The organism is Flagellimonas pelagia, from assembly GCF_003584135.1.
In the GTDB taxonomy this organism is placed as follows: Bacteria; Bacteroidota; Bacteroidia; order Flavobacteriales; family Flavobacteriaceae; genus Flagellimonas; species Flagellimonas pelagia.
In genome coordinates, this window is record NZ_QXFI01000026.1 from 288,357 (window position 1) to 403,699 (window position 115,343).

General features: G+C 43.2%; 97 protein-coding genes (2 of these 97 cut by a window edge). 46 read left to right on the plus strand and 51 right to left on the minus strand.

What is annotated here, in order from left to right; translation table 11 throughout:
• Window positions 1-229, plus strand: the 3' end of a protein-coding gene (locus D2V05_RS11335; RefSeq protein WP_119647779.1) for a sigma-54-dependent transcriptional regulator. Its footprint begins 1,115 nt before the window's first position; only the last 229 of its 1,344 coding nucleotides appear in the window; its start codon lies off the left edge, out of view; its stop codon occupies window positions 227-229.
• On the opposite strand, the gene D2V05_RS11340 is transcribed toward D2V05_RS11335, so the two are convergent.
• Window positions 204-2,648 (minus strand): ATP-binding protein, encoded by a 2,445-nt coding sequence (locus D2V05_RS11340; RefSeq protein WP_119647780.1) that lies wholly within the window; start codon window positions 2,646-2,648, stop codon window positions 204-206. The genes D2V05_RS11335 and D2V05_RS11340 overlap by 26 nt on opposite strands.
• A 353-nt stretch (window positions 2,649-3,001) precedes the next feature.
• On the opposite strand from D2V05_RS11340, the gene D2V05_RS11345 reads away from it, so the two are divergent.
• Together D2V05_RS11345 and D2V05_RS11350 are read left to right on the plus strand one after the other, a co-directional pair.
• Window positions 3,002-5,176, plus strand: a complete 2,175-nt coding sequence (locus tag D2V05_RS11345) for a TonB-dependent receptor (protein ID WP_119647781.1) — start codon at window positions 3,002-3,004, stop codon at window positions 5,174-5,176.
• A 37-nt stretch (window positions 5,177-5,213) separates the two neighbouring features.
• Window positions 5,214-6,215, plus strand: a complete 1,002-nt coding sequence (locus D2V05_RS11350; protein WP_119647990.1) for a Gfo/Idh/MocA family protein — start codon at window positions 5,214-5,216, stop codon at window positions 6,213-6,215.
• Here D2V05_RS11350 and D2V05_RS11355 read toward each other — a convergent pair.
• A complete protein-coding gene (locus D2V05_RS11355; RefSeq protein WP_119647782.1) occupies window positions 6,212-6,649 on the minus strand; it encodes a Rieske (2Fe-2S) protein in 438 nt (145 codons plus the stop codon). The genes D2V05_RS11350 and D2V05_RS11355 overlap by 4 nt on opposite strands.
• Before the next feature lie 186 nt (window positions 6,650-6,835).
• Between D2V05_RS11355 and greA the strand changes: the two genes are divergently transcribed.
• Both greA and D2V05_RS11365 read left to right on the plus strand, forming a co-directional pair.
• Window positions 6,836-7,312 (plus strand): transcription elongation factor GreA, encoded by a 477-nt coding sequence (greA, locus tag D2V05_RS11360; protein WP_119647783.1) that lies wholly within the window; start codon window positions 6,836-6,838, stop codon window positions 7,310-7,312.
• A 67-nt stretch (window positions 7,313-7,379) separates the two neighbouring features.
• Window positions 7,380-7,772, plus strand: a complete 393-nt coding sequence (locus D2V05_RS11365) for an HIT family protein (protein ID WP_119647784.1) — start codon at window positions 7,380-7,382, stop codon at window positions 7,770-7,772.
• On the opposite strand, the gene D2V05_RS11370 is transcribed toward D2V05_RS11365, so the two are convergent.
• Together D2V05_RS11370 and D2V05_RS11375 are read right to left on the minus strand one after the other, a co-directional pair.
• Window positions 7,765-8,115 (minus strand): hypothetical protein, encoded by a 351-nt coding sequence (locus D2V05_RS11370; protein WP_119640427.1) that lies wholly within the window; start codon window positions 8,113-8,115, stop codon window positions 7,765-7,767. The two genes, D2V05_RS11365 and D2V05_RS11370, sit on opposite strands and share 8 nt — an antisense overlap.
• A 3-nt stretch (window positions 8,116-8,118) precedes the next feature.
• Window positions 8,119-9,270 (minus strand): sensor histidine kinase, encoded by a 1,152-nt coding sequence (locus D2V05_RS11375; protein ID WP_119647785.1) that lies wholly within the window; start codon window positions 9,268-9,270, stop codon window positions 8,119-8,121.
• Between the two features lie 122 nt (window positions 9,271-9,392).
• Between D2V05_RS11375 and D2V05_RS11380 the strand changes: the two genes are divergently transcribed.
• The gene (locus D2V05_RS11380) at window positions 9,393-9,770 is read left to right on the plus strand and encodes a DUF3127 domain-containing protein (RefSeq protein WP_119640422.1); all 378 of its coding nucleotides are present in this window, start codon (window positions 9,393-9,395) and stop codon (window positions 9,768-9,770) included.
• A gap of 92 nt (window positions 9,771-9,862) precedes the next feature.
• Complete coding sequence (gene aat / locus D2V05_RS11385; RefSeq protein ID WP_119647786.1) at window positions 9,863-10,531, plus strand: leucyl/phenylalanyl-tRNA--protein transferase; 669 nt, start codon at window positions 9,863-9,865, stop codon at window positions 10,529-10,531.
• Here the strand turns inward: aat and D2V05_RS11390 are convergent.
• Window positions 10,528-11,091 (minus strand): DNA-3-methyladenine glycosylase I, encoded by a 564-nt coding sequence (locus D2V05_RS11390; RefSeq protein WP_119647787.1) that lies wholly within the window; start codon window positions 11,089-11,091, stop codon window positions 10,528-10,530. The two genes, aat and D2V05_RS11390, sit on opposite strands and share 4 nt — an antisense overlap.
• Window positions 11,092-11,210: 119 nt before the next feature.
• On the opposite strand from D2V05_RS11390, the gene D2V05_RS11395 reads away from it, so the two are divergent.
• Genes D2V05_RS11395 through D2V05_RS11415 form a run of 5 tightly spaced genes read left to right on the plus strand, consistent with a single transcriptional unit; the run spans window position 11,211 to window position 17,036 of the window.
• Complete coding sequence (locus D2V05_RS11395) at window positions 11,211-11,897, plus strand: TetR/AcrR family transcriptional regulator (protein ID WP_119647788.1); 687 nt, start codon at window positions 11,211-11,213, stop codon at window positions 11,895-11,897.
• Window positions 11,890-13,557: a peptidase domain-containing ABC transporter gene (locus D2V05_RS11400; protein ID WP_119647991.1), complete on the plus strand. Its 1,668-nt coding sequence runs from the start codon at window positions 11,890-11,892 to the stop codon at window positions 13,555-13,557. The genes D2V05_RS11395 and D2V05_RS11400 overlap by 8 nt, the downstream gene beginning before the upstream one ends.
• Window positions 13,558-13,562: 5 nt before the next feature.
• On the plus strand, window positions 13,563-14,918 hold the full coding sequence (locus D2V05_RS11405) for an HlyD family secretion protein (RefSeq protein WP_119647789.1): 1,356 nt from the start codon (window positions 13,563-13,565) through the stop codon (window positions 14,916-14,918).
• Window positions 14,902-16,317, plus strand: a complete 1,416-nt coding sequence (locus tag D2V05_RS11410) for a TolC family protein (protein WP_119647790.1) — start codon at window positions 14,902-14,904, stop codon at window positions 16,315-16,317. The genes D2V05_RS11405 and D2V05_RS11410 overlap by 17 nt, the downstream gene beginning before the upstream one ends.
• A gap of 59 nt (window positions 16,318-16,376) precedes the next feature.
• Window positions 16,377-17,036, plus strand: coding sequence for a thioredoxin family protein (locus D2V05_RS11415; RefSeq protein ID WP_235855442.1), 660 nt, complete (start codon window positions 16,377-16,379; stop codon window positions 17,034-17,036).
• Here D2V05_RS11415 and D2V05_RS11420 read toward each other — a convergent pair.
• From D2V05_RS11420 to D2V05_RS11440, 5 genes are all read right to left on the minus strand, one after another.
• Entirely contained in the window at window positions 17,019-17,738 is a 720-nt protein-coding gene (locus D2V05_RS11420) for a hypothetical protein (RefSeq protein WP_119647791.1), read from the minus strand. The genes D2V05_RS11415 and D2V05_RS11420 overlap by 18 nt on opposite strands.
• A 74-nt stretch (window positions 17,739-17,812) precedes the next feature.
• Complete coding sequence (gene truB / locus D2V05_RS11425; protein ID WP_119647792.1) at window positions 17,813-18,502, minus strand: tRNA pseudouridine(55) synthase TruB; 690 nt, start codon at window positions 18,500-18,502, stop codon at window positions 17,813-17,815.
• A 30-nt stretch (window positions 18,503-18,532) separates the two neighbouring features.
• A complete protein-coding gene (locus D2V05_RS11430) occupies window positions 18,533-19,327 on the minus strand; it encodes an undecaprenyl-diphosphate phosphatase (RefSeq protein WP_119647793.1) in 795 nt (264 codons plus the stop codon).
• Between the two features lies 1 nt (window position 19,328).
• Window positions 19,329-19,592 carry a DUF3098 domain-containing protein gene (locus D2V05_RS11435; RefSeq protein ID WP_119647794.1) on the minus strand — a complete coding sequence of 88 codons (264 nt, stop codon included), beginning with the start codon at window positions 19,590-19,592 and terminating at the stop codon, window positions 19,329-19,331.
• Between the two features lie 9 nt (window positions 19,593-19,601).
• Entirely contained in the window at window positions 19,602-20,480 is an 879-nt protein-coding gene (locus D2V05_RS11440) for a cell division protein FtsX (protein ID WP_119647795.1), read from the minus strand.
• Between the two features lie 89 nt (window positions 20,481-20,569).
• Here D2V05_RS11440 and D2V05_RS11445 point away from each other — a divergent pair, with 89 nt between their 5' ends.
• The 3 genes from D2V05_RS11445 (at window position 20,570) to D2V05_RS11455 (ending at window position 25,822) form a co-directional block, all read left to right on the plus strand.
• Entirely contained in the window at window positions 20,570-23,635 is a 3,066-nt protein-coding gene (locus tag D2V05_RS11445; RefSeq protein WP_119647993.1) for a leucine--tRNA ligase, read from the plus strand.
• A 287-nt stretch (window positions 23,636-23,922) separates the two neighbouring features.
• On the plus strand, window positions 23,923-25,026 hold the full coding sequence (gene ald, locus D2V05_RS11450; protein WP_119647796.1) for an alanine dehydrogenase: 1,104 nt from the start codon (window positions 23,923-23,925) through the stop codon (window positions 25,024-25,026).
• 94 nt (window positions 25,027-25,120) lie between these two features.
• Entirely contained in the window at window positions 25,121-25,822 is a 702-nt protein-coding gene (locus D2V05_RS11455) for a zinc metallopeptidase (protein ID WP_119640393.1), read from the plus strand.
• Window positions 25,823-25,888: 66 nt separating this feature from the next.
• Here D2V05_RS11455 and D2V05_RS11460 read toward each other — a convergent pair whose 3' ends face one another.
• From D2V05_RS11460 to D2V05_RS11475, 4 genes are all read right to left on the minus strand, one after another.
• The gene (locus tag D2V05_RS11460; protein ID WP_119640391.1) at window positions 25,889-26,407 is read right to left on the minus strand and encodes a ferritin; all 519 of its coding nucleotides are present in this window, start codon (window positions 26,405-26,407) and stop codon (window positions 25,889-25,891) included.
• Between the two features lie 108 nt (window positions 26,408-26,515).
• Complete coding sequence (locus D2V05_RS11465) at window positions 26,516-26,836, minus strand: hypothetical protein (RefSeq protein ID WP_119647797.1); 321 nt, start codon at window positions 26,834-26,836, stop codon at window positions 26,516-26,518.
• 38 nt (window positions 26,837-26,874) lie between these two features.
• A complete protein-coding gene (locus D2V05_RS11470) occupies window positions 26,875-27,345 on the minus strand; it encodes an Lrp/AsnC ligand binding domain-containing protein (protein ID WP_119640387.1) in 471 nt (156 codons plus the stop codon).
• A gap of 48 nt (window positions 27,346-27,393) precedes the next feature.
• On the minus strand, window positions 27,394-28,767 hold the full coding sequence (locus D2V05_RS11475) for a saccharopine dehydrogenase family protein (protein ID WP_119647798.1): 1,374 nt from the start codon (window positions 28,765-28,767) through the stop codon (window positions 27,394-27,396).
• Between the two features lie 79 nt (window positions 28,768-28,846).
• Here D2V05_RS11475 and D2V05_RS11480 point away from each other — a divergent pair, with 79 nt between their 5' ends.
• Window positions 28,847-29,236: a DUF423 domain-containing protein gene (locus tag D2V05_RS11480; protein ID WP_119647799.1), complete on the plus strand. Its 390-nt coding sequence runs from the start codon at window positions 28,847-28,849 to the stop codon at window positions 29,234-29,236.
• A 7-nt stretch (window positions 29,237-29,243) separates the two neighbouring features.
• On the opposite strand, the gene D2V05_RS11485 is transcribed toward D2V05_RS11480, so the two are convergent.
• Entirely contained in the window at window positions 29,244-30,227 is a 984-nt protein-coding gene (locus tag D2V05_RS11485; protein ID WP_119647800.1) for an SH3 domain-containing protein, read from the minus strand.
• A gap of 311 nt (window positions 30,228-30,538) precedes the next feature.
• On the opposite strand from D2V05_RS11485, the gene pckA reads away from it, so the two are divergent.
• Window positions 30,539-32,155 carry a phosphoenolpyruvate carboxykinase (ATP) gene (gene pckA / locus D2V05_RS11490; protein ID WP_119647801.1) on the plus strand — a complete coding sequence of 539 codons (1,617 nt, stop codon included), beginning with the start codon at window positions 30,539-30,541 and terminating at the stop codon, window positions 32,153-32,155.
• 53 nt (window positions 32,156-32,208) lie between these two features.
• Here the strand turns inward: pckA and D2V05_RS11495 are convergent, their stop codons facing one another.
• From D2V05_RS11495 to D2V05_RS11505, 3 genes are read right to left on the minus strand one after another with little or no spacing between them, the layout of a single operon-like run.
• The gene (locus D2V05_RS11495) at window positions 32,209-32,952 is read right to left on the minus strand and encodes a uroporphyrinogen-III synthase (RefSeq protein WP_119647802.1); all 744 of its coding nucleotides are present in this window, start codon (window positions 32,950-32,952) and stop codon (window positions 32,209-32,211) included.
• 7 nt (window positions 32,953-32,959) lie between these two features.
• Window positions 32,960-33,616, minus strand: a complete 657-nt coding sequence (locus tag D2V05_RS11500) for a DUF4271 domain-containing protein (protein WP_119647803.1) — start codon at window positions 33,614-33,616, stop codon at window positions 32,960-32,962.
• Window positions 33,613-35,271 (minus strand): glycosyltransferase family 39 protein, encoded by a 1,659-nt coding sequence (locus D2V05_RS11505; protein ID WP_119647804.1) that lies wholly within the window; start codon window positions 35,269-35,271, stop codon window positions 33,613-33,615. The genes D2V05_RS11500 and D2V05_RS11505 overlap by 4 nt, the downstream gene beginning before the upstream one ends.
• A 119-nt stretch (window positions 35,272-35,390) precedes the next feature.
• Between D2V05_RS11505 and D2V05_RS11510 the strand changes: the two genes are divergently transcribed.
• The 3 genes from D2V05_RS11510 to D2V05_RS11520 are packed head-to-tail and all read left to right on the plus strand — an operon-like array spanning window position 35,391 to window position 37,897.
• Window positions 35,391-36,119: a polyprenol monophosphomannose synthase gene (locus D2V05_RS11510; protein WP_119647805.1), complete on the plus strand. Its 729-nt coding sequence runs from the start codon at window positions 35,391-35,393 to the stop codon at window positions 36,117-36,119.
• 2 nt (window positions 36,120-36,121) lie between these two features.
• Complete coding sequence (locus tag D2V05_RS11515) at window positions 36,122-37,456, plus strand: dihydroorotase (protein ID WP_119647806.1); 1,335 nt, start codon at window positions 36,122-36,124, stop codon at window positions 37,454-37,456.
• Between the two features lie 3 nt (window positions 37,457-37,459).
• Entirely contained in the window at window positions 37,460-37,897 is a 438-nt protein-coding gene (locus D2V05_RS11520; protein WP_119647807.1) for a DUF4296 domain-containing protein, read from the plus strand.
• On the opposite strand, the gene D2V05_RS11525 is transcribed toward D2V05_RS11520, so the two are convergent.
• Window positions 37,884-38,885, minus strand: coding sequence for an NAD-dependent epimerase/dehydratase family protein (locus D2V05_RS11525; RefSeq protein WP_119647808.1), 1,002 nt, complete (start codon window positions 38,883-38,885; stop codon window positions 37,884-37,886). The genes D2V05_RS11520 and D2V05_RS11525 overlap by 14 nt on opposite strands.
• Before the next feature lie 85 nt (window positions 38,886-38,970).
• Here D2V05_RS11525 and tyrS point away from each other — a divergent pair, with 85 nt between their 5' ends.
• Window positions 38,971-40,266: a tyrosine--tRNA ligase gene (gene tyrS, locus D2V05_RS11530; RefSeq protein WP_119647809.1), complete on the plus strand. Its 1,296-nt coding sequence runs from the start codon at window positions 38,971-38,973 to the stop codon at window positions 40,264-40,266.
• A gap of 6 nt (window positions 40,267-40,272) precedes the next feature.
• Here tyrS and D2V05_RS11535 read toward each other — a convergent pair whose 3' ends face one another.
• The 5 genes from D2V05_RS11535 to D2V05_RS11555 all read right to left on the minus strand — a co-directional run bounded on the left by D2V05_RS11535 (window position 40,273) and on the right by D2V05_RS11555 (window position 47,523).
• On the minus strand, window positions 40,273-41,259 hold the full coding sequence (locus tag D2V05_RS11535) for a LuxE/PaaK family acyltransferase (RefSeq protein WP_119647810.1): 987 nt from the start codon (window positions 41,257-41,259) through the stop codon (window positions 40,273-40,275).
• 59 nt (window positions 41,260-41,318) lie between these two features.
• Window positions 41,319-41,642 carry a T9SS type A sorting domain-containing protein gene (locus D2V05_RS11540; protein WP_119647811.1) on the minus strand — a complete coding sequence of 108 codons (324 nt, stop codon included), beginning with the start codon at window positions 41,640-41,642 and terminating at the stop codon, window positions 41,319-41,321.
• Between the two features lie 132 nt (window positions 41,643-41,774).
• A complete protein-coding gene (locus D2V05_RS11545; RefSeq protein WP_119647812.1) occupies window positions 41,775-42,086 on the minus strand; it encodes a T9SS type A sorting domain-containing protein in 312 nt (103 codons plus the stop codon).
• A 157-nt stretch (window positions 42,087-42,243) separates the two neighbouring features.
• On the minus strand, window positions 42,244-45,063 hold the full coding sequence (locus D2V05_RS11550; RefSeq protein ID WP_119647813.1) for a TonB-dependent receptor: 2,820 nt from the start codon (window positions 45,061-45,063) through the stop codon (window positions 42,244-42,246).
• Window positions 45,064-45,159: 96 nt separating this feature from the next.
• The gene (locus tag D2V05_RS11555) at window positions 45,160-47,523 is read right to left on the minus strand and encodes a hypothetical protein (protein ID WP_119647814.1); all 2,364 of its coding nucleotides are present in this window, start codon (window positions 47,521-47,523) and stop codon (window positions 45,160-45,162) included.
• Window positions 47,524-47,734: 211 nt separating this feature from the next.
• On the opposite strand from D2V05_RS11555, the gene D2V05_RS11560 reads away from it, so the two are divergent.
• Window positions 47,735-48,421 (plus strand): response regulator transcription factor, encoded by a 687-nt coding sequence (locus tag D2V05_RS11560; RefSeq protein WP_119647815.1) that lies wholly within the window; start codon window positions 47,735-47,737, stop codon window positions 48,419-48,421.
• Entirely contained in the window at window positions 48,421-49,476 is a 1,056-nt protein-coding gene (locus D2V05_RS11565) for a sensor histidine kinase (RefSeq protein ID WP_119647816.1), read from the plus strand. The genes D2V05_RS11560 and D2V05_RS11565 overlap by 1 nt, the downstream gene beginning before the upstream one ends.
• On the opposite strand, the gene D2V05_RS11570 is transcribed toward D2V05_RS11565, so the two are convergent.
• On the minus strand, window positions 49,401-50,513 hold the full coding sequence (locus D2V05_RS11570; RefSeq protein ID WP_119647817.1) for a glycosyltransferase: 1,113 nt from the start codon (window positions 50,511-50,513) through the stop codon (window positions 49,401-49,403). The two genes, D2V05_RS11565 and D2V05_RS11570, sit on opposite strands and share 76 nt — an antisense overlap.
• Window positions 50,514-50,598: 85 nt before the next feature.
• Between D2V05_RS11570 and trmB the strand changes: the two genes are divergently transcribed.
• From trmB to D2V05_RS11585, 3 genes are read left to right on the plus strand one after another with little or no spacing between them, the layout of a single operon-like run.
• Complete coding sequence (gene trmB, locus D2V05_RS11575) at window positions 50,599-51,267, plus strand: tRNA (guanosine(46)-N7)-methyltransferase TrmB (protein WP_119647818.1); 669 nt, start codon at window positions 50,599-50,601, stop codon at window positions 51,265-51,267.
• A 10-nt stretch (window positions 51,268-51,277) separates the two neighbouring features.
• Window positions 51,278-51,907, plus strand: a complete 630-nt coding sequence (locus D2V05_RS11580) for a LysE family transporter (protein ID WP_119647819.1) — start codon at window positions 51,278-51,280, stop codon at window positions 51,905-51,907.
• A 1-nt stretch (window position 51,908) separates the two neighbouring features.
• Entirely contained in the window at window positions 51,909-52,232 is a 324-nt protein-coding gene (locus D2V05_RS11585; RefSeq protein WP_119647820.1) for an MGMT family protein, read from the plus strand.
• Here the strand turns inward: D2V05_RS11585 and D2V05_RS11590 are convergent, their stop codons facing one another.
• On the minus strand, window positions 52,233-53,894 hold the full coding sequence (locus D2V05_RS11590; RefSeq protein ID WP_119647821.1) for an amidase: 1,662 nt from the start codon (window positions 53,892-53,894) through the stop codon (window positions 52,233-52,235).
• Between the two features lie 211 nt (window positions 53,895-54,105).
• Between D2V05_RS11590 and D2V05_RS11595 the strand changes: the two genes are divergently transcribed.
• The 7 genes from D2V05_RS11595 to D2V05_RS11625 all read left to right on the plus strand — a co-directional run bounded on the left by D2V05_RS11595 (window position 54,106) and on the right by D2V05_RS11625 (window position 62,009).
• Window positions 54,106-55,245, plus strand: a complete 1,140-nt coding sequence (locus tag D2V05_RS11595) for an Mrp/NBP35 family ATP-binding protein (protein WP_119647994.1) — start codon at window positions 54,106-54,108, stop codon at window positions 55,243-55,245.
• Window positions 55,246-55,247: 2 nt separating this feature from the next.
• A complete protein-coding gene (locus tag D2V05_RS11600) occupies window positions 55,248-55,487 on the plus strand; it encodes a NifU family protein (RefSeq protein WP_119640332.1) in 240 nt (79 codons plus the stop codon).
• Window positions 55,488-55,552: 65 nt separating this feature from the next.
• Complete coding sequence (locus tag D2V05_RS11605) at window positions 55,553-56,611, plus strand: NAD(P)/FAD-dependent oxidoreductase (RefSeq protein ID WP_119647822.1); 1,059 nt, start codon at window positions 55,553-55,555, stop codon at window positions 56,609-56,611.
• 57 nt (window positions 56,612-56,668) lie between these two features.
• A complete protein-coding gene (locus D2V05_RS11610; RefSeq protein ID WP_119640327.1) occupies window positions 56,669-57,001 on the plus strand; it encodes a 2Fe-2S iron-sulfur cluster-binding family protein in 333 nt (110 codons plus the stop codon).
• Window positions 57,002-57,064: 63 nt separating this feature from the next.
• The gene (locus tag D2V05_RS11615) at window positions 57,065-58,099 is read left to right on the plus strand and encodes a TPM domain-containing protein (RefSeq protein ID WP_119647823.1); all 1,035 of its coding nucleotides are present in this window, start codon (window positions 57,065-57,067) and stop codon (window positions 58,097-58,099) included.
• A gap of 52 nt (window positions 58,100-58,151) precedes the next feature.
• Window positions 58,152-60,317 (plus strand): acylase, encoded by a 2,166-nt coding sequence (locus D2V05_RS11620; protein ID WP_119647824.1) that lies wholly within the window; start codon window positions 58,152-58,154, stop codon window positions 60,315-60,317.
• 21 nt (window positions 60,318-60,338) lie between these two features.
• Window positions 60,339-62,009, plus strand: a complete 1,671-nt coding sequence (locus tag D2V05_RS11625; protein WP_119647825.1) for a gamma-glutamyltransferase family protein — start codon at window positions 60,339-60,341, stop codon at window positions 62,007-62,009.
• 18 nt (window positions 62,010-62,027) lie between these two features.
• Here the strand turns inward: D2V05_RS11625 and D2V05_RS11630 are convergent, their stop codons facing one another.
• The 3 genes from D2V05_RS11630 to D2V05_RS11640 form a co-directional block, all read right to left on the minus strand.
• Window positions 62,028-62,669, minus strand: coding sequence for a hypothetical protein (locus tag D2V05_RS11630; protein WP_119647826.1), 642 nt, complete (start codon window positions 62,667-62,669; stop codon window positions 62,028-62,030).
• Between the two features lie 75 nt (window positions 62,670-62,744).
• Window positions 62,745-63,887 carry an acyltransferase family protein gene (locus tag D2V05_RS11635; RefSeq protein ID WP_235855443.1) on the minus strand — a complete coding sequence of 381 codons (1,143 nt, stop codon included), beginning with the start codon at window positions 63,885-63,887 and terminating at the stop codon, window positions 62,745-62,747.
• A 90-nt stretch (window positions 63,888-63,977) separates the two neighbouring features.
• Window positions 63,978-65,153, minus strand: a complete 1,176-nt coding sequence (locus tag D2V05_RS11640) for a helix-turn-helix domain-containing protein (RefSeq protein ID WP_119647827.1) — start codon at window positions 65,151-65,153, stop codon at window positions 63,978-63,980.
• A gap of 78 nt (window positions 65,154-65,231) precedes the next feature.
• Here D2V05_RS11640 and D2V05_RS11645 point away from each other — a divergent pair, with 78 nt between their 5' ends.
• Window positions 65,232-66,497, plus strand: a complete 1,266-nt coding sequence (locus tag D2V05_RS11645; RefSeq protein WP_119647828.1) for an aminotransferase class V-fold PLP-dependent enzyme — start codon at window positions 65,232-65,234, stop codon at window positions 66,495-66,497.
• Here D2V05_RS11645 and D2V05_RS11650 read toward each other — a convergent pair.
• Entirely contained in the window at window positions 66,494-67,390 is an 897-nt protein-coding gene (locus D2V05_RS11650; RefSeq protein WP_119647996.1) for a metallophosphoesterase family protein, read from the minus strand. The genes D2V05_RS11645 and D2V05_RS11650 overlap by 4 nt on opposite strands.
• 117 nt (window positions 67,391-67,507) lie before the next feature.
• Between D2V05_RS11650 and D2V05_RS11655 the strand changes: the two genes are divergently transcribed.
• Window positions 67,508-69,883: a GAF domain-containing protein gene (locus D2V05_RS11655; protein WP_119647829.1), complete on the plus strand. Its 2,376-nt coding sequence runs from the start codon at window positions 67,508-67,510 to the stop codon at window positions 69,881-69,883.
• 1 nt (window position 69,884) lies between these two features.
• On the opposite strand, the gene D2V05_RS11660 is transcribed toward D2V05_RS11655, so the two are convergent.
• Window positions 69,885-71,078 (minus strand): Pycsar system effector family protein, encoded by a 1,194-nt coding sequence (locus D2V05_RS11660; protein WP_119647830.1) that lies wholly within the window; start codon window positions 71,076-71,078, stop codon window positions 69,885-69,887.
• A 53-nt stretch (window positions 71,079-71,131) separates the two neighbouring features.
• Between D2V05_RS11660 and D2V05_RS11665 the strand changes: the two genes are divergently transcribed.
• Window positions 71,132-74,848 carry a metallophosphoesterase gene (locus D2V05_RS11665; RefSeq protein WP_119647831.1) on the plus strand — a complete coding sequence of 1,239 codons (3,717 nt, stop codon included), beginning with the start codon at window positions 71,132-71,134 and terminating at the stop codon, window positions 74,846-74,848.
• Here D2V05_RS11665 and D2V05_RS11670 read toward each other — a convergent pair.
• The 8 genes from D2V05_RS11670 to D2V05_RS11705 all read right to left on the minus strand — a co-directional run bounded on the left by D2V05_RS11670 (window position 74,845) and on the right by D2V05_RS11705 (window position 92,633).
• On the minus strand, window positions 74,845-75,702 hold the full coding sequence (locus D2V05_RS11670) for an NHL repeat-containing protein (protein ID WP_119647832.1): 858 nt from the start codon (window positions 75,700-75,702) through the stop codon (window positions 74,845-74,847). The two genes, D2V05_RS11665 and D2V05_RS11670, sit on opposite strands and share 4 nt — an antisense overlap.
• Window positions 75,695-76,549, minus strand: coding sequence for a GyrI-like domain-containing protein (locus tag D2V05_RS11675; protein WP_235855444.1), 855 nt, complete (start codon window positions 76,547-76,549; stop codon window positions 75,695-75,697). Before D2V05_RS11675 ends, D2V05_RS11670 begins: the two co-directional genes overlap by 8 nt.
• Before the next feature lie 66 nt (window positions 76,550-76,615).
• Entirely contained in the window at window positions 76,616-77,947 is a 1,332-nt protein-coding gene (locus tag D2V05_RS11680) for a vanadium-dependent haloperoxidase (protein ID WP_119647997.1), read from the minus strand.
• 10 nt (window positions 77,948-77,957) lie between these two features.
• Window positions 77,958-81,194, minus strand: coding sequence for a VCBS repeat-containing protein (locus D2V05_RS11685; RefSeq protein WP_119647834.1), 3,237 nt, complete (start codon window positions 81,192-81,194; stop codon window positions 77,958-77,960).
• Window positions 81,187-84,534 carry a VCBS repeat-containing protein gene (locus tag D2V05_RS11690; RefSeq protein ID WP_119647835.1) on the minus strand — a complete coding sequence of 1,116 codons (3,348 nt, stop codon included), beginning with the start codon at window positions 84,532-84,534 and terminating at the stop codon, window positions 81,187-81,189. The genes D2V05_RS11685 and D2V05_RS11690 overlap by 8 nt, the downstream gene beginning before the upstream one ends.
• A complete protein-coding gene (locus D2V05_RS11695; protein WP_235855445.1) occupies window positions 84,535-87,756 on the minus strand; it encodes a VCBS repeat-containing protein in 3,222 nt (1,073 codons plus the stop codon). It abuts the gene before it with no gap.
• A 257-nt stretch (window positions 87,757-88,013) separates the two neighbouring features.
• Window positions 88,014-89,534, minus strand: coding sequence for a RagB/SusD family nutrient uptake outer membrane protein (locus tag D2V05_RS11700; protein ID WP_119647837.1), 1,521 nt, complete (start codon window positions 89,532-89,534; stop codon window positions 88,014-88,016).
• Window positions 89,535-89,546: 12 nt separating this feature from the next.
• Complete coding sequence (locus D2V05_RS11705; protein ID WP_119647838.1) at window positions 89,547-92,633, minus strand: SusC/RagA family TonB-linked outer membrane protein; 3,087 nt, start codon at window positions 92,631-92,633, stop codon at window positions 89,547-89,549.
• A 373-nt stretch (window positions 92,634-93,006) separates the two neighbouring features.
• Between D2V05_RS11705 and D2V05_RS11710 the strand changes: the two genes are divergently transcribed.
• Genes D2V05_RS11710 through D2V05_RS11720 form a run of 3 tightly spaced genes read left to right on the plus strand, consistent with a single transcriptional unit; the run spans window position 93,007 to window position 98,260 of the window.
• Entirely contained in the window at window positions 93,007-94,026 is a 1,020-nt protein-coding gene (locus D2V05_RS11710; protein ID WP_119647839.1) for a LacI family DNA-binding transcriptional regulator, read from the plus strand.
• A gap of 59 nt (window positions 94,027-94,085) precedes the next feature.
• Window positions 94,086-96,392 carry a glycoside hydrolase family 65 protein gene (locus tag D2V05_RS11715; RefSeq protein ID WP_119647840.1) on the plus strand — a complete coding sequence of 769 codons (2,307 nt, stop codon included), beginning with the start codon at window positions 94,086-94,088 and terminating at the stop codon, window positions 96,390-96,392.
• Window positions 96,389-98,260, plus strand: coding sequence for an alpha-amylase family glycosyl hydrolase (locus tag D2V05_RS11720; protein ID WP_119647841.1), 1,872 nt, complete (start codon window positions 96,389-96,391; stop codon window positions 98,258-98,260). The genes D2V05_RS11715 and D2V05_RS11720 overlap by 4 nt, the downstream gene beginning before the upstream one ends.
• A 49-nt stretch (window positions 98,261-98,309) precedes the next feature.
• On the opposite strand, the gene D2V05_RS11725 is transcribed toward D2V05_RS11720, so the two are convergent.
• Complete coding sequence (locus D2V05_RS11725; RefSeq protein WP_119647842.1) at window positions 98,310-98,729, minus strand: hypothetical protein; 420 nt, start codon at window positions 98,727-98,729, stop codon at window positions 98,310-98,312.
• 186 nt (window positions 98,730-98,915) lie between these two features.
• On the opposite strand from D2V05_RS11725, the gene D2V05_RS11730 reads away from it, so the two are divergent.
• Together D2V05_RS11730 and D2V05_RS11735 are read left to right on the plus strand one after the other, a co-directional pair.
• Window positions 98,916-99,668, plus strand: coding sequence for a glycerophosphodiester phosphodiesterase (locus tag D2V05_RS11730; RefSeq protein WP_235855446.1), 753 nt, complete (start codon window positions 98,916-98,918; stop codon window positions 99,666-99,668).
• Window positions 99,668-100,939, plus strand: a complete 1,272-nt coding sequence (locus tag D2V05_RS11735; protein WP_119647843.1) for a BaiN/RdsA family NAD(P)/FAD-dependent oxidoreductase — start codon at window positions 99,668-99,670, stop codon at window positions 100,937-100,939. The genes D2V05_RS11730 and D2V05_RS11735 overlap by 1 nt, the downstream gene beginning before the upstream one ends.
• A gap of 1 nt (window position 100,940) precedes the next feature.
• Here D2V05_RS11735 and D2V05_RS11740 read toward each other — a convergent pair whose 3' ends face one another.
• On the minus strand, window positions 100,941-101,669 hold the full coding sequence (locus D2V05_RS11740) for an MIP/aquaporin family protein (protein WP_119647844.1): 729 nt from the start codon (window positions 101,667-101,669) through the stop codon (window positions 100,941-100,943).
• 31 nt (window positions 101,670-101,700) lie between these two features.
• The gene (gene glpK, locus D2V05_RS11745; RefSeq protein WP_119647845.1) at window positions 101,701-103,197 is read right to left on the minus strand and encodes a glycerol kinase GlpK; all 1,497 of its coding nucleotides are present in this window, start codon (window positions 103,195-103,197) and stop codon (window positions 101,701-101,703) included.
• A 62-nt stretch (window positions 103,198-103,259) separates the two neighbouring features.
• Here glpK and D2V05_RS11750 point away from each other — a divergent pair, with 62 nt between their 5' ends.
• On the plus strand, window positions 103,260-103,796 hold the full coding sequence (locus tag D2V05_RS11750; RefSeq protein WP_119647846.1) for a DUF1697 domain-containing protein: 537 nt from the start codon (window positions 103,260-103,262) through the stop codon (window positions 103,794-103,796).
• Here the strand turns inward: D2V05_RS11750 and D2V05_RS11755 are convergent.
• Window positions 103,786-104,262, minus strand: coding sequence for a TspO/MBR family protein (locus D2V05_RS11755; protein ID WP_119647847.1), 477 nt, complete (start codon window positions 104,260-104,262; stop codon window positions 103,786-103,788). The genes D2V05_RS11750 and D2V05_RS11755 overlap by 11 nt on opposite strands.
• 90 nt (window positions 104,263-104,352) lie before the next feature.
• On the opposite strand from D2V05_RS11755, the gene D2V05_RS11760 reads away from it, so the two are divergent.
• From D2V05_RS11760 to D2V05_RS11775, 4 genes are all read left to right on the plus strand, one after another.
• Window positions 104,353-105,438 carry a diphosphomevalonate decarboxylase gene (locus D2V05_RS11760; protein WP_119647848.1) on the plus strand — a complete coding sequence of 362 codons (1,086 nt, stop codon included), beginning with the start codon at window positions 104,353-104,355 and terminating at the stop codon, window positions 105,436-105,438.
• Window positions 105,439-105,575: 137 nt separating this feature from the next.
• Entirely contained in the window at window positions 105,576-106,514 is a 939-nt protein-coding gene (locus D2V05_RS11765) for a mevalonate kinase family protein (protein WP_119647849.1), read from the plus strand.
• Window positions 106,515-106,524: 10 nt separating this feature from the next.
• The gene (locus tag D2V05_RS11770; protein ID WP_119647850.1) at window positions 106,525-107,430 is read left to right on the plus strand and encodes a geranylgeranylglycerol-phosphate geranylgeranyltransferase; all 906 of its coding nucleotides are present in this window, start codon (window positions 106,525-106,527) and stop codon (window positions 107,428-107,430) included.
• A 62-nt stretch (window positions 107,431-107,492) separates the two neighbouring features.
• Window positions 107,493-108,338, plus strand: a complete 846-nt coding sequence (locus tag D2V05_RS11775; RefSeq protein WP_119647851.1) for a pseudouridine synthase — start codon at window positions 107,493-107,495, stop codon at window positions 108,336-108,338.
• A gap of 15 nt (window positions 108,339-108,353) precedes the next feature.
• Here the strand turns inward: D2V05_RS11775 and D2V05_RS11780 are convergent, their stop codons facing one another.
• The 8 genes from D2V05_RS11780 to D2V05_RS11815 all read right to left on the minus strand — a co-directional run.
• A complete protein-coding gene (locus D2V05_RS11780; protein WP_119647852.1) occupies window positions 108,354-108,569 on the minus strand; it encodes a helix-turn-helix domain-containing protein in 216 nt (71 codons plus the stop codon).
• Window positions 108,570-108,572: 3 nt separating this feature from the next.
• Complete coding sequence (locus D2V05_RS11785) at window positions 108,573-109,052, minus strand: DUF2975 domain-containing protein (RefSeq protein WP_119647853.1); 480 nt, start codon at window positions 109,050-109,052, stop codon at window positions 108,573-108,575.
• A gap of 159 nt (window positions 109,053-109,211) precedes the next feature.
• Window positions 109,212-111,401: a DUF5916 domain-containing protein gene (locus tag D2V05_RS11790; protein ID WP_119647854.1), complete on the minus strand. Its 2,190-nt coding sequence runs from the start codon at window positions 111,399-111,401 to the stop codon at window positions 109,212-109,214.
• Between the two features lie 162 nt (window positions 111,402-111,563).
• Window positions 111,564-112,124 carry a hypothetical protein gene (locus tag D2V05_RS11795; RefSeq protein ID WP_119647855.1) on the minus strand — a complete coding sequence of 187 codons (561 nt, stop codon included), beginning with the start codon at window positions 112,122-112,124 and terminating at the stop codon, window positions 111,564-111,566.
• A gap of 178 nt (window positions 112,125-112,302) precedes the next feature.
• Window positions 112,303-112,788 carry a hypothetical protein gene (locus tag D2V05_RS11800; RefSeq protein ID WP_119647856.1) on the minus strand — a complete coding sequence of 162 codons (486 nt, stop codon included), beginning with the start codon at window positions 112,786-112,788 and terminating at the stop codon, window positions 112,303-112,305.
• An 87-nt stretch (window positions 112,789-112,875) separates the two neighbouring features.
• Window positions 112,876-113,352, minus strand: coding sequence for an Hsp20/alpha crystallin family protein (locus D2V05_RS11805; RefSeq protein ID WP_119647857.1), 477 nt, complete (start codon window positions 113,350-113,352; stop codon window positions 112,876-112,878).
• 199 nt (window positions 113,353-113,551) lie between these two features.
• Window positions 113,552-115,150 (minus strand): M1 family metallopeptidase, encoded by a 1,599-nt coding sequence (locus tag D2V05_RS11810; RefSeq protein WP_119647858.1) that lies wholly within the window; start codon window positions 115,148-115,150, stop codon window positions 113,552-113,554.
• A 140-nt stretch (window positions 115,151-115,290) separates the two neighbouring features.
• Window positions 115,291-115,343, minus strand: partial view of a hypothetical protein gene (locus tag D2V05_RS11815; protein WP_220473550.1) — the end only. Its footprint extends 403 nt past the window's final position; the window shows 53 of its 456 coding nt (coding positions 404-456); its start codon lies off the right edge, out of view; its stop codon occupies window positions 115,291-115,293.

The following is a 115,343-nucleotide window of genomic DNA, read 5'->3' on the forward strand; positions in this document are numbered from 1 at the left end:
CCTTTTTACCCAAGGGGAAACAGTATTGTCTGATTCGTTGTCCAACGAAGTGGTTCAGGGTGTCAATGGTCGCCAAGAGCAGTCTTTTTCAAAATCCGAATTTGAAAAGGAACGGATCATGGAAGCCCTGAAAAAGACCAACTTCAACAAAAGCAAGGCGGCAAAACTTTTACAGATTACCCGAAAGACCTTGTACAACAAAATCAATCAGTACCAACTGGAAGTTTGATCAAATAATCTTGAATTTCTGTTTCCAAATCAAACAACAACTGTTTCAGTTTGGTAAGCAGTTGATAAACCTGTTCTCCTTTTTCATGTTCGTCAAGGTTTTCCAACTGTTCTAAAATGGATATGGAATCTTTTACTTCCAACTGCCTGAACATGGGCAGCATTTTGTGCGCAACAGATCTCAATTCCTTATAATCACTATTCCCGATGGAGGTAAAGAGCAAGTCTAAATTCAGACGGTTATTCTCCAAAAAAACCTGTAGCACTTCTTGTATCGCCTTAGGGCCATCTAAAAATTCAGCAATCTGTGAAATGCTGAACAATGCAGTATCAGTTTTCGGAACCTGGAAAGAAGTCTCTTCAAAATGATTGTTTGCTTTTCCCAATGTGGAAAGGAGCATTTGGGTAGAAAAAGGCTTCTGGATCACATCGGTAAAGCCAGCGCTGATGAAGGTGGATTTCTTGCTGATGGATTGTCCGGTCATGGCTATCACCGGATTTTCAAAACCCATTGCTTTCAATGTTCCCAGAACGGCAAAGCCATCCACTTTGGGCATTTGTATGTCCGTGAGGACTTTGTCAAAACCAAAAATTTCTGAGTGTTCCAATTGCTTGAAATTTGAAACCGTTCTGGCCATGATTTGATTAGTCTTACAAATCTCAGCAATAAGACCCAGCATGTTTTCATCATCATCGATCACCAAGACCGAAATGGGAAAATCTTGAGTATGTCCCTTATCGAAACCCTTATCAAAGATAGAATGCTCCGAAAATTGGATGGGAAGTTCTAAAGCGAAGGTACTGCCTTTGTTTACCTCACTGATCAGAGTCAAGGTCCCTCCCAATAACTCCGTTAATTTTTTGGAGATGGTGAGTCCAAGACCATAGCCTCCCTGTTTGTGTTCTGGGTGATCATCTGCTTGGGTGAACTCTTGAAAAATCAGTTCTTGTTTTTCGGGTTCAATACCGATACCAGTGTCGATGACTTTGATCTGAACCCATGGACCATCCTTTTTTTCCTGTACCTTAGCTGAAACTTTTACAAAACCTGTGTTGGTGAACTTATAGGCATTACCAATAAGATTGGTCAAAATCTGTTGGATTCGGAAGGGGTCACTAATGATGGGCCTGTTCAACTCATCGCTGATTTCCAATTGTAGTTCCAAGCCTTTTTTATCATTGATTTCATCAAAATGACCTGCCGTTTCATGGATCAATGAGGCAAGCACAAAGGGTACTTTTTCCAGCTGTACCTTTCCAGCCTCCAGTTTGGAAAAATCCAAAAGATCATTGACCAAGTTGTTTACATACCCCGAAGCGGACTTCACATTTTTCAAATAATTCAGTTGCTTGTTGTTGAGGCCGCTGTGTTCCATCAATTCGGAATATCCATTGATCGTGTTCAACGGCGTTCTTAAGTCATGACTTACGGTGGAGATCAGTTGTTCACGACTTTTCAGTAGGGACTCGGAATATTTTTTCTCCTTCTCCAATTGCTCTTGGTATCGTTGTCCTTTCCAATAGTCTTTGGAAATCAAAAAGGTGAATAAAATGACGATGATCAACCCCAAAATTACAGCGCCACCTGCCAACCGGGTACTTCTTTGCAGTGTCTGTTTTTGGTTGATGTTGTCCAAAAAGGCGTTTTGCACCATTTCCCGTTCAAAATTGGAAAGAACACTCCGCATCTTTTGGGAAAGTTCCAGATCGGTGCGGTAAATCTGGAGTTCCTTTTGTAGCATGGACCGTTCCATGGCGGCGGTTTGGGTCTTTGCTTTGTTCAATATGGATTTGGAAACCTCCAAGATCGAATCAATATTATTGGCATTGGAAGCTCCATCCGAGTTTGGGATGTTTTTGTTGAGAATGGCCACATATTCCCGGATGGATTCCTGGGTATCGGGGGATAATTGTTCAAAGTTGGGGGCAAAGGTTTCCGGGGTGATCCTTCCCATTTCCACTTCCATTTTATGGAAGGCCTGCAAAACGGAATCAAAGGATGCACTGTTTTCATTTTTCACCTTGAGCCTGCGTAACTCTGCACTATTGAAGACCTTTTGTTGCAGGAGATGTTGCACGCTGTCCAGTTTGGAGACTTGGTTCCCGAGGTTAGCCTGTGCCAAAGGTTTTAGGGAGTCGATCAAAATAGTGATCGAGTCCACTTTCTGGGCATAGGCCTTTAGATCTTTAGGTTGTTTGGACTGCAGGGCCAATTTGGAAAGGTTTTCCGCCTCGTATAGATTGGTGAGCAGTTCATTGGTACGTAATAATTTTAGGGTGTCACCCCCTTTGCTTTGGGTTGATGCATAGCTTTTGAATTCATCATAGATGAAATAAGCGGCCAGCAGCGCCAAAACGCCCAGCACGGCATAACTGAAGATAATTTTTAGTGTAAACCTTTTTTTAGATCTAGGGTACATATTCTTATATACGCCCAGACTTTGGAACCATAGTTCTAATCAAAAGTTAAAATTCCCGATGGTTTTTTATGAAATATGAAGACCGAACATTACATTTGCCCCATCTCAAAGGGGTGCTTTGTAGCAGTTCAAAGTTTTAAATGACAAGGTTCAAGTTAGGTCGACATAACTTAGAACTTCCAACTTAAAACCAAAAACTTAATCAAGGCTGAGATTATACCCAATGAACCTGGGCGGGTAATGCTGCCAAGGGATTGCGCTAGGCGCATCTTGGAATTTCTATGTTTCTTTAGAAACAAAAATCAATTTAATAACAAGAATAATGACCCCTTTTATTCGTAACATTTTTACGAATGAAAACTTTATTCACAACATTGGCCCTTTGTGGGCTGGGGCTCACCATGAGCGCCCAACAAGAAGAACCCGCAGACACTTTGGAAGGCAAAAAAGTGGTCCTGGACGAAGTCCTGGTCCAAGCTGTCCGGGTGACCAAAGAATTTCCCATTACCTTTTCCAACTTGGAAAAAGAGGATATTACTCCTCGAAACTTGGGGCAAGATGTCCCGATTCTGATGAATTTCATGCCCGCCGTGGTGACTACATCGGATGCAGGAGCGGGGATTGGCTACACCAGCATTCGGGTGCGGGGTAGCGATGCCACAAGGGTGAACGTCACCATTAATGGGGTACCGTACAACGATGCCGAGTCTCAAGGAACCTTTTGGGTGAACATGCCCGATTTTTCCTCATCTACCCAAAGCCTGCAATTACAGCGCGGAGTGGGCACGTCAACCAATGGAGCAGGGGCTTTCGGTGCTAGTCTTAACATGCTCACCGATGCCTTTTCGGAAGAGGCCTATGCCAAGGTTTCTTCCTCTATCGGGAGTTTTAACACCCTTCGGAACAATGTAAAGTTCAGTACAGGGTTGCTCAACGATCATGTTGAATTTTCGGGAAGGATTTCCCGTATAACTTCTGATGGTTATGTGGATCGGGCGAGCTCGAAACTGGATGCCTACTTTTTACAAGGAGTGTACAAGGATGACAATACCCTGGTAAAGGCTTTGCTTTTTGGGGGACATGAAGTCACGTATCAAGCATGGGATGGTGTCACAGCCGAACAATTGGAAAACGATAGGACATTTAATCCTGTGGGAATGTACACCGATGAAAATGGGAACATTCAATTCTACGATAAAGAAGAGGACAACTACAAGCAAGACCATTTTCAGTTGCACTGGAACGAAACCTGGAGCCCTGAATGGACCACGCATTTAGCCCTTCATTACACTCGAGGGCGTGGATATTTTGAGCAATACAAAGAGGATGAGGACTTTTCGGATTACGGTTTGGAACCCATCACGGTTGATGGTGAACCTTTGGAAAGTACCGATTTGATCCGCAGACGTTGGTTGGACAATGATTTTTATGGAACCGTTTTTTCGGCAACCTATGACAAGAACAATCTTAAACTGATTTTGGGTGGTGGTTATAATGAATACAAAGGAGACCACTTTGGGGAAATCATCTGGGCGCAATATGCCAGCAATAGCGAAATCAGAGATCGATATTATGACGACAATTCCACCAAGACCGATTTAAACGGTTACGCCAAGGTCAACTATCAGTTGAACAACAAATGGTCTGTTTTTGGGGATGTGCAATATCGCAGGGTGGGTTATGAAGCCAATGGGGAGGATACCGGTCTGGTAGATGACACTTTCAATTTTTTCAATCCAAAGACAGGTGTCACTTTCGATTTAAACCGAAACAACAATTTCTATTTTTCATATGCCAGGGCCAATAGGGAACCCAACCGCAACGATTATGAAAGTGGCAGTCCACGACCTGAAAAACTGAACGATTTTGAGTTGGGTTGGCGTTATGTTTCCCAAGATTTCCAGTTGAATGCCAATGTGTACTACATGCGCTATAAAGATCAATTGGTGCTTACCGGGGAATTGAACGATGTTGGGGCGCCCTTAAGGGCGAATGTTGGGGACAGCTATCGATTAGGGTTGGAATTGGACGCCAATTTGAGGTTTGCACAGAAATTTTTGTGGAGGCCCAATCTGGCCCTGAGCGACAACCGAAACCTCGACTTTTATTTTCAGCGGGACGGCCTGCTCCAGGACTTGGGCAATACCCATATCGCCTACTCCCCCCAATTGATAGCGGGTAACATTTTGACCTATCAGCCCCATGAAAATTTTCAAGTGTCGTTGTTATCCAAATTCGTAGGAAAACAGTATATGGGTAACATTGATTCCGAGGGTTCCACCTTGGATAGTTATACCCAAACCGATTTCAATGTTCAGTATGTAATCGAAACCAATGCCTTTGTAAAAAGCATAGTACTTTCTGGATTGGTGAACAATATTTTTGATGCGGACATTGTTTCCAATGGGTATTTCTATACCTATGATGATGATTTTTCCAATCCTGGAACGGTAACCACCATTGAAGGTGCCGGCTACTACCCCCAGGCGGGAATCAACTTTTTGTTAGGGGCCACTTTCAATTTTTAGGATTTGTAAGTGAATGGGATTCTGTAATTTTAACAAGATGGCAGAATCCCATTTTCATTTTTCAGAAGAGAAGCCCTTGCGATGGGGCGTGATCGGTTGCGGTGGCGTGGCCGAAAAAAAGAGTGTCCCAGCGTACCAAAACACTCCTGGTTTTAGGGTGGATATGGTCATGCGGCGCAATGCTGATAAGGCTGAAGATTATGCTAAAAGGCATAACGTTCCGCAATGGACCACCAATGCGGAAGAAGTCATCTTCAACCCTGAAGTTGATGCCGTTTACATTGCCACTCCTCCCGATTCCCATAAAAAATATGCCTTACTAGTGGCCGAAACGGGCAAGCCCTGCTGTGTGGAAAAGCCCATGGCTCCGAATTATCAGGACAGTTTAGCAATCCATCAAGCGTTCGAAGCAAAAGGATTGCCTTTGTTTGTGGCGTATTATCGCCGTTCCCTCCCTAGATTTTTAAAAGTAAGGGAATGGTTGGATGATGGCTTGATCGGTGAAATCCGACACATCCATTGGGAAAAATCCAAACCGCCCAATGATTTGGATCTGAGAGGGAGCTACAATTGGCGCACGGACAAACAAATTGCGCCTGGGGGCTATTTTGATGACTTGGCAAGTCACGGATTGGATTTATTCACTTTTTTATTGGGTGATATCACCGAGGCAAGCGGCATAGCCAAAAATCAACAAGGATTGTATTCAGCCTTCGATGCCGTCTCCGGCATTTGGCAACATAAAGGTGGTGTAACCGGAGAAGGCTTTTGGAATTTCGGTACCCATCAGCGGGTTGATAAAGTTGATATTTATGGTTCTGCGGGCAAGATTAGTTTTTCCGTTTTGGATGAAGCACCCATCCAACTGGAAAATGTGTCAGGGCATCAGATATTGGAAATTCCGCATCCTGAACACATCCAGAAATACCATGTGGCCAATATCAAAAATCACTTATTGGGTAAATCGATCCATCCTTCCACCGGAAAATCGGGATTGCATACCAGCTGGGTCATGGATAGGATTTTGGGAACTCTTTAATTGGAAATAATCACCACGTTTCCACTTTGTGTGGCCTTATAAAAGAGAAGATCATAGTATCGTTTTCCATCATCGGGACGGTCCAATTGTTGGCCGGTAAAGAGGCTGTAGGTATATCCCTCGCAACTACAGACTACATTTTGCCCATCAATGGTCATGGTGGAGCAATCGTTGGGAGCATGGTTGGGACAACTGGCTTCAAAGGCATAGTAGGTATCCAAGCTGGATTTGATCACAAAGGCGCCGCGGGTGCCTACACCGCTATTGCCCACATACACCGGATTCCCTATGGTGTTCAAATCGCTGTACAAGGGTAAATTGAGGTTTAGTTCAAAGCGAAAGCTCACTTCTTGGAGGTAAGGATTTCTGTTGGTACTATCTGAACTACAGGAAATTAACAATATAAGTAGGGCAAAGCTCCAAAAGTGCTTCATAGTAGGTGTTTCTTGACATTGCTCAGCAAAGTTGAACAAAATTTACCTATATTTGCGTTAAATCCTCGCAAAATCCATGCAGGTCATGGGACTCGTTGAGGATTTTTTGTATTTGTAGAGAAGAGTTCATTGGGGAAATTATTTTTTGATTTTCTTCAATGTTCTTTTGCATTAAAATTTGAAGTTATGAGCAAAGTATCATACTACACAGCGGAAGGATTAAAGAAATTGAGGGATGAGTTGAACCAACTCAAGGATGTGGAACGTCCAAAGGCATCACAGGCCATTGCAGAGGCTAGAGACAAAGGAGATTTGTCCGAAAATGCCGAGTACGATGCAGCCAAGGAGGCACAGGGACTTTTGGAGATGAAGATTTCCAAAATGGAAGAAACCTTGGCCAATGCCCGTTTGATCGATGAATCGCAATTGGACAATTCCAAGATACTGGTGCTTTCCACGGTAAAGTTGAAGAACCTGGCCAATAGCATGCAAATGAAGTATACCCTGGTAGCGGAAAGTGAGGCAGACCTAAAAACGGGAAAAATTTCCGTGACCTCTCCCATAGGAAAAGGTCTATTGGGCAAATCCGTAGGGGATGTGGCCGAGATCAAGGTGCCGAATGGAACTTTGAAATTGGAAATTTTGGAAATCACCAGAGACTGACAGCAATTAAAATTCTGTATATTTAATCCCGTCTTAGGACGGGATTTTTTATTTAAAACCAATCACAATGGCCAGCATTTTCACCAAGATCATCAACGGGGACATTCCTTGCTACAAAATAGCCGAGGACGAGGACAATTTCGCTTTTTTGGATATCAACCCAAACTCCAAAGGGCACACATTGTGCGTTCCCAAAAAAGAAGTGGACAAGATTTTGGATATGGAAGAGGAGGCCTATATGAAGCTTATGGCCTTCTCAAGAAAGGTGGGCAAAGCCATCGAGGCGGCTGTTCCCTGTAAACGCGTAGGGATGACGGTCATCGGACTCGAAGTGCCCCACGTACACGTTCATCTTATCCCACTACAGAGCATGGCGAATGCCACCTTTCAACATAAGGAAAGTCTTAAACCGGAAGAATTTGAAGCTGTGGCCGAAGCTATAAAGGCCCAACTTAGTTGAAACCTTCCAAATAAAAGTATACCCCACCTGCCACCAAGCAGAGCATCAGCACCATAATAATAAAGAACAAGGTGGTGAACCTTACCGAAGGCCTATCGGGCTGTACCAGCTTATTGTAGTAGTCAAAAACCCTTTCAATATCCGGGGTCCAGTTGACCGGATAAATTTTGGAATGACACTTCTTGCACTCTATTTCGTGCGTTACCTCGTTCGTGGTGCGGTGAAAGAACGGGTTAAAAGTGTGTTTCTGAAAAAAGGTAAGCTTCAGTTCCTGGTTATAACATTCGGGGCAGTTATTGGTAATATCAGCTTCCTTTATTACGAGTCTTTTTTCCTTTGCCATAGGTCATTTTTCAATTGCTCTCAGGGAAATCTGCATGATTGTTCCTTCTTTACTGGACGAAAATACTTTAATTTTTCCTTTATGGTACTCTTCCACAATCCTTTTAACAAGCGAAAGTCCTAATCCCCAGCCTCTTTGCTTGGAGGTGAACCCGGGACTGAAGATGTTCTGCCAGTTGCTTTTTGCAATGCCATGTCCGGTGTCCGAGACCAAAATATTGACGTTGTGTCCCTTCTTTTCAATCTGTATGGCAATGTTGCCCTTGCCCCGCATCGCATCGATACCGTTTTTGACCAAGTTTTCAATGCTCCAGTTGTACAAGGGAGGGTTTAGCAACACAGGTACTTCATCCACATTGCTACTAAAGGAAAAATGGACCAGCTTGGAGCTTCGCTTTTTCAAATATTCGTAGGCCTTTTCGGTTTCGGCAACAATGTTGTGCTCTCGCAATTCGGGAATGGACCCGATTTTGGAAAAACGTTCGGTTATGGTCTGTAATCGGTCAATATCCTTACCAATTTCCTTGGTCACATCCGGGTTGATGTTTTCCGTCTTCAACAACTCGTTCCAACCCAAAAGGGATGTCAATGGCGTGCCGATTTGATGCGCCGTTTCCTTGGCCATACCGGCCCAAAGCTTGTTCTGCTCCGAAGCCTTGTTGGTCCTGAAGAAGAAAAAGATGACCGCCCCGAACAGAAAAATGATCAATAGGAGCGCCAAGGGATAATATTTCAATTTGTTCAGTACTTCGGAGTTGCCGTAGTAGAGGGTTTCCAACAATTCCCCATCCTGAATGATCAAAATGGGCTCGTTCTCGTTTTTGAACTGGGCTATCTTTTTTTGGATGTAGAGGCTATCGGCCACTTTGTCTTCGGGAATATTGTGCGTTTTGTAGGACCCTTCCTCGTTTAACAGGATCATAGGGGTAGAAGTATTGTTCCCCAACACTTTCAAGGTGAGGTTCCCCAATTCCTGGTCCACGGAAGACTGGACCAGTTCCAACTGGGCCGTGGCCCAGATTTCCATTTTCAATCGCTCTTCCTCTTTGAACTTTTTGAAAAAGCTGTTGGTGTTCCACAAAATCAAACTCACGATCACAAATGCGGAAATCAGCAGAATGATGTTGGAAGCTTTCCTTTTAGGACTGAAGTTCATTTTTAGCTGAATTGTTATTAAAGATAGCGGAAAATGGAAAACATGTTAATAGTTCGTTGAAATAACGGGTTCCAAAGGAAATCATTTTATGTACTTTTGAAATTCAATTAAAATTAACATACATGGAAGTTCAGGGAAGAATCAAAATGATTGACGAAACCAAGACGTATGGAAACAATGGTTTCAGGAAAAGAGAGTTGGTAGTAACCACGGAAGAGCAGTATCCACAGCATATTTTGGTCGAGTTTGTCCAGGATAAATGTGATCTGTTAAACAATTTCAGTGTGGGCCAAATGGTGAAGGTCAGTATCAATCTAAGAGGTAGGGAATGGGTAAACCCTCAAGGAGAGACCAAGTATTTTAATTCCATACAAGGTTGGAGAGTGGAAAGCCTGCAACCTGAATCCAACGCCGATAATATGCCGCCGGTTCCTCCCATGGAGGCCTTTGAACCCGTGGATGACTATAATGAAGAAGATCACGACGACCTTCCCTTCTAAGATATCTTTTTTAAATGGTATAGAAGATCTGGGCCTGCACCCAGATCTTCCTGTTTTTGGCCCTATTGTGTATTTTTAAGAAAAATTGCACCATGGATGACTTCGAAGAGAGATTGCCCTTATATTTTTTGAACAATAGGATGGAATTTCCACCCGTGGAGGCCGCCAACGAAGATGGTCTGCTTGCTGTTGGTGGGGATTTGTCCATGGAGCGGCTTCTGCTTGCCTATAAAAATGGCATATTTCCCTGGTTCAATGATGATTCCCTCATTCTTTGGTGGAGCCCCGATCCCCGTATGGTCTTGTTTCCGAATAAGGTCAAGATTTCTAAAAGTATGCGCAAGGTGTTGCGGGACAATCCGTTTGAGCTTACCCAAAACACCTGTTTTGAAAAAGTGATGGAGCATTGTGGCATGGTGGAACGGAGCGGACAGGATGGTACTTGGATTACTCCGGAGATGAAATCCGCCTACGCGAACCTGCACAAAGCAGGTTGGGCCAAATCCTATGAAGTTTGGGAAAATGGCGAATTGGTCGGGGGTTTGTATGGGGTAGACTTGGGACATGTGTTCTGTGGGGAAAGCATGTTCAGTCTACGGCCGAATGCATCAAAGTTTGCCTTCATCAAAATGGCCCAAGAACTAGAGCGGAAAGGCTATGGTCTTATCGATTGCCAAGTGCATACCGATCATTTGGAAAGCTTGGGGGCCGAACTGATTCCTAGAAAAAAATTTATGGGTATCCTGCGGTCCAAAGACTAGACTTCAAGATACCTGAAACAGTTTACTTCGTGGTCGTTCACCATTCCTGTGGCCTGCATATGGGCATAGATGACCGTACTCCCAACAAATTTGAATCCTCGCTTTTTCAGGTCTTTGCTAATGCCATCGGAAAGGGGTGTGGTGGCCGGGGCATGTTTATAGTTGGCCAAAGTATTACGAATGGGTTCATGGTCTACAAAACCCCAAATATATTGACTAAAGCTTCCGAATTCCTTTTGCACTTCCATAAATGCCTGTGCATTGGAAATGGTGGCGTGGACTTTTAGCTTGTTTCTGATGATGCCAGGGTTTTGTAGAAGCTCATCCACTTTATCCTGCTGGTATCCTGCTATTTTTTTATAGTCGAAATGATCGAAGGCCTCTCGGAAATTTTCGCGTTTTCTCAACACGGTGATCCAACTTAGGCCTGCCTGAAAAGTCTCCAAGATCAAAAATTCAAAAAGGGTTTCATCATCCTTTACGGGTACTCCCCATTCTGTGTCGTGGTATGCTTCATAAAGGGGGTCTCCCAAACACCATCCGCATCTATGTTTGTCCATTGGGTTTCAGTTTTGTTCAAAAGTAAGGGAAAATTGAAAATCGTTAATCGAAAGTTAAAGTGTTGAATATTGATAGTAATACTATTATTTTTGCGAGAATTTATTTTAAAAGTAATCCAATGGATGTGTTGATGCAGTCCCTAAAGATTGGGATAAACGAGAAGTTGTACATCAAGGACCCTGAATCTTCGAGCCTTGGGAAAAAAATTGTGGAGGAAAGTATATTGTTGATCGATGAGATCGGGTTTGAACATTTCACTTTCAAAAAGCTCGGGGCAAGGATCAACTCCAATGAGAGTTCCATATACCGATATTTTGAGAACAAGCACAAATTATTGCTCTATTTGGCCTCATGGTATTGGGGATGGATGGAATACCGCATGGTCTTTGATACCAATGGCATTTCAGATCCTGTGGAAAAACTCAGCAAAGCCATTGAGGTCCTGACCCAAAATGTAGAGGAGGACAATGCTTTTTCGCACATCAACGAGGTGGTGTTGAACAAGATCATCATCAATGAATATTCAAAATCGTATTTGGTCAAAGAAGTGAATGATGAGGATAAGAACGGTTACTTTATTGTATGTAAGCGATTGGTCAGCCGTTTGAGCGAGATGATCGTGGCTGTGGATAAAACCTACGCCTACCCTCTGAGTTTGGCCAGTACTATTTTAGAAGGCACCCTTCATCAATATTTTTTAAAAGAACATTTTCCCATGCTTACCAATTGTAACGAGAACGTTACACCGACCCATTTTTTTACGGATCTGATATTCCGCACACTAAACCTTAATGTTAATGGCTAAAAATATTCTCACCGCGTGGCAGCGGTTAATGGGCTTGCTTGCCCTGGACAAAAAAGACATTTTTCAAATTTTTTACTATGCCATATTTGCCGGATTGGTAAACCTTTCCCTGCCTTTGGGAATCCAGGCCATCATTAATTTGATACAGGGTGCAAGGGTCAGTACCTCATGGGTGGTATTGGTGGTATTGGTGACCTTGGGTGTGGCATTTGTAGGGACCCTTCAGTTGATGCAGATACGGATTATTGAAAACCTTCAACAAAAGATTTTCACCCGTGCCTCCTTTGAGTTTGCTTACAGGTTTCCCAAGATCAAGATGAGTGAGCTTAAAAACTATTACCCTCCTGAACTGGCCAATCGTTTCTTTGATACATTGACCATTCAAAAATCATTGTCCAAGGTCCTTATTGATTTCCCTGCCGCTTTATTGCAGATTGTTTTTGGATTGTTGCTTTTGTCCTTTTACCATCCCTTCTTCATCATTTATGGCTTATTGTTGGTATTGCTCATCTACATCGTGTTCAAGTTTACGGCACAACGTGGGTTGGACACCAGTTTGGAGGAATCCAAAATGAAATACAAAGTGGCCCATTGGCTACAGGAGATAGCACGATCTATCATCAGCTTTAAGCTGTCGGGGAAAACATCGCAGGCCATTAATAAAAATGATGCCTTGGTGGCCGATTATCTGGATGCTAGGGAAAGCCATTTTAGGGTGTTGGTGCTGCAGTTCATCCAAATGATCGGATTTAAGGTATTGGTAACGGCAGGACTGTTGCTGATTGGAGGTCTGTTGGTTTTGGACCAAGAAATGAACATAGGGCAGTTTGTGGCTGCGGAGATCATCATTCTTCTGGTCATCAACTCTGTGGAGAAAATGATCATGGGATTGGAAACCTTTTATGACCTTCTCACTTCATTGGAAAAATTGGGTCAGGTGGTGGACAAGGAATTGGAGCCTCTAGACGGAGAAACACCCTTTGCAGGAAAAGAAGGCCTTTCCGTGGAACTTCAAAATATTGTGTACAAGGTGCCTGGTCGTGACAAAAAAATCATTGACGATGTTTCGTTGACCATTAATCCGGAGGCCCGCATATTGATCAAAGGTCCGAAAGGTTCTGGTAGGTCGACATTGCTGCGTCTGATTGCTGGAATCATAGAACCAAACCAGGGGAATATTTTTGTGAACAATGTTTCCATTTCAGGTGTCAACCTAAGGGAATATAGGTCTTTGCTGGGCCATGCCCTTACCGAGGAATATCCGTTCGAAGGGACCATTTTGGACAACGTTACCTTCGGAAATAGCGAAATCCCCATGGAAGATGTGTACTGGGCGTTGGAAAAAGTGGGACTTACCCAATTCGTCAAGGAGCAACCCCTTGGGTTGAAGACCATTCTGTATCCCGAAGGCAAAAAGATTCCAGATTTTATTTCCAAAAAGATTGTGTTGGCCAGAAGCATTGTCATTCGGCCAAAGTTGATGATCCTTAAGGATCCACTGGACCAATTCGATGAAATAGAAACCGAGCGAATAATGGATTTTCTTGCCGACCCATCCAATGGTTGGGCCCTGGTAGTGGTCAGCGAAAATCCAAAATGGCTGGGCAGATGCCACAAGGTCGTGAAAATGGAGAATGGTCGATTGACCCATATAAACTAAGATTTATGCTGAACATTTCCTCACATAGCAAGTTGAACGAAAAAGTGGACCTTACAGGCTACAAAGCTGGTAAAAAGGTATTCCACAAAAGGCATTACAAACAATTCAACCGTTTTTTGGCGGCGTTTTCCATCATTATGTTCTTTGTTTTGTTTTTGCCTTGGACCCAGAACATCTCCGGCAAGGGATATTTGACCACCTTGACCCCAGATCAGAGACCCCAGACCATTCAATCGCCTATTCCCGGCCGAATTGAAAAGTGGTACGTAAGGGAAGGTGATTATGTGGAAAAAGGGGATACGATCCTGCATATTTCCGAGGTGAAGAGTGAATATTTCGATCCCAATCTGGTGGAACGTACCGGTCAGCAGATCAAGTCCAAGTCCATGGCGGTTACATCCTATCAAGAAAAGGTGAAGGCCTTGGGAACCCAGATTACCGCATTGACCCAGGAAAGGGGATTGAAACTGGAGCAGGCCAAGAACAAATTGATTCAATCCAAATTGAAGGTGCAGAGTGACAGCATAGATTTGGAAGCGGCCAAAACCAATATCGCCATTGCGCAGCGACAGTATGATCGGGTGGTCCAATTACAGGGTGAAGGCCTTAAAGCGGTTACCGATGTGGAAGAAAAACGCCTAAAACTTCAGGAGACCCAAGCCAAGCTCATCAGTCAGGAAAACAAATTGTTGACCAGTAAAAATGACGTCATCAATGCCCAAGTAGAGATCAATCGGGTACAAGCGGAATATACCGATAAGATTTCCAAGGCACAGAGCGACCTGTATACGGCACAGTCCAACCAATTTGATTCTGAGGCCCAAGTGACCAAGTTGGAAAATGAGTACACCAATTATGAGATGAGGAACAGCCTGCTCTATATTCGGGCGCCGCAAAGCGGATATATCAACAAGGCCATACAATCCGGGATTGGGGAAACTTTTAAAGAAGGAGCCCAATTGGTGGGCATCATGCCAGCGGATTACGATATCGCTGTGGAAACCTATGTGGACCCCATAGACCTTCCCTTGGTCCATGTTGGGGAAAAGGTGCGTATTCAGTTTGATGGCTGGCCGTCTATTGTGTTCAGTGGCTGGCCGAATGTTTCCTATGGGACCTTCGGAGGAAAAATAGTGGCGATTGAAACCTTCATCAGCCCGAACGGAAAATACCGAATACTATTGGCCCCTGATGAGGAAGAGGCCCCTTGGCCAAAGGATATTCGGGTAGGTTCAGGTGCCAATACCATGGCACTTTTAGAAGATGTCCCGATTTGGTATGAACTATGGCGTCAGCTCAACGGTTTCCCGCCCAATTATTATCAACCCCAAAACACCAGCGCAGATGCGACCAAGAAATAGGGTAATTAGCTTATTCCTTGTTGCTTTCTTGTGGGTTGCCTTTAAAGGCCAAGCCCAACAAGACTCGTTGGTGTTGGGTTTCAAGGAATATTTGGGCTATGTGAAAAAATACCATCCCGTGGCCAAACAAGCGCAGCTCAACATTGCCATGGGACAAGCCAATCTGATGAAAGCCAGGGGAGGCTTCGACCCAAAAATAGAAGTGGATTATGAGCGAAAGGAGTTTAAGGGTACCGAATATTGGGACCGTTTGAACACCACGTTCAAGATTCCTACTTGGTTTGGCATTGAGTTGAAGGGAAATTTTCAACAGAACGAGGGGTATTACCTGAATCCGGATGAAACACTGCCCGAGGATGGCTTGTACAGTGCAGGGGTTTCCATGTCGTTGGCCCAAGGTTTTTGGATCAATGAACGGATGGCCACCCTGCGCAAGGCCAAGTATTTTAGGGAACAGTCCAAAGCGGAGCAAGATCTTCAGGTGAACGAAGTACTTTACAGGGCATCGGTGGCCTACTTTGATTGGGTGCAAGCCCATAAGGATGCCAAGGTGTACCAAGATTTTTTAGTGAATGCCCAAACCCGGTTCAATGGGGTTCGTGAGAGTGCCTTGGCAGGTGATAAGGCCATGATCGATACCGTGGAGGCCAAAATCGCTGTTCGTAATCGGGCATTGGGATTTGAACAGGCCAAAGTGAACCTGATGAAGAAATCCTTGGAACTGTCCAATTTCTTGTGGATAGAGGATGTTCCCGTGGAACTACAGGAAGGGGTAAGGCCAGATGAAGATATGGCATTGGATGTGGATTCCACCTTGGAAATACAGGGCGTACCCTTGGATAGTTTCGACTTGGACAACCATCCCAAATTGGTTTCCTTGGAGTATAAGATCGAAGGATTGCAGGTGGACAAGCGCTTGAAGACGAACAAACTACTACCGAAGTTGGACGTGGAATACAATTTTATCACCGATACTCCAGAATACCTCAATTCCTTTATCACAGAAAACTATAAGGGAGGCCTATCTTTTCAATTGCCTTTGTTTTTGAGAGAGGAACGGGGAGATCTAAAGTTGGCCAAGTTCAAGTTGAAGGATGCCCAATTTGAAAGGGACAATGCCCAGGTAGAGATTCAGAACAAGGTTACGGCCATTTATAAGGAACTGGATTCCTATGTGGTACAAAACCAGTTGATTGATGATATCGTAACAGATTATTCCACGCTCCTGGCCGCAGAGGAAAGAAAGTTCAGTTTTGGGGAAAGTTCCCTTTTTCTCATCAACTCCAGGGAGAGCAAGCTCATCGATGCCTATCTGAAGCAAAACGAAATGGAGAACAAATTTTTTAAGACCAAGGCCACGTTGTTCAAGAGTTTGGCGATTAATCCAAAATCATTGTAAAACCCATTCGGCCTTGTAAGGATTGGGATTGATTGTCAACCAATGACAAAAGTCAGCAAATGGGCCGCTTGCCCAAACTACTTTTGAAAAAAATTTTTATGGAGGTTTTGGAGAAAAACAGATTGGAACTTGTTCAGGAAAGTATTTTGAATGGAATGGATTGCCCACAGTATCGGGATATGGTCCATGATTATGCGTTAACTGGAAAAACAACCGGAGAGGAGCAATCCGAGCCTAGGATAAATTTTACCCAACTGAACGACCGTCGGATGAACCGCTGGGACAAGACCTTCAAGCTGCCGGAAGAAACCCTTCAAAAATTGTCCAAGTTGGATAGGGAATTGATTTTTTTGGTCATTACCGAAAGCTGGTGTGGTGATGCAGCCGCTAGTTTGCCCGTTGTGAACAAAATTGCTGAATCCAGTTCAAGAATATCCCTAAAGGTGGTTTTGCGGGATGAAAACCCCGAACTCATGGAAGCATTTTTGACCAATGGAACCCAATCCATTCCCAAAGTGATCGTGTTGGATGGTAAGAACCAAGAAATTGTGGGTGAATGGGGCCCAAGACCCCAAGGTGCCGCCGAAATGGTCGAAACCTGTAAAATAGAACATGGAAAACTGACCGATGCCTGCAAGCAGGAACTCCAAGTGTGGTACAATAAAGACCGTGGAGAAAGCACCCTAAAAGAAATTTTTGAATTACTTGCTTTGGAATAGGTAAGTGATCGTGCCTATCTGTTCGCTTTTGGAACTGGCACTGAAACGGGCCTGAAGGGCGTATTTGATGGCATTGTCCACCAAACAGCCATTGCTCGTTCCGGAACTTTTATCATTAAAATCAGCTTCGGTCACATATCCGTTGGCATCCACTTTGATGTTGATGACCACTTTACCGCCTTCAATACAGGTGTAGATGGGAGGAGGCAGGTAATAAGAATTTCGGTCTACCAAAGAAAAGGAAATGGAAGTACGCCTTTCCTTGAGGTAGTTGGTGAATTCCTCTTTTTGGGCGTCCCGCTCACCCAATTTTTGTTTTTTCTCGTCCCGCTCTGCCTTTAATTTTTTCAATTGGTCTGAAAAAGCAGTATCCTCTCCAGGTTCCCCGGTCTCACTGTTCATGGCTCTTTCTTCCATAAGTTCTTCCAAGGTTTTGAGAGGCTCGGGATTGCCTATGGTGGGCTTTGCGGTTTCATTGAAGGCCATATGACTTTTAATGGGGTCGTTGTTAGCCGCCAGTTCCTCCAACTGCTTTTCTTCCTCTTCTATCAATTTCTCAATATCCTCATCGGCCAAGCTCATCTCAATAACATATTCATCCTCTTTCATGCCCCCCAAGTGGATGCTGAATAACAACAAAACCACAATGGACATGGAGAAGAAGGTGATAATGAGCGATAATTGGCTTCTGTTCAGGTTCATGGTCTAACTATAACCGCATTTTTCCAAAAATATTTTATCCTCAGCATCCGAGCAAAAATAGTGCAAGATGCCTTTTACCCCAGTTCTTCCTTGAAAACCAAGGGGCTGGTAGCATTATTTACGTTGTAATCCCCTATTTTGGTTCTTCTAAGGGCCGATAAATAAGCCCCGGAATCGAGTGCTTTTCCAAAATCATGTGCTAAGGACCTGATATAGGTTCCCTTGCTGCACACCACTCTAAAATCCACTTCTGGTAGGTCGATTCGGGTAATTTCAAATTCCAATATTTCTATTTTTCGGGCCTGCACTTCCACTTCTTCTCCCTTCCTGGCCAGTTCGTACAAACGTTTACCATCCTTTTTCAAGGCAGAGAACACAGGAGGTACCTGCTCTATTTCCCCCAAAAATTGGTTGGGTATATTTCGGATGGATGTTTCCATAAGATGTTCCGTTGGAAAAGTTTGGTCCACTTCGGTTTCCAGATCATAGGAAGGAGTGGTGGCACCAAGAGTAAAAGTGCCCGTATATTCCTTGATTTGTCCCTGCAGTTCAGGAATTTTTTTGGTGAATTTACCCGTGCAAATGACCAACAGACCTGTGGCCAGCGGATCTAAGGTGCCCGCATGTCCAATCTTCAACTTCTTTAGGTTGAATTTTTTTCGGATAGCCCATTTTAGGGCGTTCACGGCTTGGAACGAAGTCCATTCCAAAGGTTTGTCGATCAAAATGATCTGACCGGTTAAAAAATCTTCTTCGGTTTTCAAAGGCTTTGGGGTTTGGGCAAAGATAAAAATCTATCCCCAGATACTCCACGCAAGGGCGATCAACCCAACAATCAAACAATAAATGGCAAAATAGGTGAGTTTGCTTTGGCGGACCAGCTTGATCATCCAGGTACAAGCGGCCAAACCAGCAATAAAGGCGGCCACAAAACCTGCACCCATAGCAACGGCTTGATCTCCGTGGAAATTGATTTCGCCTCCCATCACATCCTTGGCTACTTTTCCTAGGATAAGGGGCACGACCATCAAGAACGAAAAACGTGCCGATTTACCCTTGTCCACTCCCAACAATACCGCTGCGGAAATGGTGGCCCCACTTCGGGAAATTCCCGGCAATATGGCAACGGCCTGTGCCATTCCAATTACAAAGGCACTTCGGAAGGAAACCCCTTTATCCGTGGTTTTGGCCAAATCGGCCAAGTACAACAAAAAGGCGGTAATGATGAGCATGATGCCCACGATGACGATGGCACCATCAAAAAATACTTCAATAAAATCATTCAAAAAGAGTCCGACCAAAGCGGCGGGAATCATGGAAATGATAATTTTCAGGGAAAATTGGGTCTCTTCGTTCCATTTGAACTGAAAAAGGCCCTTAAAAATCTCGAAAATATCCTTTCGAAACACCACAATGGTACTCAAAGCGGTGGCAAAGTGAAGAATCACGGTGAACAACAAACTTTCTTCGGGCATGGCATGGGCCCCTAAAATCGCTTTTCCCAATTCCAAATGCCCACTGGAGGAAACGGGCAAAAACTCGGTCAACCCTTGAATGATTCCAAGGATGATAGCATCGATCAATTCCAAATTATTCCTTGTTTTTGTTAGGGTTCAACAAAATGGCGTATACCTGAATGCCCAGACCGATGAGCACCAAGGTCGGTGCCAATCGAATCCTTCTAAAACTGTAGATATCCGGATTGAATACGTTGGGATCGTCGCTCCCGCCGCCAGCCATCAAAATAAAGCCCAAGGCAATAAAGGCAATGCCGATAAAGAGGAAAAGGTAATTTTTCTTTTGAAAAATGAACTCCTTGTTGGGTTTTTGATCGTTCTTGTTTTTCTTGCTCATGCCGCAAAGTTAATAATAAAGATCATCGGTCCTCAAGTTAAGGAAACGTTGGGTGGCAAAATGGGTGCTTGCCCACGAAATGACCACTCCCAAACCAAAGACTCCGACAAACAAAAAGATTAGGACCACATATTCATTGAACAGGTCCAACTCGGGGAAGTTTTTGTTGATGTAATAGATTAAAATGCCCAAAGCGATCAAGGCCACTACGGCTCCTACCATTCCCAGTTTGATGTTCGTCCAGATAAAAGGTCTTCTGATAAAGGTTTTGGTAGCACCTACCATTTGCATGGTCTTGATGATAAATCGTTTGGAATAAATGGAAAGGCGAATAGAGCTGTTGATGAGCAATACTGCGATTACCGTGAAAATGGCACTGGCCACCAATATCCAAAGACTGATTTTCCGGGCATTGTCATTTAGGAGCTCGATCAAAGGTTTGTCATAGCTCACTTCCTCCACATAGGTTTTGGAGGCCAGATCGCCCGCAATCTGCTCAATTTGTTCTGGGGAAACAAAGTCGGCCTTCAAATGCACATCGATGGAATTTTGAAGCGGATTGTACCCCAAAAACTCCACAAAATTTTCTCCAATGTCTTCGCTATACTGCTCCGCGGCATCTTCCTTGGAAATGTATTCAGCTGACTTGGTGTATTCGGCCAAGGCCAAGCTTTTCTGTAATTGATCTATTTCTACAGGTTTTGCATTGTCCTTCAAAAAGACCGAAATAGTAATCTGCTCCTTAAAATGGTCCGCCAACTTTTTGGTGTTCAATACCAAAAGTCCGAGTACACCCAACAGGAAAAGGACCAAGGCAATACTCAAAACCACGGAAAAATAGGAGGAGATCAGTTTTCTTCGCTGATATCTTTCAATATATTGGCTCATATAGTGGAATCAGTACGTAAAAATAGAAAAGTAAATTGTATTTAGGGGATTAAACCTATTTTTGCAACTCGAAAATGAAAGTGATCAGCATGAACTACAATTTCCGTGAAATTGAAGCCAAGTGGCAGAAGTATTGGGCAGAGCATGAAACCTTTAAGGCTTCTAACCATTCCGATAAACCCAAATTTTATGCATTGTCCATGTTCCCCTATCCTTCGGGGGCAGGATTGCACGTGGGTCACCCGCTGGGCTATATTGCCACGGATATCTATTCGCGCTACAAAAGACATAAGGGTTTCAATGTGTTGCATCCCATGGGCTACGATTCCTTTGGTTTGCCAGCGGAACAGTATGCTATCCAAACCGGCCAGCATCCTGCCATCACCACGGAGAACAACATCAAAAGATATCGGGAGCAGTTAGATCAATTAGGTTTCTCTTTCGATTGGAGTCGAGAGGTGCGTACTTCCAACCCACAATATTACAAATGGACACAATGGATTTTTATCCAATTGTTCCATTCGTGGTACAATAAAACATCCGATAAGGCGGAAAACATTGAAACCTTGGTTTCCGTGTTTGAAAAAGAAGGGAATGCCAATGTGCAAGCTGCTTGCGATGATGACACCCCAACTTTTTCTGCTTCGGAGTGGAACCATTTTTCAGCAAAGGAAAAGCAAGAAATCCTTTTAAAATATAGGTTGACCTATTTGGCGGATACCGAGGTGAACTGGTGTCCGGCTTTGGGAACCGTTTTGGCCAACGATGAAATTGTGAACGGTGTTTCGGAACGAGGGGGACACCCCGTGATCCGTAAGAAAATGACGCAGTGGAGCATGCGGATTACTGCCTATGCCCAGCGTTTGTTGGACGGTCTGGACAACATCGACTGGCCACAACCCTTGAAGGATTCCCAAACCAACTGGATTGGTCGTTCAGAAGGGGCTTCTGTAAAGTTTAAAGTGTTAAATGTTGAGTTAGAAGATGAAAACTCAAAATTCAAAACTCAAAATTTACCATTTGAAATAGAAGTCTTCACCACCCGCCCTGATACCATTTTTGGGGTGAGCTTTATGACCTTGGCCCCAGAGCATGAGTTGGTGGCCAAAATCACCACACCAGCACAAAAAGCTGAGGTGGAAGCCTATGTGGAGGCTACCGCCAAACGTTCCGAACGGGATCGTATGGCCGATGTAAAAACGGTTTCGGGTGTTTTTACCGGAGCGTATGCAGAGCATCCCTTCACCAAAGAACCCATTCCGATCTGGATCGGGGACTACGTGTTGGCCAGCTATGGAACAGGTGCCGTGATGGCCGTTCCTTGTGGGGACCAACGCGATTATGATTTTGCCAAACATTACAACATAGACATCCCCAATATTTTTGAGGGTGTGGATATTTCCGAAGAGGCTTTTGCCGACAAGGCCACGACCATTATCGCCAATTCTGATTTTTTGAATGGACTTTCCTATAAAGAGGCCACCAAAAAAGCGATTGCCGAACTGGAAAAAATAGGTCAGGGCAAGGGCAAGGTGAATTATCGCCTTCGGGATGCGGTGTTCAGCCGTCAACGGTATTGGGGGGAACCTTTCCCTGTGTATTATGTGGACGGGATGCCGCAGATGATCGACTTGGAACATTTGCCGTTGGAATTGCCCGAAGTGGAAAAATACCTTCCCACCGAAACAGGGGAACCGCCCTTGGGCAATGCTACCCATTGGGCATGGGACCGCCTCAAGGCGGAAGTGGTTAGCAATGACCTTATTGATAATGTCAACGTTTTTCCTTTGGAATTGAACACCATGCCGGGTTGGGCAGGAAGCTCCCAATACTTTAATAGGTATATGGATCCCCGAAACAACGAGGCCATTTTCTCCAAGGAAGCCATTGACTATTGGCAAGATGTGGATTTGTATATAGGAGGTAGCGAACACGCTACGGGCCACTTGTTGTATTCCCGTTTTTGGCAGAAGTTTATGTTCGATATGGGGTATGTGCCCAAGGACGAATATGCTAAAAAGTTAATCAACCAAGGGATGATTACGGGTGAGAGCGCTTTCTTCAATATTATTGAAGGAAGATTAAAAAAAGGGGATGAGGAAGTTTCAACTTTTTGTCAAATCATAATAAGTAAGGGAACTTATGATGGCTTGACCCTAAAAAAAGGTACTATCAATAAGTTGCCTAAACCGCTTTTTGATTTTTTAAATGAACGCATTGATATTTATTTAGATTTTAATAAAGGATACGAGGGCTACACAAAATCATACATAGCATTTAAGTCAACAAATATAGATGTCAACCTTGTCGACAAAGAACAAGTAAGCATTTTGCGGTTATTGGAAAATGAGAGATTAAAAGTTATAGGCAATGCTCACTATTTTGATGGAGAAGAGGTCGTTCCAAATGAAAAAATGACTGAGGAAACACGTGCCAATGTTTTCAGGGAAATCGAAAAAATGTCTAAGTCCAAATACAATGTCGTGAACCCAGATGCTATTTGTGAGGAGTATGGAGCGGATTCTCTTCGGTTATACGAAATGTTCTTGGGTCCTTTGGAGCAATCCAAACCTTGGAACACAGCAGGTATCACCGGGGTATCTTCCTTTTTGAAAAAACTATGGAAGCTGTACATGCCCTTTTTCGATTCGGACGCTGAGCGTAGTCGAAGCGTCACCGAAGCGGAGCCCACCGCTGATAACTTAAAAACATTGCACAAGACCATCAAGAAGGTGCAAGAAGACATCGAGCACTTTTCGTTCAATACTTCGGTGTCCAGCTTTATGATCTGTGTGAATGAATTGACAGCCCAAAAATGTACCAGCAAGTCCATTTTGGAACCGTTGGCCATTTTGGTTTCACCCTATGCGCCCCATATTGCCGAAGAGCTTTGGGAGCGATTGGGTCATACAGAGTCCATTGCGGAAGCTCCATTCCCCAAGTTCGAGGAAAAATATTTGGTGGAGAGTACCAAGGAATACCCTATTTCCTTCAACGGTAAAACGAGGTTTAAACTGGAATTTCCAGCAGATATGGGCAAGGAGGAGATAGAAGCGGCTGTATTGGCCCATGAAAAGACTAAGGAGCAATTGCAGGGTCGAGATCCTAAAAGGATAATCGTAGTTCCTGGAAGAATTGTCAATATTGTGGAATGATTTGAAAAAGACAATTTTAGAACGATTTTCTTAAAAATATTTTATCAAGAGTATAAAAAAGCATGTCGATTGGCATGCTTTTTTATTTTTCATGACCCATACCCCTAAAAAAATAGGGGTAAAGTCAAATAAAAATTTATTTAAAGATGTAACCCCATTAAAAAAGAGGGTATAAATGTTAAAAAACACGTTTTTTGACCACTACCCCCTGCTTTTTGTCGATTTTTTCTGTTCCAGTCTGTTTTTTTTGCTCACCTTTGACACAGAAACATCAAAAAACATCAAAAATGATAGTTGGGGTACCAAAAGAAATCAAGAACAATGAAAACCGGGTTGGGATGACACCAGCAGGGGTTTTTGAATTGGTAAAGAACAACCACACCGTGTATGTGCAGTCCGGAGCTGGAGAAGGCAGTGGCTTTTTCAATCAGGATTACCAGAAGGCTGGGGCCACTATTTTGGATACTATTGGGCAGGTATACGCCATGAGCGATATGATCGTGAAGGTTAAGGAACCCATTGCCCAGGAATATGATTTGATTCAGAAAGGCCAGATTCTGTTCACCTACTTTCATTTTGCATCCAGCGAAGCATTGACCAAGGCCATGATCAAAAGCAAGGCGGTGTGCATCGCTTATGAAACGGTAGAGGATGAAGATGGGACCTTACCACTCTTGACCCCTATGTCCGAAGTGGCTGGAAGGATGGCCATTCAACAAGGAGCTAAATTTTTGGAGAAACCCGTAAAAGGCAGGGGCGTGCTTTTGGGAGGTGTTCCCGGAGTGGCGCCAGGCCGTGTTCTTGTTTTGGGAGCCGGTACCGTAGGCATCCAAGCTGCTAAAATGGCAGCGGGACTGGGAGCCCATGTAACCATTATGGACGTGAACATGAAAAGGCTTCGTCAAGTGAACGATATCATGCCCAGCCATGTGGTGACCGAATTTTCCAATGAGTTCAATATCAGAAAACATATACAGACCCACGACCTTATTATTGGTGGCGTTCTATTAAAAGGGGCAAAGGCCCCCAACTTGATCACTAGGGACATGCTCAAGGACATGCGCCCCGGAACGGTAATCGTAGACGTTGCCGTGGATCAGGGAGGATGCGTAGAAACCACCAAACCAACAACCCATGAGGACCCGACCTATATTATAGACGATGTGGTCCATTACTGTGTAGCCAATATGCCAGGGGCAGTGCCTTATACTTCTACTGTTGCCTTGACGAATGTAACACTGCCCTATGTGCTAAAATTGGCAAATATGGGATGGCGTAGTGCCTGCAAGTTGGACAAATCCCTTTCCATGGGACTTAATATTGTTGAGGGTGAAGTGGTCTATAAAGAAATAGCCGAAACCTTCCATTTGGAAGAGCCAGTATTGGTATAACTTACATTTTGTCAGTATATCGACCCTGCCATTATTTGGCGGGGTTTTTGCTTTATAGTAGTATATTTACTAAAAGCAAAAAACAGAATAAGCTATGATGACATATTATATATTGATCGGCGCGATAGCCCTGGTCAGCTGGTTGGTAAGCAACCAATTGAAGAGTAAGTTCAAAAAATATTCCCAGGTGCATTTGCGCAATGGGATGAGTGGCGCAGAGATTGCCCAGAAAATGTTGGATGATCATGGTATTCGTGATGTGAAGGTGATTTCCACCCCTGGAATGTTGACGGACCACTATAATCCCAAAAACAAAACGGTAAACTTGAGTGAAGGCGTTTACAGCCAACGTAATGCTGCCGCCGCTGCGGTAGCGGCCCACGAGTGTGGTCACGCCGTACAACATGCCCAAGCCTATGAGTGGTTGTCCATGCGATCCAAATTGGTGCCTGTGGTGAGTGTCACCTCGGGAATGTCCACATGGATCGTGTTCGGAGGTATTGCCCTTATGGCAGCTACCGGGGTTACCGGAGGAATCGGTTTTACGATAGCCGTGATTGGTTTGATTATGATGGGATTTGCGACCCTGTTCAGTTTTATAACCCTACCAGTGGAGTACGATGCCAGTAAAAGGGCATTGGTGTGGTTGAAACAAAAGCATATGGTGAGTCAAGAAGAATATGCCGGTGCAGAGGATGCCCTCAAATGGGCAGCAAGAACCTATTTGGTTGCTGCTGTAGGTGCTTTGGCTTCCCTGCTTTACTGGGGCCTTCAGGTTTTTGGTGGAAGGGACTAAAGAAAGAAGATATCAATAAAAAAGGGGCCATTTGGCCCCTTTTATTTTTTTTTGCTTTTGGATGATTTATTCAATCCAATTGGCTACTTGGTTATCGATCATTTGAAGACCCACACCTTCGGTTCCGGTTACGGCGATCATATCCAGAATATCACGGATAGTGTTTTCTTCCTCCACTTGCTCCATTACGAACCAATCCAAGAAACGTTCCGTGGCAATATCACCCAGTTCGCGGGCTTTTTTCACAATATTATGGATGGATTTGGTCACCTTTACTTCGTGTTCCAAAGTATTTTCAAACACATCCACAATAGAGGAATAGTCGTGGTTGATATTGGTCACCTCAGGTGAAATGGGACTTCCACCGGTATCCACCAAAAAATTAAAGATCTTCATCATGTGCTCCCTTTCTTCCTCAGCTTGTTTGAAGAAAAACTTGGCACTGGTAAAAAACCCATTTTGCTCGCACCAAGATGCCATGGCCAAATAGGTGGCAGAGGCATGGGCTTCCATTTTGATCTGGCCATTGAGTAGGTCCATGGACTCCACTTTAATGCTCATGCTTTGTCTTGCTATGTCTTTCATATGAATAGGTTTTTAGTGAGTTGCAATGTTAAAATTACGAATTTTTAACTGCATTACTGCCGAAACCCCTTGATTTAAGGGTAATTTATGATGAAAAAAAGGAAGGGCTTAGACTTCAACGGCTTCGGTAGCAACCGAGAGCCCTAGGGCTACAAATCCATGCTCCACTAGGTTCTTAAGGTCGATGACCTCCATAGTGTTCAAAATAAAAAGATGCTCTTTGTTGCACAGCAATAAAACTTCGAAGCCATGCTTGTTGAGGTCACAATCAAAATGGGATTCCAGGGAGATAGACATGACTTTATGCCTTAGGGATAAAAGTTGGCATAGGGACATGCGGATGGTCTTCTGCCCAAGATCAAGATAAAAGGCCCGCTCTCGCACCGCCTGCTGTAAAGAATAATATTTGGACCGATAGATTTCAACCATGGGCCAAATTTAATCTTTATTTAGATTGAATCAAAATATCAAATCTGAATTTGTCGATCAATTTGTTGGTTCAAGGAAATAAAGGTCTCCGTGCGGGATACCCCTTCAATCTGTTGGATCTTTTTGTTCAGGACCTGCATAAGGTGTTCATTGTCGCGGCACAATACCTTGATGAGGATGGACCAGTTTCCAGTGGTGTAGTGGCATTCCAAAACTTCCGGTATTTTTTCCAATTCCTTTACCGCTCTGGGGTTGGACATGGCCTTGTCCAAAAAGATACCGATGTATGCCATGGTGGTATAGCCCAAAACCCTTGGATTGATGATGAACTTGGAGCCTGCCAAAAGCCCGGAGCTTTCCAGTTTGCGGAGTCTTTGGTGAATAGCGGCCCCGGATATCCCAATGTTTCTCGCGATTTCTAAAATAGGTTTACGGGCATCTTCCATGAGGTATCTTAGGATTTTTTTGTCGATACCATCAATCTTTAAAGAATTGTTATTGTTTTTCACCAGTCTGATTTTAATTTGAAGCCAAAGGTATGCAAATTCAATTAAAACCTAACCAGCTACGGAGTCTGGGTTATAGCCCAGATAGGGCACTTGATATTCCTTAAAGTGGATGCCGTATGTTTTTAATTCGGATAAAATCGGTGCATATACCTCTTTGCGAATAGGAATTTGGACACCTGGTGTTGTGATTTTACCGTTCAGGATTTGCAACGTTGCCATGGCCACGGGAAGCCCAACGGTCTTCGACATGGCTGTGTAGGTCCTATTCTCTCCAATGACCACCATATTGGCATCGATTTGTTTCTTTTCACCGTTCAATTCGTAACCAAACTTATGGTACATCACGATCATATCCTTTTCATCTTCCTGAAGGGTCCAGCTTTGTTCCAAAATATATTGGAGCATTTGTGCTGGGGAGGCATTTTTCAAAGGTATTTTCCGCTTGTGATCAAAAAGATTCAGTTCTAATAATTTGCCCCACATGATATCGTCCTGATCTATTTTGAGGTAATGTCGCAGTTTCAATTCCACGGAATCGGTGGGCGAATAGGGTAGAAAAAGATTCACATATTCGCGGAAGGACATGCCTTCTGAATTCTCAATAGTGTAACTGTCATCCGTCATTCCCAAGATCACGAACATCTGCCATGCTTTGGAAAATCCAACTCTACGGATGGTTCCCCGATACAGTGTCAACACATTTTGAAGTCCATAAGCCTCTCGATAATCCAAGGAATCCCTGTTGGCATAGGCTTCAAAAGTGCCGTAGCCTTCGATGTCCAGAAATTCGGTCCTTCTAAACAGTTTTTGATAGGGAATGTATTTGTAGGTACCCTCCTGAATAAATTTTGCAGCTCCTCCTTGTCCTGCCAAAACCACATTGCGGGGATTCCAAGTGAATTTGTAATGCCATAGGTTGGTGTCGCTTGCAGGGGCCACCAATCCCCCGGTGAACGATTCGAATAATAACATTTTGCCTCCAGCTTCTGTAATGCGATCAATGATTTCCATAGCACTCATATGGTCAATGCCGGGATCAAGACCTATTTCGTTCATGAACACCAGTCCATTTTTCTTGACCTGTTCATCCAAAGCCTTTAGTTCTTTGCTGATGTAGGAAGCTGTGATCAGGTGTTTTTTTAAGAGAAGGCAATCTTCGGCAACTTTTATATGAAGACTAGCTGGCAACATGGAAACCACTATGGATGCACTTTCCACAGCTTTTTTTCGGGCCTCATCGTTAAAAATGTCCAAAGCGAACACAGTACAGTTGGGGTGATTGGCAAATTCCGAAGGAATAAGTTCCGGCTTCAGATCACCAATGAGTATCTGAAGGTTTTCTTCCTTGGATTTTTTTAAAAGATAATCCAAAAGATAGGAGGTCGATTTGCCTGCCCCAATGACCAAAATAGTTCGGACCATAGGTTTTGCGTAATTTTGAAGTTGTAAGATACTAAGGTATCAAATTGTTATATTTTTAAAAATATTACCTGTTAAAGTTATGAACAGAACAATTTTGTCTACTGCGGTTTTTATGGGGCTTTTGGCCATCATTCTTGGTGCTTTTGGAGCCCATGGATTGCAGAAATTGGTTGATGCTAGGGCCATTGAAACCTTCGAGACGGGGGTACGATACCAGATGTACAATGCCTTGTTCCTACTTTTTTTGGGACTTTGGACTGGACTCGCCAATAGTTATAAAAAACGCGTTTTTGTTTTGGTGCTCATCGGGGTAATCTTGTTTTCCTTTTCAATCTACCTGCTGGCATTGAACAGTTTAATCGCTTTTGACTTTAAAAGAATCGGATTTTTAACACCGTTGGGAGGTGTTTTCATGATCTTGGGGTGGTCTTATTTAGGTTGTCAGATATTAAAATCTAGAACAGATTAACCTAAATTTAATTTCTTCTTTTTGTAGTGTAATATCCAAAGACCCAACCTTCTTTGCCATTGAAATTAATTTTATACCATCGGTCGGTAACATCATTTATTTTTTCCAACGATTCTCCTTGGGCCAAAATATAGCAAATATCTCCCTTCTGAACCTGAAATAGGACATCACCATTTGAATTAGGGTCTTTTCTTACATTGGCCAATCCGGTCTTTATCCCTAGTTTGTTGGATGAAAGATTTTCAAATGAATCAAGTTCTTCAATATAGAAAGCCTCGGCTCCATCTGAATTTTCGTAAAGCGCTTTAGTGACGTTTTCAATTAATTTTGATTTTTTGAAATTGGGATTGGCAAGGATATTTTCCAATAGCACGGATTTCTTTTCGCTTGACTCTTCCATTGCTCTCCAATATAAGATACCCAATTTTATGTCTACTTCATCTTGTATGGCATCGATATTACCCTGAATCCAACCATTTCTCTCTTTTTTTATACTGGTAATTTGATGCCATTCTTTGTGTTCTTCATCATCAAAAATTACGACCATATCCATTGGTTTTAATTTAACCCCTTCGAATGTCATAATATCTGGTCTTTTATAAAGTTCTGTTTCCTTTTCAATAATAGCCAGTTCCCCATCCAAAGCAAACAAATTGCCATATACCCAACCCTCACTTCCATCGGAAAGCCTAATTTTTAGATATTCCTTGCCATCATCGGTATTTTCTTTTTCATTCAGAAATTCAACGGTTTCTCCGAAGTAAATTGTAGTGATATATTTTGCGTCTTCCATTCCAGGTTTATCTCGCAATCCCACCTTTGGCCATAAGCAAATGGCTGAGATGGATTCATCGGGTAGATTACTTTGTCTAGAATCACCTGATTCGGCAATTTTGGAATTATTGGTTTGTGTAGTTTTCTTTTCTGATTTGGAATTACAACTTAAGGTAAAAAAAAGTATGCAACAGAAAAAGCTAAGACGTTTTATCATTTGTGTATAAGAATAATTTTAGAAGTGAAAAATATTGGAAACATCCAGAAGTTGATTATCCCAATTGATGAATGAGTATTTTGAATTGACGAAAGTGACTAGAACAAATTCAATAGCTGATATTGAACAGCTTTACCTCATTTTGGTTTTATATCATTGGATTTTTAACACCGTTGGGAGGTGTTTTCATAATCTTGGGTTGGTTTTTTTTAGGATATTACATTTTGACCAAAAAACCACTCAATTGACCTTTAAATCCTGTACGAAAACGTTATAATTTTCTAGTTTTGTACCAATATTAAAACATAAACATGAAGGATTCTGCCCAAGCTTCGAAAACGATTTCGTTAAAATCCTATGGGATACAGCATGACAACATCAATTACCAACTTTCGCCAGACGAGTTGCATGATATCACTATAGAAAAAAGAATGGGGAAAGAGGTGTCTTCCGGTGCATTGGCGGTGAATACTGGCGAGTTTACAGGAAGATCTCCCATGGACCGTTTTATTGTGAAGGATGCCATTACCGAGGATAAGGTCTGGTGGGGAAACATCAACATCCCTTTTGACAGCGAGAAGTTTGACCGGCTTTACAACAAGGTCATTGACTACTTAAACACAAAGGAGCTTTATGTAAGGGATTCGTATGCCTGTGCCGACCCCGATTACAAGTTGAACATTCGGGTCATCAACGAGTATCCGTGGTCCAACATGTTTGCATACAATATGTTCCTTCGACCCACTGAAGACGAACTTGAGCATTTTGAGCCGGAGTGGACGGTAGTGAACGCTCCCGGTTTTAAAGCAGATGCAGCGGTGGATGGTACCCGTCAACATAACTTTGCCATCTTGAATTTTTCAAGAAAGATTGCTTTGATAGGCGGAACAGGCTATACCGGTGAAATCAAGAAAGGTATTTTTTCTGCCCTTAACTTTATCTTGCCCGTTTATAAAAACACCCTGCCCATGCATTGCTCCGCTAATGTTGGGAATGACGGAGACACGGCTATTTTCTTTGGACTTTCTGGAACAGGTAAGACCACCTTGTCCACAGACCCCAACCGAAAGTTGATCGGGGATGATGAGCATGGCTGGACACCTGATAATACCGTATTCAACTTTGAGGGGGGGTGCTATGCCAAGGTCATCGATCTTTGCCATGAGAACGAACCGGAAATTTATGGGGCCATTAAAAAAGGGGCTATCCTTGAAAACGTGATTATGGACGGAAATGGGGTGGTCGATTTTTCTGATACTTCCATCACCCAAAATACCAGGGTGAGCTATCCTATTGACCATATTGAAAATATCCAGGTACCTTCCATTGGCAAAAATGTGAAGAACATTTTCTTCCTTACGGCAGATGCCTTTGGGGTATTACCTCCTATCTCCAAACTGACCCCGGCACAGGCGGCCTACCATTTTATATCGGGCTATACGGCAAAAGTGGCCGGTACCGAAGCGGGGGTAGTGGAACCACAACCTTCTTTTTCGGCTTGTTTTGGGGCACCGTTCATGCCTTTACACCCTACCAAATATGCTGAAATGTTGAGCAAAAAAATGATTGAATCCGGTGTGGACGTGTGGTTGGTGAACACAGGATGGACAGGAGGCCCATATGGTGTGGGTACCCGCATGAAATTAAAGTATACTCGTGCCATGATCAGTGCCGCGTTAAGTGGGGAACTAGGGCTTTACAGTTATGACAAATACCATATCCATTCCGTTTTTGGGGTGGCACAGCCCAGGGAATGTCCAGGTGTTCCCAAAGAAGTGTTGAGTCCCAGGACTACATGGAACAACGATGAGGCTTACTATACAACAGCCTTTAAACTGACGAACGCGTTTCGGGAGAATTTTAAAAAATTCGAGGCTTATGCCAGTGAGGAAATCCGGCGGGGAGGCCCACAACGATATGCTTTTTAAACAAGACGCCCCCGCATTGCGGGGGCGTTCATTTTTTTTTACAGTAAGTTTTTTTACTTGTTCACACTGGTGATGTACTTCTGCAGGGCCATAGTCATGGAGGGTGTCTCCGGTGTTGGCGCCTGAATGTCGATCCTAAGTCCCGCTTCTGTTGCTGCTTTTACAGTACTGTTGCCAAAAACGGCAATACGTGTATTGTTCTGTTCAAAATTCGGGAAGTTCTTCAAAAGGGATTCGATTCCGGAAGGACTGAAGAATACCAGAATGTCATAGTAAACATCTCTAAGATCGGACAGATCACTGATCACTGTCTTGTAGAAAATACCTCGTTTCCAGTCTACGCCAAGCTCATTCAAGGCTTCTGGCACGGCAGGTTTCAATTGATCGGATGATGGTAGAAGAAATTTTTCGTCCTTGTACTTTTTCATCAAAGGAATCAATTCATTGAAAGTCCTTTTGCCCACATAGATCTTTCGTTTTCTGTACACTACATATTTTTGCAGGTAGTAGGCCACGGCCTCCGACTGGCAAAAATATTTCATGGTGTCCGGAACCTTAAAGCGCATCTCCTCGGCAATCCTGAAAAAGTGATCAACAGAGTTTCTGCTGGTCAGGATGATTGCCGTAAAATTGTTCAAATCAATTTTTTGCTGCCTAACATTTTTGGCTTCAACCCCCTCCACGTGAATGAATGGCCTAAAATCCACTTTTACCTTTTCTTTCTCGATCAATCTGGAGTAGGGGGAATTTTCGACTTTGGGTTCTGGTTGGGAAACCAAAATTGTTTTTACTTTCATAAGCTTTTTAAACTTTTAGATAGCTTCCAATTAACACCAAGGGCGCAATTTCGAGTGCGCAAAGGTACAAAATAAAATACACAAAATACGGAAACATAGCTTTTTGATGGTTCTTCAACAGCTTTATCGTACCAATGCCGTTTATTAATATTATTAAGGCAATTGCGCCATATATGGTTGCTTTTGAGTCGATTAAAACATATATCAATAAAATATTGGCTAGCGCAATGATAATGCTACTGTAGTTGAGGTAAGAAGTTTTACTGAAAATGATACCCAATATGAATTCTTGGTTGTTGAACACATATCCGGTAAAGGATTGGAGCAACAATTTTGCAAATTCAAAAAGTGCCAAACCCCCTAAAACAATCAAAAAAGTAAATACAGGATCTCCTTGGGGCATTACATCAAATGCTCGTAGCGCCAAAAAAATGAAGAGTGAAAGATTGAGCAATTGGAAAGTGGACATCAAGATATGGAACCAATTCAAAAGAGGACCTTTTTTGCTATTAAGTAGCACATATTTATCATTGAACGGAAGAATGATGAAATTCAGGAATTTTGAACTGTACCAGTATTTTCCAATGGCCAAGAGCACCAAACTTGAGAACAACACCAAGGTCATCCAATCCAAGGAAACGATGCTTTTTTCAATTGGGTTCATTCGCGAATCTTGAAGGGTTGTCCGTTCAGACCGGGAGGAAGTCCATTTTCAGAAATCCCTATTCTAAAATACACCGGATTTTCCATTTTCGTCAATGGTAGTTCAAAAGAATAGTAAAGGGTATCCTTGGATTTTAGCAGTGCCCCTTGAAATTCTTCAGCTTTTACCTTTAAGGGAAGCATTTGTTCTACCTGTTTATAAGCGTTGGAATAGGAAATGGTATATTTTAACTGTTCCAAGGGAATATCGAAGGGATAGGGATTATAAACCTTTAAGCCATATGCTGTACCTGTTTCCGATTTATCGACAAAGCATTTTATGTTTCTATATGATTGAAAGTTTTCTATAAAAGTACCGTGAAATATTGTGCTATCCAGGTGCATGTACGAGATGTCACCGCTATTTCGGTATTTGGTCACATACAAGACTTTTTTACCTCTTACTTTTTCTTCGGATCCATCAATGGAATATTGGTTTTTCCGATACATGAAATTATTTAATGAAATGGCAGGTATTCCCGAGTAAAACTCATACATGGGAGCACGGCGATACGAATTTTCAAAAACTACCGGAACATCACCGGCCTTTTCGTGCAGTTCATTTACCCATTCCTTGTTGCCATGGGTTTCATAGAGGACGGGGAATAGTGGTTGATAGACCAACCAGACTCGGGCATAGAGCAACAAAATCAAGCTAAAGAGACCTATTCGGTACATCCATTTTCTGCTTTTGGCGTTGTCCAACATATAATTAAAGGCAATCACAACCAACGGGATGGTTATCGCAATGGCCCATTGGGCCTGTACCCTTCTGTTGAAACTTGAAATGAAAAAGAAAATTATAATTCCATAAACCAAATAGACCAATGCCTTTGAAAATTTATCAGTGGTCCTAAACTTGAACAAGGCGCCATAGACCCAATAGAACAATAGGCCTATGATGACAATCAAATTCAGGAAATACCCCAACGTAAAACCGTCAAAGGAATAGGCTTGGTTGGGACGTTCATACAAATGAAAGGTGATGGATACAAAATCGTTCTGATAAAGCCAAACAAAATGTGGAATGTAGCAAACCAACGCCAACACCACTGCCAACCACGCTTTTTTGTTGGCAATCAATTTTATATTGGAAAGAAAAACGAACAAAATAACCAGAACAGCGTGGTACTTGCTGTACATCAAGGCGGCCATTACAAGGCCTAAAAGCAAAGTGGTCGGTAGTGATGTATCCTTCAAAAAGCGTTTGTACAACCAGAGGAACAATGCTGTAAAGAATAAAAGAGGGGTATCCGGCAAGGTGAGGAACCCGTAGGCGTTCATCAAGGTAAAGGAGAATACCAACAGAAAGAAATGCACCACATAATCCTTTTTCTTTGGATTGTCGATAAGGTCCCATAAAATGACATAAGTGCCCACGGAAAGTACACAGCTCATAAAACGGACACCAAGTTCCCCATCAAAAAGAAAACTGCTGAGCTTGATCAAAAAAGCCACCATCGGGGGATGATCGAAATAACCCCAAGCCATATTTTGTGCATAGTACCAGTAATAGGCCTCATCATAGATGAGTTCCGTAACCGAAGCCTGGATAAGGTTCAACACAAAAAGGATGGCCAACAGAACAAGAAAAAGTTTGGGAAACTTTTGAGACATCAAACGGATTTTTAAGGACCAAAGTTACAAATATTGGCCAAGTTGAAAACGCCGATAGAAGCAGAGGTTTGCGAGGGCAAGATAGAAAAGCGTATTTTTGCCAATCTAATCGAATGTGCATGGCAGACGGCTTGGTGATCATACCCACTTTCAATGAAATTGAGAACATTGAGGCCATTGTGAAAACGGTTTTCGACCTCAAGAAGGATTTTCATGTTCTTGTTGTGGACGATAACTCTCCAGATGGTACTGCAGCATGTGTCAGGAATCTTCAGGAGCAATTTCCCGATCAATTGTTTTTGGAGGTCCGTAAAGAAAAATCAGGATTGGGTACCGCCTATATCCATGGTTTTAAATGGGCCTTGGAGCGGGGGTACGAATATATTTTTGAAATGGATGCCGATTTTTCCCATCGCCCTGCCGACCTTTCCCGTTTGCATCGGGCCTGTGTGAATGGTGCTGATGTGGCTGTGGGCTCACGTTATAAAAAAGGGGTGAATGTAGTAAACTGGCCTTTGGCAAGGATTCTACTTTCTTATGGAGCCTCATTTTATGTGAAGTTCATTACGGGCATGAAAGTGCACGATCCCACCGCAGGGTTTGTATGCTACAGGAGAAACGTATTGGAGAACATCAATCTGGACAATGTCCGTTTCATCGGCTATGCTTTTCAAATAGAGATGAAGTATAGGGCCTACCTGAAAAAATTCAAGATAGAAGAGGTATCCATTATCTTTACGGATAGGATCAACGGAAAATCAAAAATGAACTCGGCAATCATCAGGGAAGCCATATTTGGTGTAATAGCCATGAAATTTAGGAGCATATTCTTTAAAAAGAACTTTTAGCCATGTCAAAAATACTGTTGAAAAATGCCAAGGTCGTCAACGAAAACAGCATTTTTGAAACCGATGTGTTGTTGGAAGGAGATTTCATTTCCCGAATAGATCGGGACATTACCGATTCCCATGCAAAGGTGATTGACCTGAATGGAGACCTATTGTTGCCCGGTATTATAGACGATCAGGTGCATTTTAGGGAACCAGGGCTTACACACAAAGGCACCATAGCCACAGAAAGTAGGGCCGCCATCGCAGGTGGGATCACCACTTTTATGGAGCAGCCCAACACCAACCCACAGACCACCACCATAGAAAAGTTGGAAGAGAAAATGGCCATTGCCGCCAAGGATTCCTTCGCCAACTATTCCTTTCTTTTTGGGGGGACCAACGACAATCTGGAAGAGTTGAAACGACTGGACAAGAATGCGTGCTCAGGGGTGAAATTGTTTTTGGGATCCTCCACGGGAAATATGCTGGTGGACAACGAAGAGGTACTTGAAAAAATCTTCAGTAATACCGAAATGGTGATTTCCGCACATTGTGAGGATGAAGGTACCATACGTGCCAACTTGGCCAAGTACCAGGAAATGTACGGAGATAATATTCCTATAGAACTGCATCCCATTATCCGTAGTGCGGAAGCCTGTTACCTCTCATCATCCAAGGCGATAGCCTTGGCTAAAAGAACGGGAGCCAGATTACATGTATTTCATGTTTCCACAGGAATTGAAACGGAACTTTTCACCAATGCCATTCCCTTGGAAGAAAAGAAAATTACAGCTGAGGTGTGCATCCATCATCTCTGGTTTTCCGATGAGGATTATGCCGAGAAAGGCACCTTGATCAAATGGAACCCAGCCGTAAAGACCAAAGCGGATAGGGAAAAATTATGGGAAGCACTTTTGGATGACCGCATTGATGTGGTGGCCACCGATCACGCCCCTCATACGTTGGAAGAAAAGGATAATCCCTATACCAAGGCACCATCCGGAGGCCCACTGGTGCAACATGCCCTTTTGGCCATGCTCCAAAAAGAATCCGAAGGAATGATCACTTTGGAAAAAATGGTGGAAAAAATGTGCCACAATCCGGCCAAACTCTTTGATATTGACCGACGCGGATTTATCAGGGAGGGGTGTTACGCGGATTTGGTGCAGGTGAACAGAAATTCCCAAAGCGAGGTTAAAAAAGCCAATATTTTGTATAAATGTGGATGGTCCCCATTTGAAGGTGTTACTTTTGGGTCCAAGGTCGTACGTACTTTTGTGAATGGATTGTTGGCTTATGATGATGGAGTTTTTGCCGTACAGAAAAATGCAAAAAGATTGACTTTTAACCGCTAAGAAATGAGAAGGATTTCAAAAGCTTTTTTGGTTTTGGTTTTGGCCACGGCTTGTGCCGAAAAGGTGATTGAGGAACCGGAAAATCTTATTCCCAAAGAAAAAATGGCCGATATCCTAAATGATTTGGCCATATTGAATGCATCCACGTCAGCGGCCTCAAATAAGTTTGAAGATTCTGGAATCAATATCATGGAGTTTCTGTACAAGAAGTATGGTATAGATAGTATTCAATTTTCACAAAGTGATTTGTATTATGCTTCGGTTCCCTTGGAATACCAATCCATTTACGAGAATGTAGAGGCCAGATTGGAAGAACGGACCAAAATCATGGAAGAACGATCCATGCGGAAGAACGATAGTATTCGTAAGGTCAATGAAGCAAGAAAGGATTCCTTGAATGCCAAGAAGGATAAAAAAGAGGTGGTTCCTAGGGAACCTTGAACTTGTTGCAACAAAAATCGATAGCCCTATCCAAATCTTCGTATTGAAATCCGAGGGTTTCCTTTAATTTGGAATTGTCATAAATCTCATGATAGTAAAGCCCTTTCGCCATATTTTTGGAAAGCCTTCGTCTTTTGCCCAATACATTACTTCGCAGCCAATCCAATCTCCAAAACATCTCCAAGGAGGAATAGGAAAGCTGTTTTGATGGAGGTTCTACTCCCAGTTTTAGGGCTATTTTTTGGAACAATTGTCCATAGGTCCAATTTTGATCCACCAAAATGAACCGCTCGGATTGGATAGCGGATTCCATTAACGATACCATGGCCTTTACCACATCCCCTACTGATACAAAACCGGTACCCCCGGGAATAAAATGTTTTTTGCCTTTGGCCGCGTAGGTAAAAAAAGTACCACTGCCCGATTTCCAAAAACCAGGCCCTATGACAACCCCAGGGTTCACGATGACCACGGACAGTCCTTCCTGAGAGCCACGCCAAACCTCAAGTTCAGCGTTGTATTTTGTAAGGCCGTACACGGATGCACTGGTCTCGTTCCATTCATTCTCTTCTGTGGCCTCGTTGCCCTTAACACTTGGTCCGATGGCGGCAATGGAACTCACATGACAGAGCTTTTCAATCCCATTTTTAAGACAAAGATTCACAATATTGGCCGTTCCTTCCATATTGGTCTTTTCCAATGCTTTAAAATCCTTCGGGTCGAAAGAAATCAATGCCGCACAATGGTAGACCTGATGAATGTCTACAAATGCATTTTCCAACGCACCTAAATTGGTGATATCGCCTACAACCCAATCGATTTGATCCATCAATTGGTTGGATTGCCCCGAATAATACCCAAAAACCTTGGAAACTTTCTGTAACGAATCTTTGGTACGGTAAAGCGACCGGACCTTCTTTCCGCTGTTCACCAAGTGGTAAAGTAGGTGCGAACCTATCAATCCAGTGCCTCCTGTAACCAAAATCATGCTGTAAAAGTACCTATTTGTACCGTAATTATTGAGTCAAGTGCCAAGTTCATTTTATATTTGCAACCATTCAAAAAAACAATCCATGTCTAAGAATTTTGTCCAAGAACTACAATGGAGGGGAATGGTGCATGATGTAATGCCCGGAGCCGAGGAACACCTTATGGAAGAAATGCGTGCCGCTTACGTGGGCATTGATCCCACTGCGGACTCCTTGCACATTGGCCATTTGGTAAGTGTAATGATGTTGAGGCATTTTCAATTGGCGGGTCATAAACCATATGCTTTGGTAGGAGGTGCCACGGGAATGATCGGGGATCCCTCGGGTAAATCGGCTGAACGAAATCTTTTGGATGAAAAAACCTTGAGGCACAACCAAGAAGCGATCAAGTCACAGTTGAGCCGTTTTTTGGATTTTGAAAGCGATGAACCCAATGCCGCCGTTTTGGTGAACAACTATGATTGGATGAAGAATTTTTCCTTCTTGGAATTCATCCGCGATGTGGGAAAACACATTACCGTAAATTATATGATGGCCAAGGACTCCGTGAAAAAAAGACTTTCTGCGGATGCCAAGGAAGGCATGTCCTTTACCGAGTTTACCTATCAGTTGGTTCAGGGGTACGACTTTCTATACTTGTACCAACACCATGACTGTACGCTTCAAATGGGAGGTAGCGACCAATGGGGGAACATTACCACGGGAACGGAACTTATAAGAAGAATCGGTGGAGGAAAGGGATTTGCCCTTACCTGTCCTTTGATTACCAAAGCGGATGGAACCAAATTTGGTAAAACCGAAGGGGGCAATGTGTGGTTGGATGCGGAACGTACCTCTCCCTATAAATTCTATCAGTATTGGTTGAACACTTCCGATGAGGATGCCGAAAAATATATCAAGATCTTTACCTTTTTGACCCAACAGGAGATTGAGGAGTTGGTGGCTGCCCATAAAGAAGCCCCCCACGAGAGGGCATTGCAAAGGAAATTAGCGGAAGAAGTGACCACCATGGTCCATTCCAAAGAAGATTTGGACAATGCCATTAAGGCCAGCGATATCCTTTTTGGAAAGTCAACTTCAGAAGACCTGAAAGGATTGAACGAGAAAACCTTTTTGGATGTTTTTGAAGGAGTTCCCCAAGCTCAAGTTTCAAGGCAAGAACTTCAACCTGGTTTGGATATGATCGGGGCATTGGCCGCCAAGACCAACTTTTTAGGATCCAATGGTGAGGCCAGAAGGGAGTTGAAACAAAATTCCATTTCTGTGAACAAGGAGAAGGTTGGGGAAGATTACTTGATTACCGAAGCGGATTTGATCAACAACAAATTTGTGCTCCTTCAGCGGGGCAAGAAGAATTACTTTGTTCTGGTAGTAGACTAGAGAGGTTCAGAGTACCATCAAATTGCAACCTCTAATATCGGAACTGTCGAACCTTCCCAAAACTTCAAAGGAACCTTCCGAAAAAGTTTTGCCCAGATCTTGGGTGGCGATGAAGGAACAGGAATAAACATTGGCGAGGTCTATGATGTTGATTCCACCTGTTTTTCCTTGAGTTTGAAGGCTCAAGGGGTCTTCGGTATCGCGTGTCACGATTTTCATCCAAGGAGGTGTGGTGAACAGCCCATTTCCTTTGGAGTAGGCTTGGGACAGCAGTTCGGTCATTCCATATTCGGAATGGATGGAAGGGACACCAAAGGCATTTGTAAGGATTCCATGAAGCTCTTCTCGGATTAATTCTTTTCTGCGACCTTTCATGCCCCCTGTCTCCATGATGATGGTATTCTGCAGTTTCATCGGGAACTGTTCGGCCAAATCCAGTAGGGCAAAAGAAACACCGATCAAGAGTGTTTTGGTTCCTCTTTTTTCCAATGCCATCAATTTTTGATGAAGGGCCTCCAGGTCATAGAGATAAAATCCACTATCAGGATGATAGCTGCGGGAAACCATTTCGTTGACCATATATACCAAAGAGGACCCCTTCCGTTCCAAATAGGCAGGAAGTAAGGCTAGGATACAACATTCTTCCACTGGGCCATAAAAAAGCGAAAAACCTTTTAGAAAACTTTTTTCATATAGGGATAGATCAGGCACAAAATGTTTGCTTGTAGTATTTTGGGTAGTGCCGCTACTTTCAAAAATAGCCTGGGGTGTTTCGGAAGAGGAAACGACCTTGTGGGTCTTGAAAAATTCAATGGGTAAAAAAGGGATGTCCAAAAGAGTGCCAACTTGGGAAGGGGGTTTATCCAAAAGGTCACAAAACGTTTTATAAATGGTATTATGGTGGTATTGGAACCTGAATTGTTCCCATGCCATGGCTTCAAATTCTTTTGAATTGGCAATAGAGAAAATCCGGTCTGTGTTTATTTGGCGCATTGATGGGCAAAATTACCCAAAAAAAAAGCCCCTTGGATAAAGGAGCTCAAAAGATCTTGTTATTTCACGACCAGCTTTCGGGTCATGGTCTTCTTGTTCTCTGTTACCTGGAGCACATACACTCCGGGAACAAGTCGGGAAATATCCAATGTATTGGTAGTGATCCTATCTTTTAGCACGACTTCTCCGAAAACATCATAGATTTGGATGTCCTTGGAGCCATTGGTTTCTGTCGTAATATAGACTTCATCCCCATAGGCTGGATTAGGGTACATTTTAAATCCCTTGAGTTCCTGTATGGGCTCAGTGTTAATGCTGACCAACTCCTGACCGTAAGTAAGTATGGGTAAAGCCATAATTAAAATAAAGTAGAGTTTCTTCATGTAAGCTGATTTGGGGTAAATGCGCAAAGTAAAAGTAGGCAAACAGTTACTGAAGTCACATTATTTGTTGTGAAACGGATGATTGTGTTGGGAAACCTAGGAATTTTGTGGTCTGGGGAAGGGAAAAAAGGACTATTTTATGATTAACTTTCTGGTAGCCACCTTGTTATTCTCAAAAACACGCAAGATATAGACCCCTTTGTCCAAGCTGGAAAGATTAAGTTCCTTGCCCAAAATGGTGGTCTCCACAACCTGGGTGCCAAGAACGTCAAAAACCAGAATTTTTTTTGGGGAATTCAGTGAAGTCTCAATATATACCTTTCCTTGTGTAACAGGATTGGGGTATAGCTTGAACCCGTCAATATCCGCACTGCCCCTGGCATTTTCCTGAGAAAATCCGAAGGCACATACAAAAAAGAACATGACTAGGTAAAAGTGCTTCATACGTTAATGGTTGCAAACGCTGTGCCACAAATATAAAAAAAATGCAATGCGAAAATGGAATCGTTTGACGAATAGAGGGTTACTTTTCGATGAAATGCAAAAAAGAAGCCCCCGATAGTTCGGGGGCTTCTTTTTTATGAGTCATTCAATATGAAATTTAAAAACTCAAGCTATAACCCAAAGAGAAGGTAACTCCTGGCTTACGGAACGAAAAATTTTGCTTTTCTGCTTTGTAGGAATGATATAGGCTTTCACGGTTATCATCAAGGATGTTGTTTGCTTTAAAAGTTATTTTGGAGTGTTGTAGTTCCCCAATGGTCTTTGAAAAATTAAAATTCAAGCTATTAAAGGGCTGTGTGAAAACATCTGGATTTTGACCAAAACCAACCACTTGTAACGTTTTACCCTGAACATTGTAAAAGATTCCGGTTTCAAGTCCTTTATCACGGTTGTTGTAATTTAGACCTGCATTGATCAAAAATGGGGATTGCCCCTGCAGTTGTCTTGTGTCATCAATAGTTTCACCATCTCTTGCAAAGATCTGTCTTGACTCGTATTCCTGATTTTCTCCTTTTGCCATATCAATTTTGGAATCGATAATGGAAAGGTTAAGGTTAAGGCTCAAGTCCCGTAGTGATTCAGAAATAAACCCAAAGTTTTTACGTGTCTCAAATTCCACTCCGAACACTTGGGCAGAAGGAGCATTTCTTGGCGTAAATTGGTTGGGCGCAGTAATGTTATAAGCAACGATTTCAATTGGATCGGTGAAATTTTTATAAAAACCACTTATAGCGAACATTTGTGCTTCGTCGCCAAATATTTCATATCTCAAGTCAAAGTTGTCAATGTACGTTGGCTTGAGGTCCAAATTTCCAAGGAAAAGGATTCCTGTAAGAAGATCGGGAATCTGCACAACGGATAGTTCCTTGAAACTTGGCCTTGCGGTTGTCCTGGAATAGGAAACCCTCAAATTCATGTTATCCTTTAGCTCATATATTAAGTTGGCCGATGGAAACAGGTTCAATTTATCAATGGTTTTTTCATGATCATAAATTTCAGAACCTGAGTTGTTTTGACCGGTAAAGAAGGTGGTGAATTGTTCTACCCTCAATCCTAAAACAGCCTTGAACTTTTCTGCAAACTTAAATTCGTTGGATACGTAACCCGCAATGGTATTTTGTTCAGAATTAAAACTGTTGGCCGGTTGGAAATTACCCCTTATATAGGATCCGGAATTGTTATCAACCGTCCAGATGTTTTCGTCTTGTAGAATGGCATTTGGATCACCATTAAGGCTGGCTGTATTAAAATTGAAAAAAGAGATATTATAGTTGTAGATGCTATAATCTCTTTTTTTGTAACTGTACAAGCCACCAAAATTGAATTTGGATTTATTACCGAACAGTTCATAGCTTTTGGAAAAATCTACCTTACCAACAGCATTTATCTCGGTCAAGTCTCTCCAAAGTCGAATTGGAAATCCTGCATCGGAACTAATGGAATATCCATCGTTTTCAATAACGAAGGTGGTCAATCTTACATCTTTGTCCTGAACACTGGTGTAGGTAGGGGAAACACTCCATTCCGTAACAAATGATGCATCCTTGGAAGTGTGTTTTCCTGAAAGCAAGGCATTGGTAATAGAACGTTCCGTATATTCCAGGTTGTCCTTAACTACATCAATGGCATTGGAAATCTCGGTTCTTTGGTTGAAGAAGGCGGCTCTTGACTCCCCATTGTGTATATGCAATAGGTTCAGTTTGTATTTTGATTTTGAAGTTTTATACGAAAGTCCAGTAAGTGCAGAGACCAATACATTATTTGATCCCAGATCACCACGTTGTCTTCGGTCAAATCTAAGTTCATAGTCATTACTTTCCGGGGCTTTTTGATATATACCATTTTCAAAACCGTCGTAAAATGTTGTAGTGTTCTTATAATCCAATGAAGCAATAACACCCAAAGTATTGTCTCCAACATTATATTGGTTGCCATAGCTGAACCCGAAATTAAAATTAGGTTTTGAGGTCTGTTGTTCCGATGCCATGGTTTTGTCAAAACGACGTGTAATTGGCTCCAGAATACTATTGTTTTTTGTATCCGAAGGACTTGGAATAAATTGATTTGTTGCAATAGGAATACCTCTTGTACCATCGTCAAATCCTAGGAAATCCGTTGCTCCACCCTGATAGGTCAAATAATTGTCCTTAAAGTGCATACTGGGATTATAACCAACGGAGGCAGAAAAAGTCATTTGTTTTTGGGTCGGAAAATCTTTGGTGACAATATTGACCACACCTCCGGTAAAATCGGCTGGCAATTCTGCAGACGCGGATTTAAGCACGATGACATTCTCAAGGATATTGGTCGGAAAGATATCCATTTGGACGGTGTTTTTATCTGGATCTAAGCCTGGAATATCCATACCATTCAAAATAGATTTGGTATAACGGTCACCTAGTCCCCTAACATAAACATACTTGCCATCTTGGACCGATACCCCGGGTACCCTCCTAATGGCAGAGGCAATGTTGGTTGCTCCGGCCGTTTTAATGGATTCCAAAGAAAGTCCATCCATAAGGACTACGGAGTTTTTTTGTAGGTTCAATACAGAAGCTTCTGTATTTTTTCTAACTGTGGTGGTAAGTACAACTTCATCCAACTGATTTGAAGCAGGTTGAAGGGTAACGTTGATCTCCATAGTTTTGCCTCCTTCCACTACAATATCTGTAATTTCTTGAGATGTATAGCCTAGAAAAGAGAAAACAAGAGTGTAGGTGCCAGGAGCCAGGTCTATAGAATAGGCACCTTCAAAATCTGAAGTGGTTCCTATAGAGGTGCCTTTTACCAAAACATTGGCAAATGGAAGGACTTCATTAAATTCGCCATCCATTATTTTTCCACTAACCGATCCAGTTTGGGCAAAGCTCCACTGTGCAAGGAATAGGAAGGCTACCAAGAGATTATTTTTCAGCATTTTTATTGTTTTAATGTACTTTTTCTTTAACAAAATTGTCCAAAGACCTAATAATTTAAGTCTTTGGACATGTTTATTTTGAGTTTTATCTATTTACTAGAAAGCACTTTCACTAGCTGCCAATGTCCAAGAAAACTCGGTTAAATCGGCACCAACTGTAGCTTCGCCAGCGGTTAGGATTGCAGTTGCGTTATTTAAGAATTTAGCTTCGTCTCCTGCGGTAAAATCACCTGTAAAAATATCGGCCAATGCCACACCGTTTGGCAAAATGATTTCCCAGCCAGAGAATGTGATACGGTCGTTGCTTAGCTCAGTAGCGGAGTCTGCACCATTAATTTTAACGGCACCGTCAACACCGAAACCGTAAGCAAAAATGTTATCAAGATTGGCGATAAGACCATCCCTTAGGTCGGCATACTTGCTGGAAGTATTGGCACCGATAAGGGTTATGTTCTGCAAGGTGAAACCAGCTTCAGTGGCAGCACTTCCTTCTGGTCCATCCATTTCAAGGGCAGAATCCGATTCAGACCCCAGGATAACCACACCATTGTCCAAAGTACCACTGTAAGCTTGGTCAAGGTCAAAACCATCATCGCCTTGAGACCATACCAATGCATTGGATACGTTTACAGTCCCACCGAAAAACTCGATACCGTCATCTTGGTTGGCCACGATTTCTACATGGTCAATGATAGTTTCAGAACCAACACCACCAAGGGTAAGACCATTGATTTCGTTATCCTGGCCGATGGTGATACCACCGTGTCTGATAGATACATATTTAATGATACCTGAGTAGTCGGCAGGATCGGTTCCACCGTATTGACCGTAAGTCTCATCGGCAGGGATACCTTCAATTTGGGCAGTTTCCACATCACCGTTCACGGAGATAGGGGCTTTACCAAGAACGATTACACCTCCCCAAAGACCAGTGTCGGAAATTGAAAGGGTTCCAGTGGTTTGTCCTTGCTCGATTCCATCCAATACAGAGGTAAAAATGATGGGTTGGGTCGGGGTGCCTTCAGCCAAAAGAACACCACCTTGGTCTACAACGAGGGCAGAGGCAAGGGACTCAAGACCCTCAGCACCTTTAACAATTGTTCCTGGATCAATGGTTAGGGTGATCCCATCTCCAATAACCACTTTACCATCAAGAACATAGATGTTATCTGAGGTCCAGTGCTCATCAGTAGTAAGAATACCACTTTTGGTAATGGTTGTTCCAAGAGGAGCAGTAGGGATGGCACCTTCGGCAGCAGCCAAAGTCCAATTGAATACGTCCATATCGGCACCTGTGGTACCTGTACCAACAGCAGTTGCGTTATCCAAGAATTTGGATTCGTCACCGGCATTGTAATCACCTGTGAAAACATCGCTCAACAATACACCCTCTGGCAATACGATTTGCCAGTTGGAAAAAGTGATACGATCGTTGCTAAGTTCAGTAGCAGAGTCTGCACCGTTAATTTTAACAGCACCATCAACACCGAAACCGTAAGCGAAAATATTATCAAGATTGGCGATCAAACCATCCCTTAGGTCGGCATACTTGCTGGAAGTGTTGGCACCGATAAGGGTGATGTTCTGCAAGGTAAAACCAGCTTCGGTAGCGGCACTTCCTTCTGGTCCATCCATTTCAAGGGCAGAATCCGATTCAGAGCCCAAGATGACCACACCGTTGTCCAAAGTACCGTTATAAGCCTGGTCGAGGTCAAAACCATCATCACCTTGAGACCATATCAATGCGTTGGATACGTTTACGGTTCCACCGAAAAACTCGATACCATCATCTTGGTTGGCCACAATTTCCACATGGTCAATAGTTGTACCGGAACCAACACCACCAAGGGTAAGACCGTTGATTTCGTTGTCCTGGCCAATGGTGATACCACCGTGTCTAATGGAAACATATTTAAGGGAACCGGAACTATCTCCAGGTTCTGTTCCACCGTATTGGCCATAGGACTCATCGGCAGGGATACCTTCAATTTGCGCAGTTTCCACATCCCCGTTTACAGAGATAGGGGCTTTACCCAATAGGATAACACCTCCCCAAAGACCAGTATCGGCAATAGTAAGGGTACCGGTAGTTTCTCCTTGCTCGATTCCGTCCAATACAGAGGTAAAAATGATAGGTTTGCTCGGAGTTCCTTCTGCTATAAGTGTACCACCTTGATCCACAACAAGGGCAGAGGCGAGGGATTCAAGACCTTCAGCACCTTTAATAATGGTTCCTGGATTGATGGTAAGTGTTACACCATCACCAACAACTACTTTACCGTCAAGAATATAAATATTGTCGGCAGTCCATTCTTCGTCCGCAGTCAACTCCCCTGACTTGGTGATTTCCTCCCCAGTTGGCTCTGTTCCTGGAGGGATGATAGGATCATTATTGTCACTGCTACAGGAGCTAATGGCAAATGCTGCAATGGCCAATAAAGGGAAAATTAATTTTTTCATAAGTTTTGTTTTTCATTTAATTAGTAAGGATCCGTCCTTTTAATTCAACATTGCAAATAACTAATCAAGTTGTAAAAGGGGTGTTAGCTGCATGTTAAGACTTCATGCCAGAATCGTTACAATAAGGTTATCAGATTAAATGAACGTTAAGCATTTATGCCATTAGTGTATTATCTTTACATTTGACGGATTAACACAGAAATACCATCCCATGAAAACCAAGGACATTAAGATCTTATTAGTTGACGATGAACCTGATATTCTGGAAATTGTAGGTTATAATCTTTCCGCCGAAGGCTATGAGGTCTTCACTGCCAAAAACGGTGTGGAAGGCGTGGCCAAGGCAAAGAAGAAGCAGCCCCATTTGATCATTATGGATGTGATGATGCCCGAAATGGACGGTATTGAAGCTTGCGAAATGATACGCAACACCCCAGGTCTGGAAAATACGATCATTGCATTTTTGACCGCTCGTGGGGAGGATTACTCCCAAGTGGCTGGATTTGATGCCGGTGCCGACGACTATATCACTAAACCCATAAAACCAAAAGTCTTGGTTAGTAAGGTAAAAGCTCTCTTGAGAAGGTTGAAGGAAGAGAAAAAGGAAGTTGACGAAATTGTGAAGGTCGGCAACATTGTGATCAACCGAGAGGAGTATAAGATCGTGAACGATGGTGAAGAAATCGTGCTTCCCCGAAAGGAGTTCGAACTTTTGTCGCTACTTACCTCCAAACCCAATAAAGTATTCAAGCGCGAAGTGATTTTGGACAAGGTATGGGGTAACGAAGTAGTGGTAGGTGGCCGTACCATTGATGTGCACATAAGAAAGCTCAGGGAAAAAATTGGGGATGACCATTTTAAGACCGTGAAAGGTGTAGGGTATAAGTTTGTTCTCTAATGGCGATAAAACTAAGGAAGTCATACAAATTTGCCCTTAGATCGTCCTTGGTCATTACCCTTCTGACAACCATTCTTTTTGTGGTGTTCCACATGGATCTTGGCCATATGGATTGGACCTATACCTTGCTGTTTGCCCTGATCAGTTTCTCCATTTGTTTTGTCGTTATCCAAGTAAGGGTGGAACGCTTCATTTATCGTAGGATCAAGAAGATTTATGACGATGTCTCCCTATTGGAATCCTCTTCTTTTTCCTCAAAACCGGTGACTACCGATATGAAGACACTAACGGAGGAAATCGAAAAATTTGCCGAAGGCAAAAAAATTGAGATCGACACCCTCAAAATCCGCGAAGAATACCGAAAAGATTTTTTGGGTAACGTATCACACGAACTGAAGACCCCGCTATTTACGGTTCAAGGGTACATCCTAACCCTTCTGGATGGCGCCATGAAGGACAAAAAGCTTCGCGAAAAATACCTGGAAAGAGCCAATAAAGGCGTGGAACGCTTGATCTACATCGTAAAGGATTTGGATTTGATCACCAAATTCGAAGCTGGGGAGCTGAAAGTGGAACGGGAAGATTTTGATGTCATCGAACTCATTCAGAATACGTTCGATCTCTTGGAAATGAAAGCAGCCAAAAAGCAGATTGCACTCACTTTCGATATGGAATATCCCAATCCTATCTATGTAAATGCGGATAGGGAAAAAATTCAACAAGTGATCAGCAACCTTTTGGTGAACTCGATTAAATATGGCCATTCCAATGGAACCACTGAAGTAAGTGTAGAAAACTTGATCAAGAACAAGGTGATCGTAAGGGTCACGGACAACGGTGTGGGCATTCCCAAACAACACATCCCAAGACTTTTTGAACGCTTTTACCGTGTAGACCAAAGTGGGAGCAGAACAGAGGGCGGCTCAGGATTGGGGCTTTCCATTGTAAAGCACATTATTGAGGCCCACGAAGAAAAAATTTATGTGGAAAGTGAGGTTGGGGTAGGATCCGAGTTCTCATTTACCTTGGAGAAGAGCGCGAATAAAGTGGAATAGTCGATTTCAGAATCAAAATGGGCCAGACCTTTAAAATCTTCCATTCTTGAAAGTTGTTCCAGAGTAAAATCATCTTGCTCGCAATAGGGTACCAATTCTTGTTTTTCCAATCGTTTGGCCAAATATTCCTGTTCGTATTGTCCTGGGGTAGGAATAAAGAAGGCCCTTTTCTCCAATTTGGCCAAGTCCATTACCGTAGTATATCCAGATCGGCAAAGCACCTTGCTACTTTGGTTGATGGCTGTTTCCAGTTCACCCGACTTCATAAAATTGTAAAGGGTGATAGATCCCTTTTCAGTTTGAATGTCTTCTTTGGATTGTTCCTCCTCAATTTTTCCTTTTACAAAAAGGATGTTTCCCTCAAATCCCTGGAGTTCCTTCAAGAGCTTTTCTTCCAAAAAAGAACGCTGGGGCTCAGGACCCGAAAGAAGTACCATCAAGTCATAAGCTATCGGAAGGTCTTTTTTTTCAAAACGGCTCAACGGTCCCAAATACACGATCTTCAACTTGGATTTTTTCAGGTGTCCCAATTTTCCGGTGAGGTTAGGCTTGTTCTCAACATCGGGAACCCAGCACGCATCAAATTTTTTAATTATTTTTTGATGTGCCTTGGAGCTCATCCACGTGGTGTTACCGGACAACACATTCAGCTGGTGCGTGATAAAAACACAAGGAACTTTTTTATAAAATACCCCCAATCTATTATCGGATATGATACCGTCCAATTGGTGTTCCTTCACTAATCGTTTTATTTCTTTTTTTTCCTTGGCGATGGCCTTCAAAACTTTTGGGGAATCCCAGATCATTTTGATCTTAAAATTCCGTGCCTTTTCGGCATAAGTGATTTTATAGGAAGAGAGCTCAAAAGAAGGTACGTCAGGGAATTCCTTTTGCAAAAGTGAAAGGGCCACCCCATCCGAAGCTATAAAAGGTTGATGCCCATGATCCAACAATGCCCTTATAATGGGGATGCACCTTGTGGCATGTCCCAGCCCCCAGTTTAATGGGGCTACCAGAATTCGCTTTGAATTTTGCATAACTGCAAAAAAACAAAATGTCAATTGCTTATAGATTTCCTTAGTTTTGCCAAATCATTAAATTTTTGTGCAATTCAATTCGAAAGTGGGAAGTAAGAACAAACTAAAACGGTTCAAGGAAAACGAAACCTTTTCCAACGTGGTGCAGCCCAAAAGGGATGAAGTGATGGAAGGGTTCAAATACAAAGGCAACTGGGCTTCGTTTTTTGGCAACAACAACCCTATTGTATTGGAGTTGGGCTGCGGCAAGGGTGAATATGCTGTTGGGCTTGCCAAAAGAAATCCAAGCAAGAATTATATTGGGGTGGATATAAAAGGTGCCCGTTTTTGGAGAGGGGCCAAGATTGCCTTGGAAGAAGGTTTAAAGAATGTGGCCTTTTTACGTTCCCAGATTGAATTGGTCGATTTGCTTTTTGGGGAGAACGAAGTGTCTGAAATTTGGATTACCTTCCCCGATCCCCAGATCAAATACAAACGGACCAAACACCGGATGACCAACCCTGATTTTCTAAAAAAATACAAACATATTCTTAAACCCGATGGGGTGGTCAATCTAAAAACGGACAGTGAGTTCATGCATGGCTACACGCTTGGCCTCTTACAAGGTTTGGGGCAAGAAATCATCTATTCCAACCACGATGTGTACAAGAACGAAGGAGCCCCTTTAGAAGTTTTGGAGATTCAGACTTTCTATGAAAATCAGTATCTTGAAAAAGGAAAACCAATTACATATATCCAATTTAGGATTCGCTGACCACTGACTAATGACCCATATCCTCATTCTTTTTTTTGCCACCTTTTCGGCTGCTTTTATGGCTACGGTACCACCAGGGCTGCTCAATATGAATGCGGCCAAGATCAGTGTGGAAAAAGGAAAGTTGAACGGGGTCATCTTCAGCCTAGGGGTGTCTTCCATGATCATAGTACAGGCTTACATTGCTGTATTTATTTCCAAATTTCTATATCGGAATCCCGAGGTTATTGACATCCTCTTAAAGATCGCTATTGCCATCTTTGCCTTTTTTGCCATCTATTTTTTTATTGTGGCCAAAAGAAAGAAGGAGAAAAAGCTCAAAAAGGTCAATTTGAGCAAGAAGAACAGTTTTTTTAAAGGAGTATTGTTGGCAGCTCTTAACCTGTTGACCATTCCCTACTATAGTGGTCTAAATGCCATGTGGAACGAAGCTGGGTGGATCAAGTTCGAGGCGCAGGACATCACCACTTTTGTAGTAGCGGCAGGAACTGGGACCTTTGCGGTACTTTATCTCTATACTTTTTATTTTGATAAGTTGGAAACCAAGACCAATCGCTTTTCAAAGAACTCAAACTATATTTTGAGTGCCTTGATGCTTTTGCTCTTGATCATTACCTTGATGCGCATTCTGTACCGATAACATGGAAGAGCCCAATTTTTTTGACAAGGTTTATGAAGTGGCTAGGGAAATCCCCTATGGTCGGGTTACTTCCTATGGGGCCATTGCCAAATATTTGGGAGCGGCGCGTAGTGCCCGTATGGTAGGTTGGGCCATGAACAGTTCATCCGCCAAGGATGTGCCGGCGCACCGGGTGGTGAATCGTGTTGGGGTATTGACAGGCAAGCATCATTTTGGGGGTACCAACCTCATGCAACAACTCTTGGAGAACGAAGGTATCCAAGTCCAGGACAATCAAATTGTCGATTTTCAAAAACACTTCTGGGATCCCGCCAAGGAGCTATGATCAATATCCGGGGGGATGTAGTTCATCAAACTCCGAATGATCCTGAAATGCCTTGGCGAGCAGCAAAATACTGGCTTCGTCGTACAATTTGCCCACAAATGTCATGCTGGTCGGATGGTTTTTCTTGTCCAGGCCTGTGGGGATGGCAATAACGGGATGCCCCGTTAAATTCGTGGCGAGCAACTGATCATTGCCGAAGGAAGGCGAGATCAGCACATCATAATCCTTCATCAGATCTTCCATTTTCTGCATGAGCACTTGGCGTTGTCGGTTGGCTTGCAGGTATTCCACTGCAGGAATAAATCGACTTTGGCGTAAGGAGTTGGCCCTTGACCGTTGGTCCTGTTCCACCATGAGGTCCACTTCTCCAGAGCGCACCAATTCATCAAAAAAAGCACCTGCCTCAGCCCTTAGGATAATATCGAAGCCTCGGTATGGAACATCTTCAGGAAGTTCCACTTCAGTAGGTTCAATGCCCATTTCTTTCAAGACTTTCAGGGCATTTCTTAAATTATCACCAGTGTCGGTAGTATCTTTTTCAATGTCCTTTTTCAAATAGGCCACTTTAAGGGATTTCACATCTTTGTTCCAATCCACACCAAAGGGCAGATTTTTGGTGGTTAGATCATTTTTATCTTCCCCTTGGATAACCGAAAATACGATGGCGCAGTCCTCGGCATTTCTGGCCAAGGGCCCGACTTTATCCATGGACCAACTCAGGCTCATTACGCCGTATCGACTTACCCTTCCATAAGTGGGACGCAATCCCGTAACACCGTTTCGGGTACTGGGTGAGGTGATGGACCCCAAGGTTTCCGTACCCAATGCAAAGGGGACAAGTCCGGCAGAAGTTGCTGATCCTGAACCAGCAGAGGAACCTGTGGCTCCTTGCGTAATGTCCCAAGGGTTTTTGGTCTTGCCGCCGAACCAAACATCACCTCGGGCCAATGAACCGGAGACCAATTTGGCAACCAAAACCGCACCGGCATCTTCCAACTTTTGGATTACTGTAGCTGTTTGATTAATGACTTGATTTTTATAGGGTTCGGCGCCCCAAGTGGTGGTATAGCCGGGTACGGCCATCAAATCCTTCGTGCCATAGGGGATGCCATGTAAAATGCCTCTGTATTTTCCTTGTTTGATTTCCTCATCGGCGCGTTTGGCCTGTGCCAAAGCCAGACTATCGGTAATGCTGATGCTACATTGTAAGGTAGGTTGATATTTTTTCAAGCGAGCCAAGAAAAATTGGGTCAACTCGGTTGACGTGATTTTTTGATGCTTGATTAAAGAGGCCAGCTGTGGAATGGTGTAAAAGGCCAGATCATCAAAACGTTCGGGTATTTCAACATAGTCGGGAATGTTCCAATCATTTCCATCCAATTGTTCGGGCATGGTAAAGCCAAAGGGCACGGGATCAAACCGAACAGCAGGGAACACATCATTCTCCAAAGGGTATTTTCTGAGGGAATCAAAACCGGAAAGGTTTCTTTCCAGATATGGATACAGAGTGTCGATATTCTTTTTGGAGAAATCGAGACCGATCAATTTTTCAGAACCTTTTACATCTTTTTTGGTAAAGCTGTGTTTGCCCGTAGAGCAGGAAAGCCAAAACAGGGAAAGGGCCAATAAGGCGAGATGGGGAAGTTTGGTATTGCGCAACATGTTGGTTGGTGGTTAAATAAGCACCTAAGCTACGGCTTTTTCATAAAAAAACTAGGTCAATGTCCTTCATTTGTGGGCGACAGGCATACCTTCCATCGACCAAAATGTACACTTTCCTGAAATTCAATCCGCCGACTTCAAAATCTAAGACCAACGCCGTATCTTTGTAGTTTAGAATCAGTTCAAACGACTGATGGTTAAAACAGGATACATGAAGTTGAAAAAAGTAGACATCTTAAAGGCTTTGGAGAAAATATCTGCTCCGGGTGAAGGGCAGAACCTTGTTGAAAGTGGTGCCGTGACCAATGTGCAGGTATTTGGTGATGAGGTTGAGGTAGATGTGACCATCAAAAACCCAAGTCTTCAGGCCAAAAAGAAGACCGAAGTGGAAATATTGAAGATCATCCACAGTGAAGTGTATGAAAAGGCCAAGATAAAAGTCAACCTAAAGGTTGATGCCCCTGCAAAGCCAAAGGTGAACCAAATTAAGGGGAACCCTATTCCCGGAATACAGAATATCATCGCGGTGGCTTCTGGAAAAGGAGGTGTGGGCAAGTCTACCATCACGGCGAATTTGGCGGTGACCTTGGCCAAAATGGGTTTTAAGGTAGGATTATTGGATACGGATATATACGGGCCATCCATGCCCATTATGTTCGATGTGGCCAATGAGAAACCTTTGTCCATCAATGTGAATGGCAAGGCAAAGATGAAACCCATTGAAAATTACGGGGTAAAACTTTTGTCCATTGGATTTTTCACCCAGCCCAACCAAGCGGTAATCTGGAGAGGACCCATGGCTGCCAAGGCCTTGAACCAGATGATCTTTGATGCCCATTGGGGTGAACTGGATTTCCTATTATTGGATTTGCCTCCGGGCACTGGGGACATCCACTTGAGCATTATGCAATCCTTACCGGTAACCGGAGCAGTGGTGGTGAGTACGCCACAGGAAATAGCCTTGGCCGATGCCAGAAAAGGTGTTGCCATGTTCCAACAGGAAGCCATCAATGTTCCCGTTTTGGGCATTGTGGAGAATATGGCGTACTTCACTCCGGAAGAACTGCCTGATAACAAATATTATATCTTTGGACAAAATGGGGCCAAAAACTTAGCGGAAGACCTCGATGTGCCATTTTTGGGAGAAATGCCATTGGTGCAGAGCATAAGGGAAGCTGGGGATGTGGGAAGGCCTGCCGCTCTTCAAACAGCATCTCCCATTGAGGAAGCTTTCGAAGAGTTGACCAAAAATGTGGTTCAGGAGTTGGTAAGGCGCAATACCGACCTGCCACCTACCGAAGCGATCAAGATTACAACAATGGCTGGTTGTTCGGCCGTTAAAAAGAAATAGTTATGACTTCAGAAGAAATTAAGAGCAATGTGGAGAAAGCATTGGAGGAAATAAGACCCTTTCTCCAAAGCGATGGGGGCGACATTACCTTGATATCCATAGACAACGACAATTCCGTGAAGGTTAAGCTGGAAGGAAATTGCATCGCGTGCAGTGTCAACCAAATGACGTTGAAGAGCGGTGTGGAGATGACCATAAAAAAGTATGCTCCTCAAATTGAAGAAGTTATCAACGTTAGCTAACTGATAAAAATCATAATTCCTTTTTTAGGTAAGCAGTAAGTTGCACGCCAAAAATTTTTTTGTACATGATCAAAACCGACATACTGATTATTGGAGCGGGACCTACGGGTCTCTTTGCTGTTTTTGAAGCAGGCCTGTTGCAATTGAAATGCCATTTGATAGATGCCTTGCCACAAGCAGGAGGGCAATGCTCGGAAATCTATCCCAAAAAACCCATTTACGACATCCCCGGTTATCCCGAAGTATTGGCCGGTGAGTTGGTAGATAATCTGATGGAACAGATCAAACCCTTTCAGCCTGGTTTTACCTTGGGAGAGCGTGCGGAAACCATTGACAAATTGGAAGATGGCACTTTTGTGGTCACGACCAATAAAGGCACCAAACACCATGCCCCAGTGGTGGCCATTGCTGGTGGACTTGGGAGTTTTGAACCCAGAAAGCCTCTTTTGGACAATTTGGCTAAGTACGAGGACAATGGAGTTGCCTATATGATCAAGGAACCGGAAATGTATCGCGGTAAAAAGGTGTTGATCGCCGGTGGTGGTGATTCTGCCCTCGACTGGTCCATTTTCTTGGCAGATATAGCGGATGAGGTAACCTTGGTGCACCGAAGAAATGAGTTTCGGGGAGCCTTGGATTCCGTTGAAAAGGTACAGCACTTGAAAAATGAAGGAAAGATCAATTTGATGACCCCTTCCGAGGTAGTGGCCCTTCATGGTGAAAATGCTCTGGAAAAAGTCACCGTCCAGAATGTGGATACATCCGAAGAGACAGAGGTGGAAGTGGACCATTTTATTCCCCTGTTTGGACTTTCCCCGAAATTGGGACCCATTGCCGATTGGGGCTTGGAAATTGAGAAGAATGCCATCAAAGTGGACAATTCCTATGATTATCAGACCAATATTCCCGGTATATATGCCATTGGTGATGTGAATACCTATCCAGGAAAATTGAAATTGATCTTGTGTGGGTTCCATGAAGCCACTTTGATGTGTCAAAGTGCTTATCAACGTATCTTCCCCGATAAAAAATATGTCATGAAGTATACCACAGTTGGTGGTGTCACTGGTTTTGATGGCACCAAGAAAGAGGCACCTAAAGCCGTTGTCAAATCTATCGATTAAAAATAAAGCAGTAGTTAAAGCGTTAAGGGAACTCAGGTATAGATTTCCAAAATAGGTATGAGCGATATAAAACTTAAGATTATTGACAGGGAAGGCGTACTTCATGAAGTGGATGCCCCGACAGATATGAACATGAACCTAATGGAGGTCGTGCGTTCCTACGAATTGGCCCCAGAAGGTACCATTGGTATTTGTGGTGGGATGGCCATGTGTGCTTCCTGTCAATGTTACGTGCTTTCCGACCATCAACTTCCCGAAAAATCTGATGATGAGGAAGCCATGTTGTCAGAAGCTTTTTTTGTAAAGGACAACAGTCGCTTGGGTTGCCAGATCCACATGACCGACGATTTGGATGGGTTGGAAGTGGAATTGGCCCCTGCAGAAGATTAGATCAGAGTACCCTTTCGTACATTTTCAATAGCAGACGATTAGACTTTCCCGTATCTTAGGGTCATGGGAAAGACGTTGGTTTTCTGTTATTTGGTTCTGCTATCTCTTTTTGGGTTTTCCCAAGAGAAGTATCCCCAGCTTAAACAAATCGTTACCGATAACGCAGATATTTTCACCTCGGAACAATTAGAAGACCTACGGGCCAAACTAACCCAATTTGAGACCGAGACCACCAATCAGTTGGTGATTTTGAGCATCAATGATTTGGAAGGTGTAACTATTGAAGAATACGCCAATGGGGTATTCAATCAGAACAAATTGGGGCAGGCAGGCAAGGACAATGGCATTCTCATCCTATTTTCCAAAAATGATAGGGAAGTCCGAATAGAAGTAGGCTACGGTTTGGAACCTTACATTACGGATGCGGTGGCTTCCCGAATCATCCGCAATACCATGATTCCTAAATTCAAGGAGGAGGATTATTTAGGCGGCCTTGATGGGGCATCGGATCAGCTTATCGAATTGTTGAAGAACCCCGATGCTTTGGCCGAATTCAATAAGGAAATGGAGGCCGAGAATGAACTCCCGTGGTGGGGCTATGCCTTGCTGATAGTTTTCCTTTCCTTTTTTATGGTTCCTGGCGGATTTGTTTTTTACAAGGGATATTCCAGTCTTATTGAAATGTTCCGGGGCATCATGATCGGAAAACTGGGACTTTTTCCAGGAGTTTTCATGATTTTTGCTGGACTGATGCAAGTTTTTTTTGGTTTGATTTTCATTGGGGTACCCTTGTTCTTTTTGGCGACGATCGTGGGTATCACTTTTGATGAAGAAGTGCTATTTGGGAGCGTTGGATGGGTCGTTTACGGGATACTTGGGTTTTTCCTTCTCACCATACTATTGGCCATTTTAAAGATAAGGATCAAAGGGAAGGAAGATTTTAAACTTTCTTGGTTCAAGTCCGATAAAACCTATATGAGCAAGACCTTCTCGTCATCTGGAACCCATTCCTTTGGTTCCAGTTCCGGTGGTAGTTCCAGTAGTTTTTCTGGGGGAGGTGGGAGTTCTGGAGGAGGAGGTGCCAGCGGTAGTTGGTAAATGATGCGGAAATCCCTTATTTTCACAAGATAAAATAAAACCAACCCCCGTAATGAGAACAGTTACCCTTGCAGCCCTTCTTTTATGTTTTTCCTGTACCCAAAAGCCCCAAACCGAAGTGGAGGAATGGGAGGCGCAAGCCAAGAACATTACCATCATCAGGGATGATTTTGGTGTACCCCACATCTATGGAAAAACGGATGCGGATGCCGTATTTGGACTCTTGTACGCCCAGTGTGAGGACGATTTTAACCGGGTGGAACAAAATTATATCTGGGCCACGGGCCGTTTGGCCGAAGTAGAGGGCGAGGAAGCCCTATACAGTGATCTTCGGGCCAAGTTGTTCATGACGGAGGAAGAAGCCAAGGCCAATTATGAAAAAAGTCCCGAATGGTTGAAACAACTTTGTGATGCCTTTGCCGACGGAATCAATTATTATCTGTATACGCATCCCGAGGTAAAACCCAAATTGCTCACCCGATTTGAGCCATGGATGCCCATGTATTTCAGCGAAGGATCTATTGGTGGTGATATTGAGCGCATATCCACCCGAAAAATCCAAACATTTTACGAAAGCGGTATGGAAATTCCAGAAATGGAGTTGCTCCAACAGAAGAAAAAGGAGGAAATGGCAGAACCTAAAGGATCCAACGGGATTGCCATTTCTGGGGATTTGACCCAATCTGGAAATGCCATGTTGCTCATCAACCCACATACATCATTTTACTTTCGGGGAGAAGTGCACGTAGTCAGCGAAGAAGGATTGAACGCCTATGGCGCTGTCACCTGGGGACAGTTTTTTGTGTACCAAGGATTCAATGAAAAAACGGGATGGATGCATACGTCGACCTATACCGATGTGATGGATGAATTCAAAGAAACCTTGGTCAAAAATGATGGGAAACTGTTCTATCAATACGGTGAGGAACTGCGTTCCGTGGACTCCACCAGCGTTACCTTGAAATACAAGGAAGGTGAAGAACTCAAAGAGAAAACCTTCCCGATGTACCACACCCATCACGGGCCTATCACCCATATAGCGGATGGCCAATGGACCGCTTCTGCCATGATGTGGGAACCCGTAAAAGCCTTGGAGCAATCTTACATTCGAACCAAACAGGACGGGTACGCTGGTTTCCGCAAAATGATGGACATACGCACCAACTCCTCAAACAATACCGTGTACGCCGATGCCGAAGGGAACATTGCCTATTTTCACGGGAACTTTGTTCCCAAACGTGATGTTGCTTTTGATTATACCCAACCTGTGGATGGCAGTAATCCCAAGACCGATTGGCAAGGACTGCATACCGTAGATGAGAATATTTTGGTGTTGAATCCCAAAAATGGGTGGATACAGAATTGCAACTCAACACCTTATACTTCCGCTTTGGAATACAGCCCGAAAAAGGAAGATTATCCCAATTACATGTCACGTGACCAAGAAAATTTCAGGGGCATTCACGCCATTGAATTGTTGACCGGACGAAGCGGCTATACGTTGGACAGTTTGATACAATTGGCGCACGACCCATACCTGCCTGCCTTCAATGTACTAATCCCAGGTCTGGTGAAAGCCTACGATGCCCATCCGACACCCGAATTGAAGGAGCCCATTGAAACCCTGAGGCAGTGGGATTTTACCACCTCCAAGGAGTCCGTGGCTATGACATTGGCCCATTATTATGGTACGCTTTGTTATTCGAAGGCAGAAAGACCAGAAGGCATGTATTCCATGCAATGGGTGGAGTATTGGGGAAGCGATTGGCTCGATGACCAAAAGTTGGGCCTGTTTAAAGAAGCAGTGGAAAAATTGAATTCCGATTTTGGTACTTGGCAAATGCCTTGGGGCGAGGTGAATCGCTATCAACGTTTGAACGGGGATATACGCCAAGCTTTTGATGATGCCAAACCCAGCATACCTGTTGGTTTTGCCAGTGGTATTTGGGGAGCTTTGGCCGCTTACGGTGCCCGATACGACAACAATACCAAAAAAATCTACGGAACACGAGGCAACAGTTTTGTGGCCGTGGTGGAGTTTGGAAATAAGGTGAAGGCCAAGACCATGTTGGCAGGTGGACAAAGTGGTGACCCCAATTCCCCCCATTTTAATGATCAGGCCCAACGCTACGCGGATATTCAATGGAAGGATGCCGCCTATTATAAAGAAGATGTGCTCAAACGGGCAGAAGCAACTTATCACCCCGGGGAAAAATAATAGTTAACCAAATTACCTACCATGTATAAAAAATCGATATTCCTACTGGCCGTACTTTTTGCAATCTCCATTTCCTGTAAGAAGAAAGCTGAAGAGCAAATAATCAATCCCAACTTGACCATTGTAGATAATGGGGATCCCCAAATTTCCATTTCTGAAAATGGGGCTGTAGCCGCAGCCCATCCGCTGGCGACGGAGGCGGGGGTAGAAATGTTGGAAAAAGGAGGCAATGCCATTGATGCGGCGGTGGCCGCGGCCTTTGTACTTGCAGTGGTGGAGCCGAGCATGTCTGGGTTGGGAGGAAGGTTACAGGCCATTGTGATGACTTCCGAAGGAAAAATTTCAGGAGTGGACGCTACTACCCAAGCAGGTATCGATTATGATCCCGAAACAGCGCCCAAAGGTCAATATGGTTATCCAGCCATTGGGGTGCCTGGTGTGGTAAAAGGGCTGACCAAATTGTTATCGGATTACGGAACCTTGGATATAGAAACCGTAATGCAGCCTGCCATTAAACATGCAGAAGAAGGATTTGTGGTATTGCCGGGGGAAGCGTTGAGACAATCCATGGAAATAAAGAAAATCAAAGAATTTACAGGTACATCCAAATACTTTATAAATGGCGACACTACATATGTGGAAGGAAGCCGTTTAGTGCAAAAGGACTTGGCCCATACCCTGAAATTGATTGCCAAGGAAGGAGAAAAGGTATTTTATGAAGGTGAAATTGCCCAAAAAATCGTGGATGATATCCAAAAGCATGGTGGCACCTTGAGCATGGCTGCCATGGCAGAATACAAAGCAAGGGATGCGGATATGGTGGAAGGATCCTACAGGGGATTTGGACTCCACGGGTTATTTATTCCATCTTATGGGGCCATTACCATTGAAATGCTGCAAATCCTTGAAAATTTTGACTTGGCCGATGTACCGGAAACCACTTGGGCCGAATTGGTGTATCAAGCAAATGTCAAAGCCTATGAAGATCGTTATGGTCAAGAGGATTTGGAAGTGGGCAAGAAATTGACCTCCAAGGAATATGCCAGAACCTTGGCGGATGCCATGGTGCCTTTTCCCACACAGCAAGCTGCCATGAATTGGAATCGACCTGCATCATGGACCGAAAATGGACATACCACCCATTTATCTGTAGCGGATGCCCAAGGAAATGTGATTGCTTTGACGCAGTCCCTTGGTCCCATCATGGGATCAAAAGTGGCTACAGATGGATTGGGATTTGTATATGCTGCTACCTTGGGAGGCTATCTGGGCGATATGAAAGCAGGAGAGAGGGCAAGCTCGCATATTAGTCCGTTAATCATTACCAAAAAAGGCAAGCCATTTCTGGTATTGGGTGCTGCTGGCGGAAGTAGGATTGTAACCGCTGTGGCCCAAGTGACCAGTAGGGTTTTGGATCAAAAGATGCCCTTGAACAAGGCCTTGGCCGCAGCCCGCGTACATACAGGTGATACCTTGATTTTGGCCGAAACCCATCCAGGGACTTGGACCTTGGACGACATCAAACAATTTAAGGAAGATGGTTTCATGGTAGAGGAAGTGGACCAACCTGGTCGTTTTGGTAGGGTTCATGCCGTGATGATGGATACGCTTACCGGTAAATGGATCGGTGCCGCTGACCCGGATTGGGAAGGAACGGCCGAGAGCCCGACTACGTTGAGTAAAGTGGAATAATTGGAAAGATAGGAGCGGTTATTCTCCTTCCTTGATGATGATAAGACTGGCCTTGGATCCTGTGGAAAGGTTCCAACGGTTGTTATGGATGACTTCTCCCTTGTCGTCGGTAACCACCACTTGGGCGGTATTGGGGCCAGAAGAACCTTGGTTCAATGCTTCAAACTCAATTCGGTTAAAACCTTGTATCAAATCTATATTGATGCCTTTGAAAGATCCCGTCAACAATAGATTGTATTCTACCACTTCTCCATTCAAATAGATTTTGATACGATCACCATCCACATATTCATGGTCGCGGCACACAATGCCTACAAATTTGGCATTGGTCTTGAAATCACCAAGATATTGGTCACCAAAATGCTCCTTGGAACCTTTTTTCTCCTTTTCACCCACTTTTGGGTCAATGTCCATGTCGTAACCCGCTTGTAAAAGTTCACGGTCCGGCAACATCTTAACCCCAGGCTTGTTGTTCTTGGAGGCAAAATTTTCGTCGATTACGGAAGGCATCCTGAGAGCGGTCCCTTGATTGCTTGCCTTTACATCCAAATTGTTGTTCTCGCCAATTTTTAAGGGTTTGGTGGTAGGAAGGTCGGATTGAGCCTGTAAAGTCATCAGCCCCAGTGAGAAACCTAGTAAAGAAAAAACAAACTTTTTCATGGCAAGATTGAGCAATTTTGAAATATAAAAGTAGCAAATACCTTGCCATGAAGATGATAAATTGACGTTAAATCGTTAACCTGCAGGTGTTTTCTTCTTTCCTTTCAACCCAAACAAAGGATGAAGCAAAGGGATTCTTAAAATAATAAGGTCATAGATCAGCCAGCTGATTCCGAACGTACCCACTACCAAAATGAAGGCCTTGGGCAAAAATCCCCAATTCAAGTTCATCAGGTAATAGCCGATACCAACGGTTATGGTTTGGTGCAAAATGTAGAATGGGTACACCGCGCGGTTGGCATAGGCGATGCCCTTGCTGGGCCTGTTGAGGTATTGTGCGGCATAGGCAAAAAGCACCAAGATCCAAGACCATATGTTCACTACTTTGAGCATGGCTTCGGTAAAATGGATTACATAACCATCTTCAAAAAACAACCAGATAATTAACTGTCCTGTAAAGCCGATGATACCCAAAACAAGAGCTTTGTGTTTCATTCGGGCCACCGTTTCCCAAAAAACCTCCCCTGTGGCAATCAATACAAAGCCGTAAAAAAACAGGATGATATTGAAGATGAAATTGAACCAATCATCTATCAAGGCATGGGTGATGGGAAAAAAAGGTTCCACTAAGGATTCAACAAGATACAGGGGAATCACAAAAATATAGATGCCCCATGTTTTTTGTATCGTCCTTTTCACCCAATCGATAAAACGGGTATTGTGTTTTCTAAGGTATACGAATAGGGGTGAAAGGATCCATGAAAAAACCAGAAGATAAGGCAAAAACCACAGGTGGTGCCAACTAATATTCCCTTCGGGATAGACCCCTTTGAAGGCTATGGTGGTGAAATATTGCAAGTAAGATCCGCTGAACTCTCCATCAGCCAATCGTTCAAAATAGATCTGTGGAGGAACAATCAAGATCATCCCAACCACCAAAGGAATGCCCAAACGCAGGAAGCGCTCCAAAGCAAATTTACCCCAAGACCTTTTTCCCAAAGCATAGTATGTCCCCATACCGGATATCACGAACAAGATGGGAAGTCGCCATTGGTTGAGGAACAACATGGGCCAACGGAGCCAATCATAGATTACATTGTTTTTAATGTGCCACCCCCAAGGGACAAAGAACATGCCCACATGATAAAAAATGAGCAAGGCAAAGACGATTACACGAAGCCAGTCCAGATCGTAACGTCGAATAGTTTTTTCCATCATTTAAAAAGTTTTTGCCAAAGTTGAAAAGAGCGGTTCAAAAACCCTTCTTTTTTGGGCGAGGAAACGTCCTGAATTACAATTTGGGAGAAATTAGACCCTTTTTTGGGCTTTTCTCTCTTTCACAAATGCGGATGGGGATTGACCCACATGCTTTTTGAATGCATTGTAAAACGCTGATTTTGAATTAAATCCAACCGTTTGCCCTATAGCCTCTACGGTAAGATGAGCATAGTCGCCATCCACCAACCGGTCTTTGGAGAGCAGGATCCTTTTTTGGTTGATATAATCGTTAAAGTTCATTCCAGTACTGGAATTGATCAATTTGGAAACCGTGTTGGCATTGGTATCCAGTTTTTCCGCAAGGTTTTTTAGAGAGGCTTCCTGCTCTGCAAAGTATCCAGATGCATCCATAAAATCCTCTATGGTTTCAAACTGAAGGGAGTCGGTTGCCAGGGTTTCATACTTATCGGAAATCCAAGATTTTTCAAAAAAGCGCGATTCCGAAAGGATAAAAAATGAGGTGATAAATGTTGCCAACGTTTCCAACATTCCCAAGTAATGGTCTCCCCCATCATCATCAAAATTTGAAAAAACGATAAAAAGGGAGAGTCCTAGAATTAAAAAAACGAGAACAGTGTGACGCGAAAACTTGTACTTGTCCACCTTGATGTTCTTGGGAGAAACCAACCCTTTTTTCCGTGCCTTTAAAACCAACCGTGTGGTTAGAACAAAATAAAAGGTAAAGCTGATGAGGACCAACCAGCGGAATTTATTTTTGATAAAATGATAGGAGTAGCTCACACCATCAGGGACATCCAAATATCCCAGATCACGGTGGTAGGCCCCTAGATAGGCATTGTATTTCACTTGGACAGGACTCAGCAGATAGCCGGTCTGTGAAATTCCATACAGCAGGGGCAATAAAAAGTGGGGCCAATGCTTTTTAAGGGTAAAGGGTTCCCTCTCCAATAAGGTATATAGAAAAAAATAGAGACTAGGGGCAATGAACAGGACCAGGAACTCGGTGGAATCATTCAGGTGGATCACATATTTCATCAACCCGGTATAGCAGAGATATACATCCAAAAAAACGATACACTGGATCAAAATGACCCATCCGAAGAGGTGTATGGCCGATGTGCGTTTGGCCCTCAAAAATATCACCAAGGTCAAAAACAGCCCTTGTACAATACCAAGTAGCATGATATGCGATGCGAGATCATACCGAATGGGAATTTGATCAAATATAACTTTTACATCATCCATGTTAAGGGCTTAAATTGTATCTTGGAGACATAGTGAAAATGAAATTACCATTCTTTTTTTAATCAACCGAAGACCGAAATGAAAAAGCGACAATTCTTGCAATATATGGGAAGTGCTGCCATGGCCGCTCCCTTTTTTACCTTGCCATTGGAACCTGGTCAACCAGAGGCTGATATTCCGTATCCATCGGATAAGGATAGCGATGAATTTTGGGAACGGATTCGCGCGGATTTTAGGTTGAAACCGGACTACATCAATCTGGAAAGTGGATACTACAACATAATGCCGACCCCTATTCTTGAAAAATATGTGGAGCACATGAAAGAGGTAAACTACCAGGGTTCCTATTACATGCGTACGATTCAAGGTGACAACAAAAAGAAGGCCGCGGCTCGCGTGGCTGAACTGGTGAACTGTTCGGAAAAGGAATTGGTCATTACTCGTAATACCACGGAGTCCTTGGATTTGATCATTGGGGGCTATCCCTGGGAAAAGGGGGATGAAGCCGTGTATGCCGTACAGGATTATGGGGCCATGCAAGTACATTTTGAACAGATGGAAAAGCGATATGGCATCGTTTGCAAAAAAGTGTCCCTGCCCAACCATCCCAAATCTGATGAGGAAATCGTTTCGCTCTATGAATCGCAAATAACCCCAAAGACCAAGTTGTTGATGGTCTGCCATATGGTAAATGTGACCGGGCAGATTCTGCCCATCAGAAAAATTTGCGATATGGCTCATTCCTATGGGGTAGAGGTCATGGTGGATGGTGCGCATTGTGTGGGGCATATTAAAGTGGATTTGGCCGAGCTGAATTGCGACTATTACGGTTCCAGTCTGCACAAATGGCTTTGTGTCCCCTTGGGCGCAGGTATGCTCTACGTAGCGGAAAAGAACATCCCAAAGATTTGGCCGCTTTTGGCAGAACACGAGAACGATCCTACCAAAATCAGAAGACTGAACCATACAGGTACTATCCCTGTACATACCGATCTAACCATCAACGACTCGGCGGATTATTTGGAAATGATAGGATTGGAACGCAAGGAGGAACGGATGCGCTATCTGCAACGCTATTGGAGTGATCCATTGCGCGATGTGGAAAATGTGGTCGTCAATACACCAATAGAACCCCACAGGAGTTGCGGGATTGCCAACGTTGGTCTGTTAAATATGAAGCCAGGGGAAATGGCGAAAACCCTTTTGGATGAATTCAAGGTGTGGACCGTGGCCATAGATTTTGAAAACGTTCATGGATGTAGGATCACTCCCAATGTATTCACCACTACTGATGAACTGGATCAATTTGTGTCAGCCGTCAAGACCATGGCGAAGCGTGCCTAGGGATTGATGTAGTCGACCAGTTTTTCCGGACCTTCCAACAATACCCGAACAATTTGTAACGTACCATCGGGCTTGGTGGCAATGTGCCATTTGATAAGGGAAATCTGCCCATCTTCGATTTCAATCCCGGTAATGCTTCTTGGGTGAACGCAGCTACCATCATTAAAAAGAGGTATCTCGCCCGGTTCTGGAAATCGTGGTCTGTGGGTATGGCCAACAATCGTCAGCAGTAGATTTTTGCTCAAGATCCAACGTTTGGTCCGTTTTTCTATCCGTATGAGTTCTTTGTAGTTTTTGGCCGGACTGGTCGGGTCGGCAATGCCCACCACTTGAAGCGGTTTCCACAGGATGCGTACCAAAAACCGTCCTATGCGCCAACAGACGTAGTTCCACCAATCCGCTTGGTGACCGTGGGTAAGAAAGATCTGTTGTTTGGTATCCTTATGTTGCAGGATAAGAGCCTCGTGGTAGGTAATTCCTTGGAAGAGTGCTTTGTCTTTTCCGTCTATTGGTTCAAAATAATGGGAGAGGTTCTTTTTTACGTAGTCGGGATCTTTGTACACCATATCATGGTTGCCCCACAACATTTTAAGTCTCTTTTCCAAATGAAACTGCCGCAACAATTGGTAGACATTTTTATGAGCCTCAAAAATGGAGTCAAAACTGATGTTTTCCCAAAGCTCGTCCCCATCACCCAACTCAAAATAATGGAAACCTTCCCGATAGTAATGGTTCAGTGCATGGAAATAAATATTCCGATTGTTGGCAAAATCATCCGCGAAACTGTTGTCCCCCCTATGGCAATCACTGAAAAAGATGAACTTGGAACTGTCATCAAAAAGGATGGTCTCGGCGTTGTCATAAGCTCGGTCTAGTCTGGTGGCTGAGGACATGGGATTATTTTTGCTAAATATCCTTAAAAAAGGCAATTTATCCATAAAGATACCCATAACAAAGAGTGCAATTCTACTTTTTGTAACTTTACAGGTTCAACCCCGACTAATTCGTGTATGAAGCACAATTACGATACAGAAAGTCCGATAGTGCAATTGGTCAGTTTCAACAGTCTGTTGAAATATTATGATGACCTTGTCAACAGCCCAAATACCTACTTGGCTGAGCGTGCAAAGTATGTTTTGGAGGCACAGGCACCATACCCTGAATTAAGGGAGGGCTTCTCTGATCTATCGCTTCTTGAAAAGCACAAGGAGGTCATCAAGATCATCTTGGAGGATACCTTTGCCCCTGTGTTGACCAAAAATGAAATCAAAACGGCTTCCACTCCTTTTGAAAGCCTGGTTTTTAATTCCTCGGAGCGTTTTCAAAATATCTTGAAGGAGGCTGGTGATGATTTTGAGCTGGAAATCAGTAATATACCATCAGAGTTCAATTATATCATGAGGTGTACGGTCGTCCTGAAGTTTCACTACGGGTACAATCTGGATTTCAAACGACCTTTCTTTTACGATATTCCCGATGCCAATGGAGTGATGCACCGCTATCGCATTTTGTACAATGCGGATTTTATGGAGGTCATTCCAACCGAAAAAGCCAAGGAACTTACGCAGGAAGATGTGGATGAGCTCTTGGAAAATTTTGAAAACCTGGACCTCTGGAAGGAAAAAATACCACCAAACAGTTTTTTTGTCAAGGGTTTTGTCATTTCAAATATGTTCGACGTAACCGCGGAACATTCCATTTCGGAAATCAAATCCACCTTGATCGGAAGGGCCCAAAGGGGTAAGGAAAACTTCATGGAAAGTTTTGAGGATACCTTCAGGTCCCTGTTCAAGTTGAGTGATATTCGGGTAGGTTTTTCAGGATATGATGCCGGAGCCAATAATTTTTTCAAGATTTATGGCAAGGGGATGGAAAGCTATATCCTAAATGGTAAGGAAATTGAATCCTGCGATTCTATGCTCTGCGAACATTCCCACGGTAAACTGTTCCGGGAGGGCAAATATTTTGCCATCGCAAATGTGGAAAAATACTACCAACGGGCAAAAGGTAATGTGCAGCCCTACAAAAATCTGTTGGAACAGGGTATCAAGAGTGCCATTTTGGCCCCAATTTCAGTCAATGGAAACCTATTGGGGGTACTGGAACTGGTATCTGGCAAGATAAACGAGCTCAACAGCGTGAATGCCAATAAGCTGGATGACGTAATGCCCTACCTTATCTCCGCGGTGCTTCGGACCATTGAGGAAGAGGAAAATTTGATCGATGCGGTAATCCAGCACGAATGTACCTCGGTGCATCCTTCTGTGTATTGGAAGTTCCAAGAAGAGGCCAAGCGGTTCATGGCCGATGAGCTGGCGGGCCACCAACCTGTTTTCCATGAGATTGTTTTCAAAGATGTGTATCCGCTGTATGGACAGATAGATATCAAGGATTCGTCCAAGGAACGTAATCTTTCCATTCAAAAGGACTTGATGATCCAACTCTCCGAGATCAATGAAATCTTGGAGGTGGCCATCAAAAAATATGGTCTGCTTATTTATGAGGAGTTGATGTTTCGGGTAGGCACTTATTTGGATGAGGTGAAAGAGGCTTTGTTCACCCATACCGAACAGGCGGTTTTTGATTTTGTCAAAGAGCAGGTAAATCCTGTGTTCCAGCACTTGAAAAAAGAGGATGGGGAAATTGCGGAACTGCTCAAGAAGTATGAGGAAAAAATAGATCCTTCCACGGAGTCCTATTACGACCATCGCAAGAATTACGATGAAAGCGTCATGGAGGCCAACATGCAGTTGGCGGCCCTTTTGGATAAAAAGCAGGAAAAGGCCCAAGAAATGTTCCCGCACTATTTTGAAAGATACAAAACCGATGGTGTGGAGCACAACATGTACATAGGTAGCTCCATTGTAAACGATAGGGCTTTTGATGATCTTTACTTAAGAAATTTAAGGTTGTGGCAATTACAGGTCATGTGCGAAATGGAGAACAAATACTACGCATTAAAACCCAAATTGCCTGTTAAATTGGACGTTGCTTCCCTTGTTTTGGTGCACAGTACTTCCTTGGCCATCCGATTTAGGATGGACGAAAAAAGATTTGATGTTGATGGTACCTACAATGCTAGGTATGAAGTGATCAAAAAGCGAATCGATAAGGCTTATATCAAAGGGACCAATGAGCGTTTGACCCAAAAAGGGAAACTCTCCATTGTTTATAGCCAGCGTAAGGATGAACGGGAATACCTTCGATATATCAGATTCCTAAAGGCGAAAGGATATTTTACTGACAACATCGAAATTGTGGAGTTGGAAGGCCTTCAAGGGGTAACCGGGCTAAAGGCCATACGGGCAGAAATTTTGTACAAAAAGGACAAAAAATCAGAGCAGACCTATACCTATGACGATTTGATGGAGGAACTAAGGTCTTGATTTAAAATGGAATCCTATCGGGGCCAAAAAACCGAAAAGCAATTCCAAAAGCAAGTACCGAAACAATCATGCCCAACATGAAAATGTTGTAGGTGATTCTCAGTATTTTATATTTTTTGTTCAATACCAATCCAAGGAAATATAGGTCTTTGGTCAGTGATGAATACACATAATCCTTGTCCTTGGTCAGTTCGGACATGGCCCACTCATATTCCTCGAGCTTCATTTTATGAAAGTTGCCAAAGAACAACAGGTTCACCCTTTTTTGTTCCACATCCTCTTTGGTAAATTTTCCACTGGTGATGTTGGGTCTGGTGGCCAATACAGATAGGATCATGGAGGTAATGCTGAAAAGGATCAAGATCAACGTAGGGTAGATCAAATAGGTGTTGGAAGGGTTGTCCAACTTGGTGAGCAAATTCGCCAAAACCAATGATATGATGATGGCATTCACGGACAACAGAATATTTGCTTTGGTGTCCGCTATATCGCTGAGCTTTAAATGGTTACTCTGTGTGACCCGATACAAGGTCTGAATGCTACGGTCTGGGCTGTCGCTCTTGTATTTGGCCTTCAGGGCTTCTTTTTTGGCAATTGTTTTTTCGGTCTTCTTTTCCTTGAGCAATTGATTTAGGTTTTTTTCCTTGCCCTTCTCCCAATTGTCCTTGGCATAATCGGTATAGAATTTATGTTTGGTCCGGAACATTTGAATGTTCTTTTCCCGCCATTCTTTGGAGGAATAATCGGCTATGCCCAATTCCTTGAGTTCATCCCTTAGGTAGTCGGCGGTCTCCCAATAACTTTTTTGTGCAAAATGCGAAATATCGGCATCCCTAATGATTTCTTCCAGTAAATTTTCGGGTTCATGGCTCATTTTGGTGGCCAAGATCAAGTTGCTGACCTGTTTCGTGCCAGCATCATCATATCCATTTTCCTTTAGGAAAGATGCCGCCAATTTTGCACTGCTTTCTTCATGGTTTTCAGGTCCCTCAATATAACCTATATCATGGAGCCATGATGCCAGTAGTAGCCATTCGTTTTCCTCATCGCCCAAATCATAGAAGTTGAGCAATTCTTTAGTACTTTTAACAACGCGTTGGGTATGTCGTAGGTTGTGATACAAAAACCTTGGATCAAGTTTTTCGGATAGTAGTTCAGTTACAAAACGTTCAGTTTTTTCAACGATTTCCGACATATCTCATATTTGAATATCCAAAGTACAAAATTTTGGAGTCAACCTCACGGGATATGAAGAAACATTACTTTTTGGTCCTTTTACTGGTTTTGGGATACGGTTGTGCCACCTATGAGGCGAAATATGCCGAACCCTACTCAAGCACCTTGCCTTCAGATAAAAACAAGGAACTCGAGCATACCTTTTACTTGATCGGGGATGCCGGTCTATCACCGGAAGGAGACCTTAATCCAACCCTGAAAAGGTTCAAATCCGTTTTGGACAAAGCAGATAATAAGAGTACCGTTCTTTTTTTGGGAGATAATATTTATCCTGCCGGATTTGTGGATAAGGATGTTGATTCTGAAGGGCATGAACGCTCCAAGCACTATTTGGATGCCCAGTTGGCAACCTTGGAATCCTTCAAGGGCAACGTTATGTTCATTCCTGGAAACCACGATTGGTACAGCGGCGGTCTGAAAGGATTGGAAAGGGAGGAAAAGTATATTCAAAAGGCATTGGACAATAAAAATGTCTTTAAACCTGAAAACGGCTGTCCCATTGAGGACATTGAGATCAGTGATGATATCATGGTCATTGCCATAGACACGGAATGGTACCTGACCGATTGGGACAAGCATCCGACCATGAACGATAAATGTGAGATCAAAGATCGAGGCAGGTTTTTTGAGGAACTGGAGAGCTTGATCAAGAAAAATCTGGACAAAACCATCGTGATTGCGATGCACCATCCTTTGTTTACCTATGGGGAGCATGGGGGCCAGTTTTCCTTTGAGCAGGGACTGTATCCAACAGGAGGCAAAGTGCCTCTTCCCATCTTGGGTTCTGCGGCAAACCTGTTGAGAAAAACCTCAGGAGCTTCGATTGAGGACCTATCCAACAAAAAATACAATGAACTGAAAAAGCGGATCATCACCCTTTCACAATATTCGGACAAGGTGGTTTTTGTTTCGGGGCACGAGCATACCCTTCAATATATTGAAGAATACGGTAAACCGCAGATTGTTAGCGGCGCAGGCTCTAAAACGGGGTCTACCCGACTTGTGAACGGCAGCAAGTTTTCTACGGGGAGAGGAGGGTACACTATTTTAAAAGTGTTCAAAGATGGTTCTTCCACCGTTACGTTTTATGGTGCCGATGCAGATTCGGAAGACCTTTTGTTCAATACCCAAGTATTGCCTCCCGATAGGTCTACCACGGAGGTTGCCATGTCCAATGACTTCCCACCCTATAAAACAGCTTCTATTTACACACAAGAGGAGGTAACAAAAAGTGGTTTTCATAAATGGCTTTGGGGGGAGCGGTACCGAAAATATTATGGGACCCAGGTAAAGGCACCTACGGTGCTTTTGGATACTCTTTATGGAGGATTGAAAGTGGTACGGAAAGGTGGTGGCAACCAATCCAATTCCCTTCGATTGGCCGATAGCAAGGGTAGGGAATATGTGATGCGAGACTTGAGAAAAAGTGCTGAAAGATATCTTCAGGCCATCGCGTTTCAGGATCAGTACATCATTGGGCAGTTTGAAGGAACCTATACCGAAAAATTATTGTTGGATCTATATACCGGGGCCCATCCCTATGCACCTTTTACGGTGGGGAAACTTTCCGATGCCGTGGGAATCTATCACACCAATCCAAAGTTATACTATGTTCCCAAGCAATCTGTTTTGGGAGATTACAATAGTGATTTTGGTGATGGCCTATATATGATAGAGGAACATGTTTCGGATGACCATGACAATCTGGAAAGTTTTGGACGTACCAAGAAAATTGAAAGCACATACGACCTGATCAATAAACTAAGGGATGATGAGGAGTACAGTATCGATCAAAAAGAGTATGTCAAAGCTCGCCTTTTTGATATTTTAATCGGTGACTGGGATCGTCATGTGGATCAATGGAGATGGGCAGAGTTCAAGACAAAAGAGGGGAACAAGGTATACAAACCCATCCCAAGGGATAGGGATCAAGTGTTTTCCCGTTGGGGTGATGGAGTCATTATGGGTTTTGGCTCAAGGGCCGTTCCGGCACTTCGCATCTTTGAGGGATTCCATGAAAAGATTAGAAGTGTAAAAGGTTTTACTTCATCGCCCAGAACTTTTGCCTTGGACATGGCTTTGTTGTCCGAATCAGATCTGGACATGTGGATCGAAGAGGCAAAATTCATCCAACAACACATCAACGAGCAGGTAATCGATGAGGCTTTTATGGCATTTCCCGAAGAAGTGAGGGATGAAACGGTGACGACCATCAAGCATGCGCTTTTGTCCAGAAGGGACAACTTGGTGGAAACGGCCAAATCGTATTATGCCGTACTCAACAAATTCAGCGTGGTGACGGGTACGGACAAGGACGATTACTTCAATGTAGTTTCCCTACCCAATGGGGGAGTTGAGGTGAGAGCCTATCGTATAAAGGACGGGGACATGACAGATCTTTTCTTTAAAAAGACATTTGACCCGGCTTACACGAAAGAGGTATGGATCTACGGGTTGGATGATGATGATGTGTTTGAAGTAAATACTGAATCCTCAAGAATTAAAGTGCGTATTGTGGGTGGACAGAACAATGATGTTTACAAGATTTCTGAAAAGTCAAGAAATGTGTACGCATACGACTTCAAGACCAAAAAGAACACTTTTGATGAAGCCTATGGGGGAAAAACGAATCTGATCAATGACTACGATACCAATACCTATCAATTTTTAAAGATCAAATCCAGTAACAATCAAATTTTACCAACGTTGGGGTTCAACCCTGATGATGGTTTTAGGATTGGCCTAACCGATACGTATACCTTCAATGGTTTCAGACAAAACCCGTTTACACAGCAACATGTGTTCAATGCTGCATATTACTTTGCCACCAATGGTTTTGATATTGGGTACAAAGGAGAATTTGCCCATGTTTTCAATCAGGTAAACCTTGAGTTGAAAGCGAGGTTCACCAGTCCCTATTTTACCCTCAATTTCTTCGGTTTTGGCAATGAAACGGTCAATAATGATGATGTGGAACCCTTGGGTCTCGACTACAATAGGGTACGTATGAGGACCATTAGTCTTGCCCCATCCTTTATTTGGAGAGGCTATTTGGGCTCTAAAATCAGGTTAGGTGCTTCTTATGAAAGTATTGAGGTAGAGGAAACCCAGGATAGGTTCATCAATCTATTTTATCTGGAAAATGGGGAAGAGAGCCACCAGAGTTTTTTGGGTGTGGATGGGGAATACAGCTATACCAATACGGATAACGAGGCATTCCCAACCTTGGGGATGGGCTTTGCCCTGCACGGAGGGTTCAAGACCAATGTGGAACAATCGGGAAGATCTTTTGGGTATATCATCCCCAGTTTTTCTATGGACCATAAGTTACTTGCGAACGGCAGGCTAGTGCTTGCCACCAAGGCAAAGGGACATTTTACCCTAGGGGATGATTATGAATTTTACCAAGCGGCTTCCATTGGGGGCAATAACGGATTAAGAGGGTATAGGTACCAACGCTTTACGGGAAAAACGGCCTTTTACCAAAATACGGACCTGCGGTATAGCTTTAGTGGAAGACGTACCGGAGTGCTACCGGTAACCCCGGGCATCTATGGAGGTTTCGACTATGGTCGTGTATGGTTTCCAGGGGATTCATCCGATAAGTGGCATAATTCGTATGGTGGCGGTTTTTTCTTGAATGGAGCTGATATATTGACTGCCAACTTTGGTTTCTTCAACAGTTCGGATGGTATGCGATTTGCCTTTCAGCTCGGCTTTGGGTTCTAATGGATCACGTATCGATAGAGTTGTCTACCACCAAACCTATTTTCTTCGTCTGCAACCAGAAGCGTCTTGTTGTCCAAAAAGCAAATGGATTCAATTTGGGTGGAACAGTATAGGTCTATGGTCTCAATATGGGCTTCCGAAAAAGCAGGGAGATGAAAACCGGTAATCAAGAAAACTTGACCATAGCTTAAAAGGGCTATGGTATTTCCATCAGGAGAAATATCCGCGCTGGTCACGGAACAACGATCTTGGTCTCCACAGAGAAATAGGGAATCCAACAATTCAGCTTTGTAGGAACCTACTTGGTCTGGAACTCGGTATACCAATGTTTTACCACTGTAGGGGCGTGTTCTGTTTTTGGTGAAGATGTACAGATAACCCTGTGAATGGAAAAATCCTTCGGTATCGAAATACAGGCTGTCCTTCTGTGGGGGAAAGCTGTTCTGTTGAGGATATTGGAACTCGATTTTTTGTGCTTTGGGTTCTTTTTTACCTAATTGCCCCTTGGTTATTTTATAGATAGCGAGGTCTTTTCTGGAATTGTTGTTGTTCCCAAAATCACCAATGTATAGATTGCCTTCGGTATCTGTGGTCAACTCTTCCCAGTCCACATTTTTGGCATGGGCTATTTTTTTTGATTTGATGGTTTTAGCCTTTTGGTCTACCTCGTATATCTTATCTTGGTTGCCACTATCCTCAATGACCCAGAGATTACCATTTGGTGCCGTTTCCATTCCAGATACCTCCTTGAGTTTGGAAGAGAATTTTCCTTGAAGCTTCAAACTGCCGTATGGCAATTTTTGGGCACATCCCTGAGCCATTGCCAAAAGAAATATCAAGGCAATCTTATTCATCTGTCTCCTTTAAGGGTATATACACTTCGGTTTTCCATTCCAATTCGTCCCCTCCCATATTAGGATTGTTGTAAAAAACCTCTATGGGTTTTTCCTCTACTGGTATATTGTGTTCCTTGGCATAATCCAACAAATAGTACCATGCCCTGTCCGAAGTGATGTAGTTACCATTGTAAATGGTCTTCAATGCGTTTTTTTGAAAAATACGCTTATAAGTGATACTGGGATGTTCCGGTAATTTTTCAGAACGTATAATGGGGTAACAAAAATTGTAGGAGAGACTATCTTTTTTTAAATCCCAGTCCAATACCTCAACAAACGGAGGACCGTTCAATTTTACGTCATTCTCGAACAAAATGGAATTCAAGAACGGGTAATTGGCCATGATTCCGGCCGCTTTTTGCTCTGGAGCGGTCTTTAAAAAGACACAGGCACAGAATGTGGTGAATGTTTCCGCTTGTTCTATTCCGGAAACCTTGAACTTTTTAAGATGGTCGTTTAAAAATTCATTGAACGAAATGAGCCTTTTTCTAGATCCCTTTTCAAAATTATTGTCGGGAAAGATTACATCCAATTTGTTTTGCAGGGAGTTTTCTTCATCCTTGATATTCACAGTAACCTTGCTCAACGAATCATGAACCTTGGTTATTTCCCAGTCGTAAAGATGTACCGAATCATTGGCAAAAATCTTTTGTGTGAAATGTGTTGGACTTTCAAATTCAACGGGAGCAAAACTGTCCAGCGTTCGGTTCCAGGCCTTTACACTTTCATAAATTGTTCCAGGGATAGTCCTTGCATTAAAGCTGACCTGATAATCCTGCGGCTTTAAAAAAAGGTACCATATCATGGAAACCAAAAAAAGCGCAACGATAATTGATAAAATCTTCCTCATACCAAGGGGCAAAAATAAAGATTAGCCCTTAGTCATGTCCAATTTGTCCACAATAAATTTTCCTAGATCCCGTCCTTGTTTTACGCCTACCTCAATGGCGGCGCGGTAGTGGATACCCCCGTACATTCTACTGATGGCTGCCTCATCGGCCGCTTGTCTGAACGATTTAAAGGTTCTGATAGGAAGTCCATAGGGCAATTCAGTGTCGTCCTCAAAGGCGAAATCATCCCCAAAAACATCGGTAAGGGCCGTGGAAGCTGCTCCTGAGACCACACTGTGTCCACTGGTATATTCAGGGAATGGCGGTGTCTGAAGTACTGGTTCCCAACTGTCATCGATGTACTCGTTGATTACCGTTTCCGGACGTATGAGGTTACTTCGGTATTTTTCATCCCAACAGCTAATGAAGGCATCTGCAATGGCAATGGAGGTTTTGGTATAGGCATAAACAGTTCTGTCAAAATCCGCATTGGTGTTCCTGCATGCAATTTTGGTAATCCCGATCCAGTGTGCGCCAGGGGTTATTTTTTTAGTGGCGAACATCAGGTGGCCCCTTGTGACGGAAACGTACGGATTACAATCCCAAAATTGGGCAATGGCAATCTCATCGGATTTATCGCCTTTGCCGATCATGGATTTTTTTACCTCGTACACTTCCATTACCTCCTTAAAAAATTGAGAGTCTTTGTCCAATGAAAAAGAGGGTGGGGGTATTGGTTTAAATTGTGCCGCAGAATCCAAGGCAAAGGGGCGAATCTTGCTCCAGTGCGGTTCTATGCCATTCATATAGGCGGGCGGAGTAGGCTGCCAACGAGTAGGATCTTCAGAATCTACTGTAAACTTTGGCATGGTGCGAGTTTCTTTATAGTTATCTTTGTTCATCCAAGCGGCAATATAATTGGCCACTTCCAAACCATATTCCTTGGAGGCATTGAACTCTGATTCGTTTTGGTTTGCCCAAACAGAATACAAGCTATCGCGATAATTTTCTAATCTTTCTTCGGAAAAAATAAGTCGCTTGCTCAAATCAATGTGCGCAATGAGGGCAGCTAGGTCATAATTGATGTTTTCCGAGTTTTTGGGGTCTGGAATACTTGTTAATTCGGTTACTTGGCCTGCCAAGGATTTATATTTATCATTTTTCTTTGCGATGATTTCATAAGCTGCAATGTTGGGGTAAGCAAAGATCCTACTGGCCACGGGAGGAGAAAAGATGTCATGGATCATTATCTCGACGACTTGGTCCACGGATTGATGGAATTCCTCAGCGGTGACTACAATGGGCTCTTCTTTCTTTTGACAGGATGTCAAAACCAATAATACGAATGCAATTAAACTTACTTTTACTTTCATGGCCTTTTGATTAATTGATTTTATAGACTTGTGCTTTGTCATTATTGAATACGGCTAGTAGATATTTTTGTCCATCCAAGTTGATGGTCCTAAGATGGCGTAATGATTTTTTGGTAAAGTCCAGTCCCAGAACATTACCCAGAACAACTTCATTTTCATTTTTGAGCAATGCCCCTGGGAAGGAATCCAAACGTCCGTGATAGGGCTTCACGCCAAAATAATTTCCTCCTATCAAGGCTTCTGCGGTGCCGTCCCCGTCAAAATCATCCACAAGGAATGTCATGATCGGAGAGACCTGGAGTTCATTTTTAAAGGGAACGAATACATATTTCCCGTTGTCGTTTCTCAAATATCCGGATTGAAGGGTATTGACCTCCAACAACGTGGATTTTTTAAGGATATCATCTCCAAAGAGTTCTTGCATGGTCTTGCCTGCAAAAGACTTGTAACTGGTGTATTTCTTTTTAAGGAACACCAGTTGGGAAGCAAGACCGTCCAAGGTTTCCAACGGATAGTACTTTCCATTTTTTTCCATGGACGTGACCGTTTCAGTTTGCCCGTTTTTGTCAAAATCATTGAAATACAATTTCATGGGATACTCCTGTGATGCCTTGAATTTGGAATTGGTCCCCCAATTTCCTAGTAAGTAATCCATATCCCCATCTTGATCAATGTCAAAAGCTTCAATGGCCTCCCACAGTCCTTTTAGGTTCAGGTCATTCATCAAAGTGAAACGATTCTTTTCATTTTTGAGGAACTTGGGTGACATCCATTCTCCAACCAATATAAGATCAGCGAAGCCATCGTTGTCAAAATCGCTCCAAAGGGCATCGGTCACCATTCCTTGGGAATGCTCTTCAAACCCTTTGAATATTCGGAAGGTGCCATCCACATTTTCCAAGATATAGGAGGTGGCCGGTGCGCCGAAACGTGAAGTAATGGTATGCCCTCCCACAAACACATCCAAATCGCCATCTTGGTCAAAATCAAAAGGACGCACAACAGAGGAATTTTGAAAGAATTTGGGAAGATCCAACGACACAAAAGTGGAATCTTGTTGGATGAAGCAATTGTCCACCAAGGCGTCCGATTTTCCAAAAAAGTCACCGCCTCCAGAGGTAATAAACAGGTCGTTTTTGCCATCCTTATTGAAATCCATTATGGTCGCTGAAATATTTTCCTTGATGGAATCTTTCTGGAGTGAAGGGTAATTGTGCTTTACAAAAGTAGAATCCTGTTGCAGGTAAATTTGTGACGGTTCAAATTTGGACCCACCAAAATAGATGTCCTCTTTCCCATCCCGGTTCAAATCGCCAATAGCAAGTGCAGGACCTCTATCAGAAACTTGGTAAGGAATCAACTTTTCACGGTTAAAGTCGGTATAGTTGTCCTCCACATGTGTAAAATCCAACCCCAAATTATTGGCAACTGGGCTGAAGAGTCTTTTTTGTGCTTTATGCAGTGAACGGTAATCAAAAGGCCTGGTGTTTTCTGGTTCCACGGTAAGCATTTGATTTACGGCAACATTTTTCAATACCTGATACGTCCTATCTGGCCATATGATCTTGATGGAATCTATTTTTTGGATGTTCCCATATCCGAAATGGATCATCGGTTCAGAAGAGGCCTGAAATCCACGGGAGGGGAACAGTTCCTTAAACTGTAATCCGCCGTTTTGATAGGAATATACCTTGGTTCCGATGCCAAAAGTGTTCTTTTTGGTATACTTGAACTTTAGTTCAAGAAAGTTTCCTTTTTTGTTGGCCTTGTTGATGTACAGGGATGCCGGTTGGTTAATGTTGTTGGTCACCAGGTCCATATCCCCATCCCCATCAAGGTCACCCATGGCGGTGGCGCCTGAAATGAGGGTGTCCTTGGTGATCCAATTGCCCGACATGTCCTTAAAGTTCAAGTCCTCATTTCCTTGAAAAACGTAATTGTGCACATTGCCTGAGGGCATAAGATCCAGGGCCCTTTCATCCACCAATTTGGTATTATCCAATTTTTTCTGGATTTGTTCGCTGGATACAAAGTTGATAAAATCCAAGTCGTTGGGTCTTTTGGGGATGCCATTGGAAATGAATACATCTTGATGGCCATCAAGATCGTAATCCGCAAAAAGGGCACTCCAGCTCCAATCTGTGGCAGCAATTCCACTCATCAGGGCCGTTTCCATGAAATTGCCATCCGGTTGGTTCACAAAGAGCATGTTCCTGGTAAATTGATAGTGGTACCCAAACCGATCTATCCGCATTTTTTGTGTTTGGATGTTGTCATCTCCTTCAGAGGATTTTAGTGCCACTTCATCTTCTGGGAGCATGTCCAAAGACATAAAATCAGGCCTGCCGTCATTGTTGATGTCGGCTACATCGTTCCCCATGGAGAACCTACTGGTGTGTCCAAAATATTTTCTGAGGCTTTCTGTAAAGGTTCCATTACCATTGTTTAAATAGTAATAGTCATCCTCGTGGAAGTCGTTGCCCACATAAATATCGGGATATCCATCTTGGTTGAAATCGGCGATGGCCAATCCCAAACCATAACCGTTGATTCCACCATAAATACCAGCTTCTTCGCTTACATCTACAAATTTACCGTCATCGTTCCTCATGAGTTTGTCCCCGGTCTCATAACGACGTTCATATCTTAGGTCGAAGCGTCCAAATGAATTTTGGGTATGGACTGCGTGGTTGAGCAGGTATAGGTCCAAATCGCCATCCAAATCATAATCAAAAAAGGTGGCATTGGAACTATAGGAGTCAAAATCGAGCCCATATTTGGCGGCACTTTCGGTAAAGGTATTATCCCCATTGTTGATGTACAGTTCATTGAACCCATTGAACCCATTAATGCCCACTACGGCACACACATAAATGTCCAAAAGACCATCCCCGTTTACATCCGCCATGGTAGTGCCCGTGTTCCAAGTACTGTTGCCTTCAATCCCTGCAGTACCGGAAATATCCTCAAACTTAAGGTCGCCCTTGTTCAGATACAATTTGTTCTTTACCTGGTTGCCAGTAAAGAAAATATCAGGAAGACCATCGTTGTTGATGTCCCCAATGGAAACCCCGCCACCGTTGTAAAAGTAGAGATAGTCCAAAATACTGAGATCTTCCGTTGAGGTCAGTGTATTCGTGAATTCGATTCCCGTGTCTTTTGGTTTGGGGTTTTCAAAAAGGCTGCCCTCCTTTTTGCAGGAAACAAAAAGGACAAAAACAAGGATTATGGACAAAAACCTATTCATTGATGGCAAATATCTTAGGTTTATTGTTGTTGATCGCGGTAATGACAAAGGTCTTACCATTTTTGTCCTTGAATTGCTCAATATATTTTACCTCATCCCTGACCTTGAACCCACTGGTGCCATACTCCTGCCACGTAAAGCCCAATTTACCATCCCCTAACAATAGATTGCCCTGGCTGGCATCCAATCTGGAAAATTGTGGTTTGAACTCAAAATTATTGCCTGCCATGATCAGGTCTAGATTTCCATCATGGTTCACATCGGTACACGTAATGTCGCAAATGCACGAAAGTTGCACCCTAGGCGGCAAGTTTTGGATTCGGAACTTGCCCCCTCCTTCATTGATGGCGATTACCGAGGCAGAAGTCTCCACTTTTTTCACGATGGACTTTGCCAGTACATCTTCCGGGAAGAGTTGGTGAATGGTTCGATTTGCATAGTCAGAAGCTTTCAAGTTCTGTTTTTTGAGTGCCGGTAATTGTTCCGTAAGCTCTCTTTTTTGATGGATGGGATAATCGCCACCATTTTCTTGTAGGGTAACGATCTGTTCTATGGTGCCGTTGTTGTCGTAGTCATTGATCCACATTTTCATGGGGGCATATTCGGTGGGTTTGTAATGTAGGTTCAACCCTTGATTGCCCAAAATCAGATCTTGATCTCCATCGCCATCCAAATCGGCAGCTTCCACAGTGTTCCACCATCCGTATAAACTATCCAGTGAACTGGACATTTTTGTCAATCTTCTGCCTGTGTTCTTATAAATTTTTGGGGTGTCCCACTCTGCCGTTACAATAAGATCTTTTTTATTATCACCATCAATATCTACCCATTTGGAATCGGTTACCATGCCTGCGTCTTTGAGGTCATACCCCAAACGTTCGGTTACATTGGTAAAAGTGCCATCTCCCATATTCTCCAGAAATAGATGGTCGGGAGACAAGCCATACACACCTACCACACTGCGTGATCCGATAAACACATCCATGTCACCATCACCATCAAAATCGTAAGGGGCAATAGTGGAAATATTCTTGAAAGTGGAAGGTAACTCATTTGGGGATTTGGTGAAATTTCCTTTGCCATCGTTCAAGTATAGACGAGCCCTATAAGTTCGTTGTTCCCCAACATTGTTGCCTCCAGAGCCAACCATCAGATCTTGGTCCCCGTCACCATCGGCATCGAAAAATGCAGCGGCTACGTCCTCAAACTCTTTGTCATTTTCAAACACATCCAATTTCTTTTGGGCCACTTTTCCATTGCCGGAATGGATGTACAGGGCACCCGCTTGGCCACTGGCCCCACCAATGTAAAAATCCTCGTTACCGTCTCCATTGACATCAGCCACAGCAAGTGAAGGCCCTTCTTGCGACAATTTTTCATAAATAAGGCCCTCGTAATCAAAATCATTGTAATTGTCCTCTTTGTGAGTTACAAAACTATTGGTGTCCAACTCGTTCAAGTAGGATTTTTTGGACTCTTCTTTTGGAAGCTTGTAGGTTTCCTTTGCATTGGCATGATTAAAAGTGATGACTTGGTTGGAAGGAATGTTTTCCATTTTTTCGGTAAGGTCGTCTGGCCATACCACCCTGATGGAATCCAATTTTTCGGTTTTGCCCAGACCAATGGTCATTTCATATCCCATAGAAGACTGGAACCCACGGGATGGGATCAGTTCTTGGTTCACAATATTGCCATCAAAATAGAATTTGGCCAATGCACCGACCGCAAAAGCATTGGTTTTGGGTCCTTTGAACTTCAACTGAATAAAGTTGTTGTGTAACTGTGTGTCAGCATTGTTCTTATATACAAAGGCGGGCGTGTTCACATTGTTGATGACGAGATCCAGGTCGCCATCATTGTCCAAATCGGCATATGCCGCCCCATTGGATCGGGAGGGGAGGTCAAAGCCCCATTCCTTGTTGGCATTTTTGAACGAGATGTCCCCATTGTTTTTATAGGCATAATTGGGTTGGGGTTTAACAGGCATTTTACTGATAATGGAATCAATGGATTCCTTTTTGCCTGTCAAAGCCATTTTTTGCACGATTTCGTTTGCAAAAAAGTCAACAAAGTCCAAATCCGTAAGGTCGTGGTTAATCCCGTTGGTGATGAATATGTCTTTCAGTCCATCATTGTCCATATCAAAGATCAGTCCTGCCCAACTCCAGTCCGTGGCGTCGATACCACTGTAATAGGCAATCTCAGAGAAGGTGCCATTGCCATTGTTAAGCTGAAGGGTATTCTGAATATATTGCTGCCCGAAATCTTTACTTTGTTTTAGATTAAAAACATTGTATCCTTCAAATTCCATGACTGATTTCACCCTGTTCTCCTTCTCGGGAAGCATATCGGTGATAAAGATATCATTGTGCCCATCATTGTTGATGTCGGCTACATCGATTCCCATTGCGGAAAGGCTCAGGTGGGAAGTCCAATCCTTGATTTCTTCCTTGAATGTTCCGTCTTTTTGATTGATGTAGAGATAATCCCGTTCATAAAAATCGTTCGAAACGTAAATGTCAGGATAGAGGTCACCATTGAAATCTGTCACCAAAACTCCAAGACCAAAACCAATAAGACTACCGTAGATTCCGGCTTCTTCACTGACATCCACAAATTTGCCATTATCGTTTCTTAAAAGCATATCTCCCACTCCCTTGAAGATATCTGGAACCCCTTCCCAATCTTGGGCCCTAACGTCTCGCTGTTCGGCATAACCAAGGCTACTTACCGGAATATTGCTATTGTTCAGGATGTAAGCGTCCAAATCCCCATCCTTGTCATAATCAAAAAAGGAGGCATGAGTGGTAAACCCGGTTTTGGCGAGATTGTATTCCTCCGCTTTTTCGGTAAAGGTGAGGTCCCCATTGTTGATGTAAAGGTCATTGTCATGGTTATTGCCTTCCATGTTACCGGCATTACAGACATAAATGTCCAAAAGGCCATCTTGGTTTATATCCACCATGACCACACCAGTGGACCATGGTTTGTTTCCCGTTACCCCCGCACTTTCGGAAATGTCCTCAAACTGGAAGTTGCCCTTGTTCAAGTAGAGCCGGTTGGCCACCATGTTCCCGGTCAGATAGATGTCCTGAAGGCCATCATTGTTGATATCACCAATGGCCACACCGCCACCATTGTAAAAGTTTCTGTATTTGAAAATATTGAAATTCTTTTGGTTTTCTACCTTGTTTACGAAGGTCACACCGGTTTCTTCCGGGGTCAACAGGGTATAGAGCGTTTCGGTTTGCTCTTCTTGGGTCTCTTGGTCAGCCTCCTTGTTTTTGCATGCCAGGGAGAGTATCATCAAAAGGCATGGAACGGCATATCTCAGTTTCATCTATTGTGCTGTTTTTTTCACTAAAAAAATGGGAGCCTCGTTGTTCAATGAAATGATGAACACCTCTTTCCCATTCATATTTATTTTTTCAATTGTTCTGGCAGCGCCGGAAATTCCTAAGTTATGCTTCCAACTTATGTTGCCACTTTCATCATTTTGCAATAAAAACCCGTGTGAAGCGTCTAATCTACCAAGTTGGGTGCTTATCTCAAAATTATTGCCTACCATTAATATTTCATTAATCGTTTGTTTATCGTTCTTGTCCAGATAAATATCATTCACCGTGGATGACTGTGCCAACCATGGTAGTTCTTTGGTTGCAAAGTTGCCTTTTCCGTCATTTTCGAAATAAGATGTACCCAGGACATACACCTTCCTTTTAGTGGATTGGTCCAATTTATCCTTGCCAAAAAGTTCCTCGAGGGAGGCCTTGGCAAAATCTTTATAGAATAGAAACTTCTTGTTTAAAAAAGGCATTTGCTTCGCTAGCTCGTCCTTGGATGAAAATGCAGTTTCCTTATCGCCGTGAAAATGGGTCACCACGGTTTCAATGGAGCCGTTGCCATCAAAGTCATTGATATAAAGGGTAATGGGTTTCTCTACGGAGGCATGGAATTTAGTGTTCAACCCCCAATTGCCTGCCAGTATGTCCATATCCCCATCATTGTCCAAATCAGCGAGCTCAAGGCAGTTCCACCACCCATTGGTATTTTCGAGCCCATTGTCTTTTTGTTTTACAAGGTATTGGCCATTGTTCATAAAAACAGTAATGGGATTCCAATGCCCTGCCACAATAAGATCAGGAAAGCCATTTTTATCCAAATCGGTCCAAACTATATCCTTTACATTGCCTATATCTTTAAAATCTGGGGCAAAAGTGGAGGTCATGTCCTTAAAATTTCCATTACCATCATTCTCTAAAATGAACTGATTGGATTTTATCCCGAATTTTGCGGGAACATTGTTGGAAGCAATGCAAAGATCTAAATCCCCGTCTTTATCCATATCAACGGCTACCACTTTGGAAGCATTGACCTCTATGCCGTCAAACTTGTTTATTTCTTTGGAAAATTTGCCGTTTTCATTCCTGTAAAATCTGGGTTGAAGGGGTTTTCCACGGGTAAATTCATTTCCACCACTTACCACGACGAGGTCGAGGTCCCCGTCATTGTCCGCATCGAAGAAGGCCTGGTCAATGTCCTCATTGATAGCGTCAGGTCCGAACAGTTCGGGCTGATGTTCTTTAAAAGAGCCTTTTTCGTCCTGAAGGAAAAGTGCCGAGGCCTGATTTTTACCTCCACAGATGAACAGATCTTCCTGTCCATCATTGTTGATGTCCGCTACGGAGATTGAAGGTCCTTCGTTGGAGTAGGAAAAGGGAACCAAGGGGTTCCGGTCGAAGTCGAGCGACGGATACTCTTTATGTACAAAGTCAATCGGGTTTTCCATTTTTGCATACTCTGATAGAGTGGATTCGGTTCGATTTTCGTAAAAATTTCCCGATGCATTGGATATGGATACTTCCAAAGTTCTGTTGGCCTCAATATTAAGCAAGGTTTCATAAGCGCCCCCAGGCCATACAATCTGGATGGAATCGAGGATTGAATCCCGCCCAACACCAAAATTCAAAGAATAGTCCTTGGCGGAAAGAAACCCTCTTGTTACTATATTTTCTTGGACCGCCTGCCCATCCTTTTGATAAACAATGGCTTTGGCTCCAAGGCCCAAACGGTTCTCGGGGCTTCCTTTAAATTTAATTTTGATAAAATTGTTCCCGGTCAAGGTGTTTTCCATCACAAAGGCCTCTTGGTTAACATTGTTCACAACCACATCCAAATCTCCATCGTTGTCCAAGTCGGTATAAACGCAACCATTGCTAAATGACGTTATTTGAGGTGCCCAAGAGTCGGTGACATTCGTAAAGGTTGCACTCCCGTTATTCTTATAAAAGTAATTCTGGACTTTTTTGGTAGGTAAACGATCGATCAGTTCCATATCCTTGTCGGTAAGCCCTTTTTCTATGGTTTTCTGGATCTCTTCATTAGAAATGTAATTGATATAATCCATATCATTGGTCACACCCTGTATCCCATTGGAAATGAATAAATCTTTAAAGCCATCGTTGTCAAAATCTGCAAAAAGGGCACCCCAGGACCATTCTGTGGCATCAATACCGCTAAGGTTCGCGATTTCCCCAAAATTTTCCCCATCTAGGTTTAGTAGCAAGGCATTCTGCATGTATTGTGGTGCAAAACCGTTTCTCAAATATTGTTGATAAACGGGATAGGGATACTCCAGACCGGAGGTTTTATAGGTTTCAAGATCTTCGGGCAACATGTCTAGGGATAAAATGTCGGAGAGGCCATCATTGTTGATGTCCGCAATGTCATTTCCCATGGAGAAATGGGTGGTATGCCCCATTTTTTTATCGTCCTCGGAAATGGTTTCTTTAAACGTACCATCTTTTTGATTGATGTAGAGATAGTCATTTTCAAAAAAATCATTCCCAACATAGATGTCCAAATATCCATCATTGTTGATGTCGCTTATGGCCAATCCCAATCCATAGCCAATGGCTCCCTGAAAAATGCCAGCTTCTTTTGAAACGTTTGAGTAGTGTCCATCATCGTTTCTATAAAGGATATCGCCAGACATGGAATCCACTATTTTTCTTTTGGACCCTTTTCCATAAGATCGGTTGGGGTTAACCGAGTGGTTCATCAGGTACATGTCCAGATCCCCATCAAGGTCGTAATCAAAAAAAGCAGCTTGGGTAGCATAACCAATGAAGTCCAGGCCATAATTGGATGCTTCTTCCTTGAAGACAGGAACTCCTTTTTCATTGTTACCTTGATTGATATAAAGTAGGTTTTGTCCCTGGATACTCCCGTGGTCGCCCACTTTACAGATGTAAAGGTCCAAAAGACCATCGTTGTTAATGTCGACATGAGTAACCCCTGTGGTCCACCCTGTATTGTTATTAATATGTGCTGCGGTGGTGATATCCTCAAATTGAAAATTCCCCTTGTTCAGGTATAATTTATCCGATCCTTGGTTGGATGTAAAATAAAGGTCGACCAAGTTGTCCCCATTAAAGTCGCCCGCGGCAACTCCCGCCCCGTTATAGAAGTAGAGATAGTTAAGAATATTTAGTTCCGGGGTTTGTGTGAGTTCATTTTTGAACGTAATCCCGGTATAACTGGAATCTTTTAGTTCAAACAATGTTTTAGGTCCTGATTTTTCACAGCAAACCAAGGTTAGTATCACCCCGAGAACAAGCCAGTACGGTTCTCTCATTTTATCTTTCAATAGCACGGGTCAAGATACTTATTTCCATAGGGAATAGAAGTATTGGAGATATTAATGTTTGTCAAAAAAAGAATTAATAAACGACTAATAGAATGAAAAATGGCAAAAAGGAAAGGCCACCGATCGGTGGCCTTTCCATGTTTATAAAAACAGCTTAAACTTTGATAATGTTAGTATCCTGGGTTCTGAACCAAGTTAGGGTTAGAAATGATAGCTGTTGCAGGAATTGGGAACAAGTTTTTGGTTTCATCACCGGAAACCTCTTTGTATGACCAAGGAGCGGTAAATTGCCCAAAACGGATCAAATCGTTTCTTCTCCATTGCTCACCATACAATTCCCTTCCTCTCTCATCAATAATGTCCTGTTCTGTAACACTGCCGATTGGGCTAGCTCCCCTAAGGGTTCTAAGCTCGTTGATCAAGGCAGTGGCATCTCCACCACTTCTAAAGGTTGCTTCCGCCTTCATCAAATGGGCATCGGCATAACGGAATACGATTTTGTGGTTAGCGAAGGCGCCGTTGGCAGGGTTGTATTTGATTACCCTGATACCGGTTCTTTCATTGTTACCCAACAATCCTGGTAGTTCTTTGGTGAACACAAGAGGTGCACCGGTCCTGTCCTTGTAGGCATTACCATTGGCATCGTATTGTTGACCAATCAAGAACCCATTTCCAATACCGTAATTGGTACCGTCAGTAGGCACAAATCCTCTTCTTTCCTCTTGACCTGAACCAGGGACATTGATGTTTGGATCACCTTCGAACAAATCGTAGAATTCAGCGATAGTGGTGAATCCGTTCCATCCACCCGCTTGGTCGGGAACAATTTGATTGTAGTGCAAGGTATCCCAAATGTTGTTACCAACGCTTGAGGTAGTAAACCAGATGGTTTCGTTGTTTACGGAATCCTCAAACAATTCAAAATATCCCTCTTGCAAATCAAAACCTTCGGCTTTAATGTCATCAACAAGGCTGATTACTTGGGCCATGTCTGAAGCATCAGCTGTTCCGGTTCCGGTGAAAATGTGCTTGTTCAAGTAGAACTTGGCCAAAAGGAGCATGCCTGCTGCTTTTGAGGCACCGACCAAATCGGTACTTGGGCCAATCGAAGGAAGATCGGGAATGGCTTCGGTCAAATCCTTAACCGCAAAGTCAAATGCTTCTGCACGACTCATTACGGTTGGGTTCACATCTGGACCTTCATCTGGGGTCCTGAAAGGAACTTGTCCGAACATATCGATCAACCAAAACATACTGTAAGCCCTTATGAATTTAGCTTCGGCGGCTTGTTGTGCGGTCGGGTTACTTCTGCTATCGATAATGGTAGTAGCATTGTAAACATTCCTGTTTTGGTCGTTCCAAGTGTTTTTTACCCTTTGGTGGGTTGGACTCCAAGTGTGGGAGTGCAACGTCCTCCAAACCCCATTATCTCCCCAGTCGGTTCCACGGGTAGGTACCACGAACTCATCTGAACTTACCTCGGTAAGAGCATAAAGGTTTTCTTGGCTCTCTGTTTGGCTTCTTACGGCATTGTATAGGTCCGTAAGTGTACCACCAGCGTCCACTCCATTGAACTCACCACTCAAATCGGCGAATATGGAGTCGGTCTGTTCTATCTCCAAATTGGTACAACCGACCATTGCCAGCGCGATTGCCCAAATGTATATTTTGTTTAGTTTCAAAGCTTTCATAGAAATTATTTTTTAAAAAGTTGCGCTAATACCCAATGTAACGGTTCTTGCTCTTGGGAAAGCCGTGTAGTCGATTCCAAGAGATGGGATGTTGTTCAAAGACTTTGGTACGTTGACCTCTGGATCAAGACCTGAATAATCTGTGATAATGAACAAGTTTTGGCCGATCATTGACAAACGAAGACTCTTCAAAGCTCCTTGACCGCTCAAAGGTACATTGTAGCTTAAGGAAGCATTTTGCAACCTTAGGAAATCACCTTTTTCCAAGAATCGGGTCGAAACGTCAGCGGCATTGGCATTGGATTCACCGTTGGTAAGCACATCTTTTGTAATGTTTTTACCCACACCGATAATACCTGCAGTGAAGTAAGCATTTTGGGTGTTGTTATATACGTAGAAACCATATTGGCCTGAAAGGAACGCGTTGAAATCCCAGTTCTTGTATGAAACACTGGTATTGATGCCCAAGGTAACTTTAGGCAAAGCACTTTTACCCACAAACTCTTGAACATCACCGTTTGGATAAAGGGAAATACCGTTTGCATCAAATCCTCCAAATTCCCTTAGATAATATGAGAAAAGAGGATGTCCGCCGGCCAAAAGTTGTGCATAGGCACCTGTTAGACCGTTACCGTTGATTTCACCGGTTTGGATCAGACCATCAAAATCTTCTACCATATTATCATTATAAGCTCCATTGACACCTAAGTTCCAAGTCGCATCTTCGGTTTGGATGATATCGTAGTTCATAGAAACTTCCACACCTTTATTGATAACCTTTGCATCCAAGTTTCCAAAGTAGAAATCCTGTGGTGATGGCTGCGCTGCCTCTTGTTGAAGCAATAGGTCGTTGGTTACTTTATGATAAACGTCTACACTACCGGTAAACCTATCATTGGCAAAACCAAAGTCGATACCGATGTTGGCTTGGCTGGTCTCTTCCCATTTCAAATCATCATTCGTAAATGATTGGATAGAAAGCCCAGGAGGGTTGATGTTCTGGTTTTGATCGATTCCGATGCTGGCAAAACGCTGTCTCAAGGTGAAGTTACCATATCCAAGACCTTCTTGGTTACCTGTGATACCGTAACCCAAACGAAGTTTCAATGTTGAGAAGGCATCACCAATAAAATCCTCCTCGTTCAATTTCCAGGCAAAAGCACCTGAAGGGAAGTACCCATACTGGTTGTTGGGCCCAAAACGGGAAGAACCATCTACCCGAAGGGTACCCGTAAGAATGTACTTGTCGGCGATGGTATATTCGGCTCTACCGAAGAACGATTGTAGCTCGTCGGTGTTGTCATAATAGTCGCCAGCAACTGCACTGATCGGAACACCACCTGGGGATGTTACCGATTCGTTTTGAGAAACGGTTGGGAACAAACGATTGACGAAAGTTCCACTACTATTGTATCCAAATTGCTGGTAAGAACCGGTTAGCTGGCTTTCAATAGTGGAAGCGGCAGTGCCCAAGTCAGAAATCATTTGGTTCAGATCATTAGAGCCAAAACCAAGGGCGGTTATATTTTTCCCCTCTCTCTGGTAGCTCTGGAAGGAATAACCCACCAAGGCGGTCAAATGGGAATTTTCGAATTCCTTGTCATAAGTAAAGGTAATATCAAGGAGTTTGCCGGTAACATCTTTGGCACTAAGTGCTCCTTGTCCTTGACCTGGGGCATTCCCGATACCTGTTGATAATCCAGATTGTACCTGATATTTCTCTGAAGTTGACTTGTCGTATCCTACGGCTACCTTTCCTTTTAGTTCGGGAGTTATACTGTATTCCGCGGAAACATTCCCCAAGAATCTATCGGTATGGGTAACATCGTCATAGTAATTCAACAATTGTAAAGGGTTGATTTCACTACCCCCAGTGGTAAATCCAGTCCTAGCAGGCCAAGTTGGATTGGCAAAGTAGGCTGCGCCGATCAAATCCCCAGTGGATCCTGAGTTGTTACTAATGGCACCACCATCATCATTGACCCTTGATACAGTTAATGTTGCATCCAATTTCAATTTATCATCTAAGAAACGCTGTGAAGCGTTGATCCTACCGGTAAGTCGCTCTTGTGCATACCCTTCAACAACACCAAACTGTTTACCGTAACCGAAAGAGGCACGGACATTTCCACTTCCATAGTTTTTGGAGTAGGAAAGGTTTTGGTTTTGAGAAGCCGTACTTCTAAGAATAAGCTCTTGCCAGTCCGTATCGTAGCCATAATCCAATGCATTGGGGTCTCCACCATAATTTGGCAAAGCGCTCAAAAATTCGTCCCTGTTAAGAAGATCAAATCTTTTGGCTGGAGTTGAGTAGCTCAAGTTTGAAGTGAACTCAAACTGTCCTTTGCCAGACTTACCGCTTTTTGTGGTGATGATAACAACACCATTTGCACCCCGGGAACCGTAGATGGCAGTTGCGGAGGCATCCTTAAGGATACTGATGCTTTCGATATCGTTGGGGTTAAGGAAGTTCAATGGGTTTTTAGCTGAACTTGTACCTGTACCAACATCCGCACCACCAGCTGAAGTATCCTCACCGGAAAGTGGCATGCCATCCACTACAAAGAGTGGGTTGTTGTTGGAACGAACGGAGCTTGTACCCCTAATCCTTACGTTAATGCCTGCTCCAGGCTCCCCACTGCTCTGTGTAATTTGAACACCCGCAGTCTTACCTTGGATCAATTGCTCCGGAGAAGCAATCACCCCTTGGTTGAAGTCGTCTGCCGTAACCACGGCAACAGCACCAGTTGCATCCTTAACCGTGGTCTGACCATAACCAATGATCACAACCTCGTCAAGGGCCTGTGCATCTTCCTCTAAGGTTACATTAATAGTAGATTGGCCATTGACCGCTATTTCCACGGTCTTAAAGCCAATGTAACTAAACACTAAAGTAGCCGTACCATCGATGCCATTTAGGGTGTAATTACCGTCAAAATCGGTCTGCGTACCATTGGTAGTACCTTTCACCAATACGCTTGCCCCTGGCAAAGGTCCGTTTGCGTCAGAAACGGTACCTGATACTGTCTGAGCCTTTATCATGCCAAAGCATAAGAATGCCCCAAGCAACAAAAAGCTTTTTAGTAGCGTAATCTTCATAAATAATTAATTTTAAGTTTAGTTAATTTTAATTCAAGTGTTAAACATATATAAAAATAATGTTAATCAAAATTTAAGCATATCGCAATGTATCACGAAAACGGTTTCGTGTTAATAACTTTAGATGTATGAGGGGTTGATAAAACTTATTGAGCACATTTGTTTAAATCACAAAATAACTTAAGATATTTGATGAAATCCATAACACGACCACTAATATAGTGTTTTTATTTTTTGATTGTGTTAACGTTTCAGGGATTGTTCCCTTGCCGTTATCCTGTGTTTTTGTTAAAAAAGGGATTTTGCTCGTTTCTTTTTTTCAATATTGAGTAATTTCCCGCGCTGATGCCAAACGGACTAAATTTTTATCACTTTGAAAGCAAAGATTACCTTAAAAGACATAGCCAGAGAACTTGAGGTATCCATATCCACCGTTTCCAAGGCACTCAAGAACAGCGAGGAAATCAGTAGGGATACCAAAGAAAAGGTACAGGCTTTTGCCAAGCTATACAACTACAAGCCCAATAATATTGCCATTAGCCTTAAAAATAAAAGGACCAAGAATATTGGGGTGGTCATCCCCGATATTGTACATCACTTTTTTACCACGGTGATCCGCGGGATAGAAAAGTATGCCAATGCTAGGGGGTACAATGTTATTGTCTGCCTCTCAGAGGAGTCTTTTGACAAAGAGGTCATCAATATGGAAATGCTGGCCAATGGAAGTATAGATGGATTCATTATGTCACTCTCTTCGGAAACGCAAGAAAAGGGAGACTATAATCACCTGAAGGAAGTCACGGAACAGGGTATCCCTGTAGTGCTTTTCGATAGGATTACCAATGAGATAGATTGCGACAAGGTCATCATTGATGATGAACTGGGCGCCTATATGGCCACGAAGAAATTCATCGAACAAGGGAAAAAGAACATTGCCCTGATTACTACCGATGATTATTTGAGCGTAAGCAAGGCCAGGACCATGGGTTACATTAGGGCCCTTGAAGAAAGTGACCTTGGAGTGGATGAAAGGAAAGTGCTCAAACTACCTTCCATGGAAATGGACGAAAAGAGCATTAAAAAATTCATGGACAGCCAAGAGTTGGATGCGGTTCTATGTGTGAATGAGATATTTGCGGTATACAGCATGAGACTGGCCCAACAAAAGGGCCTCAAGATTCCTGAGGACATTTCATTTATAGGATTTACGGACGGCCTTCTTTCCAAATATGCCAATCCAAGTCTTACCGTGGTATCCCAGCATGGGGAAAAAATGGGGGAGGTCTCGGCCAAGATGCTCATCGATAAAGTGGAAAGCGAGGAAGAGGAAGAAACCTACCAAACCAAAATTTTAGAGCCCACCCTTGTTATTAGGGATTCCATATTTCATTAAGTTTGCGACATCCTAAACCGTAGGATGTGTACATTAGCTCATCAAGATTATAATTATCAATGAATCAGGATTATATAAAAGCCGATTCTTGGTCCATTATTGAAGAAGGTTTTGATCGTGAAAGGGTCAAATCCTCAGAAAGCCTATTCAGCATAGGAAATGGGGCCATGGGACAACGTGCCAATTTTGAAGAACAGTATTCCGGGGAAACTTTCCAAGGCAGCTATATAGCAGGGGTTTATTATCCGGATAAGACCCGTGTTGGATGGTGGAAAAATGGCTATCCCGAATATTTTGCCAAAGTACTCAATGCACCCAATTGGATAGGGATCAACGTGGTCATCAACAATGAGCCCTTGGATTTGAACACTTGTAAAAAAGTCGAAAACTTCCAGCGGGAACTCAATATGAAGGAAGGGTGGTACAAAAGAAGCTTTGTGGCCACCATGCCCAGTGGGCTGGAAGTTGCTGTGGATGTGGTCCGCTTTTTGAGCCTTGATTTGGACGAAACCGGTGCCATTCAATACAACCTTCAAGTGTTGGACGGAGATGCTGAAGTGATCATGGAGCCCTATGTAGATGGAGGTATCAAAAACATGGACAGTAACTGGGACGATAAATTTTGGAACATAACCAAGATTGTTTCTGAAAGCAATAGGGCCTTTGTAGAGTCCCACACCATGAAAACCAATTTTGCCGTTTGCACCTTTATGCAGGCCGAAGTTTTTGTGGATGGAGAGAAAATAGAAGCCCCCCCAGAAGTTAATAAGACCGAAACACTGGTAGGACATACCTATTCTGTTAAAGCTGCGAAAAACGAAACCATCACCCTGATAAAATTTGGGGGGTATGTAGTAGATAGGAACCACCCCAAGGATAGATTATCGGAAACAGCCAACAAGATATTGGACAAGGCCTCCGATTTGGGTTTCGAGGCCTTATTTCAAAAACAAAAAGAAGACTGGGGTCACATCTGGGAGATGAGTGACATCACCATCGAGGGGGATGTAAAGGCCCAGCAGGGTATCCGTTTCAACATCTTTCAGCTGAACCAAACTTACTTGGGCAAGGATTCCCGATTGAACATAGGACCCAAAGGGTTTACCGGGGAAAAATACGGAGGAAGTACCTATTGGGATACCGAGGCTTATTGCCTTCCGTTCTACATGGCGACCAAAAACCAAAAGGTGGCTTGGAACCTGCTTCAATACCGGTACAACCATTTACCCAAGGCTATAGAGAATGCCGAAAAATTGGGCTTCACCAATGGGGCTGCTTTATACCCGATGGTGACCATGAACGGGGAGGAGTGCCACAATGAATGGGAGATTACTTTTGAAGAGATTCACAGGAATGGGGCCATTGCCTTTGCCATTTACAATTACTATCGATTTACAGGGGATTATAGTTATATCCCTAAAATGGGATTGGAAGTGCTGATCGGAATCGCAAGGTTCTGGCACCAACGTGTCAATTTTTCTCAGGATAAGCAGCAATATGTCATGTTGGGGGTTACCGGACCCAACGAGTACGAGAACAATGTCAACAATAACTGGTATACCAATTACCTCGCCAAATGGTGTATTGAGTATGCCATTGAGCAGATCGGCAAAGTGGCCGAAGAGTATGCCGATGACTACGAACGGATCATGACCAAGACAAAATTGACCGAGGCCGAGATCAAGGATTGGGCCAAGGTTGCGGACAACATGTACTTCCCATATTCCGAAAAACACCAAGTGTTCTTGCAGCAGGATGGCTTTTTGGACAAGGATATGATCAAAGTTCAAGATTTGGACAGCTCGCAACGACCCATCAACCAAAAATGGAGTTGGGATCGGATTCTGCGTTCACCATATATAAAACAGGCCGATGTGCTTCAAGGATTTTATTTTTTTGAAGACCACTTCAGCAAGGAGGACCTGGAACGCCATTTCGATTTTTACGAACCCTTTACGGTACATGAATCCTCATTGTCGCCCTGTGTACATAGCATTCAAGCGGCCAAATTGGGTAGGATGGAACAAGCGTACACTTTCTATTTGAGGACCTCGAGGTTGGATCTTGACGATTACAACAAGGAAGTGGAGGAAGGACTACACATTACCTCCATGGCAGGAACTTGGATGAGCATTGTGGAAGGTTTTGGTGGCATGCGGGTATTGGACGATACCTTAAGCTTTGAACCACAGATACCGGAACAATGGAGCTCCTTCTCCTTCAAGGTCAATTTTAGGGAGCAGATCGTTACCCTGACGGCTTCCAAGGAAGGGACCTTTTTCGAACTTACCGGGAATGAAGCCCTGACCATTAAGGTCCATGGTAAATCCGTTGAATTGCTTCCGGGCAAAAAGATCGTGGCATGAAAATCAATCGCTTCATCACTTTTCTGGTAGTGCTAGGGGTGTTATCTTCATGTAAAGATGAAACCGACCAGAAACAAGTTGAGCTGCCAATGAAAAAGAAAGCCGTAGTCTACCAAGTGTTCACCCGTTTGTTCGGAAACACCAATACCACCAATACACCTTGGGGTACTATCGAAGAAAATGGGGTGGGCAAGTTCGCCGATTTTGATGAGAAAGCCCTGAATGAAATCAAGGACCTCGGCATCACCCATATTTGGTATACCGGGGTGCCACACCATGCCCTGATCCATGATTATACGGCTTACGGAATCTCCAATGATGATCCGGATGTAGTGAAGGGTCGTGCGGGATCACCCTACGCGGTAAAGGACTACTACAATGTCAACCCGGATTTGGCCACAGATCCCGCAAAACGTTTGGAAGAATTCAAACAACTGATTGAACGGACACACAAAGTGGGGATGAAAGTAATCATCGATATTGTGCCCAACCATGTGGCTCGCAATTATGAAGGGAAGACCAACCCCGAAGGAGTGGAAGATTTTGGGGCAACAGATGACACCTCCAAAGAGTATGATGCTAATAACAACTTTTACTATATCCCGGGTCAAGCCTTCAAGGTGCCCGAATGGAAAGAAGGTTATTTGCCTTTGGGAGGGGAGAAAAATGCATTGGCCGACTCCAAATTTGAGGAAAATCCGGCCAAATGGACAGGCAATGGCTCCCGATTGGCCCAACCCGATTTTTACGACTGGTACGAAACGGTAAAGATCAATTATGGGGTAAAACCGGATGGGACAGAGGATTTTGTGGAATTGCCCTATGATTTTGCTGGTAAGGACTATCAGGCCCATTTTGACTTTTGGAAAGATAAGACCCTTCCCGATTCATGGCACAAGTTCAAGGACATTGCCTTGTATTGGTTGGATTTTGGCGTGGATGGTTTTCGTTTCGATATGGCCGAAATGGTCCCCGTGGAGTTTTGGAGCTATCTCAATTCCAATATCAAAATGAAGAACCCCGATGCTTTTTTGCTGGCCGAGGTATATAATCCCAGTTTGTACAGGGATTACATTTTTAAGGGCAAGATGGATTATCTGTACGACAAGGTGGAGCTTTATGACAGCATCAAGCACATCATGAAAGGCTACGGATGGACAGACCATATTCCCGTGGTACAAAAGGGAATGGCCGATATTGAGCATCACATGCTCCACTTTTTGGAAAACCATGATGAGCAACGTATTGCAAGTCCAGAATTTGTGGGCCGTGCGGAGATTGCCAAACCGGCCATGGTGGTTTCGGCCACGATCAGTACATCACCTACCATGATTTATTTTGGACAGGAAGTTGGGGAGCCCGGTGCCGAAGATGCAGGTTTTGGCAAACCTTCCCGGACCTCCATTTTCGATTATATCGGTGTACCACATCATCAGCGATGGATGAACAATAAAAAATTCGATGGAGGCCAACTTTCAGATGAAGAGAAAGGCCTACGGGATTTTTACAAGCGCCTGTTGAATTTCACGATTCAAAGTGATGCTTTGATGGGGGAATACCAGGAAATCCATTTTTATAACAAAGAACATACGGAGCATTATGATCATCGGGTACTTTCTTATGTACGGTGGTCCGATAATGAAAAACTCATCATTATTTCCAATTTTGATACGGAAAAAAGCTATGCGCTTGACCTGAAGATACCCGAAGAGGTGATATCAAAATGGCAGTTGAAAGACGGCGATTATGGGTTACAGGAAAAACTGTATGGTACGTTCAACACAAAACTCTCTATTGTTAATGGTCAAGGTACCATGGCCATTGAATTGGAGCCGCTTCAATCCTATATTTTTAGCATAGGGGAATAAAAAAGCGGATTGCCAAGGCAACCCGCATGATTTGTGATCGGTCATTTTTTTATTCCTTGGCGGCAGTTTTTTGGTACATAAATGCAATTACGGCACCTAAGATTCCGTAGAATATAATATCAAGAACAGCCTCGGCCATATAGCCGTTCAAATCCATAAATTCTGTAGTTGCATAGTTTAGCAGTCCCATGCCTATCCCTACAAAAACACCGATCCATGCGCCAAATTGGAATCCCTGGCCCAAGGAATGATGGCCCCGGGCCCATTTTCCATAAAGGGTACTTAATGCAAAAACGGCAATAAGGTTAGCCAGGGCAATAAGTCCTAGATCCGGAACTTCTTTCATGACATTGATGGTAGAATGTTCCTCAAAAAAATCTGCAGTGGCAATACCCCAAATTAGGTATCCCAAAAAAAACATGACAATGGTGCCCACCAAAGTGGCCAGTAAATTGGATTTTGAAAACATAGGAATTGCTTTAATTGGTTATTGATATGATAAATGTATCAAATTGTAATTAACAAATAATTAAAATATTGTATAAAAAAATACATAATTCATATTATGAATTAAATTTTTTGCGGTATTCTAAATTCAAAAGCAACTTTCATTTAGCTTTCAAGTTGTATTTTTAAAATCCAAAACAAACCAAAGATGAAGAAAAACTTGATGGTGGCATTGGTGGCCATTTTTATTTTCAATAGTTGTAAAATGATTGATTCAAAACCACTGGTCATAGGGCATCGGGGAGCCATGGGCCATGAAACGGAAAATACACTGGCATCCATTCAAAAGGCAATGGAACTTGGGGTAGATATGATAGAAATCGATGTCTTCAAAATTAAGAGCGGAGAAATTGTAGTGTTCCATGATGATGATGTATCAAGGTTGAGTAATAGTGCAGGTAAGATCGAAGAATATAATATTATGGAAGTAAGGCAGCTTGTTTTGGATGGCAACCATAAGATTCCGGAACTTCAGAATGTTTTGGATCTTATTGATAATAAAGTCGCTTTGAACATTGAGTTGAAGGGTTCCAAAACGGCTGATAGGGTAAACCATATTGTGGGCTATTACATCAAGAGTAAAGGATGGTCCCCTGAAAACATTGTTGTTTCCAGTTTCAAATGGGACGAACTCCGTACCCTTCGTCAATTGAACGATAGCATCCAAATAGCCATTCTTACGGACGAAGACCCAATAAAGGCTATGGATATAGCCAAGGAATTGAAAGCTGTTGCCATAAACCCCAATTATAAGACCTTGACCAAGGAGAATACTGCCAAAATCCATGATGAAGGCTTTAAAGTATACACTTGGACGGTAAACGAACCCGATGACATCCAAAAAATGGAGGATTTCGGGGTGGACGGTATCATCACCAACTATCCGGAACGAGTGAAATAATGTTCGATGTCATTATCGTAGGGGGTGGTGCGGCCGGATTCTATGCGGCCATTCATATTGCTGAACAAGCACCTCACCTAAAAATTGCCATTTTTGAACGGGGAAAAAGCGTGCTCGCCAAGGTAAAAGTATCAGGTGGTGGACGTTGTAATGTCACCCACGGTGAATTTTCACCTAAAGAACTGGCCACTAATTACCCACGTGGGGGAAAAGAACTTCTGGGACCTTTCCATAAATATGCCCCCATGGATGTGATGGCCTTTTTTGAAGAACGTGGTGTCCCTCTCAAGATTGAAGACGATGGTAGGGTATTCCCGACCAGCGATTCGTCCCAGACCATTATCGATTGTTTTCTTAGGGAATCAAATAAATTGGGGATACAGGTGCTGAAGAATAGCTCGGTAAAGGCTTTCAAGAAAGTGGAAAAAGGATGGCAGGTGACCACCATGAACAAACATTACTTTGCCAAAAAGTTGTTGTTGACCACAGGGAGCAATCCTAAAATTTGGGAACAATTGGAGGCTGTCGGTCACCATATTGTACCACCGATTCCTTCCTTGTTCACTTTCAATATCAATGATGAAAGATTGAATGGTATCCAAGGGGTGAGTGTCCATGCGACTTTGGAAGTAATGCCAAAAAAAATGTTTTCCACATCCCGGGAAGAACTCGGTCTAAAAAGTCTGTCCAAGGAAGAGCCAGTGTTATTGTCCGAAGGTCCTGTCCTGGTCACCCATTGGGGATTGAGCGGCCCAGCAATACTAAAGTTGAGCGCTTGGGGCGCCAATATCCTTTACGATTACCATTATTCCTTTAGGATAAAAGTCAATTGGACCCCGGAATACACCACGGAATCCATGGAATCCTATTTAAGAAAAGTGAAGGAATTGGAGGCAAAAAAAACAGTCTTGCGTACCCATGCGGTCGAAATCCCAAAACGGTTGTGGGCCAAGTTGGTACAAGCAGCCAACATTGAGCAGGATGAAAGATGGGCAGATTTGACCAAGGAAAAACTTCAAAATTTGGCGGAACAACTTACCGCCAGCATCTTTAAGGTAGATGGCAAGAGCACCTTTAAAGAAGAATTTGTGACTGCCGGAGGCGTGGACCTCAAAGAAATCAACTTTAAGACCTTTGAGAGCAAGATACACCCCACGCTTTATTTTGCGGGTGAAATCATCAACGTGGATGCCATTACGGGTGGTTTCAACTTTCAAAATGCCTGGACAGGGGCCTATTTGGCGGCCCAAGCCATTGCGGCATCTGACTAGTCTATTGTAACACCATAGCCATTATGGCTGCCAATGCAGCCCCTAAAATGGGTCCCACAACCGGTATCCAAGAATAACTCCAACCATTACTTCCTTTGTTTTTTATAGGAACCAGGGCATGAACAATCCGTGGTCCCATATCCCTGGCCGGATTAATGGCATAGCCCGTGGTGCCTCCCAATGAAAGACCTATTCCCCAAACGATTAAGGCGACCGGCAAGGCACCCAAAGACCCCAGTCCTATGATGGTATTGTCTGAAGAAATAACTGCATCGGTAAAATAAAGTACGGCAAATACCAGGACAAAGGTGCCAAGAATCTCTGTCAGTAGGTTCAAGAAGGTGTTGGGAATGGCAGGGGCATTGCAGAACACTGCCCTTTTGGTGTCCCCGTCCTCTGTAGCATCAAAATGATCTTTGTTGATGAGCCAAACTGCGAAGGCTCCCAGCATAGCCCCTATAAATTGGGCCAAAATATAACTTGGAACGGAATCCATGGGAAATTCCCCTGCCACGGCCAACCCGATAGTGACCGCAGGGTTCAGGTGGGCGCCACTATGTGGGCCGGCGACCACAACGCCCGTGTAGACTGCAAAGGCCCATCCCGTGGTGATCACGATCCATCCGGAACCATTGCCGTATGTTTTTTGTAGGGAAACATTGGCGTTTACGCCACATCCTAAAAGCATGAGCAAAAAGGTGCCCACAATCTCTGCAACAAATGGAGTCATATGTTTGTTTGTTTTTTTAAGGGTTGATGATTCAAGGATTTTCGGTCCAATGTTCCAATGCTTTTATGGCACGGTACCAGCCTTGGATTCCTTTATCAATGGATTCCCTGTTTGTTGATGGGTTGAAATGTGCATCGGTTTGCCAGATATCCTGAATCTCTTCGGGACTTTGCCAATAACCTACAGCCAAACCTGCCAAATACGCGGCACCCATCACTGTGGTTTCCACAATCCTTGGTCGTACCGTAACCGTATTCAATACATCCGCCTGAAATTGCATGAGCATATCATTGACCGTAGCACCTCCATCCACACGTAATTCTTTTATCGAAATTCCGGAATCGGCCTCCATGGCCTTCAAAATATCCATGGTTTGGTAGGCGATGGATTCCAAGGCGGCACGGGCAATGTGGGCATCGGTGCTGCCACGGGTAAGGCCAAAAAGGGTTCCTTGGGCGTGTTGGTTCCAGTGGGGGGCACCAAGGCCTGCAAAAGCGGGCACAAAGTACACACCTTCGGAACTATCCACCGAACTGGCCAATTTTTCTACGTCGGAAGAGTTTTTGATGATTTTTAAACTATCGCGGAGCCATTGCACCACGGCCCCGGCAATAAAAATGCTTCCCTCCAGTGCATAATGGGTCTTCCCGTTGATTTTCCATGCCACAGTGGTCAGGAGATTGTTCTCCGACACAATGGGTTGTTCCCCAATGTTCATCAGCATAAAGCAACCCGTGCCGTAGGTATTCTTTACCATGCCTTTTTTGGTACACATTTGTCCGAAAAGGGCTGCCTGTTGGTCCCCTGCAATCCCGGCAATGGGAATTTTGGACGCAAAGAAATTGGGGCAGGTATGGCCATAGACCTCGCTGGATTGCTTTACTTCTGGGAGCATGCTTTTCGGAACGGTCAGCAGTTCCAAAAGCTCATCATCCCAATCCATGGAATTGATGTTGAACAATAAAGTACGGGACGCATTGGTCACATCGGTAATGTGAAGCTTGCCTTCAGTCATTTTCCAAATGAGCCAGGTGTCAATAGTTCCCATGGCCAGTTCTCCGGCTTCGGCTTTTTCCCTGGCGCCCTCCACATTATCCAAAATCCATTTGACCTTGGTTCCTGAAAAATAAGAATCGATGACCAGACCAGTTTTTTCCCGGATCATATCCGATTTTCCCTGTCGTTTCAAATCATCACAATAGGCAGCAGTGCGTTTGTCTTGCCAAACGATGGCATTGTAAATGGGCTCACTGGTCTTTCTGTCCCAAACCACAACGGTTTCGCGTTGGTTGGTAATACCGATGGCGGCCATTTGTTCGGCCTTCAACCCCTTTTTGCTGACCGCTTCAGCGGCCATTCCGGCTTGTGTGGCCCAAATTTCATCGGGATCATGTTCAACCCATCCGGGTTTTGGGAATATTTGGGTGAATTCTTTTTGTGCTACGGATATGATGGTTCCCTTTTGGTCGAAGACCACGGCCCGGGAACTGGTGGTGCCTTGGTCCAAAGCAAGGATATATTTGCTCATTTTATTAATTTAAGTGCGCTTGAATTTACTAAAATTACTTCGAGAAACTAATCCAAAGGAACATGAAAACCTATATCGCATTGCTCAGGGGCATTAATTTGGGAAGTCACCATAAGATTAAAATGACCGACCTCCGGGAATCTTTGGAGCACATCGGGCTCCAAAATGTGCAGACCTATATCCAAAGTGGCAATGTTATTTTTGAAACCGATATTAACGGAAAAGAGAAACTCCAGGATATTGTTCATGCCTCTATTTTAAAGGATTTTGGTTTTGAGGTGCCCATTTTGGTATTACTGGGCAATGAGATTGAAAAAATATTGGAGGGCAATCCATTTGCCAAAGAAGAGGAGAACAAGTTGTATTATGTGCTGTTGAAATATCCGCCGGAAGAAGCTCTGGTGGACCAATTCAACGAACAGCAGTTTGAAAACGAGGATTTTCACATTACAAACGAATGTGTCTATCTGCTCTGCAAAAAAGGATATGGGAATGCAAAACTCAACAACAACCTTATCGAACGGAAATTAAAGGTCGAGGCTACCACGCGGAACCTAAAGACCATGCAAAAACTTCTGGAAATGACCGCTAAGGATTGAGTTCCCAAATTTTGTAGTTGAGCGCGGATGCAAAGGCGACCCAAAGCAAATAGGGAACCAAGAGCAATGCTGCGGGTTTGCTGATTACCCTAAACCATCTGATGGTGAGCATGATCAAGGTCAACAAGATCAAAATGACCACCAATCCCAACAAGGGATTTTTAAGGCCAAAAAAGACGATGCTCCATAAGGCATTGAACAACAACTGGAACACAAAATGATAGAGTGCCGTTTTTACCCAAATATGATGGTACCCTTTGGACCAGACAATGCCCGCCGAAACACCCATCAAAATATAAAGCGCGGTCCAAACTGGGGCAAAAATTTCATTGGGTGGGGTAAAACTGGGTTTGTTCAGGGTAACATACCAATCAGTTACCGAACTTTGCGTAGCAATACTCGATAGAAAACCGATCAAAAGACAAACGGCGACGCTGATGGCTATGTAAACGATTCTTTTTTTCATGGTTGGTGCAAGTGCATCTAAAATAAGAATTTATTTGAATCCGATTTCCTGTAAGGGCACGGCACCTTATATTTGTCCAAACATCGTTCAATGACGGAAAAAGATTTTCTGCCCGGACCTTATGAAAATCTGCCTGCCGAAGGCAAGTTTACCTGGAAAGCACCTAGCAATATTGCATTGGTGAAATATTGGGGCAAAAAACCGGTTCAGATTCCTGCCAATCCTTCCATAAGTTTTACGTTGGATGCTTGCGCTACCACCACATCGGTCACTTTTGAAAAGAAGGAAATGACAGGGGATTTTTCTTTTGATCTTTTATTAGATGGGAAGCCCAAGGAAGATTTTAAGCCGAAGATCCATACTTTTTTTGAGCGGGTAGAAGCGTATTTGCCCTTTCTGAAGGATTATCATTTTACCATAGAAACGTCCAATTCCTTTCCTCACAGCAGCGGTATTGCCAGTTCAGCCAGTGGCATGGCGGCCCTTTCCCTTTGTTTGTTGAATATGGAAAGAGGCATGATGCCCAATATGAGTCAACAATACTTCAATGTCAAGGCCTCCTTTTTGGCCCGATTGGGATCAGGAAGTGCTTGCAGAAGTATAGAAGGTCCTTTGATCGAGTTTGGGGAACATGACCATATTCCTGGAAGTTCCAATTTGTACGGGATGCAATATCCTTTTGAGGTAGATGGTGTTTTCAAAACCTTCCAAGACACCATTCTGTTGGTACATAAGGGCGAAAAGCAAGTGAGTAGCACGGTGGGCCACCAACTGATGCATGGACATCCGTATGCCGGAAACCGGTTTCAACAGGCTCTACAAAATATGGATGCCTTAAAACCCATTTTTGCCAATGGGGATTTGGATGGATTCATCAAATTGGTTGAGAGCGAGGCACTGACACTTCATGCCATGATGATGACCAGTATGCCCTATTTCATGTTGATGAAACCTGATACGTTGGCCATTATTCATAAAATCTGGAGTTTTAGGGAAGCCACCCAAGTACCGGTATGTTTTACCCTGGATGCAGGTGCCAATGTACATGTGTTGTACCCCGATCATGTAAAGGAAATAGTCCATCGATTTATTGATGAAGAATTGGCGATGCACTGTGAAAATGGCCATTACATCCATGATCAGGTAGGTCTTGGTGCCCAAAAAATAAATAGCTAAAACTGAGACGGTAAGCACTTTTTTTACGTTCTTTGCGTCGCTTTTTGTCAAAAAGTACAATTTGAAAGATCAAATAGTTTTGTTTATCGTATTTTTTTAAAAATTAAACAAAATAGTTTGTATCTTAGTGTAAGCATATGAAAGGTCCACTATTCTATTCAAAGATTTTACTTTTCGGGGAGTACGGTATCATCAAAGATTCCAAAGGACTTTCCATTCCCTATAATTTTTTCAAAGGAGCATTGAAATGGGACAACAATCACTCTGAGATGGCCCAAAAATCCAATGCAAGCTTGAAAGCTTTCGCGGCATATCTGAAGAATTTGGAAAACCAGGACAAGGATTTGGTTTCCTTTGATATGGAAGCCATGGAAACTGATATTGCCAACGGAATGTATTTTGACAGTTCCATTCCCCAAGGTTATGGTATTGGAAGTAGTGGGGCCTTGGTGGCTGCCATTTACGATCGTTACGCCAAGGACAAGATTACCGTTCTTGAAAATTTGACCCGGGACAAGTTGCTACAATTGAAAAGGATTTTTGGTAAAATGGAATCTTTTTTCCATGGAAAATCTTCAGGGTTGGATCCTTTGAACAGCTACCTGAGCTTGCCCATTTTGATCAATTCCCAAGATAATATCGAATCTACCAGTATTCCTTCCCAAAATACCAATGGTAAGGGTGCCGTGTTTTTGTTGGACAGTGGAATGACAGGGGAAACAGCTCCCATGGTACAGATTTTCATGGAGAAAATGAAACAGGAAGGTTTCCGTAACATGGTCAAGAACCAGTTCATCAAACATACCGATGCCTGTGTGGAAGATTTTTTGAACGGAAATGTAAAATCCCTTTTCGGGAACTTGAAACAGCTTTCCCACGTGGTTTTGGACCATTTTAAACCTATGATCCCAGCCAAGTTCCACCAACTGTGGAAGCAGGGCATCGAAACCAATGATTACTACCTAAAACTATGCGGATCTGGAGGTGGAGGTTACATTTTAGGCTTTACCGAAGATTTGGAAAAGGCCAAAAAAGCACTGAAAGGCTATAACTTAGAGGTAGTATACAACTTCTAAAAGCAATCCCATGCTTAGTAGAAAAAACAAACTCCTGCTTTTTAAGCTATTGAGTCTGTTTTCTGTGGTTCGCGGGTATAATATTTTGGTGATTACCCTAGCCCAATATTTGGCATCCATCTACATTTTGGCGCCGGAAACACCCTTGCGAAAGGTAATTTTCGACCTCAACCTTTTTTTGATCGTTACCGCTTCGGCACTGGTCATCGCAAGTGGCTATATCATCAATAATTTTTACGATGCGGAAAAAGATCTAATCAACAAGCCCACCAAAAGTATGCTGGACCGCTTGGTGAGCCAGAACTTTAAGCTTACTACTTATTTTATCCTGAACTTTTTAGCGGTATTCGCGGCCAGTTATATCTCATTTAGGGCGGTTCTGTTCTTTTCGGCCTATATTTTTGGAATTTGGTATTATTCACATCGACTGAAACGAATACCTTTTTTGGGCAACCTGGTTTCGGCCACTTTGGCCATTGCTCCCTTTTTTGTGGTGTTCGTGTATTACCACAATTTTAAAACAGTCATTTTTGTACATGCCCTTTTTCTTTTCCTGTTGATATTGGCCCGGGAAATGATCAAGGATATGGAGAGCATGGCCGGGGATATGGCCCAAAATTATAGGACCATTCCCATCATTTATGGTCCCAGAACATCAAAAATGTTGATTACGTTTCTGGTTCTTCTGACTTTGGTTCCTGCCTTTCTGTTGATCAAGATTTTTGATGTGGGGTACATGTACCTCTATTTTGCGGCTAGCATCATTTTGTTGATTGTTTTTCTGGTGTTGCTCTGGAAGGCCGAAGGCAAAAAGCACTACGTTTGGCTGCACAATATTTTGAAATTTATCATCGTGGCTGGGGTGATCAGTATTCTCTTGATCAATGTGGACGTGGTCTTGAACCGAATTCTGTAATTATTTGTCCCCGAGGTTTTTTGGACCTGAAAAAGACTACATTTGCAAAAAATTGATGACTGATGACGAGATCAGACAATAACCGAAAAGGTAAACCTTCAAGAAGCGGCCGTGAAGGGGGCAATTCCCCAAAACCATACGGCAAAAAATTTGCCCCAAAACCCAAAAAGGCAGTTCCACCAAAAAAATCCAATCCCGATGAGATCCGCTTGAACCGATACATTGCCAATGCCGGTATTTGTTCCCGAAGGGAAGCGGACACCTATATCGCCGCCGGTAACGTAACAGTGAACGGCAAACCTGTCACCGAAATGGGTTACAAGGTAAAACGTTCTGATGATGTCCGTTTTGATGGCAAAAGGCTCAGTATGGAGAAGAAGGAATACATCCTGCTGAACAAACCCAAAAACTTTATCACCACCACCAGCGACGAAAAGGGGAGACGCACCGTAATGGAATTGATTTCCAGTGCCAGTAACGCCCGTTTATTGCCTGTGGGACGGTTGGACCGGAATACCATGGGCCTGTTGCTCTTTACCAATGATGGTGACTTGACCAAAAAGCTCACCCATCCCAAGCATGGCGTGCGCAAGATTTATCATGTGCATTTGGACAAGAGTTTGAGCGTTGCCGATCTTCATAAAATTGAAGCAGGCCTGGAACTGGAAGATGGTCCGATCGAGGTGGACAGCATCAGTTTTATCCAAGGAGCCCCTAAGAGGGAATTGGGTATTGAAATCCACAGTGGTCGTAACCGGATCGTACGCCGCATCTTTGAACATTTAGGCTACGAAGTGACCAAACTGGACCGTGTGATCTTTGCCGGTCTTACCAAAAAAGATCTACCAAGAGGCCATTGGCGTCATTTGACCGAGCAAGAGGTAATCAATTTGAAGATGATCAAGTAACCTTAGGGAACAACGCTATCCTTCATCGTCACTGACATATTCCAAAATATCCCCGGGCTGGCAGTCCAGGGCCTTACAAATGGCTTCCAACGTACTGAAGCGTATGGCCTTAGCTTTGCCTGTTTTTAGAATGGAAAGGTTGGACAAGGTGAGCCCCACAATTTCTGAGAGTTCGTTCAATGACATTTTTCGCTTTGCCATCATCACGTCCACGTTTACAACAATCGGCATAGCTTAAATGGTTAGGTCGTTTTCAGATTTCATGTCCACGGCATTTTGCAATATTCTTTCCAATACGGCTATGGCGGTTGCCACTGCGATACAGATAAAAGTGGTCAGGATACACATGCCCAGAAAACCGGCAGGATCATCATCTTTGTGATGGAAAAACATAATGTAAAGTCCGGCCAATACAATTAGGATGCCCGATGCAATGGCGCAATAGCGAATGCTTCTCAACATTTTGATGGAGTTGGTGGAGAACAGTTTTTCCTGAGAAATATATCCGAGCAGTTTAAACGCTTTGTATAGGGCTATAAAAAAGGCGATGGAGGAGGCATACCCATACAAAATGAAAGGGTCGGAATAAATGCTGAACAAATCCAGATTTTGGGCTCTTCCTTCCATCATCGGAAACCGGATCAAAAGGAAAAGGGCCAAAATTCCGATGAGCACCACAACACCTTGAAGAAATAGAATAGATGTTTTTTTCATGATGAATACTTTGAATACGATATTTCAAAAGTAAATATATTTATTGAAAAACAGTAAATAAAAATTGAAAAACAATAATTATAGAATGGATATCGATGAAGGCTGCCAATATTCCTTATTGATTATGCAAGGTTGTTTTGTGTAAAATGCCCTATAAAATCACCGATTAAACCAATAGGTCATCTTTAAGGTCAACGACCATACCTTTCCTTCCAGTGGCGACAATTGTTCGTTGCTGTTGAATACCAAGAACAGGTCGGATGCTGGAGTATATCGCCACTGAAACCGTGAATTGAGGCTAAAGTTTCGGCTCTGCTCGTTGTACTGGAACAGGTTGGACCAAAATAATTTGTTCGTAAAGGTAATATAGGCCTCTGTACCCACGAGCCAAAAATCGGTGGTATACCAAGGACTGGGCAGATCCAGATTGTTATAGCTCAAAGTAGCTCCCAGACTCACATAGGGCTGAAAGCGGTACCCTAGTTGAGCGTTCAGGTTCGTACGATAGCCACTTGAAAAATAACGTCCCAAACGACTTGAAAATGAATAGGTAAAAAGACTTTTGGGTTTTGAACTGTACTCCATGTAAACGCCGTTCCAATGGTGACGTGTTCCGGCGGCCAATTCTTCTTGATCCGTATTGGTGGGATCAAAAGGAGCCAAAAGTTCCACATATTCGTTAAAGAGGTTGAGGTTAAAGGAACTTCGGTTTAAAAAATTGACTTGATATCCCAAAATACTCACATAGTCGGTGGAATGCATGCTGGGATCAAAAAAGTATTGCCCCGTAAAAGTGGGGCCATGGCTGACCACCGTTTCACTTGCCGGAAGAAACAGATAGCCGGCCGAACCATTGAACTTGATGTAATTGTTCCTCGGTACAAAACCCACTTCGGACACAAAATTCTCCGAAATATATTCCTGTTGCACACGCCAGTTCCATTGTCTACTGCTGTATGCCAAATGGGCCCCTTGTGCAAAACCGTTTTCCTTGGATTCTGGCCCAAAGGATTTGAGCATGAAAAGTTTCCCTGTGTACTTATTGTCACTGGATGCCAAGTTGTATTCCAACCCAAGGTTTCGGTTGAACTTGGTATAAGTGGTCTTTAAACTATCGGCCAAGGCATCATAATCCATAGATTCTTTATTGACGAACATCAGGCCGATGTTGGAACGTGAAAACACCTTTTGCTGCAAGGATAATACCGCAAAGTTTTGGCTAGGCAATCCGGTCTCGTCCACTTTTTCCGTCTGCATGTCCATAAGGCCCAAGCGGAGGTTCCGGTTGAGGTTGCCACTGACCCGAGCACCCGCAATAATGGGGACCCCCAAACCAATACGGCGTGAAAAGAACGGACGTATGGTCTCGTACCCAAAACTGGAGAACAGATCCGCATTTTCAAGGAAAAACTGCCTTCTTTCAGGAAAAAAGAGTTCAAAACGGGTCAAGTTGGCCACTTGACGGTCCACATCCACCTGCGAAAAATCCGGGTTGATGGTTAGGTCAAGGTTCAAGGAAGAGGAAAGTCCCAACTTTACATCGCCACCCACCTTGAAGTCGTTGTCATACGTAATACCATCAATGCTTGAATCACCAACCGTTCCCAACACATAAGGAATCAGGGAATAGTTGAGTCCTTGATCTGGGGGTGGATTGTCCCAAACCAGATTACCTGTAAACGCCAAAGACGCCGTTGGGAATTGCCTGGGAATGGGTGTCCAGCTCGACTTTTCATTGGTGCTGATATCCAAACGGGAAAAGTTGATGCCCCATTCCTTGACCCCTTTTTCATAACGGATGGATTTAAAAGGAATGGCCATTTCCACCACCCATTTGTCTTCGTAATGTTGTACTTCCGAAACCCATTTACTGTCCCAGTTCAGGTCCACACTGCCCCCGTTGGACATGGTGCCGTCCCATTGCGCGCCATAGGCATTGGCCCCAAAACTGAATCCGGTGGTCTGGTTGTTGAAGGGGTCCATGAACAACAGAAAATTATCGTTGCCCCCAAAATTGAAATCCCTTCGTAGCGACTCCACCACATAGGTGTTCCCAGGGGTTTTGAAAAAAGTGGCCAGGAGGTACAGGTGTTTGTCGTCATAGGCCATTTTTACCTCCGAAGGTTGGGTAGCCTTGCGGTCGTCCATTGGGAGTACCATAAAAAAGTCGTTGGCGGGCTCTGCCGTTTGCCAGGTGGCTTCGTCTCCCTTGCCATCTATGGTAAAGTTTTCTTCGGTTTTTTGAATATGTATGTTATAGGCTGCATTTTTCTTTTGGGCAAAGGAGTAGACACCAAAAAGCAGCAAGGCCAATAGGAGTGCAGGGGATTTCAAGTATGGGTCGGTCATTTTTAGTTTGTACGCTAAAAATAAGAAATTACTCGGTTTTATAATGATAAATCAAGAAGAGTATAATTTTTTTGGTTTTGGATTGAGGGATTGGTAAAAAAATACTTTTATTGGAGATGATGTGTTTAGGGTAATGGTGCTTATAGCCATTGTTGGGAGTAGTTATTTTATTTTTAGTTGATATTTGTTTTCACAATCTAAACAGTCAACCAAATTATTTTCAATTCGGTATTCAGTCCCTAAGTATTCAGATTTTTCCCTCTTAAATTTGAAAATCAATTTGTTGTCGGTCAATTTATATGTTCCAATGTTTTCACTTTCACAACTTGCATCATAGGTGTATGCAAAGAATTTCCCGTTGTCATATAGTTTTATTTTGATGTAAACTGGGTCATTTCCCTCTATCAGATTAATCTCTTTCCCATAATTAATTAGCATTATTATTTGCCTCAAGAAAATAGAGAGGAAAAAGAAAAATAATACCATTGAGATTATTCCAATCCTATATTTTTTCCATTTCGAATAGAAAATCCAAGAGTTAATAAACAATCCAATACCAAGTAGAATAAAAAATATCCAAGTTCTGAGTAGCATTATTTGTTCAGGGTCACAAATGGCTCCATTCCCAGGGATTTTCATATCTATCAATAGAAAACCCAAAAGAAGAAACAATAAAACTGTAATCACTTGTCCGATTATAATTAATATACTCTTTAACTTCATTTGGAAATTCGGTTTTCTAATTACACCAACTACCGGTAAGTGAAGTTAACCATTCAAAACCAAAAATTTCCGTGTAATTGAATGGATGGTGTTTTTGGATTAAAGAGGTTCTCCAAAACAAAAATCCCCAACACCTGTGCTGTGTGGGGAATCCTTTTTTCAAACAAAACTCAGCTATTCAACTTTGCTTCGGCTCTTGGGTTTGCGGTTTTTGGCCGTATTGTTCCAAGAATTTCTTTTGCATGTCCAGCATGCGTTTCTGGATTTCGTCCAGATCCATAAAGTCCTTGCCAATGGGGCTTTCAAAGAAATCCTCTTTAAAAAACCGTTGGGTGAACAGGGAATCATCGGCAAAAAAGCTGTGAAAATCCTCCTCATTGAACGGAGAAAAGTCGCCCGAAAACCTTGAGGTGAAGGACTGCAACAAACTATCCTTGTCCATGCGATCCAATTTATCGGCATAATCCGAAGAGGACCAGGTGTAAATGGAGTCGTACCGGATCAGGTTACCGTCCTTGTCAAATTCACGGTTTACTTTCCAGTTGCCCTTGGGCTGTTCTTGGGTCACACTGGCTGCATCTGCTTTTTTGTCATCGGGCTTGTTTTGCCCATTGCAACCAAAGCAGATCAGGGAGCTTAAAAGGAGAAAGGCTATATTCTTCATATCCCAAACATTTATGGTTAAACAATTCTTTTCATGTGTGTTCTTTCATTTATTAAGAGAAAAAGAGGCCAAATTTTGGCCTCTTTTTTAAGATATTTTAATGCTCCGGGCAGGTTTTTGTACTGCCTCATCTTTTTTGGGCAAATGGATGCTTAACAGGCCTTCTCTGTACTCCGCTTTGATCTTATCCTCGTTCACCGTTTCGGGTAGCGAAAAAGAACGCCTGAAAGAAGCATATCCAAACTCCCTGCGTGTGTAATTTTGTTCGGTTTCCTGATTTTCATTTTGGGTCTCCGCACTTATGGAAAGTACTTGGTTGTCCAGATCAATCGAGAAATCCGATTTTTTCAATCCAGGTACCGCCATGTCCACATAATAGGAATCCTTGGTTTCCCTAATATTCACCTTTGGAAGGGTAATTCCAGTATTAAAATTTGAAGTGAACACTGTGGGGAGTTCCCTGTTAAAAAGCTCGTCGATCCAAGAGGACCACATAGGGAAGGTTAGGCCATTTGAATTTGGTTTTGCCACACTTCCATTCTTTGTTGCAACTAGATTACTCATAACTGCTAAATTTTAGTTAGACAATAATTCAAATTTTCAATAGGCACATGACAAAAAAAATGCCAAACAGTTTCAAAGGGAATCTGTTCGGATTCATTTTTACGGAATTTTAAGACTCTGAAGGTAAATTTGTTAAACTGATGTTGTAAAAAAATGTCAAACTGACATTTCGAAGCTTAAAAATGACAGCCTCAAAGTGTCATGGTGTATTGTCCATTTCTTGAAAGAGTGTCCATTGGTTGGGGTCCAGTACAATATCATCAGGTCGGTCCTTTGTTTTGATCTCGAAACTTTGGGACCGTTCTTTCACCTCAATGGTTTCCGCTGTGGTCTGCCCATTCTTGACCAATCCGATTTCCAAAGGAAATTGAAACACATGGTGATCCTGTATTTGCTCCAAATGGAAGATGACCTTCCCTTTTTTATACTCCCAGTTCCATTTTAATTGAGGGTGTCCTTTGGTGAACAACCATTGTTGGAAGAAAGCCTCTAAATCTTGGCCTGATGCCTCTTCCATCACATGACGGAAATCGTCGGTAAGGGCATTGCTGTTTTGGTAGGTAGCATAATACTTTTGAATGCCTTCCCAAAAGGTATGGTTGCCCAACTTATGACGCAGCATGTTCAATACCCAACCTCCTTTTTGGTAGGTGTTGGTGCTCAGAACCTTCATGGGGTCTTTGATGGTGAGGTCTACGATCGGGGATGGATTTTTGAGGTAGTATTCAAAAATCTCTTTTTTGTCAATGGCCAATTCCTCTTTTCTTCGCTCGTCGCCATACACGCTTTCCAAATAAAGAATGCAGAAATAGGTGGCAAACCCCTCGCTGAGCCATACGTGGTTCCAGCTTTTTTCGGTAGCCGAATTCCCAAACCATTGATGGGCAATCTCATGGGCGATCAAGGGCTCCACAGTTTTGTTCCTGGTCACGGAATTCTCAAAATAGGCAATAGTACCTGCATTTTCGAGTCCACCCCACTGCGTCTTGGCCTGCATATTGGCCAATTTGGCATACGAATAGGGGCCGATGTGATTGATGAAATACTCCAGAACGTCCTTCGCCACGGTATAATCGCCAAAGCCTTCCAATCGGTTCTGTGGGTATACCCATGCGGAAACCTCAATGTTGTGCACTTCACCAACCACCCTTGATGCAAATTCGGTCACCCCAATGGTCATGACCTTGGTGGCCACGGGGGCCGGTTCTTGGTAAATGGTGAGTTTGTACCCGTTCTCCAGATTGCTCTCTTCCTGTTTTTTGCCGGTTGCCACCACATCATAATGGTCGGGAGCGGTAATACGGAACTCCACACTTGCTTTATCATACGGATGATCCACGGAGGGAAGCCAGTGCCGCGCTAAATTGGGCCAGTTGTCTCCAAAAAAGGAACGTTTTCCAAATTTGGTCGTAGAAATGACGAGGCCCCGCTCGGGAATGCCGCGGTATTTTATGGTATAGGTCTGGGTGTTGCTTTCGGAAGTAGTGGGAACAATGTTGATTTTGTTATCCGCATAGGAATAATTGGCAGGTGTAGTGCCTTCCAAAACTTCGGTGACTTCCATACCAAATTCCCCCGATTTTTGAATGAGGTCCAAGGAAAAAGGAACAGCTTCCGATTTGAAGGAAACCGTAATCTCTGCCTCACCCTTTATTTCGTTGTTTTCATCGTTCAAGCTAAGTCCGAAAACGTAGTTTTGAATATCTACGGATTCATTTTTGGGATAAAGATCTTGGGCATTTCCTAAGAGAGAAACCAAGGCAAAAGCCAGAAGGGAGGTTAGAATTTTTTGTTGCATAACGAAACCACTACAATTGATGGTTCAAGATACAATTTTGGGCAAGAGCTTTTGTAATTTTTGTGCGGAACTGAAATTCCTTAAGGATTTTCAGAAGTAGGCGAGAATAAGCAATTACCTATAGCCATTGTTGTGCCAGGTTATTTTTTATTGATATATACATCTTCAACTTCGTCCATCAAATACAATTGAT

What these genes read in the sequence shown, in the direction of transcription:
- D2V05_RS11520 (WP_119647807.1), top strand. Translation starts at nt 37,460, where the DNA reads ATGAGAAGGATTTCAAAAGCTTTTTTGGTTTTGGTTTTGGCCACGGCT.
- D2V05_RS11655 (WP_119647829.1), top strand. Translation starts at nt 67,508, where the DNA reads ATGAAGCACAATTACGATACAGAAAGTCCGATAGTGCAATTGGTCAGT.
- D2V05_RS11645 (WP_119647828.1), top strand. Translation starts at nt 65,232, where the DNA reads ATGAAAAAGCGACAATTCTTGCAATATATGGGAAGTGCTGCCATGGCC.
- D2V05_RS11555 (WP_119647814.1), bottom strand. Translation starts at nt 47,523, where the DNA reads ATGAAAAAATTAATTTTCCCTTTATTGGCCATTGCAGCATTTGCCATT.
- D2V05_RS11345 (WP_119647781.1), top strand. Translation starts at nt 3,002, where the DNA reads ATGAAAACTTTATTCACAACATTGGCCCTTTGTGGGCTGGGGCTCACC.
- D2V05_RS11670 (WP_119647832.1), bottom strand. Translation starts at nt 75,702, where the DNA reads ATGAATAAGATTGCCTTGATATTTCTTTTGGCAATGGCTCAGGGATGT.
- D2V05_RS11475 (WP_119647798.1), bottom strand. Translation starts at nt 28,767, where the DNA reads ATGGTCCGAACTATTTTGGTCATTGGGGCAGGCAAATCGACCTCCTAT.
- D2V05_RS11715 (WP_119647840.1), top strand. Translation starts at nt 94,086, where the DNA reads ATGAATCAGGATTATATAAAAGCCGATTCTTGGTCCATTATTGAAGAA.
- greA (WP_119647783.1), top strand. Translation starts at nt 6,836, where the DNA reads ATGAGCAAAGTATCATACTACACAGCGGAAGGATTAAAGAAATTGAGG.
- D2V05_RS11465 (WP_119647797.1), bottom strand. Translation starts at nt 26,836, where the DNA reads ATGGTTGAAATCTATCGGTCCAAATATTATTCTTTACAGCAGGCGGTG.
- D2V05_RS11355 (WP_119647782.1), bottom strand. Translation starts at nt 6,649, where the DNA reads ATGAAGCACTTTTGGAGCTTTGCCCTACTTATATTGTTAATTTCCTGT.
- D2V05_RS11340 (WP_119647780.1), bottom strand. Translation starts at nt 2,648, where the DNA reads ATGTACCCTAGATCTAAAAAAAGGTTTACACTAAAAATTATCTTCAGT.
- D2V05_RS11600 (WP_119640332.1), top strand. Translation starts at nt 55,248, where the DNA reads ATGACTTCAGAAGAAATTAAGAGCAATGTGGAGAAAGCATTGGAGGAA.
- D2V05_RS11755 (WP_119647847.1), bottom strand. Translation starts at nt 104,262, where the DNA reads ATGAAAAAAAGAATCGTTTACATAGCCATCAGCGTCGCCGTTTGTCTT.
- D2V05_RS11795 (WP_119647855.1), bottom strand. Translation starts at nt 112,124, where the DNA reads ATGAAGTTAAAGAGTATATTAATTATAATCGGACAAGTGATTACAGTT.
- D2V05_RS11460 (WP_119640391.1), bottom strand. Translation starts at nt 26,407, where the DNA reads ATGAAAGACATAGCAAGACAAAGCATGAGCATTAAAGTGGAGTCCATG.
- D2V05_RS11365 (WP_119647784.1), top strand. Translation starts at nt 7,380, where the DNA reads ATGGCCAGCATTTTCACCAAGATCATCAACGGGGACATTCCTTGCTAC.
- D2V05_RS11620 (WP_119647824.1), top strand. Translation starts at nt 58,152, where the DNA reads ATGAGAACAGTTACCCTTGCAGCCCTTCTTTTATGTTTTTCCTGTACC.
- D2V05_RS11690 (WP_119647835.1), bottom strand. Translation starts at nt 84,534, where the DNA reads ATGAAACTGAGATATGCCGTTCCATGCCTTTTGATGATACTCTCCCTG.
- D2V05_RS11570 (WP_119647817.1), bottom strand. Translation starts at nt 50,513, where the DNA reads ATGCAAAATTCAAAGCGAATTCTGGTAGCCCCATTAAACTGGGGGCTG.
- D2V05_RS11380 (WP_119640422.1), top strand. Translation starts at nt 9,393, where the DNA reads ATGGAAGTTCAGGGAAGAATCAAAATGATTGACGAAACCAAGACGTAT.
- D2V05_RS11800 (WP_119647856.1), bottom strand. Translation starts at nt 112,788, where the DNA reads ATGAAGAATATAGCCTTTCTCCTTTTAAGCTCCCTGATCTGCTTTGGT.
- D2V05_RS11790 (WP_119647854.1), bottom strand. Translation starts at nt 111,401, where the DNA reads ATGACCGACCCATACTTGAAATCCCCTGCACTCCTATTGGCCTTGCTG.
- D2V05_RS11810 (WP_119647858.1), bottom strand. Translation starts at nt 115,150, where the DNA reads ATGCAACAAAAAATTCTAACCTCCCTTCTGGCTTTTGCCTTGGTTTCT.
- D2V05_RS11770 (WP_119647850.1), top strand. Translation starts at nt 106,525, where the DNA reads ATGCTTAGTAGAAAAAACAAACTCCTGCTTTTTAAGCTATTGAGTCTG.
- D2V05_RS11775 (WP_119647851.1), top strand. Translation starts at nt 107,493, where the DNA reads ATGACGAGATCAGACAATAACCGAAAAGGTAAACCTTCAAGAAGCGGC.
- ald (WP_119647796.1), top strand. Translation starts at nt 23,923, where the DNA reads ATGATAGTTGGGGTACCAAAAGAAATCAAGAACAATGAAAACCGGGTT.
- D2V05_RS11640 (WP_119647827.1), bottom strand. Translation starts at nt 65,153, where the DNA reads ATGGATGATGTAAAAGTTATATTTGATCAAATTCCCATTCGGTATGAT.
- D2V05_RS11665 (WP_119647831.1), top strand. Translation starts at nt 71,132, where the DNA reads ATGAAGAAACATTACTTTTTGGTCCTTTTACTGGTTTTGGGATACGGT.
- pckA (WP_119647801.1), top strand. Translation starts at nt 30,539, where the DNA reads ATGAAGGATTCTGCCCAAGCTTCGAAAACGATTTCGTTAAAATCCTAT.
- D2V05_RS11675 (WP_235855444.1), bottom strand. Translation starts at nt 76,549, where the DNA reads ATGATATGGTACCTTTTTTTAAAGCCGCAGGATTATCAGGTCAGCTTT.
- D2V05_RS11405 (WP_119647789.1), top strand. Translation starts at nt 13,563, where the DNA reads ATGCTGAACATTTCCTCACATAGCAAGTTGAACGAAAAAGTGGACCTT.
- D2V05_RS11705 (WP_119647838.1), bottom strand. Translation starts at nt 92,633, where the DNA reads ATGAAGATTACGCTACTAAAAAGCTTTTTGTTGCTTGGGGCATTCTTA.
- D2V05_RS11560 (WP_119647815.1), top strand. Translation starts at nt 47,735, where the DNA reads ATGAAAACCAAGGACATTAAGATCTTATTAGTTGACGATGAACCTGAT.
- D2V05_RS11730 (WP_235855446.1), top strand. Translation starts at nt 98,916, where the DNA reads ATGAAGAAAAACTTGATGGTGGCATTGGTGGCCATTTTTATTTTCAAT.
- D2V05_RS11625 (WP_119647825.1), top strand. Translation starts at nt 60,339, where the DNA reads ATGTATAAAAAATCGATATTCCTACTGGCCGTACTTTTTGCAATCTCC.
- D2V05_RS11805 (WP_119647857.1), bottom strand. Translation starts at nt 113,352, where the DNA reads ATGAGTAATCTAGTTGCAACAAAGAATGGAAGTGTGGCAAAACCAAAT.
- D2V05_RS11590 (WP_119647821.1), bottom strand. Translation starts at nt 53,894, where the DNA reads ATGTTGCGCAATACCAAACTTCCCCATCTCGCCTTATTGGCCCTTTCC.
- D2V05_RS11500 (WP_119647803.1), bottom strand. Translation starts at nt 33,616, where the DNA reads ATGAACCCAATTGAAAAAAGCATCGTTTCCTTGGATTGGATGACCTTG.
- D2V05_RS11390 (WP_119647787.1), bottom strand. Translation starts at nt 11,091, where the DNA reads ATGGACAAACATAGATGCGGATGGTGTTTGGGAGACCCCCTTTATGAA.
- D2V05_RS11480 (WP_119647799.1), top strand. Translation starts at nt 28,847, where the DNA reads ATGAACAGAACAATTTTGTCTACTGCGGTTTTTATGGGGCTTTTGGCC.
- D2V05_RS11545 (WP_119647812.1), bottom strand. Translation starts at nt 42,086, where the DNA reads ATGAAGCACTTTTACCTAGTCATGTTCTTTTTTGTATGTGCCTTCGGA.
- D2V05_RS11415 (WP_235855442.1), top strand. Translation starts at nt 16,377, where the DNA reads ATGGGCCGCTTGCCCAAACTACTTTTGAAAAAAATTTTTATGGAGGTT.
- D2V05_RS11440 (WP_119647795.1), bottom strand. Translation starts at nt 20,480, where the DNA reads ATGAGCCAATATATTGAAAGATATCAGCGAAGAAAACTGATCTCCTCC.
- D2V05_RS11660 (WP_119647830.1), bottom strand. Translation starts at nt 71,078, where the DNA reads ATGTCGGAAATCGTTGAAAAAACTGAACGTTTTGTAACTGAACTACTA.
- D2V05_RS11420 (WP_119647791.1), bottom strand. Translation starts at nt 17,738, where the DNA reads ATGAACCTGAACAGAAGCCAATTATCGCTCATTATCACCTTCTTCTCC.
- D2V05_RS11400 (WP_119647991.1), top strand. Translation starts at nt 11,890, where the DNA reads ATGGCTAAAAATATTCTCACCGCGTGGCAGCGGTTAATGGGCTTGCTT.
- D2V05_RS11540 (WP_119647811.1), bottom strand. Translation starts at nt 41,642, where the DNA reads ATGAAGAAACTCTACTTTATTTTAATTATGGCTTTACCCATACTTACT.
- D2V05_RS11630 (WP_119647826.1), bottom strand. Translation starts at nt 62,669, where the DNA reads ATGAAAAAGTTTGTTTTTTCTTTACTAGGTTTCTCACTGGGGCTGATG.
- D2V05_RS11565 (WP_119647816.1), top strand. Translation starts at nt 48,421, where the DNA reads ATGGCGATAAAACTAAGGAAGTCATACAAATTTGCCCTTAGATCGTCC.
- D2V05_RS11585 (WP_119647820.1), top strand. Translation starts at nt 51,909, where the DNA reads ATGGAAGAGCCCAATTTTTTTGACAAGGTTTATGAAGTGGCTAGGGAA.
- D2V05_RS11635 (WP_235855443.1), bottom strand. Translation starts at nt 63,887, where the DNA reads ATGATGGAAAAAACTATTCGACGTTACGATCTGGACTGGCTTCGTGTA.
- D2V05_RS11455 (WP_119640393.1), top strand. Translation starts at nt 25,121, where the DNA reads ATGATGACATATTATATATTGATCGGCGCGATAGCCCTGGTCAGCTGG.
- D2V05_RS11765 (WP_119647849.1), top strand. Translation starts at nt 105,576, where the DNA reads ATGAAAGGTCCACTATTCTATTCAAAGATTTTACTTTTCGGGGAGTAC.
- D2V05_RS11580 (WP_119647819.1), top strand. Translation starts at nt 51,278, where the DNA reads ATGACCCATATCCTCATTCTTTTTTTTGCCACCTTTTCGGCTGCTTTT.
- D2V05_RS11615 (WP_119647823.1), top strand. Translation starts at nt 57,065, where the DNA reads ATGGGAAAGACGTTGGTTTTCTGTTATTTGGTTCTGCTATCTCTTTTT.
- D2V05_RS11515 (WP_119647806.1), top strand. Translation starts at nt 36,122, where the DNA reads ATGTCAAAAATACTGTTGAAAAATGCCAAGGTCGTCAACGAAAACAGC.
- D2V05_RS11370 (WP_119640427.1), bottom strand. Translation starts at nt 8,115, where the DNA reads ATGGCAAAGGAAAAAAGACTCGTAATAAAGGAAGCTGATATTACCAAT.
- glpK (WP_119647845.1), bottom strand. Translation starts at nt 103,197, where the DNA reads ATGAGCAAATATATCCTTGCTTTGGACCAAGGCACCACCAGTTCCCGG.
- D2V05_RS11435 (WP_119647794.1), bottom strand. Translation starts at nt 19,592, where the DNA reads ATGAGCAAGAAAAACAAGAACGATCAAAAACCCAACAAGGAGTTCATT.
- tyrS (WP_119647809.1), top strand. Translation starts at nt 38,971, where the DNA reads ATGTCTAAGAATTTTGTCCAAGAACTACAATGGAGGGGAATGGTGCAT.
- D2V05_RS11720 (WP_119647841.1), top strand. Translation starts at nt 96,389, where the DNA reads ATGAAAATCAATCGCTTCATCACTTTTCTGGTAGTGCTAGGGGTGTTA.
- D2V05_RS11350 (WP_119647990.1), top strand. Translation starts at nt 5,214, where the DNA reads ATGGCAGAATCCCATTTTCATTTTTCAGAAGAGAAGCCCTTGCGATGG.
- D2V05_RS11725 (WP_119647842.1), bottom strand. Translation starts at nt 98,729, where the DNA reads ATGTTTTCAAAATCCAATTTACTGGCCACTTTGGTGGGCACCATTGTC.
- D2V05_RS11750 (WP_119647846.1), top strand. Translation starts at nt 103,260, where the DNA reads ATGAAAACCTATATCGCATTGCTCAGGGGCATTAATTTGGGAAGTCAC.
- D2V05_RS11735 (WP_119647843.1), top strand. Translation starts at nt 99,668, where the DNA reads ATGTTCGATGTCATTATCGTAGGGGGTGGTGCGGCCGGATTCTATGCG.
- D2V05_RS11700 (WP_119647837.1), bottom strand. Translation starts at nt 89,534, where the DNA reads ATGAAAGCTTTGAAACTAAACAAAATATACATTTGGGCAATCGCGCTG.
- D2V05_RS11495 (WP_119647802.1), bottom strand. Translation starts at nt 32,952, where the DNA reads ATGAAAGTAAAAACAATTTTGGTTTCCCAACCAGAACCCAAAGTCGAA.
- D2V05_RS11525 (WP_119647808.1), bottom strand. Translation starts at nt 38,885, where the DNA reads ATGATTTTGGTTACAGGAGGCACTGGATTGATAGGTTCGCACCTACTT.
- D2V05_RS11395 (WP_119647788.1), top strand. Translation starts at nt 11,211, where the DNA reads ATGGATGTGTTGATGCAGTCCCTAAAGATTGGGATAAACGAGAAGTTG.
- D2V05_RS11410 (WP_119647790.1), top strand. Translation starts at nt 14,902, where the DNA reads ATGCGACCAAGAAATAGGGTAATTAGCTTATTCCTTGTTGCTTTCTTG.
- D2V05_RS11550 (WP_119647813.1), bottom strand. Translation starts at nt 45,063, where the DNA reads ATGCTGAAAAATAATCTCTTGGTAGCCTTCCTATTCCTTGCACAGTGG.
- D2V05_RS11740 (WP_119647844.1), bottom strand. Translation starts at nt 101,669, where the DNA reads ATGACTCCATTTGTTGCAGAGATTGTGGGCACCTTTTTGCTCATGCTT.
- D2V05_RS11505 (WP_119647804.1), bottom strand. Translation starts at nt 35,271, where the DNA reads ATGTCTCAAAAGTTTCCCAAACTTTTTCTTGTTCTGTTGGCCATCCTT.
- D2V05_RS11785 (WP_119647853.1), bottom strand. Translation starts at nt 109,052, where the DNA reads ATGAAAAAAACATCTATTCTATTTCTTCAAGGTGTTGTGGTGCTCATC.
- D2V05_RS11605 (WP_119647822.1), top strand. Translation starts at nt 55,553, where the DNA reads ATGATCAAAACCGACATACTGATTATTGGAGCGGGACCTACGGGTCTC.
- D2V05_RS11375 (WP_119647785.1), bottom strand. Translation starts at nt 9,270, where the DNA reads ATGAACTTCAGTCCTAAAAGGAAAGCTTCCAACATCATTCTGCTGATT.
- D2V05_RS11445 (WP_119647993.1), top strand. Translation starts at nt 20,570, where the DNA reads ATGAACTACAATTTCCGTGAAATTGAAGCCAAGTGGCAGAAGTATTGG.
- D2V05_RS11535 (WP_119647810.1), bottom strand. Translation starts at nt 41,259, where the DNA reads ATGCGCCAAATAAACACAGACCGGATTTTCTCTATTGCCAATTCAAAA.
- D2V05_RS11680 (WP_119647997.1), bottom strand. Translation starts at nt 77,947, where the DNA reads ATGAAAGTAAAAGTAAGTTTAATTGCATTCGTATTATTGGTTTTGACA.
- D2V05_RS11485 (WP_119647800.1), bottom strand. Translation starts at nt 30,227, where the DNA reads ATGATAAAACGTCTTAGCTTTTTCTGTTGCATACTTTTTTTTACCTTA.
- D2V05_RS11685 (WP_119647834.1), bottom strand. Translation starts at nt 81,194, where the DNA reads ATGAATAGGTTTTTGTCCATAATCCTTGTTTTTGTCCTTTTTGTTTCC.
- D2V05_RS11595 (WP_119647994.1), top strand. Translation starts at nt 54,106, where the DNA reads ATGAAGTTGAAAAAAGTAGACATCTTAAAGGCTTTGGAGAAAATATCT.
- D2V05_RS11780 (WP_119647852.1), bottom strand. Translation starts at nt 108,569, where the DNA reads ATGCCGATTGTTGTAAACGTGGACGTGATGATGGCAAAGCGAAAAATG.
- D2V05_RS11510 (WP_119647805.1), top strand. Translation starts at nt 35,391, where the DNA reads ATGGCAGACGGCTTGGTGATCATACCCACTTTCAATGAAATTGAGAAC.
- D2V05_RS11650 (WP_119647996.1), bottom strand. Translation starts at nt 67,390, where the DNA reads ATGTCCTCAGCCACCAGACTAGACCGAGCTTATGACAACGCCGAGACC.
- D2V05_RS11760 (WP_119647848.1), top strand. Translation starts at nt 104,353, where the DNA reads ATGACGGAAAAAGATTTTCTGCCCGGACCTTATGAAAATCTGCCTGCC.
- D2V05_RS11610 (WP_119640327.1), top strand. Translation starts at nt 56,669, where the DNA reads ATGAGCGATATAAAACTTAAGATTATTGACAGGGAAGGCGTACTTCAT.
- aat (WP_119647786.1), top strand. Translation starts at nt 9,863, where the DNA reads ATGGATGACTTCGAAGAGAGATTGCCCTTATATTTTTTGAACAATAGG.